This window comes from Kitasatospora sp. Xyl93 (genome assembly GCF_055383135.1).
Map to the genome: position 1 here is coordinate 3,967,199 of NZ_AP029185.1, position 113,105 is coordinate 4,080,303.

Sequence of the window (113,105 nt, forward strand, 5' to 3'; positions counted from 1 at the left end):
GCACGGGCCCCCGGCGGCATCGCGCCGCCGGGGGCCCGTCACGTTCCCGCGGCTACGGCCGCCCGAAGTGGGTCGGGTAGTAGCCCGCGCTGAGCGTCGAGACCCGGACGGTCGTGCCCGGCCGCGGCGCCTCCACGAACTTGCCGCCGCCCAGGTAGATCCCCACGTGGTGGATGCCCGACGCCCGGCCGCTGTCGGACCAGAACACCAGGTCGCCGCGGCGCAGCTGCCCGGCGCTGATCGGCGTGGTCGCCGCGTACTGGTCGTCGGCCACCCGCGGCAGGCTGATCCCCGCGCGCCGGTAGGCCTGCTGGACCAGCCCCGAACAGTCGTAGCCGGACGGGCCGTTGCCGCCCCAGACGTACGGCTTGCCGAGCTGGGCGAGCGCGTAGTCGACGGCCGACTCCGTGCTCCCGGAGGCCGGGGCGGAGTTCGACGACGGACGGCTCGCGGGGGGCGCGGGGGCCTGGGCCGGACCGCCGCCGCTCCGCCCGGTGCGGCTCGCGTAGACGTCGTAGTGGCTGGTCCAGCGCCACTCGCCGCTGCCGTTCTTGAACCAGTACTTCGACCCGTCCCAGCCCTGGCGCATCCCGGCGGAGGAGGCCGAGCCGTTGGAGACGGTCCGGGCGGTGGGGCCGGCCGAGCCGCCGGACTGCCCGGTGCGGCTCGCGTAGACGTCGTGGTGGCTGGTCCACCGCCACTCGCCGGAGCCGTTCTTGAACCAGTACTTCGACCCGTCCCAGCCCTGCTTCCCGGCCGCGGCGTGCGCGGATCCGGCACCGGCCGTCAGGCCGACGACGCCGGCGCCCGCCAGCACGGTGGTGGCCAGACAGGTGCTCCGCACGGCCCGGTGTATTCGGCCGCCGCCGGCCGCCGGCGCCGAGCGGGCGGTGCGCGGCCGGACGACGCAGTCGGGGCAGCCGCAGCCCGCGATCGCGGGGGCACTGCCGAGGCTCTCCTCGAAGCCGATCAGACCGGGATCGTCGTCCCCGGTCCCGAGCGCGCCGCCGGTGACGGCGGGTTCGGCGTACGCGCCGGTGGCTGTCCTCATGCGGATCGTCCTTCCTTCCGTCCGGCACGGACGGCCGGGGGCGGTACCGAGGCGGTCACTCCGGCCGGGGCGACGAAGGCGACCAGCAGCTGTTCCATCAGCGCGCTGCGGGCGGCCTCGTCCAGTTCGTGCGCGGTCGCCCGCTCCAGACGGCGGACGGCGAGCGCCGCCGCCTCCACCGCGTCGTCCACCAGCACCGTGCGCAGGCCCGCGTCCAGGTCGGCCAGCCGGCGCCGGCGCATCGACTCGGCCACCTCGGGCGCGTAGTCCAGGGCCAGCGGCTGCACCGAGTAGACCTCCAGGCCGGCCGGGACGACCTCGGCTGCCAGCGCCCTGGTCAACTCGTCGGCGAACCACTGCCCGTCGCGCAGCGCGGGGCCGGGCGCCGCGTTGCTGTCACAGGGCAGGATGGACGCGGTGCGGGTGAGCACGGCCTGGACCTGCTCGCGCAGGTAGCTCTCGTGGTCCGCGATCGCCAGCAGCGCCCGCGCGGTGTCCTTGACCCGCCAGACGATCAGCAGCCGGACCACGATCGGCGTGCCGGTGCGGTCCACCACCTTGACCGGCTCGCTGCGCCAGTGCCGCAGCCGCACGTCCACCCGGCGGCGGCGCAGCAGCGGGTTGACCCAGACCAGGCCGGTCCGGCGGACGGTGCCCCGGTAGCGGCCCCAGCGGGTCAGCACCCGGGTCTCGCCGCCCGCGTTGGCCAGCAGCCCGGCGAGCGCGAACACCGCCAGCAGGCCGGCCGCGGCCGCCGACGCGATCCACTGCGCGTCCACCTCGACCAGACCGCTCCTCCTCGCGGCGGCGCCGCGCAGGTCGGGCAGCGCGTCCCAGTACGGGATGACGCCGGTGCGCAGCAGGACGAACAGCACGCCGGCCACGCCGATCAGCACCGCCAGCAGGGCGATCCAGCCGGGCACCGCGTTGGCGCGCTGCTCGCGCAGCGCCTGGTCGGCGCGCGGCGGGCGCCGGGAGGTGGTCGCGGCCGGGGCGCCGACCGTCGTCGCGTCCAGGAGTTCGACGGTCTCCGGGGCGCCGGTCTCCAGCGGATCGGGCAGGTCGGCCGGGGCACCCGGCGAGGGGTTCGGGACGACGGCCAGCGGGGTGGTCGCCGGTCCGCTGTCGGCCGGGCCGCCGGGCTTGACGGTCCTGACGGCCGTGGCTCTGGCCAGGGGGCTGGAACCGGAGCGTTCCGGCAGGGCCGGCGGGAGCGCCTTGGGCGGGTTGTCGGGTCGCTGCGAAGAATCGCGGGTGACGTCCATGCACGGGTCCTCTGGGTCGGTGTGTCGCGCAACGGGCGGCCCGGATCTGACGGGCAGTGCCAGGGTCAGGCTAAGTTCATAGGTCATCAAATGCGACATTTGACCGAGGTGTGTCGACATTTACTGACGAATCATCCAAAGCTGACCTGACGCGCAGGCACATGAACGGATGGTCGGGACAGTTCGGCGCGGTTCAGCGCCGAGGAGCACCGGGCCTGCGGGCGACCACCCGACGGGTGATCAGGCCGAGACCGGTGAGCACCAGCAGGACTCCGGCGAGTCCACCGCGCCAGCCGGCCTCCCCGGGCCGTCCGGACGCACCCTGCGCGGCCTGCGCCGGCGGCGCCGCCAACGGCCGGCCCGCGCCCCCGGCCGACCCGGCGAGTCCGACGAGGCCGACGGCTCCGGCCGGCTCGGGCACGGGCTCCACCGCGGCGACGGCCGTCGGCGAGGCGCCGGCAGCGGTGGCCGGGGTCGCGGAGACGACCGCGGCGGTCGAAGGGGAGGGGCCGACGGGCCGGGTGGAGGCGGCGGACGCGGCGGGCACGGTGGTCGCGACGGCCGCCGGGGAGGCCGCGGCGCTCGGACCGGCCTTCGCGGACTCCGAAGGCGCCGCCGACGGGCTGGGCCGGGCCGAGGCCGACCGCGTCGGGCTCGCGGCCACCGGGCTCGGCGCCGACGAGGCCACCGCACTCGGAGCCACCGGCGCGGGAACCGCCTTCGCCGCGGCGACCCGCACCAGCACCGCCTCCCCCGAGACCCCGTTCCCCGCCCGGTCGGTCGCCGTGACGGTCAGCCACTGCTCCCCGTCCGCCAGGTCCCGGTTGGCCGTGCAGGTCCAACTCCCGTCGAACGCCGCCGTCGCCCCGCACAGCACCGTCCGCCGTTGCTGCTCCGAGCCCGCCACCGCCCGCGCCGTGACCAGCACGTCCACGCCCGGATCCGCCCGGCCGGCCAGCTTCGGCCGACTGACCCGCACCGTCTCCCCGGAGGCCGGCGAGGTGAGCACCGGCCCGGCCGGCAGGGCGGTGTCGACGACCAGCGCGACCGACGGTCCGGCCGTCCGGTTCCCCGCCGCGTCGACCGCGACCGGGGTGAGCAGGTGCTTCCCGTCCGTCAGGTTCTCGACCGGCAGGCAGGACCACCGGCCGTCCGCCGGCACCCCCGTGATGCACAGGTCGTCGGCCGAGCCCTGGTCGACCACCATGACGGTGCTGCCCGGCTCGCCGGTGCCGGTGAGCCGCAGCCCCGGGTCGTTGGTGTGGGCGGGGACGGTGAGCGTGGGGGCGCTCGGCGGCACGGTCTTCACGCTGACCTTGACCGGTTCGCCGCGCAGCACCACGCCTCCGCCGGTGGTCTCCACCGGCGTGAGGACGTGCGGACCGGCGGCCAGCTCCTTGTCGGGGCGGCAGGACCAGTCGCCGCCGCGCCCCGCCGCGGCCGTGCAGAGCGCGGTGCCGCCCTCCCGGACTTCCACGGTGGCGCCGGACGCCGTGCCCCGGCCGCGGATCCGCGGCCGGGCGTCGGCGAGGACGGCACCGTCGACCGGCCCGGTGATCTCCGGCCGGGGGCGGTCGGACGCGGGACCGGAGGACCGCGCGGGGGCTCCCGGCCGCGTGCCGCCGGCGGGGCCGGCAGCGGGGAGCCCCGCCGCGAGGGGGGTGTTCCACGTGGTCAGCAGCCCGGTCGCGAGGACGGCCAGGGCGGCAGCCGTACGGGAAAACTGTCGGCTCATCCGGCTCTCCTTCGCGGTCGGCTGCCGGGTGGTGGGCAGTCTGCACAAGATCCGACAAAAAGGAATCACGATCCTGAGCCGGTCATACTGCGACACCTGTGGTTATGGCCGTGTCCCACCCGTTCGGCGGGCTTCCGGGCGGCAGGACGGGATGTACCCGAAACAGCTGCATTTCATCCATTAGGCGGCAATCGGCACCACCCGAACGGACGCGGGATCGGGTCCTCCGGACCCATCCGGGCGACCCCTGCTCCCGGGACGGGCCCATCCACCGCAGGGCGCTGTTCGAATCGCCGGCCGGGCATCCCGGGAAAAGGGAGAAGCCCCCGGCCGGTGGCCGGGGGCTTCTCTATGGTGCGCTCAGCAGGATTCGAACCTGCAACCTCTTGATCCGTAGTCAAGTGCTCTATCCGTTGAGCTATGAGCGCAAGGAACGGGCGAACCCGATCTTGCGGAGTTTGGTGCGCTCAGCAGGATTCGAACCTGCAACCTCTTGATCCGTAGTCAAGTGCTCTATCCGTTGAGCTATGAGCGCTCGCCCTGGTGAACGTTGTCTCCGGGGCGTTGCGGGGACAACATTACATGACCTGCGGCGTAGGACGAAATCGGTTGATCCGGGCCCCGCCCGGCCCCCTCCGGCCCCCTCCGGAGCCCTCCCCGGTGCCCCCGGCCCGCACCCCGGGCCCACCCGCCGGCCCGCCCGCGACCATCCGCCGGGCCGCCCCGGATCCTGCCCGGGAACGCGAAGAGCCCCCGCCGACGAGATCGTCGACGGGGGCTCCCGACTGGCGGAGGCTGAGGGATTTGAACCCTCGATCAGGAATAACCCCGAAACCGCATTAGCAGTGCGGCGCCATAGACCGGACTAGGCGAAGCCTCCCCACATGGACCATGCCCGCGCGAGCGGACCCGTTCCGTGTGTCAGTGATGATGCCACAACCGTGGGGCTCGGCACCAACCACCGCCAACGTTACTAGGCGGGTCGTCCCCGCCGCAAAGAAGAATGAGATACTGCCGTCTCCGGAGGAGCTGCCCCGAGCCGAGGAGACCTGTCGACGTGAGCAGCAGGCCGATCCGAGGCGCTGCTCGCCTCGCCGCCATACTCGACGCCCTGCCCGACGCGTTGCTGCTGGTGAACAGCAACGGCACCGTCGTGGACGCCAACAGCGCGGCGGTCCAGGCGTTGCAGGCGCCGGGCACCTCACTGGTCGGCATGGGCGTGCTGGGTCTGCTGCCCGAGTTCGACCCCAGTCGCATCCCCGGCTCGATGCGCCCGGCCACCCGCGACGGCGAGGCCCTCGACCGCCCGGTCCGGATGACCGCCCACCGCACCGACGGCACCACGTTCCCGGTCGAGGTCTCCGGCAACGACTTCGCCGACGACGGCGACGGCCGCGGCTACGCGCGCTCCCCGTACGACTCGTACCGCGAGAACTCGCCCTCCTCCTCCGACCTGCTCCTGCTGCTGGTCCGCGACCTCTCCGGCCGGCTCGGCGTCGAGGCCGAACTGCGCCGCCAGCACAAGCAGACCGAGATGATCCTGCGCGCCGCCGCCGAGGGCGTGCTCGGCGTGGACCTCGAAGGCCGCTGCGTGCTGGTCAACCCGGCCGCCGCGCACATCCTGGAGTACCGGGCGAGCGAGCTCGGCGGGCGCGAACTCCACCCGCTGATCCAGCACTCCCGGGCCGACGGCACCCCGCTGGCGCTGGAGGAGTCGGCGCTGCTGGACACCCTGACCTCCGGGCGCAAGCACCGGGTGCGCGGCACCGTGCTGTGGCGCAAGGACGGCCGGCCGGTCACCGTCGACCTCACCACCGCCCCGGTCCGGGACGGCGACCAGCTGGTCGGCGCGGTGATGACCTTCACCGACCGCAGCCGCGAACTCGCCCTGATCGCCCGCAACGAGCACCTCACCGCCGTCCTGGAGAGCGAGCTGGGCGGCGCGCTGAACGCGCTGAACCAGCGGCTCGACGCGCTCGCCGCCGACCCGGCCGGCCAGCTCTGGCCGGAGGCCAACTGGACGCTGCGCCGGCTGGCCGCCGAGTGCCGCCGGTTCGGGAAGCTGATCGACGGCGTGCTGGACCACCAGCGCTGCGAGGCCGGCGAGAGCGGCGCGGAGGCCAAGGACGGCAAGGAGTCCAAGTCCGGAAAGGACGCCAAGGACGACAAGGACGGCAAGGGCGTGCGGAAGGCCGCGCCGCGGGTGCCGGTGGGCCTGGACGCGGTGGTCCGCCGGGCCGTCGAGGAGGCCGGCGAGCTGGTCGGCCCCGGCCGGGTGCGGTTCTCGGTGCACGCCGCCGCGGTCGAGGTGATCGCCGACGAGCGGCGGCTGGCCCAGGCGCTGGCCCACCTGGTCGCCGACGTCAGCGGCGTCGGAGTGGTGCTGGACCCCCCCGCCGCCCCCTCCCCCGGCCTGGCCGTGCCCGGGCTGAGCGGCGCCGCCGCGCCCGTGCTGCCGCCCGCCCCCGAGCCGCCGACCGTCGTGCTGGCCGCCGCCCAGCGGGGCGAGGTCGCCCGGGTCGAGATCCGCGGCCCCGGTGTCGGCGGCAGCCCCGTCCACCTGCCGATAGCCCGCACGGTGGTCGAGCGCCACGGCGGCGTGCTCCAGCCGCACGAGCTGCCCGGCAAGGCCGGCACCACGTACGTCGTCGAGCTGCCGCTGGACCCGGCCGCCGCGAAGGCCGCCGCCGAGCGCGCCGCCGCCGGGGGCCGCTCCGACCGGCCGAAGGAGACCGACAGCGCCGTCCTGCCCGAGCTCCCGGGCATTCCGCAGCTGCCCAGCAGCGGCGGGACCGACGGGACCGCCGAGCCCGCGACGGCCGGCGAGCAGCCCGCACCCGAGGCCCCGGAAGCCGCCGCGGCGGAGCAGGCGCCCGCCGAGGAGCCCCCCGCCGAGCGACGCGGCCGCCGTGGCCGCCCGGCCGCCGAGGCCCCGGGCTCCGCCGGCACCCCCGAAGCCACCGGCGTCCCCGGTGCCCCCGGTGCTCCCGGCGCCCCCGGCGCTCTTGGTGCCCCTGGCGCTCCCGGTGCTCCCGGTGCTCCCCACCTTCCGGCCGACCAGTGGCCGAACGCCCCCGCCCGGGTCGAGCGGGCCGTCCCCGAGCAGTGGAACGGCACCGGCAACGACCCCGCGTACGGCCGCCAGGGCCTGGCCGGACCGGACGGCGTCCAGAGCGACCCGTGGGGCAAGGACGACGGCCGCTCCGGCCCCGCCTACGCCGTGCCCGTCGACGGCGACCGGGCGCAGCCGCCGACCCGCCCCGCCGGGCGCGAGCCGCTCGCGCTCGGCCCGGCCCCCGCACCCGCCGTCCCGGACGGCACCCCGCCCGGCGGCACCCCGACCGGCGGCACCCCGACCGCCGAGGGTGACCAGGAGCAGGCCCCGGGCGAGACCAAGCCCCGGCGCCGCCGCGCGCTGCCCTCCGCCGAGGACTCCTCCGGCGGCTTCGCCCTGCCCGGAGTGGCCGACGCCCCGGTCTACCCCGGCCTGGAGCACGCCCTGCCGGCCGGCCCCGCGCCCGCGCCGCCCGAGCCGGCCGCCGCCGCGCCGACCGGACGCCGCCGCCGGCTGGCCGTCCCCCCGGGCCCCGGCCCGGACGCCCTGGTGAACGCCTCGGCTCCGGCCGGCCAGGGCCAGCCCGCGCCCGGCACCGCCCTGGCGCCCGCCCGGGCCGCGCTGCCCGCCGCCGAGGAGCCGTCCGCCCCCCGCCCGGTCGGCACCGGCCTGGGCGAACTGGCCCCGCCGCGCGCCCTCGGCCCGGCGCCGGTGCCCGCCGCCGCGCCGCAGCCGCCCGTACCGGCCGAGGCCGCCCGGATCGCGCCGCGCCCGGTCGCCGAGCTCCCGGCCGCCGAGGAGCGGCCCGCCGCCGAGCAGCCGTCGGCCCCGACCGGCGAACTGGCCAACACCCGTCGGCTGCTGGTCTGGCCCGAGCCCGACCCGGCCACCAAGCAGGCCCTCCAGTCGCGCGGCTACCTGCCGGTGATCGTCCGCTCGCGCGAGGAGGTGGACGCCCAGGCCGCCGGCTTCCCGGCCGCCCTCTTCGTCGACCCGCTGACCGGTCCGATCACCCGCACCGCGCTGCAGTCGCTGCGCACCGCGGCGCTCAACCGCCGGGTCCCGGTGCTGGTCACCGCCGGCCTCGGCCAGGCCACCCGGGACGCCGCGTACGGGGCCGACCCGGCCGTGCTGCTGCGCGCCCTCGCGCCGCGCGACGGCGAGCACCACGCCCCGCGGGTGCTGCTGGTCGAGGGGGACCCGGACATCGCCGCCGCCATGATCAGCAGCCTGGAGCGGCGCGGCATGCACGTCGAGCACGCGGTGGACGAGAACGACGCGGTGGCCCGGGCCAGCAGCGTCCAGCCCAACCTGGTGGTGATGGACCTGCTGCAGATCCGCCGCCGCCGGGTCGGCCTGCTGGACTGGCTGCGCGCCAACGACCGGCTGCACCGCACCCCGCTGGTGGTCTACACCTCGGTGGACCTCGACCCCCGCGAACTGCCCCGGCTGCGCACCGGCGAGACGGTGCTGTTCCTCGCCGAGCGCTCGACCAGCGAGGACGTCCAGTCCCGGATCGTCGACCTGCTAGGGCGGATCGGCGCGATGGGCGAGGCGGGTGTCGCCGCCGCGGGCTGACCCCGGCACGCCGGAGGGCCGGCCGCCCCTGTCCGGAACGGGGGCGGCCGGCCCTTCTCCTCGATCACGCCTCGGCGGTCACTCCTCGGCGATCACGCCTCGGCCGTCATTCCTTGCCGAGGACCGTGACGTCCAGCTCCTCCGCCGCGTAGCTGGCCCGGATCACCTTCTTGTCGAACTTGCCGACCGAGGTCTTCGGCACCGACTGCACGATCGACCAGCGCTCCGGCAGCTGCCAGGAGGCGATCCGCTCGCCCAGGAAGGCCCGCAGCTCCTTCAGCCCGACGGTCGCGCCCGGCCGCAGCACCACGGTGGCCAGCGGGCGCTCGCCCCACTTCTCGTCCGGGACGGCGACCACGGCGGCCTCGGCCACGTCCGGGTGCGCCATCAGGGCGTTCTCCAGCTCGACCGAGGAGATCCACTCGCCACCGGACTTGATGACGTCCTTGGCCCGGTCGGTGAGGGTCAGGTAGCCGTCGGCGGTGATGGTGCCCACGTCGCCGGTGCGCAGCCAGCCGTCCTCGGAGAACTTGTCGTCCGGGCGGACCGGGTCCTGGCCGGCGCCGCCGTAGTACGCCCCGGCGATCCACGGGCCGCGCACCTCCAGCTCGCCCGCCGAGACGCCGTCGTGCGGCATCCGCTCGCCGCCCGGGCCGATCAGCCGGGCCTCGACGGAGGCCGGGAAGACGCCCTGGGTGATCCGGTACGGCCACTCCTGCTCGGGGGTGAGACCGCCCGGCGGCTGGGCGAAGCAGCCGAGCGGGGAGGTCTCGGTCATGCCCCAGGCGTGCAGCACCCGGATGCCGTGGCGCTCCTCGTAGGCCTTCATCAGGGACGGCGGGCAGGCGCTGCCGCCGATGACCACCATGCGCAGGCTGGAGGTGTCGTAGTCGCCCGCGTCGAGTTCGTCGAGCAGGCCGGCCCAGATGGTGGGGACGGCGGCGCTGACGGTCGGACGGACGGCGGCGATCATCTCGGCCATCGGCTTGGGCTGGAGGAAACGATCCGGCATCAGCAGGTTGGCGCCGGACATGAAGGCCGCGTGCGGGATGCCCCAGGCCTGGACGTGGAACATCGGCACCACCGGCATCGCGGTGTCGCGCGGGGTGAAGGCGAAGTTGTCGCCGGTGTTGACCTGGAGGCAGTGCAGGTAGACCGAGCGGTGGCTGTACAGCACGCCCTTCGGGTCCCCGGTGGTGCCGGAGGTGTAGCAGAGCACGGCCGCCTGCCGCTCGTCGATGTCCTGCTGCCACGGGTACTCGGTGGGCCGGCCGGCGATCAGCTCCTCGTAGTCGTGCACACCGCCCGCGAAGCCGGCCAGCAGCGAGCGGTCGCCGGGGCCGCTCACCACGATGTGCCTGAGGGTCGGCGCGAGGTCCGGGAGGACGGCGGCGAGCAGCGGCAGGACGGAGCCGTTGACGAGGATCACGCGGTCGGCGGCGTGGTTGACGATGAACGACAGCTGCTGGGAGGGCAGGCGGAGGTTCAGCGTGTGCAGCACGGACCCCATCGAGGGGACGGCGAGGTACGCCTCCAGGTGTTCGGTGTTGTTCCACATCAGGGTGGCGACCCGGTCGTCCGCCGTCACCCCCAGCTCGTCGCGCAGCGCGCAGGCCAGCTGCGCGGCGCGTGCGCCGACCTCTGCGTAGGTCCGGACCACCGGCCCCGTGCCGTCCCAGGTGGTCACGGTCGACCGCCCGTGGATCGTGGACCCGTGCTCCAGGATTCGGGCGACGGTGAGCGGTACGTCCTGCATCGTGCTGAACACGGGTCCTCCTTGACCTGGCGGCACTGGCGGCTGCGCCTGCGGCACCTACCGGGCGGTAATGCGCGCCGACGTGCCCGATTGTGCCGCCCCCGCCCCCCGCTGTCAGCATCCCGTCCCCGTTGCACGGATCACGGCTCCGCCCCGGGCCCGCCCTCCGTCCCGCGCCCGGGTGGGGCGGTCAGGGCTGGGTGGGGGCGGCGGGGCGGGTGAGGCGGAGGGAGTTGGTGGGGTCGGGGGTGTAGGCGGGGTCGAGGGTCCAGCCCTGGGCGGCGGCGATGCGGAGGGCCTGGTGGGCGCCGGCGCCGCGGTAGGTGGCGCGCTTGAGGTGGATGCGCAGGGCCAGGGTGCCGTCGGGGGTGCGGGTGGTGGTGGGGCGGGTGCGGTTGGAGTCGCGTTCGAGGATGCGGCGGATGTGGCGGTCCCAGGCGGCGGGGCTGTTGGTGAACTCGGCGCGGAAGGCGCGCGGGCCGACGGTCCAGCGGGCGCCCCAGCGGTCCCAGTAGTCGGGCTCGGGGCGCTTCACCCAGCAGGTGAGCAGGCCGTACACCGGGGCGTAGACGATCTGCAGCAGGAAGACGAACGGCAGCAGCGGTGCGGGGCGGACCGGCTGCGGGCCCCACGGGGTGCCGGGGGCGGCCGGCGGGTCGTGCGGGGAGGGGGCGTTCAGGGTGGCCGGGGCCGGGAAGTGGCGGGCGAGCCGGACGTGCCCGGCGTCGGTCCCGGACGCCACCCCGTGCCAGCCGCGCGACTCCGCGAGCCGGACCACGCCGGCCGCGCCGAGGCCGCGGTAGAGCCGCAGGGCGAGCCGCACCCCCACCACCCGGCCGAGGTCGGGCTGCACCTCGCCGCCGCCGGCCGCGTACGACGCCTCGGCGGCGGCGATCCGGCGCTCCAGGACCGGGGCGACGTAGCGCTCCCAGTGCTCCGGCCGGCCGGTGAGCTCGGCCCGCAGCCGGCGCGGCGGGATGAAGCCGCGGTTGACCTTCAGCCAGCCGTCGGAGCTGGGGCCTCCGCCGTTGTAGTCCGCGAGGATCAGGACGACGAAGAGGAGCACCAGGCCGAGCACCCAGAGCGGCGCGTAGATCCACTGGAGGAGGAACTGGAGCAGCACGGCGAGGCGGTTGCGGCGAGGCGCCGGGCCGGGGAAGCCGCCGGTCCCGCCCGGGCCGGACGCCGGCGGGGCGCCGAACCGGGCGGCGGGCTGGGGCTGCGGGACCGGGCGGGGCTGCGGGACCGGATGGGCCTGCTGGCCCGGGTACGGCTGCTGGGGCTGGTACGCCTGCGGCGGCGGTACCGGCTGCGCGTACGGGTTCTGCGCCGCGTACGGGTTCTGCCCGTAGGGCGCCGGTCCGTACGGGTTCTGCGGCGGCGGCGCGCCGTACCCGCCGGTGCCGCCGTGTCCCTGGCCGTTCGCCATGCCGTTCCCCCCGTGCTTCGATCGGGGGCCACCCTACCGGCGGGGCTCAGCGGGCGGTCGGGCCGTCCACCTGGTTGCGGTCGACGGTGAGGGTGGCGCCGCCGAAGGTCTCCTCGACGTTGCCGTGGTACTGGTGGACGCGCTGGTGGAAGCTCCAGAGGTCGGGGGCGAGGCCGCCGGAGCCGTCGGTGTCGGCCCGGCCGTCCCAGCGGGCGTACCAGAGCGCGTCGGGCATCGGGGAGCTGCCGGCCCGGGCGGCGGCGGCGAGGTCCGCGATGCCGGAGTCGAGGCTGGAGTAGAAGCCCGAGCGGTAGCCGGCGGCGTGCAGGCCGGCGGTCCAGCCGAGGGTGAAGTCGACCACGGCCTGGCCGCAGGCCGGGTCGTGCGCCGGGTAGGCCTCGATGTCCAGGTAGACCGGGCTGCCCTTGACGAGTCCGAGCGAGCGCAGGGCCCGGGCGGCCTCGCCCGCCTCCTCCCGGCCCTGGTCGGCGGCCTTCGCCGGGTCGATCCGCTCGGGCTTGCGGCTCGGGTCCGCACACGGCGCCTGCCGTCCGACGTGCACCGGCAGGAACCGCCAGCCCGTCGCCCGCGCCTGGCGCACCCACTCGGCGGTGAGCAGCGGCTGGGCGCAGCCGCGCTGGGAGCCGCTGGTGTAGATGCCGACCGCCCCGTACGGGGAGGTGCCGCGCCAGGCCGCCAGGGTGTCGAGCGGCGGGGCGGTGCAGGCGTCGAAGGCGGGGCCGCTCCAGATGTCGCGGGCCCGGGGCGGGCCGGGCCGGTCGGGCAGCGTGACGGCCCGGATGCGGGGGGTGGCGGCGGCGGCCGGGGCGGCGGCCGCGGCGTTCGCGCCCGTCCCGTCGGTGGCCAGCAGGAGCACGAGGGTGGCTGCGAGGAGGGCGGCGGGGCGGAGATGGCGCATCCCGCCTTGATACTGACGGACCGTCGGACGACGGCGGCAACCACGCCGCAGCCCCCTCGCGGGTCCACCCTTTCGGACGCACCCGTCCGTATCCGTCCCGATTTTTGTAACGAGCTTGCCCGTTCATCACTCCTTACGGCAAACTCACGAACATGCCCACCTCCCATACCAGCGAAACCCCCTCCGCCTCGTCGTCGGCCGCCGCCGTCGCCGAGGCCCTCGCCATGCCGCCCGCCCCCAAGGGCGAGCCTGCCGGTGAGCGGGGAAGCTGGCGACGAGGTGGGGCGTCCGGCTCCGCGGCGCCACCCGACGGCCGGCCCGGTCGGTCCACCGGCCGGTTCGGCAAGGTCCTGCGGCGCCCGGAGCGGATCCCGGCGCCGCTTCTCTGTCTGACCGCGATGTTCCTGGTGCAGACCGGCATCGCGCTGTCCAAGCCGCTGTTCGGCCCGCTCGGGGTCAGCGGCACGACCTTCCTGCGGCTCGGCTTCGCCGCCGTCATCCTGCTCGCCGTCACCCGGCCCAAGCTGCGCGACAAGCGCCCGCGCGACCTCGCCGCGGCCGCGCTGCTCGGCATGGCCTCGGCCGGGATGACCTTCCTGTTCGCCGGGGCGATCGACCGGCTGCCGATGGGCACCGCCGCGACCATCGAGTTCCTCGGCCCGCTCGCGGTCGCGCTGGTCTTCGCCCGGCGCGCCAGCCACCTGCTCTGGGCGCTGCTCGCGGCCGCGGGCGTGGTGCTGCTGACCCTGCTCGGCGAGGGGGACGGCGGCGGGTCGCTCGACCCGGTCGGTCTGCTGTACGCCTTCGGGGCGGCGGCCTGCTACGCCGCGTACATCCTGTTCACCGACAAGGTCGGCGCGGCCTTCCAGGGGTTCCAGGGCCTGGCGGTGTCGATGACGGTCGGCGCGCTGACGCTGGCGCCGTTCGGGCTCGGCCAGGCCTGGGACGGGCTGACCGCGCCCGGCGCCTCGCCGCTCGGGCTGCTCGCCGCCGTCGCCGGGGTGTCGCTGCTGCTGCCGGTGATCCCGTACGCGCTGGAGATGACCGCGCTGCGACGGATGCCGCAGCGGGTGTTCAGCGTGCTGGTCAGCCTGGAGCCGGCGGTCAGCGCGCTGGTCGGGCTGGTGGTGCTGGGGCAGCTGCTGGGCGTGCCGCAGCTGGCCGGGATCGGCTGCGTGGTCGCGGCCAGCGTGGGTGCCACGCTGACCGGGCGGCGGTAGCCGCGCGGCGCGGGCCGTACGGCCTACGCGGCTCTACGGCGTCACCAGCTGCACCGGCGTCACGGCCCCACCGGTGTCACGGCGTCACCGTCGTCCCGGCCCCACCGGTGTCACGCCTCACGGCCAGAGCAGGGTGCGCGACCACTCCGGGGAGCTGACCGGGCCGGTGCGGGTGTAGCGCAGCCGGATGTGCCGGCGCTGGGCGTCGCCCTGCCAGAACTCGACCTCGTGCGCCCACAGGGTGTAGACCGCGTGCCCGGACGCGACCGCGTCCGGGTGCGTCTCCAGCCGGCGGCGGGCGACCGCCACCGCCTCGTCGTACTCGTCGAACGAGCCCAGTGGCTCGCTCTGCCGCCCGACCAGCGCGCCGACCCGGGCGGCGGGCGAGCGGGTGGCGAACTCGGCGGCGGCGACCACGTCGGCGGCCTGCTCGACGGTGCCGCGCACCCGGACCTGGCGGCCCAGCTGCGGCCAGTAGACGGTCAGCGCGGCGGCCGGGTGGTCGGCGAGCTGACGGCCCTTGGGGCTGTCGGCGTCCGCGGAGAAGTTCCAGCCGGTGCCGGCCGCGTCGACGTCCCGCAGCACCAGCACCCGGGCGTCCGGCATGCCGTCGGCGTCGACGGTGGAGAGGGTGAAGGCCTGCGGGTCCAGCACCCCGGCGTGCAGCGCGGTGGCGAGCCAGTCCACGAACAGCGGGCCGGGCTCGGCGGGGGCGGCCTCGTGGTCGAACGACGGCAGCGGGCGGGCCATCGGCGGGCGGCCGAGCAGCAGCTCGGGGACGGACCGGGGGCCGGACCGGCGCTCGCGGACCGGCTCGGCCGGCGGCTCCGGGCGTGCCTCCGCCGCCGACGGTGAACCGGGCTCGGACCGGGGCTCCGGTGCAGGCCTGGTCTCGTCCGGGCCGCTCAGGCCCTCCTCCTCCGCCGCCATCGCGCGCCCTTCCTTCCGATTGCCGCGGTCGCCGCCCCGGCCGGGCCGGTCCATCCGGGCCCGGGCACGTGGGTGCGCTGTCGGAGCGCAACCGTACCGCCGTACACCGACGGCTCCGGGCGCGGGCCCTCGGTGGGCGGATCCGGGCCGGTCGGCGGGGGATTCCGGGGTGGTCGGACGGGGATTCCGGGTGGCCGGGCGGGGGGCCGGGCCGGGGCGCGGGAGGTCAGGCGGAGGCGGGTGCCGGGCGGTGGCAGGGCTTGCCGGCGCCGGACACGCTCGTGGGCGGTGCCGATGGCGGCACCGCCCAACGAGGCCGGTTTCGCGGTGACCCTTTCCGCCGACCGGTCGAATGCGCTGTTCCCTCTGGTGTGATGCGTCGGTACCCCGGTGTCCGTTCCGGCCTTCGCGATCCGCTCCGGGCCCTTCCGCGGCTGCTCAGCTCACCCGCGGCCACCCACGTCCGGCGCCCCCGCCTTCCGTGGTGGTGTGGTGCCCGGTGCCGTCACCCGGCCGGGCGGTCGGTCAGTTGAAGGTCGGAGCGAAGACGACGTTGACGTTCTTGCTGTCCTGACCTCCCTGGACGGTGCCCGCGTTGTCCTTCACCGCGAGGGTGTTGTCCTGGTTCGAGGCACCGGAACCGGTGGCGGTCTGCTGGGTGGAGACGTGGTTGCCGTCGACCCCGCCGAACACGTTGCCGGTCCCGGAGTCGGAGACCACACCGGCGTTGGCGGAGGGCTCGGCGCCCGCGCCCTCGTCCGCGGCGGCAGCACCGGAACCGACCAGCAGCAGTCCGGCCGCTAGTGGGCCGGCGAGGAGGAGTCCGGCCAATCGGCGGGTGTGGATGCGTGCCATGGATGCCTCCAGGGAGCTTTTTCGGGCAACGGTCGATCAAGGTCTGCACGGTTCGTCGGCCAGACGAAAACCTGCGGGCTGCGACGCCGGAGGAAAGCCTTCCGCAACAAATCGACAAAGCGCCAGCTCCCACAGCGCATTTCGCCCGTTTGCGTGATATCCGTTCGGGCCGCGCATAACGGCTCGGAAAGCGGTCAGGGCGCACGTCCATACCGGCTGAGCTGCGGCTTTGCCCGGACGGCTGTCGGCCAGGACGCCCCGGACGGCAGCGCGGCGGCGTCACACGATCCGCTGGGCGCACCACCCCGGCGCATGCGAACCGTGAACGCGCCCCTGAAAAGTTCGGTCACCCTTCCGTATCGACTTTTCCGGCCGTTCACAGCGGGTCGGGAAAATCAGATCATCTTGCCGGGATTCAGGATTCCCAGCGGATCGAAGACCGCCTTCAGCTGTCGCTGCAGGTCCAACGCCACCGGGCCCAGCTCGCGGGCCAGCCAGTCCCGCTTCAGCAGCCCCACCCCGTGCTCCCCGGTGATCGTGCCGCCCAGCTCCAGTCCGAGCGCCATGATCTCGTCGAAGGAGCGCTGGGCGCGGGCCGTCTGCTCCTCGTCCGCCGCGTCGAAGATGACGATCGGGTGGGTGTTGCCGTCCCCGGCGTGGCTGACCACCCCGATGGTCAGCCCGTGCCGCTCGGCGATCACCGCGACGCCGTTCAGCATCTCCGCCAGCCGGGAGCGCGGCACCGCGACGTCGTCGATCATCGTGGTGCCCAGCCGGTCCAGCGCGGGCAGCGCCATCCGCCGGGCGGCCAGCAGCAGATCGGACTCCGCCTGGTCCTCGGCCGGCACCACCTCGGTCGCCCCGGCCTCCCGGCACAGCCGCGCGACCCGCGCCAGCTCGGCCACCCGGTCCGGTCCGTCGAAGGCCACCAGCAGCAGCGCCTGGGTGGACTCCGGCAGGCCCATCCGCCCGAACTCGTTGACGGCCCGCACCGAGACGGCGTCCATCAGCTCCATCAACGACGGGGTCAGGCCGCGCGCCATCACCTCGCAGACCGCCGCCCCCGCCGTGTCCGCGCTCGGGAACTCCGCCGCCAGCGCCAGCTGCGGAGCGGGCGCCGGCCGCAGCGCCAGCACCGCCCGGACCACCACGCCGAGCGTCCCCTCCGAGCCGACGAACAGCCTGGTGAGGTCGTACCCGGCCACGCCCTTCGCCGTCCGGCGGCCGGTGGACAGCAGCCGTCCGTCCGCCAGCACCACGTCCAGCCCGAGCACGTACTCGCTGGTGACGCCGTACTTCACGCAGCAGAGCCCGCCCGCGCCGGTGCCGATGTTGCCGCCGATCGTGCAGGACTCCCAGCTCGACGGGTCCGGCGGGTACGAGAGGCCCGACTCCTCGACCGCACGGGAGAGTTCGGCGTTCACCACGCCGGGCTCGACCACCGCGATCCGGTTCACCGGGTCGATCTCCAGGATCCGGTTCAGCCTCACCAGCGACAGCACGACGCATCCGTCCACCGCGTTCGCCGCACCCGACAACCCGGTCCGGGCGCCCTGCGGCACCACGGGGACGCGCAGCTCGGTCGCGGTGCGCAGCACGTGCTGCACCTGCTCGACCGTCTCCGGGAACACCACCACCGCGGGCTGCCCGGCCGCGCAGAAGCCCGCCATGTCGCGGCGGTACGCGGCGGTCACGTCCGGGTCCACCACGACGGCCCCGTCCGGGAGGCCCTGCGCCAGTCGGTCCGTCAGATCACTCATCGCCGCCTCCACTCGCCGCCCCGACCGCCTCCACCTCCGCACTCTGCCCGGACGGGAGGGGGCGGGCAAGTGGGCCCCGGGGCGAGCGGGGTAAGGGAGGCGGACGGGCTGGAGGAGGCGGCACCGCCAGAGCGGCAGGGAGGAGCCAGGGCAGCGAGCCCGGCAAGAGGGCCCCGGGCCGGCCGGGGTAAGGGAGGCGGACGGACTGGGCGCGGGGAGGGAGGGGCGGACGGGGTGGAGGAGGCGGCACCGCCAGGACGGGCAGGGCGGAGCCGTACGGCGGACGGGCCCTGGGCGCTGCCGCCCGAGCGGGATGCCCGGGTGGGCTCAGGCGCGGCGGAGGGTCGGGGTGGCCAGGGCGGTGAGGCCGGCGGCGGCGGTGGCGAGGGCGCAGAGCAGGGTGGGCAGGGTGGCGCCCGCCGTGTCCGCGAGCAGCCCCAGCAGGGTGTTCGAGAGCACCAGGGCCAGGCTCTGCACCAGTGTCAACAGGGCCTGAACCCGGGAGAGATGGGTCGCCGGCGCGCCGCTCAGCACCAGCGGGCCGAGGTGGCAGGCGAAGAGCCCCGAGCCGAGGCCCGCCACCGCACTGCCGGCCACCGCCGCCACCGGTCCCGCGGCCAGCGCGAGCACTGCGGTCCCCGCCGACGCCGTACAGAGCCCGGCCGCCGCCCCCACGCCGGCCCGGGCCGGCGCACCGCACCGGGCGACCAGGGCGGCCACCACCAGCACCCCGGCCGCCTGCCCGCCGCCGACCAGCCCCGCCGTCCCGGCCGTCCAGCCGTGGGACCGGGCGAGCAGCGGGCCGAGCAGCGACACCACCGGCAGCAGCGCCCCGGCCGCCGCGCCGGTGAGCAGCAGCGCGGCCCGCAGCAGCGGGTCGGCGAGGGCGAGCCGGACGCCGGAGGCCGCCTCGCGCAGCAGGCCGGCCGACGGACCGGACGGCCCGTCCTCCCGGGGCCGCACCCGCAGCAGGACCAGCAGTACGACCCCGAAGCTCACCGCGTCCGCCAGCGCCGCGCCGGACAGCCCGCCGGCCGCGACCAGCAGGCCGCCCAGCGGCGCCCCGAGCAGGACGGCGCCCTGCCCGCCGGCCTGCCGCAGGGCGAGCGCCCGGGGCAGCCGGTCGGCGGGCACCAGCCGGCGCGGCATCGAACCGCTCGCCGGGAGGTGGAAGGCGTCGACCGTGCCAATCACGGCCGCCGCCGCGACCAGCAGCCACAGCGGCGTCCCCCGGTCGGCCGCCACCAGTGCCAGCGCGACGGTCGCGACCAGCATCACCGTGTCCCCGACGAGCATCACCCGCCGGGCGCCGAACCGGTCCGCGACCGCGCCGCCCAGCAGGACCAGCGCGGTGCGCGGCACCGTGACCGCCGTCAGGACCAGCCCGGCCGCGCCGCCGCCGTGCGCGGAGGCGGCCCAGCCGAGGGCGAAGTACAGCGCGGCGTCGCCCAGCAGTCCGGCCTGGACGCCGGCCAGCCAGCACAGGTACGTCCGGGGCAGCGCCGCCGGGGTCGGGGCGCCGGAACCGGCGGTGGTACCGGTGGCGGTGCTGGAACGGGAGGCGGTGCCGGTGGTCATGCCGGGCGACGCTAGGGCCCTCGACCAGGTCGAGGGCAAAACGCGGCTACCGCCGGGCCACCGGCTCCTGGATCTCGGTGACCCAGCCCGCCGGGTCGTCCGGGCACTCCAGGTACAGCTCCCGGGCGTAGCCGGCCGAGCGGTAGCCGTTCTCGTCGATGAAGCGGGCCAACTCCTGGACGGTGCCCAGCACTTCGTCCATCGCGCCGCGGTGCACGATGGTCGCCGCCGCCTCGATCGGCGGCAGGTCGAGCACCTCGAAGTCGTGCCCGTCCGGCCGCACCGCCGGGCCGACCGGGACGGCGGCCAGCACCAGCACCGAGCCGCCCCCCTCCGGCGCGTCCCGGTAGTGGGCGACGGACGGGCCGGCCGCCTCGACCCCGGCCGCGGCCAGCCGCCGGCACAGCTCGGCGAACAGCGGCCCGATCACCGGTCCGATGTCCTCCGGCTCGTAACTCGCGGCCACACCGGTCAGTTGGGCCACCCGGACGGACGGCACCGGCTTCACCACGACATCGTGCGCGGACATGGTCCCCTCGCTCTCGATCGTCCGGAGCCTCGCCTCCACCCGGGCCAGCCGCAGCTCGTCGGCCGCGATCGCCTCGGCGAGCTGGGCCCGCCGCAGCCGCAGCATCCCGCGCAGTTCGGCCGCGTCCACCCGCTCGTCCAGGACGTCCCGGACCTGCTGGAGGGTGAAGCCGAGCTCCTTGAGCGCGATCACCCGGTTGAGCCGGGCGAGTTGGGACGCCTCGTACGAGCGGTACCCGCTGACCGGGTCCACCCGGGCGGGCCGCAGCAGCCCGATCGCGTCGTAGTGGCGCAGCATCCGCACCGACACCCGGCCGTGGCTGGCGAAGTCTCCGATGTTCAACATGGTGCGACCACTCCACCCCCTGCCACCGTGTCAGGGTCAACCCCGACCGCCCGCCACCCCCGGGAAACACCGAGGGCGGGTGCCGAACGATGTCGGCACCCGCCCTGAGCAGGTGGTTCCCTACCGGCGGAGAGCGTGGGATTCGAACCCACGGTACGGGGTCACCGCACGACAGTTTTCAAGAACATTAAGGCACTTCTCCTCAGGGTCCCTTCTACCTGCGGCGGAGCGCCAAGCCGACCGCGCGATCGTACCCAGCGTTCCGCGCATGTTCCAAGGCCCGGGTCGGGCAGCTTCGGCTGCCCGACCCGGGCCTTTTTGCGTTCGGGCCAGGCTTCGGCGCCCTGAAGTCGTGACACTCTGCATCCACAGGGGGCTGTGGATCAAGCTGTGGACAGAGCCTCCCGCACTGCGGATTGGCCAGGTCAGACCTTGTGGACACCATATCTAGTGGCCATGCCATTACCTGTGCACAACATCTTGGAGTCCAGAGTGTTTGCGAGTGTCACCCCGCCCTGCTCTACTTATGACTGCTCAAAGTGAGCAGGCCCCACCACTCGGGGTCGACATTGAGTCGTGCCCGCCGAGCCGTGGGGCCTAGTGCGTTGGTCGCGCCCTAGGACCGTAACCTCCCTGATGGCCATCCACCAAGGGATCGAAGGTGTCGGTTGGGCCACGCCTCTGGAAACGGAGTAAAGGTGGCAGGAAAGCCGAAGTCGGGCGACATTACCCAGCGAGCTGACGGCAGGTGGCAGTTCACTCGGCCCGAGAACAGCCGGGCCAGCGCCGTCGCCGACACTCAGGCGGCTGCTGTCGCCCGGGGCAGGGAGATCCTCGGGCGGGATGGCGGCGGCGAGCTGCGGATCCACGGCACGAACGGCGTGATCCGTGACCAGCGGACCATAGCCCCCGGGAACGACCCCTACCCGCCGAAGGGCTGATCCTCCACCAGCGACACCCTGACGCGTAGGCCTCGGGCCTGTCGCTGGACCGCACAACCCCTGTCGGACTCGACCAAGGTTGACATCCGATGGCGACAATCAGGCTGGTCAGCGGAGTGGGAGCACCCTTCCGCTGGCCAGCCTGACTCTTGATCAGAGCAGTGCGTCCGCGATGTACTGCATCGAGTCCACGATGACCGCCGCGCCGGCGGCTGCCAACTTGGCATCCTTCCCAGGCTTGTTCGCGTAGCCGATCGTCGGCACGCCAGCAGCATCACCGGCTTCCACGTCCCGGGCCGCATCGCCGATGAACACGCACTCCGCCGGCTTGGCACTCACGGCTTCCATGGCGTCCAGAAGGAGGCGCGGGTTCGGCTTCATGGACGACGGATCACCGGGGACTCGCCCGAAGACGCCGGTCACGTAGCCGCTCAGCCCGTGGTCCGTCAGGTATGCCTCGATCGCCGCGCCGGCGTTGTTGCTGACCACCGACACGGATCGGCCGGAGCGCGCGCAGGCCCGCAGAACCGATTCGCCGCCGGGGTTCGGCTTGCCGATCCGCACGGCCTCCGTCTCCAGCGCGGCCAGCGTCGCATCGGCGCTGGCCGCGAGGTCCGGCTCGGCGTCGGCGATGAGACGCAGCAGCGCGAGCGGGTCGTTCTCGCCCGCGGCCGGGCCCTGCTCTCGGCCGGCCAGCAGGGCCTCGCGGAGGCGTCGTGCCACTTCAGGAGCAGGCAGACCGGCGAACACCGAGCACACCGGCCCGTCGAAGTCGAGCAGTACGTGCTTCACCGGGCGGAGCAGGTCCGCGAGTTGCTGCCGGGCGGCGCTCACGGCTGGCGCTCGTAGGCGATGCTGGACCACACGCTGTCGAACCACAGCTGGGCCTGCTGGACGTACTGCGACCCGAGCGAGGCGTCGTCCGGCCCAGCCGCGTGGTGGAACAGAGTGGTGTCCTTGCCGGTCACGTCGTAGAAGGTGTGGGCGGTGTCGTCCACCTTGATGGTCCGCTCGCGCAGCGGGTAGAAGCCGAAGAAGGCTTCCGCACGGTTCAAGATGTAGAGCTTGAACAGGCTCGATGCCCGGTGCACCTTGACCTCGACGCTCGCCGTCTGCACGAGCCCCAGTTCAGCCAGCACCTCCACAGAGTGGGCGATGCCGCCGGCGTTCGTCAGCGCGATGTTCCGTGCACGCTCGCGGAGCGCAATCTCGTCCTTGAGTCCGTCGACCAGCACGGGAACGGCCATCGGCTCCGAGGTGTCCGGCAGCAGCAGCCGCACCGTGATGGATTCGGGGGTCAGCCGGCCGGAGCGGACCTTGTCCAGCGGCTCCTGAAGCGCGTTGTGCAGCGTCTCGCTGGAGAAGCCGGCGAAGTCGAGCGTGACCTGCTTCTGCTCGAAGGCCGCTTCGAGGTGCGGCCGGAGGCCGACCGGCCGGGCTGTGCGCTCCCGGACGAACGAGCCGCTTCCCTGGCGAGTCACGATCAGCCCCTCGGCCCGGAGCAGGTCGAGCGCTTTGTCGACGGTGCCGCGCGCCACGCCGAAGTGCTTGGCCAGCTCGGGGCCGGACGGAAGTTTGTCGCCGGTCTCAAAGCCGGGCTGCTTCGTCAGGATCGAGGCCCGCAGACGGCTGCTGACCTGCTGATACGGGGGGCGAGAGTCATCCGGGTCTAGGGCCATACGCCAATGCTAGGGCAGGTGCCCAACAGACGCGAGAAACCCAACTCTCTTGACCTGCCTAAGCAGGTTCTCTATGTTGTGAGTGTCGCACCAAGTGAGACAGGGGTGACACAGAGGGGCCTTCTTTGGGCTGCTCTGAGCTGCACAAATTCGCCCTGCGGCATGGGGCGGAAGCTGCCTAGACAGGTGGCGCAAGCAGAGGCGGAGGACGCTGCAATCTCCGCAAAGGCCAGGGGACAGGGGTCCGGCAAGGTCCGGCCCTGACTGGCGAGGTGGCCCGGCGACCGCGAGCAACGGCCGGAGAGTGGGGGCGTGGCCCCCCTTGCAGTGAGTTTCCCTGCCCGCTCAACCGAAGGAGGTGCCCGATGAACCCGATCGACCGCAAGAGACATAGGTCGCCTCGCCGGGCCATCTGCCGGTGAGGCCTCGACCAGCGATCACGGTTCCCGGCGTCCCGCCGCCTCGGCGGAGGTACGTCGGGTCCGCGCGGACGCTCGTCGATCGTCCGGCCCCAACACGGCTGCGGCCCCGGTGCTGCAACACCGGGACCGCTCAGGGCCGTCCGAGCAAAGGACACGACCCATGAATCTGATTGTCGCAGGCCAGAGGGCCATGACCCGAGCCGAGTTCGCGGAACTCGCCTTCGGCTTCGGCATCGACGCCGAGCTGTTCACCGGCACCGAGGACGAGACCGCCGAGGACCAGCTGGCCCGGCTCGACGTCGCGCGGGAGGTCCTGCGAGACCTGGACCCGCCGGCCGCCCGCTTCGCCTCGGCGCTGATGCGCAACGCCGAGCGCCGCCGGGTGCAGGCCTGGAAGGCGGCCGCCTGATGAGCGTTCGCCGCATCCTGGTCCTCACCGGCACCCGCGCCCCGCACCGGCCCGGTCGGCCGTTGGCCGCCCGGCTCGCCGAGTACCAGCCCTCCCCGGACGGAGCCTTGCCCGGCGCGGCCTGCGTCGGCGCCGACCCCGACCTGTTCTACCCGGAGCCCGACGAGGACACCGACCTCACGGACGACGCCGCCGCCGCGGCCTGGTGGGCCGAAAGGCGCGCCAAGATGATCTGCGCTGGCTGCCCGGTCCGGCTGATGTGCCTGGAGCTGGCGTTGGAGCGCCGCGAAAAGCACGGGATCCTCGGCGGTATGACCGCCGCCGAGCGGGACGCGCTGCACCAGCGCCGCCTGCGGGCTGCGGCTCGTGAGCGTCGCGCCTCCGGGGGTGCCGCGTGACGACGATGGCCGCCCCGACGGGCGTTTCAACCCCGGCCGCCACCGCTTCGACCACACGGCCCGCCGCTTCAACCGCGCGGGCGAAGGCGTCGGACCACCTCATGCTGGGGGTGGCGATCCTCGCCGCCGTCGGCGGTGCGGTGCTCGCCGGGATCGGCTTCAGCGGCTCGTACACCGCGCTGCAGCAGCTCGGTTTCAGGCACGGCTTCGGGGACTTCAGCTACGCGTTCCCGGTCGGTGTGGATGCCGGGATCGTGGCCCTGCTGGCCATGGATCTGCACCTGATCCGCAAGGGTGCCCCGGCGCCGTGGCTGCGGCTGCTGGCCCACACTTTCACCGCCGCCACGATCTACTTCAACGCCGCCTCGGCCGGGCCGCTGACGGCGAACCCGACCGGCACCGCGATGCACGCCGTGATCCCGATCATGTTCGTGGCGGTCGTGGAGGCCGGGCGGCGCCTGGTCATCCGGATCACCCGGATCGAGGCCGGCCACCAACGGGACGGGGTCCCGCTGCACCGCTGGATCCTCGCCCCCTGGCCGTCCTTCCGGATGTTCCGGCGGATGCGCCTGAACGGCATCCCCTCCTACGACCGGGCGGTCGAGCTGGAGCGCGAACGGCTCGTCTACCAGGTGATGCTGGAACGCGACCACGACGGCGACTGGCGCAAGGCGCCCGCTGACCAGCTGCTTCCGCTCACCATGGAACGCTTCGGGCTGAGCGTGGACGAGGCCCTCGCCCTGCCCGCGCGGGCCGAGGAGCAGGCCCGGCTGCGGGATGAGCGCAAGGCCGCCTTCGCGGCCGAGGTCACCGCCCGCGCCGCGGCACGCGCCGCCGAGCTGGAGATCTCCAGGCTCCGCACGGCGGGCCGGGTCGAGGCCACCAGGTACGAGGTCGGCGCCGAGACCGCGACCGCCAAGGCCCACGCCCACGCCCGGACCGTGGCCGCCGGCCGGGAAGCCGAGGCCGCCGAGCGGATCGACCAGGCGACGGAGGAACTGGCGGCAGCGGCGGCCGAGCAGGCAGCCGCCGACGCCCGCCTGCGCGCCGCTGAAACCGACCAGGCCGCCGCTGAAACGGAGAAGGCCGCCGCTGAAACGCGCGCCCGCACCGCTGAAACCGAGCGCCGCGCGACCGCCGACGAGACGGCCAAGACCGAGAACGAAGAGGCCACCCAGGCCGCGCGTCTGCGCACGGCTGAAACGGCCAAGCTCGCCGCTGAAGCCGAGGAGGCCGCCGCTGAAACGGCCAAGCGCAAGGCCGAAGCCGACCGCGACACGGCCGCCGCCAAGTGTGCCCAGGCCGAGCACGAGGAGAACGAGCAAGCTGCCCGGGCCCGTGCCGCTGAAGCCCGCGAGCGTGCCGCTGAAACGGAACTGCGCGCGGTCGAAGCGGAGGACGCGGCGAAGCTGACCCCCGCCGCCCGCGCCACCCGCCGCGTCGCCCGGATGATCCTCGCCGCCGGCGGCAACCCCGAGGCCGTCACCCTCCAGTCCATCGCCGAGACCCTCGACGTCTCCCTCGCCACCGCCTCCGGACGTCGCGCCGAGGCCGCCGAACTGATCGCCTCCGGCTACAACCCCTTTGAGGAGCAGGCATCGTGACCACCACCGAGACCACCGCCATCGCCGGCACCCAGATCAACGCGGCCGGAGCGCTGATGTCCCTCCTGACCGCCCACGCCACCCTGCCCGCCCCGGCGGTCCAGCTGGAACAGCTGAAGGTCCCCGGCACGTACGACTACGCGTGGGGGCTGAACGTCGCCCTGCACCGTGACCTTGACCACTTCGAGCAGTGGCGCCAGGCCCTCGGCATCGACCCGGCCACCGTCGACTACGACACCACCACGTCCGGCACCCTCGGCTGGCTCACCGTCACCACCACCTACGCCAGCGCCCCGCTGAAGCTGATCGGCTACCACGTCCCCCGCTTCCCGATCGAGCGCCCCTGCCTCGACACGGAGGTCGCCCGGTGACCTCCGCCGCCGAGCCCACGCACACGTGGCTGATCACCCTGCAGTTCCCGCACGGCAACGGCGGCTTCGCCGTCGCCACCCGCCACGGCAGCTCCATGTTCGAGCCGGGCAGCTCCCGCGAACACGCCTACCAGTCCATCCGGGCCTGGCTCGCGCGGCACGAGCCGGAGCTGCACGAGAGGAACGCGCACCTCGTCTTCTTCTCGCTGGAGCCCTACCGGCTCTGACCCGCACGAATCCGACCCTTCCCCGCCTGGTTCAAGAAGAGGAGCACGTCACCATGGCCGACCGTGACTCGGTCTACAACGACCCCGCCTACGACATCACCTCCGTCCCGTCGTGGAAGACGCCGCCGCTTCACGGCGCCTACGCCCCGAACGCGAAGCTGTCCCCCCGTGTCCTGGCCGGTATCGGCGCCGGCGCGGTGGTGCTGGCCGCGGCCGGGATGGTGGCCTACTCCAACTACGCCTCCGCCTCGGCCGAGGCGGACGTCCGCAAGGCCCAGATCGCCCTCGACAACTCCCGCCTGGAGCTGGAGAAGCAGAAGCAGGCCGCCGACCTGGCGAAGACCGGCGAGCAGGAGACCCCGGCGCAGAAGGCCCGCCGGGAGGCGGTCCAGGCGTGCGTGGCCAAGGTCGGTGGCGGCTACGGCGCCATCGCGGACTGCGGCAAGGCCTTCCCGGCGGGGGACGCGCCGGGGATGGTCAACACCTCCCGCAACGTCGCCTCCGACGACGGCGGCGACGGCGGCGACGGCCCGAACGCGGGCGTCGGCCTGGTCGTGCTCGGCGTCGCCGGGTCGGCGGTGGCCGTCGGCTGGGTGAAGCGGAAGTTCTCCCGTCCGTAACCGATTGTGACCTCCCCCCACCCACCCCCCATCCGGAGAAGCGCTCTTCCCGCCCGCATAGGTGGGTGGGAGGTGTGTTTCGCGTCGGGTGGGGGGTGGGTGGGAGGTCGCAGAGAGTGAGGAATCGCGATGACCGTCACCGCCGCTTCCGGCGTCCCGCTCCCCCCGCCGCACCCGCCCGCCCCGCCGACCGTGGACCCCGCCCCGGCTTCTCCGGAGGGGGCCACGAAGGGGCCGGGCACCGTCGCCCCCGCCCCGCCCGGGGCGCTCGCTCAGATCCTCGCCCCGGTCGCGCCGGCCCGCCCCGACGAACTGCTGGGCACCACGACCACCCTCGCCCAGAACCCCGACCGCCCCGACCACAAGGGCGGGCCCGACACCACCGCGGGCCGTGACGGCGGCGCCGCTCAGAACGCCGCACAGGGCGGCGAGCGGGACGGGGCCATCGCGGCCCTGGTGCGGGCACTCGCGGAGCGGCTGAAGCGCACCGGCACCACCACCAACATCAAGCGCCAGCACAGCATCACCGAGAACCGGGTCTCCGGGAACTCGACCACCACCACGAACACCAACAAGGCCGACCGCCAGGCCAAGCACGAGCACTCCGCCCAGCACCGCTCCCAGCGCGACGCCAAGACCGCGGACCTGAACAACAAGACCAGCCAGCACCAGCACCAGGGCCGTGACCAGCGCGACGTCAAGAAGAACGACGCCACGGACGCGAAGAACCACGCCAACCGCGACCACCGCAGCAAGGCCGACACCGACGCCAAGTCCGCGGACACGAAGACCGCCAAGGCCGACACCTCCTCGGCGTCGCGGACGGGCAAGGACAGCCGCGACAGCGCGGACCGCAAGACCTCCGACACCAAGGCCGCCAAGGACGACAAGTCGGCCCGGACTGGCAGCGACGACAAGGACCACCGCGACACCAAGTCCTCCAAGGCCTCCGTCTCGAAGGACACCCCCGCCAAGACCGGGGGCAGCAACCCCAAGCCCGACACCCCGCCCGCCGGCGGGACGAAGACCCCGAAGGCCCCCCGCCCGGACAACCCGCCCGGCAAGACCGCGCCCGCCGGCCCGGAAGGCAAGGCCGAGCGCGGCAAGCCCAAGGCGGACCGCAAGGACCCCGCCCGGGACGGCGCGGGCGACAGGAAGCCCGGGCCGAAGCCCGCGGACGCTCCGAAGGGTGCCCCGAAGCCGTTCCTGGGTGCGGGCGGCATGAAGGACAAGGGCGGCCTGGACAGCAAGTTCGGCGGGACCCGCCCCGCCGGTGCGGACGGGTCCCGCCGTGAGCCGGCCAAGACTCCGCCCCCGCCGCCGGACCGGCCGCCCGGGGCCAAGGGCGGTTCGAAGACCCCGCCTGCGGTGCCGCCCGCGCCCGCAGGTGCGGGCGTGCGGGCGAGCGCCGCGGCGAAGGCGGACCCCGTCTCTGTGAACGGTCCCGCCACGCGGGACGGAAGGACGACGATGAACGAACCGAACACCGCCGCCGGAGGAATGGTCCCGGCCGGCGGATCCACCGCGAACCCGCCGGCGAAGCCCCCCGTGTCGCCGACGGAGGCCGCCGCCGCGGCCACCGCCCTGGGGCATGCCCTCACGCCGCCCGGTCGGCCCCGCCGACCCAGGATTCCCGCCCCGACGATGCGGCCGGTCCGCAAGTCGACCGCGGAGCTGGCCAAGAACCCGCCCGGCGGGGGTCCGGCCCCGGCGCCTGCCCGCTCGAACGTGCCGCCTCAAACCGCGCCCGGCGGGCGGCCGTCGGCGGAGCCGGTGACGGTCCGGGAGGTCACTCCGCACGCGGTCGACTTCAACGGCATTCGCCTCTCCCGGGGTGAGGTACGCACGTTGTTCCAGTTCGAGAAGCGCATGGAAGCCAAGGTCTCGGTGCTCGCCCGGGTCGCGGAGGACAGCAAGACCGCCCGTGAGCACGCCGTCGCCCACGCGCTGCGCGCCCAGCAGCTCGCCGAGGAGGCGAAGACCGTGCGGGGCGGTGTCGCCCTGGTCAACAAGCTGCGGCGCCTGGCCGAGCAGGCCCAGAAGCTTCGCGTCGACGCGGAGCTGGCCGAGCGTCACGCCAAGCGCGGCGCGGAGGCCGTCAAGGCCTTGGCCTCCAACGCCCGGACGCGCCACGGCGGGATCTACCGGGCCGTCCAGGACAGCCCGCTCACCACCCCGGCCGAGCGGCAGTTCTACCGCGACCAGCAGGGAGGCTGACATGGCATCCGATCTCTCCTACCGCGAACTCGTTCGCCAAGTAAGGCAGTTGGCCCGGGAGGTGCGGCGTGACACCGCCGCCTACCGCACGCTCGCCCAGGCCCAGAAGGCGGAGGCCGAGGACACCGGCCGGATCGCCGAGCAGATCGCCGCGCTCAAGGTCGACGCCGCGACCGTGGCCGAGACCCACGAGGTCGCCAAGGTCATGAAGGGCCTGTCGGATGCCGCGATCGCCTACGCGAGCGCGGCGGAGGAGACCGGCCGCACCGCCGCCGACACCGAGAGCCAGGCGCACACCGACCACGACGGCATCCAGCAGGCCGTCGACTCCTCGTCCGTCCCCATGGCCGACCGCACGTGGTACACCCAGGAGTAGACGCGATGACCACCCCGCAGGCCGCCCACACCGCCACGCCCGCCGCCGCGAACCCCGCCACCGAACGGCGGTTCGCCGTCGCCGAGATCGCCGCCCCGCTGGTCGCCGCCGGTGTGACGCCGTTCCTCGACTCGCAGGCCGCCGGCACCCTCGCCACCTTCCTCGCCGCCCCGGTCCTGGTCGCCGGCGCCAACGCCGCCGGGATGCTCTCCGACCGGCTCCTGGACGACCTGCCCGGCGGCGACGTCCTGCGCGCCCACCGCCGCCCCTTCCTGATGTCCACGGTGGCGACGGCCACCGCCGCCGCCACCGCCACGCTCAACGGCATGCCCGGGATCGACGCCCTGCTCGCCGGATGGATGACCATGCCCTCCCTCGCCGGACTGGTCTCCACCGCGTGGTGGGGCACCACCGGCCTGGTCGCCTTCTCCCTGCGCCGGGTCCTCAGCTCGGCCAAGCCCGGCAAGGCCACGGCCCCGGCGGCACCGGCCGGGCCCGCTCCCGAGAGCCCCGTCGACAAGGTGCTGCAGCTGTGGGACGCGCACATCTCCGGCGAGTACGGGGCCTGCCCCGGCCAGCACCTCATCCTCACCGGCCACAGCCTGGTGGCGTGGGAGGGCGTGATCGAAGCCGCGCCCGGTCGGCCGGTGACCGTCACCGCGGCGACCGTCTCCGGCGTCTACCGCGTCCCCGCCGCGTGGGTCGACATCACCGAAGGCCCCCACGACAGCTCCCGCCGTATCCACGTGCGCCTGACCGCCCCCGCCGAGCAGGACGGCCCGCAGTACTCCGCCCTGGAAGCGCTGTGGCTGCAGCGCGTCGCCCGCCGCGGCGGGTGCATGCCCGGCACCCACCTCGAAGGCGTCACCCCGGATCCGGCGACCGGCGGCGTGGCGGCGTGGGTCATGGCGGACGAGGACACCGACGCCCTCGCCGTGCCCGACCTGTACACGATCGCCGGGGCCCTGCGCACGACGCCGCTGCTGGTCTCGGTCGAGCGCACCGGCAACCCGCGCAAGGCCGTCTTCCGGATGATGGACCGCTCCCCGCTGGAGGAAGGCCGCCCGCTGCCCGGCCCGGAGACCCTGCTCGCCAACAAGGGCGGGTTCGTCCAGCTCGGCACGGGGGTGAGCGGCAAGCCGAGCCGCGTGCAGGTCTTCGACCCGGAGGGCGGCGCCCGCCACGTCGTCATCGTGGGTGTCACCGGTTCCGGCAAGGGCGGCGTCATTCAGCTCCTGGCCTTGAGCTACCACGTCAACGGGGCCGCGATCATCTACGCCGACCCCAAGGGCTCCAGCAACCCGGACGTGGAGGACATGGCCGCCTACGCCGGCTGCGGCCTGGACGGGGCGATGGGCGCCCTGCGCGTGGCCTACGCCCTCCTGTGCCACCGGATCGAGGAGTCCCGGGAGCTGAGGGCCAAGAACTTCGTCGCCACCCCGGAGCGGCCCTACGTCGTCACCATCGTGGACGAGATGGCCCAGCTCCTCGGCGACAAGAGCCCGCACCGCGCGGAGGCCGCGTTCATCGTGCTGGCCCTCGCCACCCTGGGCCGCTCCATGGGCATGCCGCTGGTGCTGTGCGGCCAGATCATGAACCTCGACCAGATGGGCTCCAACACCGCCATCCGCGACAACGTGTTCTACGGCGGGGCGTTGATCCTCCTGCGCTCCGACAGCGCGCAGGCTGGCCGGGTCGACCTGCCGCGGGCGTTCGACGGCATCGACCCCTCCCAGATCCCCGCCTACTGGAAGGGCGACGAGGAGAACCTCATCTACGACCCGTCGGTGCCGGAGGACGACCCGCGCAGGACGTTCGGTGTCGGCTACGTCGTCGGCCCCGACGAGCGCGCCGAGATGATGCGCGCCTGGATCCTCGAATCCGCCGCCGGCCACTTCGACCCGGCGAACATCGCCATCCCGGGCGACTTCCCCGGATGGGGCGAGCGCGACGCCATCGCCGCGACCCCGGTCGGCCCCGCCGCCGAGGACGCCGACACCAGCACCGGCTGGACGCCCTCCTCCGCCGCCCCGGCACCGGCCAAGGAGCTGACCGCCGAGGAGAAGATCCTCACCGTCCTGGACGAGCGCCGCGACCCCATGGGCCTCGAAGTCGGCTACCTGCACCTCGACCAGATCACCGACATGACCGGCGTCAACCGCAAGACCGTCGAGAACACCTGCTCCCGCCTCACCAAGAAGGGCACCCTCGTCCGCAACCCGGAGTCCTCCGGCGAGTACGGCCTGCCCCTCCCCAAGCCGGCCGAGTAGCAACCGATCTGACGCATCGTGGGCGGATCCGCGCCGCCCACGGCAACCATCGACCCGAAGGAACCGCATGGCCCGCCTGCGCCTGAAGTACGCCACCTGGCCCCGCCCCGCGATCCACCTGACCGACACCCCCAACCCGAACTGCCCCCGCTGCGAGGGCGCTGGCAGCTGGGCCGAGGACTACGGCGACTACGACACCGGCGAGTACGCCGGCACCGAGTACATCCGCTGCGACTGCTGGGACCCCGACCGCACCCGCCACCTGCTGCCCGTCCCGCACTGGATCGCCCGCCGCCTCGACCGCTCCGACCAGGCCACGTGGTACTCCACGGAGGCGCCGTTCTAGCCGGTCTCCGATCTGCTCTGCCCGACCGACCGTGCCGCCCGGACCACCGTCGCAGCCAGCGGCGGGCCCCGGGTGGTGCGGGGGACGGACAGCCCGATCCCACTGATCGCCCCGGAGGGCCACTTGCCCGAGCTCACGCTGAAGCGCACCGGACCCACGACGTACGAGGTCACGTACGACGGCGCCAGCTACCTCCTGATCAAGCACCCCGGCCGGGCCGACGACAAGGGCCGGCTCGGCCGGTTGTCCTGGCGCCTGTACCCCTGGCCGTCCGCTCCGGGCGTGCTGGAGCCCGCCCTCGCGTACCTCGGTACCCGCCTCGACCACGCCAAGCGCCTCACTGCCCTCGTCCTGGAGGGGTGGCGCTTCCACTCCCGCAGCCCCTCGGCCCCGGGCGGGGAGATCTGGCGCCACAACGACGGCACCACCCGCCCCCTCGCCGACCTGCTCGCGGGCGCCCACCGCACCGAGGACTGACCGCGCCGGGCGCCCGCCCGGCGCCCCGCCGACCCACCACCCGGACAGCACGAAGCCCCACGGCAACCGTCATTTCCTGGCAGAGAGCCGGTTGCCGCGGGGTCGTGCGTCCCTTCACAGAGATGGGAACCAGCATGCCCGAGTTCGACCACTTCACGCTCGCCGCCGTGGACGACGACTACGACCGAGGCCACGCCTCCGACGGCCACAGTCGCTTCGGCGTCTACCTCGACCGGTACGCCGGCCTGCCCGGCGACGACGAACCGCTCTACACCGGCGCCGAGTTCGCCGTCGTCGCGTGGGGCATCGCCACCACCCCGGTGATGTCCCCCGGCTACGTGCACCTGCGCCCGGACTTGCTCGCCGTCACCGCCCACCTGGCCGAGGACGACCCCAGCGGCCTGGTCCTGCGCGTTACCGCCCCCGTCCCGCACCACGCCCTCGCCGCCCGCCCGGGGCCGGGGCGGTGGCTGGACTGGGAGCGGGACTGCTACGACCGCGGACCCTGGTCGCCCACGGTCGAGCCGATCCCCGGGCGGCGGCCCGTGATGCTCCTCTCCACCTACCTCTGCCTGCCCGTCCCCGCCGACACGCTGGTCGTCCCGACCACCAACCGGCCCGGCTCCGAGCTGACGCGCCAGGCCAAGGCCGCCGTCGCCGTGATCGCCGAGCACGTCAACCGGCTCGGCGGTCCGGCCCTGGCCGCCCTGCTCGGAGACGCGTCGTGAGTGGGCCGCGCATCGGGTCGCTGTGCAGCGGGTACGGCGGCCTGGACATGGCCGTCCGGCAGGTGCTGGGCGGGGAGTTGGCGTGGGTCGCCGACCCCGACCCGGGGGCGTCGGCGATCCTCGCCCACCACCACCCGCACGTGCCGAACCTCGGCGACATCACCACCGTGAACTGGTACGAGGCCGAGCCGGTGAACGTGCTGGCCGCCGGTTTCCCCTGCCAGTCCGTCAGCCTCGCGGGCAAGGGCGCCGGGATCGTCCCCGGCGCCGCCTCCGGTCTGTGGACCGAGGTCGCCCGCGCCGTCCGTGAACTCCGGCCCTCCCTGGTGGTGATCGAGAATGTCCAAGGCCTCCTCTCGGCGAAAGCCGACCGCAGCGGTGCTGGAGTGGGATCCGGCGCGCCGGATCTGGACCAGGCGACCGGACGGCCCCTCGCTCTTCGCGCTCTCGGCGCCGTTCTGGGAGACCTGGCCGGCCTCGGGTTCGATGCGGAATGGACGAGCGTGCGAGCGTCCGACGTCGGCGCCGCCCACCAGCGCAACAGGGTCTTCCTCCTCGCCTGGCCTGCCCACCCCCAGGGCCCGCGACTCGCGTGGCCGGGGCTTCGCGGACGGTCTGCCGAACGTGGTGGAGCTGCTGCCGACGCCGACCGTGTCGGAGTCGACCGGGACCGGGCACACCGGCCGGGGCGGGGCGAACCTGCGGCACACGATCTCCCTGCTGCCGACCCCGAGGGCGACCGATGGGACGAAGGGCGGGCCGAACCAGCGCGGGAGCCGGGGGGACCTGACGCTGCCCTCGGCGGCGGCCCGGATTGGGGCCCGTACGGCCCGGCCGTCCACCGGTGGGAAACGGTCCTCGGCCGACCCGCACCCCGACCAACTGACGATCGGGGACGTCTGAACCCCGTCTTCGTCGAGTGGCTGATGGGCCTGCCGCCCGGGCACGTCACCGCCGTGCCCGGCCTGTCCCGCACCGCCCAGCTCCGGGCGCTGGGCAACGGAGTCCTGCCCGACCAGGCCGCCGCCGCCCTGCACTCGCTGCTCGACCGCGCCACCACGGGCACCGAGCTGGGGGTGGCTGCGTGACCCGGACCCCGCCGCTCGGCGACCAGCAGGGCCTGTGGCAGGCCGTCCTTGCCGCCGCCGCGGGCCGCTGCCAGTGCCGCGGCACCTGCGGCAAGAACCACGACAAGGACGGCGGACGCTGCCCCACCGTCCACGGCGGCTACGGCCGCCGCCACGGCACCGGCCCCGTCCACCTGCTCGCCGCCCCGGCCGAACCGGACAGCCTGCTCCTCCCCGCGCACCAGGCCGCCGCCCTGCCCAAGGCGGAGCTTGCGGCGTGGTGCCCGGACTGCCACGACGCCACCCGTCGCGCCGCAGACAAGGCCCGCCAGGCCGCCGCCCCGTCCGCCGAGCCGGACGGCCTCTTCGACCTCTGACCCTTCGCGGGCCGGGGCCCGTCCTCTCGGGCCCCGGACCGCTGTACCCGAGAGGACTCCCGCATGACCGATCGGCCGTCCCCGGACCCGCTCTCCGCCGCCCTGGCCGCCGCCGACCGCGGCTGGCATGTCTTCCCGCTCGCCCCGAACGCCAAGCCCCCGGCCCTGCACAGCGAGGAGCGGTGCCCGCGCACCGGCCCCTGTGTCTCCGGGCACCTCGGGTGGGAGCGCCGGGCCACCACCGACTCGAACGTCATCCGCCGGGCCTGGTCCCACGGCCCCTACAACGCTGGCGTGGCCTGTGGCCCCTCCGGCTTGGTCGCGGTCGACCTCGACACCCCCAAGCACCCCGGTGACCTCCCGCCCGCACGGTGGGCCGGGCAGGGCATCACCGACGGGCACGACGTGTTCGCCGCCCTCTGCGAGGAGCACGGACAGCCCGTCCACTACGACACGTTCACCGTGCGCACCGGCCGCGGCGGCACCCACCTCTACTTCACCGCCCCGCCCGGGCTCGTCCTGCGCAACACGACCGGCGACAAGGGGCTCGGGCTCGGCTGGAAGGTCGACACCCGCGCCCACGGCGGCTACGTCGTCGCCGCTGGCAGCACCGTCACCGGACGCCTCTACACGCTCGCCCTCGACGTCCCGCCGATGCCCCTGCCCGCCTGGCTCGCCACCCTCCTCACCCCCAAGTCGCCGCCCGTCGCCACGCTGGACACGGCTGCGATGCGGGCCAGGATCGGGCGCCTGCAGGCCTACGTGCAGGCCGCCGTCCGCGGCGAGACCGAGAAGGTCTCGTCCGCCGGAGAGGGCGTCAGGAACCACACCTTGTTCGCCTCCAGTGCCGCGCTCGGCCGTCTGGTCGCCGCCGGCACCCTCCCCGAGCACGACGCCACGGACGCCCTGCTCGCGGCCGGACAGAAGGCCGGGCTCGGTGAGGCGGAGTGCCGCCGCACCATCGCCAAGGGCCTGGCCCGGGGCGCCGGCGGCGTCGGGCGGGCCGCATGAGCAACCGTCACCCCTGGCCCCGCCAGGAGAAGCGCTTCTCCGGCAGGGGTCGATACAGGCGGGAGGCCGAGTGAGCGCCCCCGACCTGATGACCGCCGAACCCCGCCAGGCGACGTCCAAGAACCCGTTCTACGACGACTTGGAGGGCCTTGAGCGGCCCGCCCGCCCCGGGCCGGTCCCGGACATGGCCGTGTTCCAGGGCCTGGTCGGTCACACCGTTCGGGCTCTGGACCCGACCACGGAGGCCGATCCGGTCGGCGTGCTGGTCAACCTGCTCTCCGGTGCCGGGGCCCTGCTCGGCCCCAGCGGCGCGGGCCGGGCCGACTCCTGCCCGCACCTGCGGATCGGCAACGACCGTCACCCCGCCCTGATCTGGGGCCTGACGATCGGCGCGACCGCGGCCGGCCGCAAGGGCGCTGGCACCAATACCGCCCGCCTGATCCTCTCCGCCGCCGCCCCCGGCTTCGCCAAGGACAACTGCCTGTCCGGCCTGTCCTCCGGCGAAGGCCTGATCGAGGCCGTGCGCGACGGCGACCCGACCAAGAAGGACGACCCCGGCCACATCGACAAGCGGCGCTGGATCGTGGAGTCCGAGTACGGCATCACCATGGCCCGCGCCCGCCGCGAGGGCTCCTCGCTCGGTGGCGTTCTGCGCCAGGCCTGGAACGGCGAAGACCTCGGCGTCATGAACCGTGAGGCCCTCAAGGCCACCGCCCCGCACATCGCGATCATCGGCCACATCAGCCCCCGCGAACTGCGCGCCAAGATGCAGGACTCCGAGATGGCCGGCGGCACCTACAACCGTTACCTGCCGGTCTTCGTCCACCGCAACCTGATCCTGGCGGAGTCCCGCGGCGCCGACCCGGAGCTTGTGGAAAGCCTCGGCGCCTCCTGGCGCGCCGCCCTCGCCGACGCCAGCCAGGCCGGAGAGGTCACCCTCGCCGAGCCCGCCCGCAAGCTCTGGCGCGACGACATCTACCCGGCGCTGTGCGGGGACGAGGACGGAGACGGCCCGCTCGCTGAGTTCACCGCCCGCGCCGCCCCGTACACCCTGCGCCTGGCCATGGTCTACGCCCTGCTCGACCGCCGCCGCCAGATCGAGGAGGACCACCTGCGGGCCGCCCACGCGCTCGTGAACTACTCCCGGGCCTCCGCGGCTCACGTCCTCGGCATGGCCGCTGACACCACCGGAGACCCCAAGCTCGACAAGCTCGCCGCCGCCGTGCGCACCGTCGGGCCCCGCGGCCTGACCGGTGACGAGGTCTACCGGCTCTTCAAGAAGTCCAGCAAGGACGAACGTGACCGTCTGGTCGCCGCCCTCCTCCAGATCGAGGGCTACGGCAGCGCCCAGGTCCCCGGCGCCGGCCGCCACACCACCGTCCTGCTCTACGCCCCGCCCGCCGCCTGAGGGGTGGAAAGGGTGGAAAGGGGTGCTAAGCCCTCCCACCTGCGGAAACCCGTGGCGCGGATGGGGTGGAAAGGGGGGTGAAAAGGGGTGGAAAGCCCCGTCCCCTCCCGCCGCCAGTCGGTCACCCGACCCTTTCCACCCCCCTTTCCACCTCCTTTCCACCCCCTCCCCTCTCCGCAAAAGCCCAGGTCACCGGGCTTAGCACCCCTTTCCACCCTTTCCACCCCGCTCCCGTGGCTCTGTCCGCCCGGCAGCGCTGCTTGCTCCGAACAGCCCGAATGCCCCTCACCCCTGTCTCACAGTCACAGCCGTGCGGCGCAACTCTCGCAACCGCCAATGGAGGCGCCACCGTGGCTACACAGGACCAGAAGCTGAAGCTCGCCGCCGTGCTCGAAGAGCTGGACATGTCCCGCTCCGCCTTCTACCGGATGGTCGCTCGGGGAGCGGCGCCGAAGCTCCTGAAGCTGCCCAACGGCCAGATCCGCGTCCGCCGGAGCGACCTCGACGCCTGGTGGGCCGCCCAGGAGCAGTCCGCCGCCGCCTGACCAACCCCATCTCACCTGGGCCCCGGCGCCGCCGGGGCCCATCATCTGGAGATCACGTGCTCACGTTCGATGTGCAGATCTACAAGCTCCGCGACCTGAAGCGGGGACGGAAGCCCCACCAGCTCCGGTGGCGGGTCGGGAAGAGTCCGCACTCCCGCACCTTCGCCACGAAGACTCTCGCGGACGGTCGGCGGGCCAAACTGCTGACCGCGATCAACAACGGCGAGCAGTTCGACACCGACACGGGCCTGCCGGCCTCGGAGCTGCGGGCGCTGATGCAGCAGCAGGCTCAGGTGTCGTGGTTCGAGCACGCGAAGAAGTACGCCGAGGTCACGTGGCCGGACCTGTCCGCCAAGGAACGTGCCGCGCTGGCGGACGGACTTGCCACGATCACCCCGGCGCTCGTCACCGATCATCGTGGGGCTCCGCCGGCACGCGTGCTGCGGACGGCCCTCTCGTGCTGGGCGTTCAACTTCTCCAAGCACCGGGGCGAGATCCCGGCGAAGTTCGCGGAGGCGCTCGGCTGGCTCGCCCAAAAGTCGGTTCCTGTCTCGCAGTTGGACGACTCGGACACCCTCCGGGAGGCTCTGACGGCCATCACCTTGAAGTTGGACGGGAAGCGTGCGGCGGACAACACCATCAAGCGCAAGTACTCCACCCTCAGCGGCGCAATCGGGTACGCCATCGAGCGGAAGCTCCTCACGGCGAACCCTCTGAAGTCCGTGAAGTGGGACCCGCCGGAAACCGATGACGAGATCGACTTCCGGTATGTTCCGGCGCCGCGCCAGGCGCGGGACCTGATCGAAGCAGTCCGGACGCTCGGCTCACGCGGGCGCCACCTGGCCACGTACTACGGCTGCATCAACTGGGCCGCCACTCGCCCGGCCGAGGTCACGCACCTCCGGCTGGCGGACTGCACCCTCCCGAAGACGGGATGGGGCCTCATCGTGGCGCCCGGCAGCTCGCCCCGGGTCGGGTCGCGGTGGACCGACGACGGGCAGTCTCATGAGGAGCGCGGACTGAAGCACCGCGCCCGCACGGCGACCCGGGACATCCCGATCCCCCCGGTGTTCGTCCGGATGCTGCGCGAGCACGTGGACGAGTTCGGACTAGGCCTCGACGGGCGGCTGTTCCAGGCCGCCGAGGGCGGACTGCTCAGCACGAAGGAGACCTCGGAAGTCTGGAAGAGGGCCCGGGAGTTGGCGCTCACGCCCGAGCAGGTGAAGACCCCGTTCGCCGACGTGCCGTACGACCTGCGGGCCACCTGCGTGTCCGGGTGGCTCGCGGCCGGCGTCGACCCGGCGGAGGTCGCTCACCGCGCCGGGCACAGCATCACCGTGCTGTTCAAGTTCTACGCCAAGGTCCTCGACGGCCGGAAGGACCGGTCCAACACCCTGATCGAGCGCTTCCTCGACCAGGAGTACGGCGAGGAGTAGGCGCCGATCCGTTCCACGGATGTTCCACACGCACTGGAAACCACCGGGACCCGGGTGGGACAACCCGGGACGGAATGCAGAAGGGCGGGTATCGGCTTGTTGCCGATACCCGCCCTGAGCTGCGTGTTCCTCAGCAGCGGAGAGCGTGGGATTCGAACCCACGGTGACGGGTCACGCCACGACAGTTTTCAAGACTGTTCCCTTAGGCCGCTCGGGCAGCTCTCCAGGCGGAGGTCAGCCTAACGGGTCCGGCGGGGTTCGGCGCACACGTTTGGGCACGGGCGGGGGTCACGGCTGGTCGCCGACCCGCTCGGCCAGCGTGACCTTGGTGTTGAAGCTCTGGCCGTTGCGGGTGTACTCGACGTCGACGGTCTCGCCGGGCTTGTGCGTCCAGATCCGGCTGACCAGGGCGGGGCCGTTGTCGATCGGGACGCCGCCGAGCTTGGTGATGACGTCGCCCGGCTTGAGCCCCGCCTTGTCCGCCGCGCCGCCGGGGGTGACGGCGGGCTGGCCCTGGATGTCCTTGGTCTGGATCTGCGCGCCGTCGCCCTTGTAGTCGTCGTTGCGCAGCACGTCGAGCTTGGCGTAGACCGGCTTGCCGGTCTTGATCAGGGTGTCCGCGACCCACTTGGCCTGGTTGATCGGGATGGCGAAGCCGAGGCCGATGCTGCCGGCCCGGCCGTTGGACGAGGCGTTGGACTGGATCGCCGAGTTGATGCCGATCACCGCGCCGCCGGAGTCGAGCAGCGGGCCGCCGGAGTTGCCGGGGTTGATCGAGGCGTCGGTCTGGAGGGCGTTCATGTACGAGGCCTGCGAGCCGGTCTCGTCGCCGGAGGCCACCGGGCGGTCCTTGGCGCTGATGATGCCGCTGGTGACGGTGGACTCCAGGCCGTACGGCGCGCCGATCGCGACGGTGGCGTCGCCGACGTTGACCTTGTCGGAGTCGGCCAGCGGCAGCGGTGCCAGCTTGCTCTTGGGCGGGTTGTCGATCTTGATCACGGCGACGTCGTAGCCCTCGGCGTGGCCCAGCACGGAGGCGCCGTAGGAGCTGCCGTCGGCGAACTTGACGGTCAGTTTGCCGCCGTTGAGAGTCGGCGCGACCACGTGGTTGTTGGTGAGGATGTGGCCCTCGGTGTCGAAGACGAAGCCGGTGCCGGTGCCCGACTCGCCGTTGCCCTGCGCCTTGATGGTGACGACGCTGGGCAGCGCCTTCTGCGCGATGGCGGCGATCGAGCCGGGGGCGGGCTCGTTCTTCTGGGTGTCGCTGGCCTGGACGGTGGTGCTGCGGTGGTCGTTCGCGGAGCCGGCGCTGTCGGAGCGGTCGGCGACGGTCACGCCGAGCACGCCGCCGGCCACACCGGCGACCAGCGCGACGGCCGTCATCAGCGCGACCAGGCCGCCGCGCTTCTTGCGCGGGCCGCCGGGGTGCTCCGCCGGGTAGCCGAGCGGGCCCGCCGGGCCGCCGGGGTAGCCCGCGCCGCCGGAGGCGGAGTCGTGGGGCCCCCAGCCGCCGAGCGGCTGGCCGGCCCCGAAGGGGTGGTGGCCGTGCGCGGCGGGGGCGGCGGGAACGGCCGGGGCGGCGCCGTACCCCTCGTGCGGACCGGCGGCGGGGACACCGTGGGTCGGGGTGGCGTACGGGTTGCCGGCCGGCGGCAGCGCCGGGGCGGCGGGCGCGGCGGCGGCCGGGGCCGCCGGAGCCTGCGGGGCGGGCGGCAGAACGGGCGGCGGCGCGTCGATGTACCCGGTGGCCGGGTCGACGGCCGGCTCCCCGGCGGCGGCCACGGGCGCGGCCGGGGCCTGCGGCGCGGACACCTTGGTGAAGGCGACGGTGGGCTTGTGGCCGCCCTCCGCCTGGACCCCGTCCGCCGGAACACCCGGCGCCGGGACGCCCTCGGCCGACCCGGCGTCGACGGGCGGAGCCGCCTCGACGGCAGCGGCCCCGGCCGCGCCCGCCTCCGGCTCCGGCACCCGCCGGAAGGCCATGGTCGGCTTGTGCCCGCCCTGAGCGGGGCCCTCGGAAGCGGACTCGGCCGCCCCCAGGCCTGCGGGCTGCTCCCCCTGCGGCCCGGTGGGCCCAACCTCGCGCTCGGTGCTCACGGACGACCTCCATAGCTGGCAGAACCAAGGACCATAGTTTTTCGCACTGTCGATTCGTTTGCCGTAAGGACCCCTCTGAAGAACTCATAAGAATCCTTAGCCCGCACCGACACCGACCCGGTACGGGCCCGGTACGGACACCGGCACCAGCACCGACGCCGGTACCGACGGCCGAGGCTCCCCTCCCCGCCGGGCGTCCCGCGATGCGGACCGCACGCCCTCGGCCTTGGGTGTTCGCCCCCGCGCCGGTTAGCCTGTCGCTCCAAACTGACACGCGGGAGCTTGGACCCACCAGGCTGAGAGTGCGCATGTCGACCGTACGCCACACGAGTGACGGCCGTTCGAGGGGGCGCTGACCGCCGGAACCTGTCCGGGTAATGCCGGCGTAGGGAGTATCGGCCATGCCGCCTGCTTCGCCATCCTCTTCTTCGGGCGCGAACGCCCCCGCTTCCGGTCCGGACGCCCCGCCTCCGGGCGCGACCGCCGTCCTGGAGCGCCCCGACCACGTCGAAGCGCCCCTGGTCCTGGACACCGAGCCGCCGCGCACGCTGCGCTTCCGGGACCACTTCGCGCTCTGGATGAACCTGGGCGTCAGCCTGATCGGCTTCTCCACCGCCGCCACCGTGCTCGGCGCCCCCGGCAGCGAGCTGTCGCTGGCCGCCGCGGTGACCGCGATCACGGTCGGCACGGCGGTCGGCACCGCGATGCTGGGCGTGGCCTCGCTGATCGGCGCCCGGACCGGCGCCCCCGCGATGGCGAACCTGCGCGGGCTGTTCGGCACCCGGCTGTCGTACCTGCCGACGGTGCTGAACATCGTCCAGTGCGTCGGCTGGGGCGTGTTCGAGCTGCTGACCATCTCGGCGGGCGCCCAGACCGTCGCGCACACCACCGGCTACCGCTGGCTGTTCGTCCTGCTCGCGGGCGCGCTGACCACCGCGCTGACCATCTGGCCGCTGGGCTCGATCGCGGTGCTGCGCCGCTTCGTGGCCGGGGCGGTCGCGGTGGCGATGGTGTACTTCACCGTCCAGCTGGGCCGCCAGGGCGTGCCGGACCCGGGCGCGGGCAACTGGCACGGCTTCCTGGGCGCCACCGACGCGATGATCGCGGTGTCGGTCTCGTTCGTCCCGCTGGCCGCCGACTACACACGGCACTCGCGCACCCCGCGCTCGGCGTTCTGGGGCAGCTTCTCCGGCTACACGATCGCCCAGGTCTGGTGCTACGTGCTCGGCCTGATGGCGCTGCTGCAGTCGGACGGCGACCCGAACCGGATCTTCGACTCCTTCCTCGGGGTCTGGGCCGGCTGGCTGTTCCTGCTGGTGCTGGTGCTGCGCGAGACCGACCAGTCCTTCGCCAACGTGTACTCGACCGCGATGTCGGTGCAGAACCTGCTGCCGAAGGTCGACCGCCGGGTGCTCTCCGGGGCGATCGGCGCGCTGACCACCGTGCTGGCGCTGCAGATCGACGAGTTCACCGACACCTACTACGGCTTCCTCGGCCTGATCGGCTCGGTGTTCGTACCTCTGCTGGCGGTGCTCGCGGTGGACTACTTCCTCGGCGCCGGCCGGCGCGGCTGGAACCTCTCCGCCGACGCGCCGTCCCGCTGGCTGATGCTGCTGCCGTGGGCACTGGGCTTCGCGGTCTACCAGCTCATCGCGCCGACCGGGGTGGCCGACTGGTGGACGGAATTCTGGACCTCCGCCCGGCAGGCGCTGCACTTCAGCCCGCAGGAGTGGACCTCGGCCTCGCTGTTCGCCTTCGTGGTGCCGGCGCTGGTCACCTGGGCGCTCACCCCGCTCGGCCGCCGCACCGCCGGGCGCTGAACGGGAGCCGCCGGGCGCTGAACGGGAACCGCCGGGCACCGAGCGGACGGAGGCGGCCCCACAGGTTGGGGCCGTCTTCGTCCGCGCTTCACCTCCGCCGCCTATCGTTGGGCCCGTGACCAGCCCAGACCTGTCCTCGACGGCGGCGCGCACCGTGCCGCCCGTCCAGGTGATCGCCCACCGCGGTTCCTCCCACGCCCTGCCCGAGCACACCCTCGCGGCCTACCGGCGCGCGCTCGACGAGGGCGCGGACGCGCTGGAGTGCGACGTCCGGGTCACCGCCGACGGCGCGCTGGTCTGCGTCCACGACCGCCGGATCGGCCGAGTCTCCAACGGCCGGGGCACCGTCTCGGCCATGACCCTCGCCGAGCTAGAGGCGTACGACTTCGGCGCCTGGAAGACCGGCCGCCCCAGCACCGACCCGGAGCTGCGCGGCGTGCTGCGGCTGGAGCGGCTGCTGGAGCTGGTGGTGGAGTGCGGCCGCCCGGTGGACCTGGCGATCGAGACCAAGCACCCGGTGCGCTTCCGCGGCCGGGTGGAGACCGAGCTGCTGCGGACGCTGGAGCGCTTCAAGATCGGCGCGACCCGGGACGGCGACCGCCCGTCCGCCCGGATCATGAGCTTCTCCTCGGTCGCCCTGAGCCGGGTGGCCGCCACCGCACCGGAGTACCGGCGGGTCTTCCTGTTCGAGCGGACCGTGCCGCTGCTCGGACGGCTGCGGCCGGGCTCGCCGCTGCCGGGCGGGGCGCGGATCGCAGGCCCGGGCATCGAGCTGGTGCGGGCCCGCCCGCAGCTGGTGACCCGGCTGCGCGAGCTGGGGCACGAGGTGCACGTGTGGACGGTGGACGAGCCGGCCGACGTCGAGCTCTGCCTGGAACTCGGGGTGTCCGCGATCATCACCAACCGGCCCGCGGAGGTGTTGGCGCAGCTCGGCCGGTGATCCGCCGACGCACCGATCGCGGTACCCCGCCGATCCGATCACTCTGGTCGGCAGTCAAACCTTCCTCGCGCGATATTGCCGGAATTCTTGCGCCCGGGCGACGCAGGGTGAGCGCGGAATGACCTGATGTCGACGGTCGGGCGTCCCGCCCGAAATGGGCCCGCGGGATCGTCCGGTGCTCGTTTCCGACGCATTACCAAGGGGCATCTCTCCCTCGGCATACGCTGAAGGAGGTCCGGGGGTGGCGTTGATGGTGGCGCGTGAAGTGCCGACTTCATCGACCATGGCAGTGCCGCACGGCCCAGCGAGTGTCGGGGTCGCACGGCGCCGACTGCGTCGAGATCTGGGTGACCGGCAGATACCGGAACCGGTCATCGATGATGCTGTTCTGATCCTTTCCGAGCTGTTGAGCAACGCCTGTCGGTACGCCCGCCCGCTCGGCCCGCTGTCGGCCCTGGGCCGCAGCGCCCGGGCCGAGGTGCTCGGGCAGGTGCTGGTCGGCGTCCCGTCCGGGCCGCACTCCGCGCAGGGCGGCCGGAAGCCCGCCGAGGGCTCGGACGAGCCGGACGGCGGGGTGCTGGTCCGCTGGCAGATGCACGCCGACGGGGTGCTCACCCTGGAGGTCACGGACGGCGGGGCGGCCACCCGGCCGCTGCCCGCCAGTCCCTCGCTGACCTCGCGCGGCGGCCGCGGCCTGAGCATCGTCGACCAGCTGGCCAGCGACTGGGGCGTGCGCGACGCCCCCGGCGAGGTCACGGTCTGGGCGGCGCTGCCCGCCCGGGCCCGGCACGCCCGGCGCACCGGAGGCGATGCCCGTAGCGCGTGAGCCGGGCTCGGGGAATGTGTCGTTAGGCTTCCCGGGACACAGGACCACCGTTCCCGGGAGAGCCGCAGCATGGGCAAGAAGGCCGCCAAGAAGGCGCCGCAGCGCCAGTCCACCACCGCCGTCACGGGCGAGGTCCCCGTGGTCGGGGCCCGCGAGGACTGCCCCTGCGGCTCGGGCCGCCGGTACAAGGCGTGTCACGGCCGGGAGGCCTCGCACGCGGTGCAGGAGCTGGTGCACCGCCCGTTCGAGGGCCTGCCGGGCGAGGCGGACTGGGTGGCCCTGCGCGAGCTGGTGCCCGCCGCCACGGCGCCGCTGACGCTGGCCGCCGGGGTGGCCGAGGGCGCGACCGGTGACGTCCCGTCGGTGACCCTGGCCACCGTGCTGCCGCTGGCCTGGCCGGCCCTGCGCCGCCAGGACGGCTCGATCCTGCTCGGCCTGCAGACCCAGTCCGCCTCCGGCGACCTCAGCCGCGACCTCGCGGACGCCCTGGAGCTGGCCCTGGCCACCGAGCCGGGCAGCCCGGTGCCGGCCCGCCGGACCGTCCCGGGCGGACGCCGCCTGCAGGACCTGCTGGACACCACCGCGGCGTTCGCGCCCACCGTGCACACCGGCTTCGAGTTCTGGCTGGAGGACGCCGAGGCCGCCACCGGTGAGGTCGCCGCCTCCCTGGAGCGCGCCAACGCCTCGGCCATCCCGACCGAGAAGCTCGCCGGCGTGGACGCCGCCTACTGGTGCGGCACCCCGGACAAGAACCACCTGCGCTGGGTGATGACCGTGCCCGAGGAGCGGCTGCTGGACGCGCTGGCCCGGCTGAACGCGGCCGGCGAGGCCTCGCTCGGCACGGACACCCGCCTGGTGGGCTCCTTCCGCGCCCACGGCCTGACCGTCCCGGTGTGGGACCTGCCGCTCGCGATGACCGCCGCCGACTGCGAGAAGCCGGCCGCCGAGTTCGCCGAGCGGCTCGCCGCGGTGCTCGCCGACGGAACGCCGCTGAGCGCCGAAGAGCGGCGCGCCCGCGCGAACCTGGTGAACCGTCAGGTCACCTTGAACTAAAGCGCGCGGGATCCGCGTGATACGCGTCACATTGTCGCGGTGAACGCGCAATTTCCGGGCGTGGAGGGCGTCTTGGAAATTGGCGCGGGCGCAGATCCTTGTTACTGTCTAAAGAGTCCGGCCGCTGGTGCATCCCCCGTCGCCAGCGGTCGGATCTTTTGTTTTTCCGGGGCGCCCCGGTGAACCGCTCCGGCGTCCGCCCCGTTCCGGTGATCCTCAGTAGGCCGGACGTCCGCGATCGAGCCGGACCGTCGCCTCCACCAACTCCCCCAGCAGCGGCCCGACCTGCGGCAGCCAGACCCCGCCGCCGACGCCCGGTCGCGGCGCCATCACCCAGCGCACCCGACCGGCCGCGCCGCCGGGCGGCAGCGGCAGGAAGCCGCCCGCCCCGTGGTAGCGCAACGATCCCGGCACCCAGGGGAGTTGGGCGAGCATCTCGCCGAGCACGTCCAGCGAGTACGGGGCCACCAGCAGCGCGTAGCGGCCCGGCATCGCCAGCACCGGCCCGAGCGGCAGCCGCAGCGCGCCCAGGTAGCCCAGCGCCCGGGCGCCGGCCGCCGCGGGCAGGCTGACCGCCGAGACCGTGGAGCCGGTGGCGGCCAGCACCGGCGCGTCCGGACTCTGCCGCTCCCACCACCAGCGCACCATCCGGGCGTCCGTGGTGGCGGCCAGCAGCGAGGGGTCGTGCGGGTGCGCGCCGGGGACGGTGCAGTCCGGGTCGCCGCAGGAGCAGCGGCCGTCGCGCAGCACGGTGCCGGGCACCACGGGCCAGCGGTGGTCCACGGCGGCCGCCAGGGCCGCGGTCAGCCGGGCGGAACGCTCCTCCGACCGGTCCTTCGGGTTCTCACGCATGGCGCTCGTTCCTTTCCCTGACCGCTCGGTTCGCTCCGCTCCGCCGGCGTCCGTCGGGATCCTCCGTGCGGGCCCGCCGCGGCGGGGCCCCGGACTGCGCGAAGCGGGGCGGGCGGCAGGACGGGCGGCGCGGCTACGACGTGGAGCAGGTGTGGAGCACGACATGAAAGGGCCGAACACCGGCCCAGCCCTTGGAACGAGAATCCCGTACGCGACCGGATGGACGCCGCCCGGGCGCGCTTGGTTCCACCGTACGAGTGAGAGTGTTCCGGCCGGCGCGGCTCGCGGGCGGCACGGACATACGATCCGGACGGCCGCCCGGTCCGTCCTCCCGGTTCTGCCCGTTCGCGGCCCGCTCCATGCCTCCCGCCCACCCGGCGCGCGCACGGACCCCGCACGCCCCCTGACCGGGGCGCGAGCGATGTGGAACCGGCCACCGCGTCGTCCTGGATCTGGACATGCCCCGAATGGCCTGTGTAGAAGTGGTGGCATTGCTGTCGATCAATGACGAGTAGTAGCGAATCGAGGCGAAACACGCCCTTAGGCCGTGCTCGCTCCACATTGGCCGCATCTGGGGGTTTCGCATGGCACGTAGCACCGCGTCAGGAGTGACGGCATGAACGAGTCCCACCCGTCGGCGGCCCTCCCCCCGACGACGACCGCCGAGCCGGGCGAACCCGGCTGCGCCGGCGGGCTCACCGTCCTCGACCCGCCGGGCCTGCCCGGCCCCGTCGACGCCCCGGACGGCACGCCGGACGCCCGCGCGGAGCCGTCCACCGCGGTGCAGGACCGTTTGGCCGGACGCCTGTCCGATATCACCAGCCTGCACGAGCACACCGAGCGGCTCGTCCGCGCCCGCGGACTGGCCGCCGTCCTGGACACCGTCCTCGCCTCCGGCGCCGCCCTGCTCGGCGCCCGGCGCGGCGTCCTGGTCACCAGGCAGCCCGGCGGCGGGCCCGGACAGCCGGTCGGCTTCGGCCTCGACCGCGCCAGCCTCGGCGCCCTGGAGACCGTCCCGACCGAGCAGAGCATGCTGGCCCGGCTGCTGCGCGAACGGGACCGGCCCGCCCAACTGCACTCCCGCGACCTCGCCGAGGATCCGGCCACCGGCGCCCGGCTGCGCGAACTCGCCGTCCACCTCGGCCTCGGCGGCGCCTACGGCCTGCCGCTCGCCACCGTCGAGGACGGCCCGCTCGCCGCCGCCCTCTGGTTCTACGACGAGCCCGCCGAACCGACCGCCTGCCGGCGCGACCTGGCCCGCCACTACTGCGAGATCGCCGCCCCGCTGCTCGCCAAGCAGCTGGAGGCGGACCGGATCTCGCGCACCACCGAGGCGCTGCGCCGCGGCCTGCTGCCGGACCGGCTCCCCCGGGCCGCCGGGCTGCGGCTGGCCGCCCGGCTCGTCCCGGCCGGCCTGGAGCGCTCCTGCGGCAGCGACTGGTACGACGCGATCCCGCTGCCGGACGGCACCATCGGCCTCACCGTCGGCTCCGTCTCCGGCGACGGCCCCGGCGCGGGCCCCGGCTCCGCCCCCGGCGCGGCCGCCGCGATGGGCCGGATCCGGGCCGCGCTGCGGGCGTACGCGGTGCTGGAGGGCGAGGACCCGGTCTCCGTCCTGGGGGACCTGGAACTGCTGCTCAAGACCACCGAGCCGACCCGCACCGCCACCGCCGTCTACGCCTGGCTCGAACCCGAGGAGCGCCGGATCACCCTGGCCGGCGCCGGGCACTGCCCGCCCGTCCTGGTCGGCCGGCACGGCGCCGAGTTCGTGGAGACCTCGCTCTCCGCCCCGCTCGGCATGCTGGCCTGCTGGGAGGCCCCCGGGGTGGAGTTCACCGCCGAGCGCGGCGACACCCTGCTGCTGTACACCGAGGGCCTGGCCCGCCGCTGCGGCCCGACCCTGCACGCCGGCCAGGCCAACCTGCGCCGGGCCGCCGCCGACGCCCCGCGCGACGTGCGGATCGACCCGGACCGGCTCTGCGCCCACCTGCTGGCCGTCTGCCCGGACCCGGAGGCCGGGGGCGCGGCCACCGACGACCTGATGCTGCTGGCGGCCCGCTTCGAGTGACGGTTCGATCCCGGAACAACCGGGCGGCCGGTCGTCCGTACCATGGACGCACGGCCGCCCGCGCGTGTCGCGATCCGACACCTCCCCCGAGGGGCGGCGGTACCACCCCCCAAGGAGGCGTTGCACGTGACCGAGGACCGTACCCCCGCGGTGGCCGAGAACCCCGAGGCCGAGGGCGGCGAGGAGCCTGAGCAGTTCAAGGGCCGCAAGAACGGTCTCTACGGCGAGATCTCCGACGAGCTGGCCGCCTCGATGAAGTCCGGCTGGGCCGACACCGAGTTGCACGGCCTCACCCCGGTCGCCCAGGCCCCGTACGCGGCCGAGCGCCGCGCCAAGCTCTCCGCCGCCTTCCCCGGCGAGCGCCTGGTCGTCCCGGCGGGCAACCTGCGGGTGCGCTCCAACGACACCGACTACGCCTTCCGCGCCTCCAGCGAGTACGTCCACCTCACCGGCGACCGGACCGAGGACGCGGTGCTGGTCGGCGAGCCGACCAGCGCGGCCGGCCACGAGTTCACGCTCTACCTGCTGCCCCGCTCGAACCGCGAGAACGGCGAGTTCTGGCTCGACGGCTACGGCGAGCTGTGGGTCGGCCGCCGGCACAGCCTGAGCGAGCAGGAGCAGCTGCTCGGCCTGCCCGCCCGCGACGTGCGCAAGGCCGCCGAGGAGCTGGCCGCCAAGGCCGCGGACTCCGCCGTGCCGACCCGGATCGTCCGCGGCTACGACGCCGGCCTGGAGGCCGCGCTCGCCGACGCCCTGGACGCCGACAAGGACGCCGAGTTCAAGGAGTTCCTGAGCGGCCTGCGGCTGGTCAAGGACGAGTGGGAGATCGGCGAGCTGCGCGCCGCCTGCGACGCCACCGTCAAGGGCTTCACCGACGTGGTCCGCGAGCTGGGCCAGGCCGTCGCCACCTCGGAGCGCTGGATCGAGGGCACCTTCTGGCGCCGCGCCCGGGTCGAGGGCAACGACGTCGGCTACGGCACCATCGCCGCGGCCGGCCCGCACGCCACCACCCTGCACTGGGTGCGCAACGACGGCGACGTGCGCCCCGGCGAGCTGCTGCTGCTGGACGCGGGCGTCGAGACCAGCACCCTGTACACCGCCGACGTCACCCGCAGCCTGCCGATCGACGGCCGGTTCACCGGGATCCAGCGCCGGATCTACGACGCGGTCTACGAGGCCCAGGAGGCCGGCATCGCCGCGGTGAAGCCCGGCGCCCGGTTCCGCGACTTCCACGAGGCCTCGCAGCGGGTCCTCGCCGAGCGGCTGCTCGCCTGGGGCCTGCTGGACGCCTCGGTGTACGACGTCGAGAAGGTCCTGGAGCTCGGCCTCCAGCGCCGGTGGACCCTGCACGGCACCGGCCACATGCTCGGCCTGGACGTCCACGACTGCGCCCACTCGCGCCGCGAGGAGCACGTCGACGCGCTGCTGGTCCCCGGCATGGTGCTGACCGTCGAGCCCGGCCTGTACTTCCAGCTGGACGACCTGACCGTGCCGGAGGAGTACCGCGGCATCGGCGTCCGGATCGAGGACGACATCCTGGTCACCGCCGACGGCAACGAGAACCTCTCGGCCGGCCTGCCCCGCCGCGCCGAGGACGTCGAGGCCTGGATGGCCTCGCTCGCCTGAGCCACGGCACCGCGCAGGGCCCGGCCTCCCGAGCGGTGGGAGGCCGGGCCCTTCGGCTCCGCCCCGGGCTCAGCCCTGGCTGTAGGGCTGGACCAGGGCGTCCACGCCGTGGTGGCCGGCGGCCACCCCGCCGACCTCGATGGCCATCGGTCCGGCGTGCCGCGCCACCGCGACCCGGAAGGTGTACCGGACCGAGCTGCCCGGGAGGAGGTCCGCCAGCCCGGTCGGCTCCACCCCGACCCGGCCGTTGCAGTCCTGGACCGTCGTGAGGGTCTTCCACTCGCCGCCGACCTTCGTCTGCACCGTGACGTCCGACTCGGACAGCCCCTCGCTGTTCCGGGCGGACAGGAACACCGACGGGTGCATCCGGGTGACGCCGTCCGGCGAGGAGAGCGTGTAGGAGAACTCGGTCGGGGCGCCGCCGTAGACCAGGAGGGACGGCTCGGAGACCGCGCTCACCACCGGGCGGTGGGCGTCGACGACCTTCGTGGTCACCACGCTCTTCGCCATGTCCCGGTAGGACTTGTCGTACGGGGTCGGGGCGTCCGCCTCGACGGCGAGGCTGCCCGGGCGGTCGGCCACGTCGAGTGCCATCCGGTACTCGACGGTCCGGCTCTCGCCCGCGGCCAGGGTGAAGGCCGCGTCGTCGCCGCTGCCCGCGTAGTCCATCCCGCCGCCCTGGCTCAGCCCGGGCAGGGTCTTCCAGCCGGAGGCGTCCTTGCGCTCCAGCGTGCCCCGCGCCGTCGAGAGCACCAGCCGGCACGGCGCGCCCTCGTACTGCCGCGTCGCCACCACCGGCGCCACCGCGCGGCTGCCGGAGGCGTCGTCGTTCCTCCAGGTCACCGAGAACGAGACCTTGTCGCCCACCTGGATCCGCTGGCCCTCCCGCAGGCCGTTGAAGGTGATCCCGATGCCGCCGGGCCTGGCGGTGCTGTCGGTGGCCGGCTTGGCCCCGGCCTTGGCGGCGGGCCCGGCCGCGCTCTTCGCGGCGGGTGCGGCGGTGACCGGTGCGGCGGCGGACGGCGCGGCGGCGGACGGCGCCGCCTCGGTGGTGGGCGCGGCCGGGGCGGTCGTGACCGGGGAGGTCGGGACGGAGCCCGCGCCGGGGGTGGCCGACGAGGTGGCCGCGGGGGTGGCGGTGGGAGCCGAGGCGGCGACGGACGCCCCGCCGTTCGTCGGGCCGCAGGCCGCGGCACCGACGGCGGCCACGACGGCCAGCGGGACGATCTTCGCAATACGGGCGATAACGGACGCGTTCATGTGACAGTCCCCCAAGGACACGGTGATGGTGATCGGAGTGGTCGGGCGCCTGCTGTCGCGCCCCGAGGAGCCGGCCCGAGCCCCCCGGCTCCGCCGGCTCGCTCTCCCCGCCTCTCACCCTGATAGACGTCCATCCCACCGGGGGGTTGCAGGTGGGTCCGAAGTTTTTTCCGCGGACTTCCCCCGGAACGCCGAAAGGCGCCGTGACCAGGGGAAACCCCGGCCACGGCGCCCCGAAGGCCCGCCTGGGACGACTACTTCACGACCGTCACCGGGACGGTCAGCCCCTTCAGCGCGGCCAGCGGCGCGGTGCCGTCGTACGGCAGCGTCAGCTGGACGGCCACCGGCATCGTCCCCGGCCCGTCCACCGGGTCGAGGGCCATCCGGTACGTCACCTTCCTGGTCTCACCCGGCGCGAGCGGGAACCGGGCCTTGCCGCTCACCATCGCGTAGTCCATGCCGCCGCCCATCGAGAGCGGGATCTCCGTCCAGCCGCCGCCGTCCTGGCGCTCCAGCTTGCCCTTGTTCATCGGGAGCACGACGTTCGGCGGCGTTCCGGCGTACTCCGTCGTGTAGACCAGCGGCTGGAGCTGCGGGTAGGTCTTCTGGCCGGTGTTCCGGTACGTCACCGTGAAGGTCACCGGGGTGCCGTCGTTGGACACCTTCTGCCCGGCTCCGATGCCTCCCTCGACCGTGATGGAGAGGTCCTTCGCGGCCTGCTCGGCCGAGGACAGGCCCGGCGACCGGTGGCCGCTCACGTCCAGGCTGTTGACGATCGCCGTCAGGCCCGACTGGTAGTCGCTCTTCAGCCCGTTCGCCGACACGAAGACCTGCTCCCCGCCCATCCCCCACAGCTGGGCCGTGAAGGTGTCGCCGGGCTTGCAGGTGACGTTCCACTGGACCTTGTCGACCGCCTTGCCGGCCACCGTGGACTTGGTCCGCGCGGGGTCGCCGACCGAGGCGTAGCCGTTCTCGGCGACGTAGGGACGGCCCCAGAGCGGGCAGTTCGACTGGCGGCCCCAGCTCCCGGAGCCGGTCACGTCGGTCATCGTCGGCCAGGCCCCGCCTTCGAGTTCGGCCGGGCTGTCGTAGGCCACGACCAGGACGCCGTACGGCTCGCAGGTCGACTGCGACCAGCCCTGCTGCGGGTCCGTCGGCGTGCCCGGGCTCAGGACGCAGACCCGGTCGGCCGAGACCGGCACGGCCTTCCAGCCCGCCGGGACCTTGAACCTGACGCCCCGGAGGCCGGACGAACCCGCCGCGCCGCCGGTGGGGGTGGACGACGGGCTGCCGCCGTCGGCGAGCGGGGCCTCGGTCCGAGGGGCCTCGCCGGTGGGGGTGCCCGGGTCGGTCGGGGCGGCCGTCGCGCTGGGGGTGCCGGTCGGCTCGGGCGTCGGGCTCGGCGAGGTGGTCAGGGTGGCCGCCGGGGGCGGTACCTCGTCCTGGGCGACCGGATCGCCGTGGAAGGTGAGCACGCCGACCGCCACGGCCGCGGCCAGGCCGAGCGGCAGGGTGACGGCGTACACCGGGCGCAGCCGGCGGACCCGGCTCTTCGGGGGCGCGGCCGGACGCAGCCCGGTCGCCGTGACCAGGGAGGCCCGGGCCGTCATCGCCTCGCGGAGCAGCCGTTCGGTCGGTGTCTCGGCCGGTCCGTCGCCGTCGCCGCCGGTGCGGCCGGGGAGCTTGTCGGTCATCGAACCTTCTCCAGGTGCTTTTCCAAGGCGTCCAGAGCGCGGCTGGCGGTGGACTTCACGGCACCCCGGGACAGTCCCAGGGTCTCGGCTATCTGCGCCTCCGACATGTCGGACCAGTAGCGCAGCACCAGCACCTCGCGCTGGCGGGGGGTCAACTCCTGCAGGGCCGCCAGCACCCGGCGGTGCTCGTCGTTGAGCACCGCGTGGTCCTCGGCGGACGGGGCGTCGGCCACGTGCGGCGGCACGTACTCGCGGGCGGTCCTGCGGCGGCGCAGCATCGAACGGGCGCCGTTGACCACCGAGGTGCGCAGGTAGCCGAGCGCGTTGTCGAGGTCGTCCAGCTCCTCGCCGTGGCGCTGGTAAAGCTGGGTGAAGGCGTCCTGGACGACGTCCTCGGCCAGGTCCTGGTGGTCGACCAGCAGGACCGCCATCCGGACCAGGCCGAGCCGGTGGGCGTGGTAGAGGTCGGTCAGGGTGGGCCGGTCCTCGGCCGGCTTGCGGCCGCCGCGCAGCAGCCGGAACCCGGAGCGGCGCTGCTTCGCCTCCTGCTCGGTGACGACGGCGGCGAGCGGTTCGCCCGCCTCCCGCGCACCGAACAGCGCGGCGACCACTCCTCGGATGGAGAAGCCGCGAGCCCCTGACTGCGCGGCGGTCGGCCCGATGGCCATGGACATCTGCGTTTCCGCTTTCCCCCGGGACGGTGACGGCTGCCGCCGTTCCGTCAGGTCACCTGATCAAGATCGTGATCGGGGGGATCATCCCAGCCGTCCGCTGCCGGGCTCCCTCCGCCCCCGTACCGAGGACGTCTGACGGCGGTGGAGGTTGCGGGCGGGTTCGAGGAAAGTTCCGAGGTGGCCGGGACGGCTACACTCACCGGCATTCCGCCACCCGTGAGCAGGGGGTTCGCATGGCCGAGCAGAACGTCGACGGTCCGGTCGGGGCCGGCACCGGTCCGGCCGCCGGGCCGGCTCCGACCGGTACGGACGCCGGTACGGCTCCGACCGTCCAGGCCGCGGGCAGGGTCGCGGCCGGCGGCACCGCCGTCGGGTCGCGGCCGGTGGCCGTCGCCATCGGCCGGCGCCCGGAGCCCGTGCACGACGTCGCGGTGTACGCCTTCCCGGGCATGGCACCGTTCGAACTCGGCGTGGTGGTCGAGGTGTTCGGGCTGGCCCGGCCGGAGCTGACCGGCCTGCTGGCGGCGCCCTGGTACGGGCTGAAGGTGTGCGCCGACCGGCCCGGGACGGAACTGGAGGCGGTGGGCGGCTTCGCGCTGACCGCCCGGCACGGGCTGGACGAGCTGGCGGCGGCCGACACCGTGGTGGTCCCCGGGGTGCCGAACGCGTTCGGCGGTGTGGGGGCGGGCGTCTCCCCCGCCCTGGTCCAGGCGCTGCGCACCGCGCACGGACGCGGCGCCCGGATCGTGTCGATCTGCTCGGGCGCCTTCGCACTGGCCGCCGCCGGGCTGCTGGACGGCCGGGAGGCGACCACCCACTGGCGGTACGCCGAGCTGCTCCAGCAGCGCTACCCGGCGGTGCTGGTCAACCCGGACGTGCTGTACGTGGACAACGGCGACGTGCTGACCAGCGCGGGCAGCGCGGCCGGCATCGACCTCTGCCTGCACCTGGTCCGCCGGGACCACGGCGCCAGGGTGGCCAACACGGTGGCCCGCCGCTTCGTGGTGGCCCCGCACCGGGACGGCGGGCAGGCCCAGTTCGTCGAGGCGGCGGTCCGCCCGGTCGAGGAGGAGGACGACGGGGTCGCCCGCAGCATGCAGTGGGCGCTGGACCACCTGTCGTCCCCGCTGACCATCTCGCAACTGGCCGGTGCGGCCCGGATGTCGGACCGCTCGTACCTGCGGCACTTCACCGCCCGCAACGGGACCAGCCCGATGCGCTGGGTGGTCACCCAGCGCATCGCGGCCAGTCTGGCGCTGCTGGAGTCGCCGGAGGGGTCGGTGGAGGAGATCGCCGCGGCGGTCGGCTTCGAGAGCGCGGCGACCTTCCGCCACCACTTCGGCCGGGTGATGCGCACCTCCCCGACCGCCTACCGGCGCTCGTTCGGGCGCGGGGTGGCCTGAGCGCGGGTGGCTTGAGCACGGGCCCCGAGCGCGGGTGGCCCGAGCGCGGGGCCTACTGCCCCTCGCTCTTCTCCTCGCGCCGGTCCGCGTTGGCGACGATGGCGTCGTGCAGCCACTGGGCCAGGCCCGGCGCGATCTTCTCGTAGGTGTCGGTCCAGCGCGCGTCCGAGACGTACAGGGAGGCCAGGCCGCGGTGGATGGTGAACGTGCAGTCGTAGAAGTTCCGGCAGATGTGCTGCCGGTGCTCCTCGGCCAGGTCCGCGGCCACCGTGCCGTCGGCGGGCTCACCGGCGGTGACCGCCGCGGCCAGACGGTCGTTGAGCTCCGTCGTCTCGACCTGGATGCGCTGCCAGTCGGCCTTGGAGTAGCCGCCGGTGCGGCGCTGCGACTCGGCCCAGGCCTCGGTGTCGCCCCAGCGCTGCTCGGCCTCCTGCTCCCACTCCTCCTGGTAGTCCGCGCCGAAGATCTCGAACTTCTCCTCCGGGGTCAGCTGAATGCCCATTCTCCGTGCCTCCATGGCGTGTTCGACGGCTGAGGCGAGTTCCTGGAGGTGACTGATCCGGTCGGTCAGCAGCCGGTGCTGCCGCCGGAGGTGCTCGGTCGGGCTGACCGAGTCGTCGTCCAGGATCGCCGCGATCTCGTCCAGGGGGAACCCGAGTTCGCGGTAGAAGAGGATCTGCTGCAGCCGGTCGAGGTCGGCGTCCACGTACCGGCGGTAGCCGGACCGGGTACGGCCGGCCGGGGACAGCAGGCCGATCTCGTCGTAGTGGTGCAGGGTGCGGACGGTCACCTTGGCGATCTTCGCCACGGCGCCGACCGAGTAGCCCTCACTGGTCATCGGAGTTCCTCCCTGGTGCTGACCACCACCCTCGGCTCTCACGTCGCGTGAGGGTCAAGCGGTGAAACGGGAACGGGCGCGCGCCCGCCTCAGACCCCGGCGCCGGCCGGCGTCCGCTCGCGCCGCCGGCCGGCCCTGGCGGCCCGGGCGTCCCGCCGGCCACCGCCACCGCCACCGCCGTCGCCGTCACCCGGGGCGCCGGGCCGCCGCCGCCGGGACCGCCGGGTGGGCCAGAACAGCACGTACCCGGCGGAGAGCACCACGAAGGCGAGCCGGACGAAGCCCCGGGCCGCGTCGGACGGCAGGAACAGCGTGCCGCCGTACAGCGAGGCCAGCGCGATCCAGCTCCACCACGGGACGAGCCGCTTCTGCCCGACCGCGTCCCAGAGCAGGGTGCCGAGCAGGATCGAGGCCGTGTAGTAGGTGTAGACGCTCGGGTCGAGCAGGATGCGGGCGTCCGCGCCCAGCAGCACCACGGCCGGCCAGCGGCCGCGCCACACGGCGGCGCAGCCGAGCCCGATGCCGAGCGCGAACTGGGCCGGCCGGTCCCACCAGGGGGTGGCCGGGTCGGTGACCCCGAACCAGCGCAGCGCGGAGGCGGGCTGGTTCGGGATGGTGAACTTGGCGGCCGCCATGGTGTCCAGGTTGCCCAGGTAGAACGGCAGCCAGGCGATCGCCACCAGGGCGCAGAACCAGAGCGCGGTGCGCAGCCAGGCGGGCCGGGGCAGCGCCAGGACCAGCGGGGCGAAGGCGATCGCCCAGGGCTTGGAGTCCACCGCCAGCGCCAGGAAGACCGCGACCTGGACGGGCTTGCCGCGGGCCAGGGCGTGCGCGGCGAGGGTGGTGAAGAACAGCGCGAGGACGTCGTCCAGGTGCGCGAAGCGGACCGAGACCTCGACCCACATCGGGATGAACGCCAGCCCGGCGATCAGCAGCCGCTGCTGGAGCCGTCGGTGGTTGGTCCCGGTGCCGAGGTAGTACAGGGCGGCGGTGCGGCCGACCAGGACCAGCATCACCAGGCCCAGCCCGGCGCTCACCGCCTCGGCGATCAGCTCGCCGGTGTGCGGGGCGAACGGGGCGGTGAGCCGGGCCGCGGCCAGGCTCACCGGGCCGATCTGGAGCTCCGGGTGGTGGGCGTAGAGCGACAGGCCGCCGTCGGACTGGCCGCTGAAGAGCAGCTGCTCGCCCTGGCGCAGGTAGTGCCAGGAGAAGCCGCCGCTGGGCTCGACCAGGAGGAACCAGAGCACCGTCCAGGCGGCCAGCAGGACGTGGTGCCTGCGCAGCGGCAGTCCGGCGATCCGCCCGGTCGACGCCTCGTAGTCGGTGGTGGCCCGTGCCGTGCGCGCTGTCCGCACCTGTCCTCTCCCCGCCGTTCCGCCCCCTCCGGCCGGACATCCTATGTGACGGAGGAGAACCGGCCGTGCCGCCCGCGGATCCGCCCGACGGGACGGTGCGGGCGGCACGGGGAAGCCGCCGGGGACGGCTCCGGAGTCGCTTCGGAGACGCTTCGGGGCGGCGCCGGGGACGCCTGGGAACGCTCGGGAACGCTCGGGAACGCCGCCCGGGCCGGGTCGGCGGCAGCCGTGGCCCGGCCCTCCCGGGCGGCGTCCCCGGAGTCGGCGCGCTCCTCAGCGGGCGCGCTTCACGATCGGCGCGCTCCTCAGCGGGCGCGTCTCACGCTCGGCGCGCCCCGGGGCGGCGCGCTTCGGCTCAGCCCTGCTGGGCGGACTTGCGGCGGCGCAGCACCACGAGGGTGCCGACACCGGCCACCAGCACGGCGGCACCGGTGGCCGCGATGGCGGTGGTGTTGTCACCGCCACCGGTCTGGGCCAGCGCCTTGTCGCTGCCGTCCGCGGCGGCCTTGGCCTTGTCGACGGCGGCCGGGGTCAGCGGCGGCGGGGTGATGACCGGGGGCTCCACCGGGAAGTCGATCGGGCCCGCGGTGTCGCCGCTGCTCTCGGCCGGGGCCGGGGCGGTGGCCGAGCCGGAGGGCTCACCGGTGGCCGGGGTGGTCGGCTTCTCGGTGGGCTTCTCGGTCGGGGTGCCGGTCGGCTGCCCGGTCGGGGTGGCGGTCGCGGTCGCGGTGGCCGACGGGGAGCCGCTCGCGGTCGGGGACGGCTTGCCCGTCTGGGTCGGGGTCGGCGTGGGGCTGGGCTTGCCGGTGTGCGACGAGGTGGGCGTCGGGGTCGGCTTGCCGCCGGCCGCCTTGATGACGAAGCCCACGCCGCCGTCGCAGCTGAGGTGGCCGTTGTCGACCGGCTGGTGGCTGGAGTCGTCGAGCTGGGCGGCGAAGACGACCGGGACGACGCCGGCCCGGCCGAGCGGGGCACCGTCGGTGAAGGACGCCCGGACCTTGATCGGGACGTTCTTGCCGCGGTTCACCCCGAGCAGGTCGTCGGCGACCGGGTTGCCGCTCGCGTCGAGGGTGCCGAGCATCATCAGGACGGAGTTGTTCTTCTCCCCGCTCTGGTCGGGGGCGACCACCGCGGTCTGCCACTCGCCGCCGGGGAGCCGGTACTGGACCTTGAGGTCCTTGGCCTGGAGCGAGCCCGCCTTGTTCTTGAACTTGAGCAGCGGGATGAAGACGAAGTCGTGCTTCGTCCGATTGTCGATCTTGAAGGTGAACTCGCGGGCGTCACCGCCGGCGATGAAGGTGCCGGGCACGCCGTTCAGCGAGAGGTCGAGGCCGGCGTGCGACGCCTTGTCGGCCTGGGACGCGACGGCGGACGGGGTGCCGGTGGCGCCGACGGCCATGGCGCCCTGGGCGCCGGCCAGCACGAGCGAGGACGCGAGCGCGGCGGCTCCGGCAAGGGAGAGACTGCGACGTATGGACAAGGGAGACCTCACGGAAGAGTCCGGGCGAGGCCCGGGCGCGAGGGGGCGGCCGCAGACGCCGCGTACCCCCCGCGAAGCTGAAAGTCCGACGGAGAGTACCGAACGATCGGACCGGTCCGGAAGGCGGGTGGCACGCTTCGCCCCGGACCCGGGGCAGGCCTGTCCGAATCGTCCAACTCTGGCACCCCGTACGGCTTTTGCTCCGCACCGGAGGACCGCCGACGGGTGACCGCCGACGGCGTCCGGCGGGTGACGGGTACACGCCCGGCGGGCGGTACCCCCGCGCCCCCTGGAGGATCAGCCCGCGAAGAAGGACTTGGCCGCGATCACCGCCCGCTCGTCGGCCAGCACGTCGCCCGGCCGGGTGCCGGTGCCGAGCAGCACCCCGCCCCAGCGCATCCCCATGTAGTCGGCGGTCAGCCGGAGCGTGCCGATCAGCGGCTCGGCCTTGTCGTCCTCGGTGGCGAGGGCGGTGACGCCCCAGACGGTGCCGCCGCGCATCGCGTCGCGGAACCCCACCCCGGGCACCCGGAACCAGGCCGACCAGTAGTCGAGGTAGAGCTTGGCGCTGGTCGGCAGCGAGTACCAGTACAGCGGCGCGACGAAGACCAGGTCGGTGGCCGCCAGGGTGGCGTCCAGCAGCGTCCGCTCGTGGCCGGCCGGCTCCGGGTAGCTGCCGTCACCGGTGTGCCGCAGGTCCCGGAAGGGCGGCAGCGGGTGCTCGTCCAGCCGCAGCCAGCGCTGCTCGGCACCGGCCGGCAGGCTCGACTCGGCGGCCAGCCGGGCGAGCCGGGCCGAGTTGCCGTCGGTGCGCGCGCTGGCGTCGAGGAACAGGAAACGGCGCGGCGCCTCGGCGCCGGACGGCTGATCGGCCATCAGGACTCCTCCGTCGTACGTACGGTGCGGACGCAGGGGTGAGCAGCCGTCGAACGCCGGTTTATTCCGCGCCGGTGGCGGTGGCGGTCCGGAGCCGGGCGGCACCCGGGAGCGGCCGGGCCGGCGGCCGGTCGGTCAGTCGGGCAGTCCGGCCCGGCGGCGGGCGACGGCGGCGACGGCCGCCCAGTCCTTGTCCCCGTCGCCGTGGGCCAGCGCGTCCAGGAAGGCGTCCCGCAGGATGCTGCCGAACGGCAGCGGGACGTTGCGCGCGGCGCCCGCCTCCAGCGCGAGGCCGACGTCCTTGAGCCCCAGCGGCAGCCGGAACCCGGCCGGCTCGTAGCGGCGCTCGGCCACCATCGCGCCGTAGCCGCTGTGGATCGGCCCCGGGAAGAGCGTGCCGGTGAGCATCTCGACCAGGTCGGTCGGCCGGACGCCGTTGGCCTCGGCGAGGCTGCACGCCTCGGCCATCGACTCGATCGCGCAGGCGATCAGGAAGTTGGTGCTGATCTTGGCCGTGTTGGCCTGCCGGGGGCTCTCGCCGAAGTGCCAGGTGCGCTCGCCCATCGCGGCGAACAGCGGATCGGCCCGCTCCAGCAGCTCGGGCGCGCCCGCGACCAGGAGGTTCAACCGCCCCGCCGCCGCGACCGGCGGCCGGCCGAGGACGGGGGCGGCCACGTAGCCGATGCCGTGCTCGGCGTGCAGCGCCTCGGCCCGCTCGGCGAGGGCGAGCGAGACGGTGGCCATGTTGACGTGCAGGGTCGCCGAGGCGCCGGCCAGCAGCGCGGGGTCGAGCAGCAGCTGCTCGACCGCCGTGTCGTTGGCCAGCATGGAGACCACGGTGTCGGCGGCGAACACCTCGGCGAGCGAGCCGGCCGCCTCCGCGCCCTCGGCCACCACGGCGGCCACCGGCTCGGGCGAGCGGTTCCAGACCCGTACGGTGTGGCCGGCCCGGAGCAGGCTGCCGGCCATGCCGCGCCCCATCGCTCCGAGCCCCACGAAGCCGATCGTCCGCCCCGTCATCCGCCCGCTCCCCTCGTCACCGCCGCTCGTGTGCGACCGACTGTACGTCAGGGAGGCGGCGGCCCCGTGGGTGGACCGGTCGGCGTACCGCTGCCGGGGCACGGTGCATCGCGGCCGGGGCCGGGCGCACCCGCGGCCGGGCCACGGCTCACGCGCAGGCGCGGGCGGCCCGCATCCGGGGGCGGTCGGCGGCCGCACCGCGCTGCAGTTCGGCGACCACCCGGTCGCGCAGCAGCTCGTACTGGGCCTGGAGCCGGCCGGGGCGGGCCGGGCGGGCGACCGGTCGGCCGGGGCCGACCAACTCGTCCGGTCCGAACTGCTCACGGGTGAGGTCGATCTCGAAGCCGGTGGCGAAGCGGTTCCACCAGTGGAGGTCCGTCCGCACGCCGTCGACGTGCACCTCGCCCATCATCAGCTCGCCGCCGAGCAGGTCGTGCACCACCATCGCCGTCACCCCGCACTGGCCGCGGGCGGGGTTGTCGGGACGCCAGTGGGCCAGATCCTCGGGCGCACAGGTGTCAACACCCCAGGAGGAGCGGATCGCACGTTCGATGTCGTTGAGGGTCCACGCCGTCATACCGGGAAGCCTGCCACGCGCCACTGACAGCGGCACCGGCTTTTCGAAGGGTCATCCCGTGTTCTGCGGCGACCCTCCTGTCGTTCACCCGAACGAGACCGTGGCCCGGCCGGCCGGTCCGCCCGGGTTGCGGGAGGGGCCGGCCGGCCGGGCCCGGCGTCACTTCGCCAGCTCGGCGACGCCCGCCTGCGCGAACTGCTCGTCCAGGTCCCCGCTGGGCGCGCCCGCGACACCGACGGCCGCGATCGGCGCGCCCTTCGACTGGATCGGGGCCCCACCCGCCAGGAACAGGGTGCCCGGGATGTCCTTCAGGTTCGGGGCCTGGGCCAGCCGCTTGGCCAGCTCCGAGGTCGGGGCGTTCCAGGACACCGCGGTGAAGGCCTTGCGCTCGGCCGAGACCGGGGCCTGCGGGCCGGCGCCGTCGCCCTTCAGCAGCACCCGGGTGACACCGTCCCGGTCGACGACCGCGACCGACACGTGCTGGCCGGCCTTGGTGGCCGCGTCCAGGGCGGCCTGGGCGGCGCGGGTGGCGGCGTCGATGGTCAGACCGCTGCTCTGGGCCAGGTTCTTGTTCTGGGTGTCGGCCTTCACGGCGGCCGGGGCGGCCGGGGTGTCGGTGGACTCGGCGCTGGCCGAGACGGCGCCCACGGTGGCGGCGGCGAGCGCGGCGGCGGCGACGGTGCCGGTCAGCACCCGGGTGCGCACGGAGGTCTTCTTCATGGTCCAGCTCCTCAGCGGATCTGCGGGGTGGGTGGGGCGGGGGTTCGGGGGGCCGCCGGACCGTTGCGGGGATCGTCCGGCGGCGTGCTTCGATCCTCCGCCCGGGGCAGGGGCCGCCACATCGGCGGTCCGGCGCGGGCGGCCGGGCACGATGGTGGACGGGGGCGTCAACCGATCGGCTGATGCGGACCCGGGCCGGACGGGTCACCATCGAGGGATCGGCGCAGGTCGACGCGGGTCGACGCCGGTGGCCGCGGGTAGCCGCGGCTCGGAACGGACCGGCGCCGACCGCGCACGCACCACCCCGTTCAGCCAGGAGCCACCCGTGCAGCAGCCCCGCCCGACCGCCGGCCGCCGCGCCGCGGACCGCACCGGCGCCGCCCGTCCCGGCGTCCTCGGCCACGACGCCGGCGACCCGGACGCGGGCCGACTGGCGCTGCTGCTGGACTCCGCCTTCCTGCTGCTGCTCGCCGCCTCGCTCAACCGCTACCTCAGCCACCACTCCGGCAGCGCCCAGGCGCCCTGGGTGATCGGGTTGAGCGCGGCCCTCGCGGTCGCCCAGCCGGCCGGGTCCTGGCTGGACCACCGCCGGCCGCCCGCCCCGGGCCGGCACCGCCGGTGGCCGCCGGCGGTGGTGGTGGCGCTCTGGGTGGTACTGGTGCTGCTCGCGCCGAGCTTCGCCTGGTGCGCCGTCCCGCTGATCTACACCGCGCTGCGGGCGCTGCCGGCGAAGGCCGCCATCCCGCTGGTCGGCGCGCTGACCCTGCTGGTGGTGATCGCCGAGATCCGGCTGCCGGGCGGCACCGACGCCACGCTCGTCCTGCTGCCGCCCGCGGTGGCCGGACTCGCCACCGGCGTCTTCCTCTTCATGGCCCGGCAGGCCGCCCGGCAGCGCGCGCTGATCGCCGACCTGGTCCGCACCCGGCGCGAACTCGCCGCCACCGAGCGGCGGGAGGGCACCCTGGCCGAGCGCGAGCGGCTGGCGATGGAGATCCACGACACCCTGGCGCAGGGCCTGTCCAGCCAGCAGATGCTGCTCCAGGCCGCCGAACGCACCTGGGACACCCACCCGGCGACCGCCCGCACCCACGTCCGCACCGCCGCCGAGGTGGCCGCCCGGAACCTGGCCGAGGCCCGCCGCTTCGTCCACGACCTCGCCCCGGCGGAGCTCTCCGACGGCCGCACGCTCGACCAAGCGCTGCGGGCGCTGGCCGAGCGGGAGTCCGCGGAGAGCGGGCTGCCGGTCCGCTTCCACCTGGACGGCACGCCGGTGCCGCTGCCCGCCGCCGCCCAGGCCGCGCTGCTGCGGATCGCCCAGGGCGCGCTGGCCAACGTCCGCGAGCACGCCGGGGCCTCGGCCGCCGCGATCACGCTGTCCTTCCTCGGCGACCAGGCCGTGCTGGACATCGCCGACGACGGGCAGGGCTTCGACCCGGAGGCGGCCGGCACCGGGGGCGGGCGCGGGTACGGCCTGCCGGCGATGCGGGCCCGGCTGCGGCAGCTGGGTGGCAGGCTGACCGTGGAGAGCACGCCCGGCGAGGGCACCGTGGTCTCCGCCGCGATCCCCCTCCAGCAGCGGTGAGCCCGGCGACGCCCCTGAATCCGTGACGACCCTGGAACTGCGATGACCCTGGAGCAGCGATGACCGTGGAGCAGCGATGACCCTGGAGCAGCGATGAGCACGACTCCCGTACCGGCGGCTCCCGTCCGGCTGCTGGTCTGCGACGACCACGCCGTGGTGCGGGCCGGACTGCTGGCGCTGCTGGCGAGTGCCGGCGACATCGAGGTGGTCGGCGAGGCGAGCACCGGGGAGGAGGCCGTCGCGCTGGCCGCCCGGCTGGCACCGCAGGTCGTGCTGATGGACCTCCAACTCGGCGACGGCATCGACGGGGTGGAGGCCACCCGGCGGATCACCGCCGTTCCGGACGGGCCGCACGTCCTGGTGCTCACCACCTACGACACCGACGCCGACATCACCCGGGCGATCGCCGCCGGCGCCACCGGCTACCTGCTGAAGGCCGAGCGGCCGGAGGAGCTGTTCGCCGCCGTGCACGCGGCCGCACAGGGCCGCACGGTGCTCTCACCGCCGGTCGCCTCCCGGGTGATGGCGCAGATGCGGGCGCCCGCGCCGCAGCTCACCGAACGCGAGCAGGACATCCTCGAACAGCTGGCGCAGGGGCTGGGCAACCGGGAGATCGCCCGGGCGCTGTTCATCAGCGAGGCCACGGTGAAGACCCACCTCGGCCGGATCTACGACAAGTTGGGCGTGGACACCCGGGCGGGCGCGGTGGCGGTGGCCAAGGAGCGCCGACTGCTGCGCTGAGCCCGCCGGTTCCGCCTTCCCCCCGCCTGCGCTGAGCCCGCCGGCTCCCCCTTCCTCCCGGCTGCGCTGGGCGCTCGCCCGGTGTCACTGCGTGCTGGCATGATGCTTGGAATGTCGGATTCCAGGCCGGTGTCCGCCGCCGCCCGCCCCCGCCCCGGCACGGGCGGTTCGGGCGGCGGCCGCCCCTGCGGGGCCGTAAATCCCTGGCCCTGCGGCCTTTCCGGCCGCCGCCGAGGGTCCACCGTGATGTAAATGTTTCGTGGATTCCGCTATTGACAAACCAACCACGCGGTTTGTTAGTTTGAGATCAACGACGTCCCCGGAGGTGGGGGCTCGCCGGGGCCTGTGCGGACCGCTCTCGCCGGAGGGTGTGGCCCAGGGGGGGAACGGCGGGTTTGCCGGGGTGTCGGGGGGAGCGGCAGCGCCGAAGCCGCGCGACGAGGCGGCGTGGAGCGAGTCCGGGGGGACTCGCTCCACGCCTCCCCCGGTCCCCGGGCCCTTCGGCTACACCAGCGCGCTCCAGTACGGACAACTGACGTACGGCAGTGGCGGCGCGCAGTGGTCGACGCCCCCGGACAGCACCGGGCCCCGCTCCGAACGGGCCACTCCCGGCGAGGTCGCGGTCAGTCCGGCCTCGCCCAACTCGCCGAAGAGCAGGGCCAGTCGATAGCCCTCCGGGGTGGTCGCGGTGACCCTCGGGCGCTCCCGGCCGGCGTCCAGCGAGGTGATCGTCCAGCCGCGCCGCCGCCAGTGCCGCTCCACCACGCCGACCAGTGCCGTCCGTCGGGGCAGCGAGACGACGGTGAGGAGGTCCCGGCCCCGGGTGACGTACCAGAGCAGCTCCGACTCGCGCCCCGGCAACGACAGCCGGGCCCCCGCCCGCGCGGGCGCGCCCTGCCAGACCGGCGCCGGGCGGACGGCGTCCAGGGTGTCCTGGAGCAGCGTCTCGCAGCGTTCGGCCGCGTCGAGTTGATCGACCGTCGCCGCACCCGTCCCGGACCCCGGTCGCCGACCCGGCGCGACCCGCGCGCCCCCGGGGCCGCCCGGGCATCCGACGTTCAGTTCGGCACCACCTGACTGCACAGGGCCCCTCCGTACTCCTCCCGGTGTTCAACCCGGGCAGGCATTCCGTCACTGCTTGGACGGCGGGCGGGTACGGGCAGTTCCCCTCCCGGTTCCGTCCCTCACCGTTCCCACACCTCCAGATTGCACTGCACGGTGCAGTTGAATGACTGCTCTGCACTGTGTAGTTTACTTCTCGTGCCGACCGGCCGGGCCGAACCAGCCGACCGGCCCCTTCCCGCACGCCTTCTGACCCGCCATCGAGAGGACCCGCCGCCATGCCCGTCATCACCGTCGGCACCGCCCGCATCCCCTACCGCGTCGTCGGCGACGGCCCCGACACCCTCGTCCTGGTGCACGGCACCGGCCCCGGCTCCGCCATGTGGGACGGCCTGCTGGACTCCTTCACCGACCGCTACACCGTGCTGCTGCCCGACCTCTCCGGCAGCGAGGCCGCCGAGGACGACGGCGCCCCGCTCACCCTGGAGGCCATGGCCGCCCAGGTCGCCGCCGTGATCGAGGACGCCGGGCGCGGCCCCGCCGACGTCCTCGGCTTCTCGCTCGGCGCCGTCGTCGCCACCGCGACCGCCGCCCTGCACCCCGAGCGGGTCCGCCGCCTGGTCGCCGCCGCCGGCTGGATCAGCGCGGAACAGGACGAGTACCTGCGGCTCTCCATGGCCACCTGGCTCTCGCTCGCCGACGACCCCGCCGCGTTCGGCGGCTACGCCACCCTCACCGCCTTCAGCGGCGGCTTCCTCAACCGGATCGGACGCGCCGCCGTCCAGGCCAACACCGCCTACATGCGGCCTACTCCGGGCACGCTGCGGCACATCGCCCTCAACCTCGACCTGGACCTCGGCCCGCTGCTCCCCCGCGTCCAGGCCCCCGCCCTGGTGATCGGCTGCACCCAGGACGCCACCGTCCCGGTGGAGAACGCCCGCCGGCTGCACGCCGCCCTGCCCGGCAGCGCCTACGCCGAGTTCGACACCGGCCACATCGTGCTCGCCGAGGAGACCGAGGCCTTCACCGGCGCCGTCCGGGACTTCCTCCTCGCCGCCGCCGCGCGGACGGCCGCCTGACCCGCCGGTCGGGCTGCCTCCCGGAGCACACCATCGCCCCCGGGGCAAGCCCTGCCGCAGAAAGGCTGATTACCGCGCATGGTGATCGAAATCAAATTGACTGAACGTCAACTCCAAAGGTGAGACTGCCTTGTTCGCGACATTCGCAAGGAGACGACCATGCGCATACTCTTCACCGGCCCCACCGCGGCCGGTCACCTCTACCCGATGGTGCCCACCGCCCAGGCGCTGCGCGCCGCCGGGCACGAGGTGCTGTTCGCCGTCGGCCAGCCGGTCGACCTGATCCGGTCCGCGGGCTTCCCGGTCGTCGAGATCGGCGACGGCCGGACCCTGCGGGAGATCATCGAGGAGCTCCTCGGCGGCAAGGTCGAGTACGTCAACCACGACCGGACCCAGGAAGAGATCTTCGACATGGCGGCCGCCATGTTCGCCCGCGCCTCCCGCCACGACCTGGACGGCCTGCTGGCCGCCGCCACCGCCTGGGGCGCCGACCTGATCGTCCACGACTCCTTCCACGCCGCCGCCCCGGTGGTCGCCGGCCTGCTCAAGATCCCGTCGGTGGTGCAGAACTTCGGCGCCAGCCCCGGCCGTCCGATGGCCGAGCTGGTGGCCTCGCACGTGCCCGACCTGTACGAGGAGCACGGCCTGACCGGCCCGGACATCGCCGCGGTGCTCAACATCGGCCCGCTCGGCGGCGACCCGGACGGCCTCGCGATGCGCTACGTCCCGTACAACGGCGGCGGCATCGTCCCGGCCGAGTTCCTGCGCAAGCCCGAGCGCCCGCGGGTGGTCGTCACCCTGGGCACCGTGCTCGCCGAGCTCGACGGCGTCCGCTCGGTGGTCCGCCTGGTCGAGGCGGCGGGCGAGGTCGACGCCGACTTCCTGCTCGCGGTCGGCGGCGCCGACCTCGACCCGCTCGGCGCCCTGCCCGCCAACGTCCGCGGCCTGCCCTGGGTCCCGCTCAACGAGCTGCTCAGCCGCGCCGACGCGCTGATCCACCACGGCGGCGCGGGCACCATGCTGACCGCCCTCCAGGCCGGTCTGCCCCAGCTGCTGCTGCCGCAGGGCGCGGACCACTTCGTCAACGCCGAGGCCATCACCGCCACCGGCGCCGCCCTGAGCTCCACCTCCGACGCCGTCGACACCGCGCTGCTCGACCGCGTCGTCACCGACGCCGAGCTGCGCGACGCCGCCCGCCGGCTGCAGGCCGACAACACCGCCCTGCCCACCCCGACCGCCCTGGTCCCCGCCCTGGAGGGCCTCACCGCCCGCCACTGAACCCGGCGCCGCCTCCGGCGCACCCGAACGAAGCGCGGCAGCCGCGGGTCGACCGACCTGCGGCTGCCGGCCGTACACGCCCGGTACCAGCTGGAGACGCCCCGGAACCAGATCGATCTCGGCCACTTCGAACACACTGCCGATCCGGGCGCGGTGGGCCCATCGCCGCCACCGCCCGGTCAGCCGGCCCGCAGCAGGGCCCGCAGCCCGGCGGTGTCGACAACGCCGGCCCGGGAGGGGAGGACCCGGTGCAGCAGGAGGTGGTGGACTTCCGGGTCCGGGTCGGCGACGCCGTCGGACAGGACGTACAGCCGGTAGTCGCGGTCGGCCGCGTCGACCACGGTGGACAGGACGGCGCCACCGGTGCTGAGCCCGGCGACGACCAGGGTGGTGATGCCGCGCCCGCGCAGCCGCCGGTCGAGGCCGGTGGTGGACAGGGCGCCGTAGCGGGTCTTGCGCACGACGATGTCGCCGGCCCGGGGCGCCAGCCGCTCGTGGACGGCGGCGGCCGGGTCCTCGTGGTGCATGGCGCGGTGCCGGGCCAGCGGGGCGAAGGACCGGTTGGCGGCCGGGACGGCGTCCCAGTCGGTCTCGGTGAAGCCGACCCGGGCGTAGGCGACGGTGCCGCCCGCGGCGCGCACGTCGGCGACGGCTCCCGCCACCCGGTCGAGCAGGGCCTCGCGGTCCCCGGCCTCGGGCAGCGCGGCCGGCACCGCGGGTTGGCAGTCCAGGACCACGAGCGCGGTGTGCGCGGGGTCGAGTGCCGGCTCGGTGTTCATGCGGGTGTCCTCCGTACGGGTGACGTGCCTGGTGGTGGGCCCGGTGACGTGCCTGGTGGTGGGCCCGGCGGCGGCTCTGCCGGTGTGCCCGGTCCGGCCTCCGCTCGCGCCCGGTCCGGTCGGGGCAGCAGGAGCGGGGTGGCCAGGACGAGCAGCCCGGCGGCGGCGAGGGCGGTGCGCGGGCCGGTGACGGCGGCGAGCAGCCCGCCGAGCGCGGTGCAGACGGCGATGGCCGCCTGCTGCCCGATCGACCAGGCCGTCAGGGTGCGGGCGACGAGGTGCGCGGGCGTGCGTTCGAGCCGGTAGGTGGCGAGCACCGGGTTGAACAGGCTCATGTTGACGATGATCGCCAGCTCGACGGCCATCACGGTGACGAGGCCGGCCACGCCGGGGCGGACGAAGGCCAGGCCGATCAGCCAGACGGCGCGCAGGGTGCCGACGGTCCGGAGCACCCGGTCCCGGCCGTGGCGCTCCACGACCCGCCGGGCCAGCCGGGAGCCGACCAGTCCGCCGAGGCAGGGGGCGGCGAAGGCGAGGCCGTACTGCCAAGGGGCGAAGTGGAGTTGGCCCAGCAGCAGCACGGCGAGCACCGGCTCGGTGGCCATGATCAGGCCGGCGACGAGCATGTTGTTGAGGTGGAGCGCCCGCAGGCCCGGATCGCCGGCGATGTGCCGCCAGCCGTCGAGCACCCCACCCGCCCGGGACGGGCTCCCGTCGGCCCGGAGCGGGCTCCCGCCCGTCCGCCGCGGTGCCTCCTCCCGGCCCCGGATCGCGAGGACGCACAGCGCGGAGAACAGGTAGCCGAGCGCGTCCGCCACCACGGTGGTGACCGGCCCGAACCGGCCGACCGCCGCCCCGCCCAGCGGCGGCCCGATCGCGATGGAGCTCCAGTTCGTGGACTCGAAGCGCGCGTTGGCCACGAGCAGGTCCTCCGGCCGGACGATCGCCTTGAGGTAGGCACCACCGGCCGCGCCGAACGCGATCTTCGCCGCGGCGACCACGGTCGAGACCACGAGCAGCTGGACGAAGCCGAGCCGCCCGAAGGCGTAGGCGACCGGGATCGTCGCCATGGCCGCGAACCGGACCAGGTCCATCGCGACCATGACCGGACGCTTGCGCCGGAACTCCACCCACGGCGCGAGCGGCACCGCCACCAGCGCGCCCACCGCGGGCCCCACCGCGGACAGCGCGGACACCTCCGCGGGGCCGGCGTGCAGCACCAGTACGGCGATCAGCGGCAGCGCCCCGAACCCCAGCCCCGACCCGTACGCGCTCACCGCGTACGCCGCCCACAGCCGGCCGAACGGCCTGCCCAGCCGTCTCCCGCCCGTCATGCCCGGTGCCCTCCCTCGCCGTCCCGCCCTCGGCCGCACAAACCGAGGTTGACCGGGGCGAGCCAACCGGGCGGCGCGGCGGCGGGTCAAACAACCGGTTCACCCACTCCGCACAACCACGGGTTGTTCCCTAAGGTGGGCCGACGTGGACCTCGAAGCAGTGCGCACCTTCGCCGCCATCGCGGAGGCCGGCCAGTTCCAGCGGGCCGCCGTCGACCTGGCGATCACCCAGCAGGCCGTCTCCAAGCGCGTCGCCGCACTGGAGCGCGACCTCGGCGTGCGGCTGTTCACCCGCACCCCGCGCGGCGCCGAACTCACCATCGACGGGCAGGCGTTCCTCCCCCACGCCCGCGAGCTGCTGCGCGTCGCCGAGCGCGCGGTCGCGTCCGTCCGCGCCGGCCGCCGCCCGCTGCGGGTCGACGTGATCGCCTCGCGCGGGGCGGCCTCCGGCCTGATGCGCGGCTTCCACCACGCCCACCCCGGGATCGACCTCGACGTGCTGATGCTGCTGGAGATCGAGACCGCCGTCGCCGCCCTCCGCTCCGGCACGATCGACGCGTCCTTCCGCGCCGTCGCCATGCCCGGCCGGCCCCTGCCCGAGGACATCGCGTCCGTCCGGGTCCTCGACGAACCGCTCCAACTCCTCACCGGCCCGGCCCACGCGCTGGCGGGCGCCCGGTCGGTGACCGTCGCCGAGCTGGTCGGCCACCGGATCTGGATGCCCGGCATCCTCCCCGGCAGCGAGTGGGGCGCCTACTACGACGACCTGGTCGCCGAGTTCGGCCTCACCATCGAGGCCACCGGCCCCAACTTCGGCTCCGACGCCCTCCTCGACACCATCGCCGACACCCCGGCCCTGGCCACCTTCATGAGCGAGCAGACCCGCCTCGTCTGGCCGGCCGGCCACGGCCTGCGCCGCATCCCGGTGACCGACCCGACGCCCGTCTACCCCCACTCACTCCTCTGGCACCGCGACAGCCCCCACCCCGCCCTGCCCACCCTCCGCACCCACCTCGCCACCGCCGCCCCCACCCCCGCCACCCCCGAAACCTGGACCCCCGCCTGGGCCCTCCCGCACTGACCACCGGCCACCCTGAACGGCCCGGACAACGCGAAAGCCGCAGGTCATATGACCTGCGGCTTTCGGTAGTGGAGCGGGCGACGAGAATCGAACTCGCGCTCTAAGCTTGGGAAGCTCATGTTCTACCATTAAACTACGCCCGCCTGATGAGCCGTCAGAGACCGCTCGATCCAGTGTCACTGTACCCCATTCGCGACGGTGGTTGCACGGGGGGCCGGCGGACGTGGCGGAGCGCCATGGGGCGGGTGTGGAGGCGTACTGTTTGGGCCGCGTGCGAGTGCTCCGGTGGGTGGGGGCCGAGGCGGCGAGCCATGGTGAGGAATGTCCGGAACATCCCCTAATGTGACGCTGTCCCGGGGCTCGGCCGCCGGGGCGCGTGAGTACGGGTGAGTACTGGGTTAGGGATGGGAAGGGGATCGATGGAGCAGCGCGCCGTCGTTCGTTGTGCCGAGGGGCACCTGTTCAGCACCACCACGTTCCCGATGCAGAACCTCGGTCCGGGCCGGCTCGGCCCCGGGCGGTTGATCCGCTGTCCGCAGTGCGGACGGCTGCGGAGTTCGGTGCTGGCCGACGTGCGGGAGCTGTCGGAGCCGCAACTGGCGCGGGCGATGCGGCTGGAGGCCGCGGAGTTCCTGGCCTGACCGCGGACGGACGCGGAGGTGGGCCCCGGACGGATTCGTCCGGGGCCCTTTCTTGCACGTAACCTCGAAGCGTGCTGCTCTCTGACAAGGACATCCGGACCGAAATCGACCTGGGCCGGGTCGTCATCGACCCCTTCGACCCGGCGATGGTCCAGCCGTCGAGTATCGACGTGCGCCTCGACCGCTTCTTCCGCGTGTTCGAGAACCACAAGTACCCCCACATCGACCCCTCGGAGGAGCAGCCGGACCTGACCCGGCTGGTCGAGCCCGAGGGCGACGAGGCGTTCATCCTGCACCCCGGCGAGTTCGTGCTGGCCTCGACGTACGAGGTCATCACGCTGCCCGACGACGTCGCGTCCCGGCTGGAGGGCAAGTCGAGCCTGGGCCGGCTGGGCCTGCTCACCCACTCCACGGCCGGCTTCATCGACCCCGGCTTCAGCGGCCACGTGACGCTGGAGCTGTCGAACGTCGCGACGCTGCCGATCAAGCTGTACCCGGGCATGAAGATCGGGCAGCTGTGCCTGTTCCGGCTCTCCTCGCCGTCGGAGCACCCGTACGGCTCGGAGCGCTACGGCTCGCGCTACCAGGGCCAGCGCGGCCCGACGCCGTCCCGTTCGTTCCTGAACTTCCACCGCAGCCAGGTCTGACCCCGGGAGACCGGAGACCCGCGGAGCCGCACGCAGCCGGGCGGCCACCCCTCACCCACCGGTGGGGGTGGCCGCCCGCGGCGTTCTCAGGCCCGCTTGGGGCTGGTGACGGCGACCAGCTCGGTGCCGTCCTCGGACAGCCGCAGCTCGGTGCGCAGCTCGGCCAGCTCGCCGAGGTGGTGCAGGTGGGTGCCGCCGCAGAAGATCCGCGCGCCGCCCTCGGGCAGCTCGCAGTGCCACTGGCGGCGGGCGGTGAGCTCGGGGCCGGGCACCTCGATGCGGACCGGGGCGTCGGCGGCGACCCAGGCGGCCAGCCGGGCGTTGACGGCCTCGGTGAGGGCCGGCAGGGCGTCGGCGAGGGCCGGGAACTCCTCGGTGGCGTCCGCCGTGAAGCCCTTCTTCTTCAGCGACTTGCCGAGCCGGTAGGTGTCGGTGCTGGCCTCGGTGTCCATCACCGAGCTCGCCATCGCGAGGCTGTCGAAGTCCGGGTTGCCGAAGGCGTCCGAGCGGCCCGGGTCCTTGCGCCAGCGCGGGGCGAGCGCGGCGTTCAGGGCGAGGGCGAGCAGGTGGCAGCCGCTGTGCGAGGCGCTGAGGGCGCCGCGGCGCCGGGCGTCGACGGCGAGCGCGGCGGTGCGGCCGACGACGTCACCGGGGTCGGTGTCGAGGACGTGCAGGACCAGCCAGGACCACTCCTCGTCGCCGCGCCGGACCGGGATGTCGGCGCCGACCGCCGGCTCCCCGCCCTCCGGGCCGACGGCGCCGGTCAGGCAGTCGACCACGGCCAGCTCGGTGCCGTCCACGGTCAGGGTGCCGAGGTCGGCCGGCTGGTCGGGCCAGGTGTGGTCGAGCGGGTGGAACGGGGTCGCCTCGGTGACGACGGCGTACCGGCCGTCGGCCAGCGGGTGCACCGCCAGCACCGGGGACTCGCCGGTCACCGCCCCGGCCGGGAAGCTGACGTGGGTGGTGGGGAGGGTCATGCCTGGCTCCGGTGAAGGTGGGACGACGAGGGTGGGGCGGGCTCGGCGCTCGGCCGCGGCCCGCCCCCATTCTGCCCTTCGCCCGTCGGAGCCCTCAGCCCAGCGTCGGCAGCTTGATCAGCACCAGCAGCGCGACCAGCTGTATCGCCGAGGCGGCCGCGGCCTTGCCCCAGGGCAGGTCGTGCAGCCGCCGGACCATGCTGGTCAGCAGGTACCCGCAGAGCATCCAGGTGGCCCAGCCGACGACCTGGACGACGGCGCTGCCGGAGGGCAGCACCAGGTCGAGCAGCAGCCGGGGCGCGTCGGTGAGCCAGCCGATCAGGGCGGCCAGGCCGACGGTCGCCTTCCACGGGCCGTCGCCGCCCAGCTGGCGGGCCAGCCCGTAGGTGACCCCGCCGAAGAGCGCGCCCGCCACGGTGAAGCCGACGGCGGCGGCGAGCAGGCCGGTCAGCGCCACGGTGAAGGTCGAGTTGACGATGTCGTCGCGGGTCAGCCCGATGCCGAGCACCGCGAGCGCGCCGTACAGCAGCGAGACGGTGAGGGCGGGCAGCCAGACCTGGTGGTCGCGGGTGCGGTCGAAGATCGCGGTCGGGCTGCGGAACAGGCCGGCGAACAGCTCGCGCCAGTGCGGCCGGGGGCCCGCGACGTGCGGGGCGGACTGGCCGCCGGCCCGGTAGACGGCGACGTTGTCCTGGCCGTACGGCTGCTGGTCGTAGCCCGCCTCGGGGCCGTACCCCCCGTCCGGGCCGTAGCCCTGGTCGGGGCCGTAGCCCTGCGCGGCGCCGTACGGCGGCTGCTGCCCGTGGCCGTCGTCGTAGTAGCCGTGCTCCGGGCCGGGGTGCCCCTGGTACGGCGGCTGCTGCCCGTACGGACCGCCGGCCGCGTACGGGTCGCCGGCCGGGAAGGCCCGGGTGTTGCCGGGCCGGTCGGCCGCGTACGGGTCGTACCCGTGCCCCGCCGGGTGCCCCGGGCCGCCGGACGTGCCGCCCGGGCCGCCGGGCGGTGCCGTGTGCGGGGCCGTGAAGTACTCCGGCCCGTCCGTCCCCCCGGGCGACGCCGGCGGCGGAGGGGCCGACCACCCGCCGTGCGGGCGGTCCGCGCCCTGACCGCTGTCGTATCGATTACCAGCCACGGTCCGAAGGTACCCGCCCCGCCCCGCCCGCGTCGGCCCCGGACGGAGCCGGGGCCGGTTTGCAGCGAGGCTGAGACGAACGGGGCCGAAAACCCGCCGGAACGGCCCCGGAGCGCCGCGAACCCGCAGACCCGCGAAGCCGCGCGAACCCGACGCCCGGAGGCGCTACCGCTGGGCGCCGACCGACGGCGCGTGCACCGCCGCGGCCGCGCTGGTGCCGGCCGGGCAGCCGCCCGGGCCGGCCGAGGTGCGGACGGCGCCGACCGGCAGCAGGGTGCCGCAGGCGATCCGGATCCCGGTCGGCAGCTCGTTGTCCGACTCCACGATCGCGCCGTCGCCGATCACCGCGCCGTCCAGCGCCGAGCGGTCGCCGACGGTGGCGAAGGCGCCCACGATCGAGTCCTTGACCAGGGTGTCCGGGCCGATCACCGCGCCCGGCAGGATCACACTGCCCTCGACGATCGCGCCGGCCTCGACCACCGCGTCCTCGGCGACCACGGTGCCGCCGCTGAGCACCGCGCCCGGGTGGACGGTGGCGCCGGGCAGCAGCAGGGCGTCGCCGGTCGGGCCGGGGACGGCCGGGGAGTCGACCTTGCCGAGCACCAGGTCGGCCGAGCCGCGGACGAACGCCGCCGGGGTGCCCAGGTCCAGCCAGTACGAGGTGTCGACGACGCCGCGCAGCAGCGCGCCGGTGGCGAGCAGCTCGGGGAAGGTCTCGCGCTCGACGGACACCTCGCGGCCGACCGGGATGCGGTCGATCACGGACCGGGTGAAGACGTAGCAGCCGGCGTTGATCTGGTCGGTGACGATCTGCTCCGGGGTCTCCGGCTTCTCCAGGAACTCCAGCACCCGCCCGTCCTCGTCGGTCGGGACGAGGCCGAAGGCCCGCGGGTCCTCGACCCGGGTCAGGTGCAGGGTGACGTCGGCCCCGGCGGCCACGTGGCCGTCGCGCAGGGCGGCGATGTCGACGCCGGAGAGGATGTCGCCGTTGAAGACCAGGACCGGCTCGTCGGGGCCGCAGGTCAGGCCGGAGGCGGCGTTGCGGATGGCTCCGCCGGTGCCCAGCGGCTCGCGCTCGGTCAGGTAGACCAGCTCGATGCCGTACGGGGTGCCGTCCTGGAAGTGGTCCTCGAACACCTCGGCCAGGTATGACGTGGCCAGCACGACGCGGGTGACGCCGGCGGCTGCCGCGCGGGCCAACTGGTGCGCGATGAACGGGACGCCTGCCACCGGCAGCATCGGCTTGGGGGTGTGGGTGGTCAGCGGACGCAGTCGCGTGCCCTTACCACCGACCAGCATGATCGCCTCGGTCATGGTCTGCGCTGTTCCCCTTGTGGTCTCTGCGGCCCCGGCCCGGCGGGCCGACGCCTCGTCGTCGGTCTGGACCCGGCCGGCCGGCCGGCGCGGGTCGCCACCCGTCCGGGGCTTCCGTCCGGAACGGGTGGACCGGCACGAAGCCGGTCCGGGCCTACTGTATTTGCTTCCGACCGAATGCCCGTCCGGCGCCTGTGCGATCGCCGTCACCCGCCGTCCGCACCGCCGTACCGGCGCAGGCCGTCCGGGCCGCCCAAAAGCCCGGCCCGGCGGGCGCGTTCGCGGCGTCCACCGGGCCGGGCGGTTGTAGCAGAACTGTCGAACAGCGGGCTCCGCGAGGGCTGTTACGCGTCCACCGTCGCGGGCTGCTCCTCGTTGTCGGCCGGCGGGACGGCCTTCACCGAGTCGAGCAGCAGCTGGGCCACGTCGACCACCTTCAGGTGCTCCTTGGCCGCGCCCTCGTTCTTCTTGCCGTTGACCGAGTCGGAGAGCATCACCAGGCAGAACGGGCAGGCGGTGGAGACGATGTCCGGGTTGAGCGACAGCGCCTCGTCCACGCGCTCGGTGTTGATCCGCTTGCCGATGCGCTCCTCCATCCACATCCGCGCGCCGCCGGCGCCGCAGCAGAAGCCGCGCTCCTTGTGGCGGTGCATCTCCTGCTGGCGCAGACCGGGGACCTTGTCCATGATCTCGCGCGGCGGGCTGTAGACCTTGTTGTGGCGGCCCAGGTAACAGGGGTCGTGGTAGGTGATCAGGCCCTCGACCGGGTTGACCGGGATCAGCTTGCCCTCGTCGATGAGGTGCTGGAGCAGCTGGGTGTGGTGGATGACCTCGAAGTGGCCGCCCAGCTGCGGGTACTCGTTGGCGATGGTGTTGAAGCAGTGCGGGCAGGTGGCCACGATCCGCTTGACCGGGGCGTCCTCCAGGGCCGCGTTGAGCGTCTCCACGTTCTGCGCGCCGAGCATCTGGAACAGGAACTCGTTGCCCAGGCGGCGGGCGGAGTCACCGGTGCAGGACTCCTCCTTGCCGAGGATCGCGAACTTCACGCCCGCGGTGTGCAGCAGCTCGGCGAAGGCCTTGGTGGTCTTCTTGGCGCGGTCCTCCAGGGCGCCGGCGCAGCCGACCCAGTAGAGGTACTCGACCTCGGCGGGGTCGATGTCCTCGCCGATCACCGGCACCTCGATGCCGGTCTCCTTCTTGAGCTCCTTGACCCAGTCCAGGCGGGCCTTGGTGGCCATGCCCCACGGGTTGCCCTTGTTCTCCAGGTTCTTGAGCATCGTCCCGGCCTCGGTCGGGAACGAGGACTCGATCATCACCTGGTAGCGGCGCATGTCGACGATGTGGTCGATGTGCTCGATGTCCACCGGGCACTGCTCGACGCAGGCGCCGCAGGTGGTGCAGGACCACAGCACGTCCGGGTCGATGACGCCGTTCTCCTCGGCGGTGCCGACCAGCGGGCGCTCGGCCTCGGCCAGGGCGGCCGCCGGGACGCCCTCCAGCTGCTCGGAGGTCGCCTTCTCCTCGCCCTCCATGTCCTTGCCGCCGCCGGCCAGCAGGTACGGCGCCTTGCCGTAGGCGTGCTCGCGCAGGCTCATGATCAGCAGCTTCGGCGAGAGCGGCTTGCCGGTGTTCCAGGCGGGGCACTGCGACTGGCAGCGGCCGCACTCGGTGCAGGTGGAGAAGTCGAGGATGCCCTTCCAGGAGAAGTGCTCGACCTGGGAGACGCCGAACACGGCGTCGTCGGCCGGGTCCTCGAAGTCGATCGGCTGACCGTTGCTGGTCATCGGACGCAGGGCGCCGAGCGCGGTGCCGCCGTCCTCCTCGCGCTTGAAGTAGATGTTGAAGAACCCGAGGAAGCGGTGCCAGGCCACGCCCATCGAGGGGTTGAGGCCGATGGTGGTCGCCCACGCGAACGAGATGCAGATCTTCAGCATCGCGAACAGGTAGATCAGGTTCTCCAGCGTGCCGTGCGACAGCCCGCTCAGCGCGGAGACCAGCGGGTACGAGACCAGGTGCTCCGGGCCGTACGAGTCGACGCCGTTGAGGGCGCCCTCCAGCGCGCGCAGCATCAGGATGCAGAGGCCGATGCCGAGGATCGTGTACTCGACGTAGAAGGCCTGCCAGGCGATCGAGCCGGCGAACCGGGACTTGCGGCCGGACCGGGACGGCAGGCTCATCAGCCGGATCACGATCAGGACCAGGATGCCCAGCGTGGTCAGGGTGCCGATCAGCTCGACGAAGAGCTGCCAGACCATCCAGTGGCCGATGACCGGCAGCGCGAAGTCGGCGTCGAAGAGCTGGCCGAAGGCGTTGACGATGGTCAGCACCAGGCTGAAGAAGCCGACCGCGACGAACCAGTGGGCGATGCCGACGATCCCCCAGCGGTTCATCCTGGTGTGGCCGACGAACTCGGTCGCGAGGGTCTTCACCCGCTGGGCCGGCTGCCCGAAGCGGGTGGAGTCCGGCGCACCGGTGCGGACCACCTTGTAGATGTACAGCGCCGCACGGGCGGCGAGCGCGGTGCCGATCACGAATGTGACCAGCGAGATGACGATCGCTGCTAGCTGCATCGGCTCTCCGTCTCCTGCGGCTTGCGGTTGAGCAGGCTCTCTGCGGTCCTACGGTCTTCGGACTGAGTGTACTGGTCGGTAACTTGCCGGGCCGACGGCCCGGACATTACCGGTGGGCAACAGTTCTCCAGAAGATTCCCAAGCTATGGCGGCAGTCACGTGGGCGCACCCCGCCACGGCGTGGCGGGCGCCGGGAGCCCCGGCCGCGCGCCCAACTCAGCAAAGTTGAGCGACCGGCACTCATACCTGTTGACGCCACCCCTCGGGTCGTGCATCCTTGAGCCTGTAAAGCTCAACTCTTCCGTGGAGGTATCTACGATGGCACGCGCGGTCGGCATCGACCTCGGTACGACGAACTCGGTCGTCAGCGTTCTGGAGGGTGGCGAGCCCACCGTCATCACGAACGCCGAGGGCGCTCGGACCACGCCGTCCGTCGTCGCCTTCGCAAAGAACGGCGAGGTCCTGGTCGGCGAGGTGGCCAAGCGCCAGGCGGTCACCAACGTCGACCGCACCATCCGCTCGGTCAAGCGCCACATGGGCACCGGGTGGAAGATCAACATCGACGGCAAGGACTTCAACCCCCAGCAGATCTCGGCCTTCGTGCTGCAGAAGCTGAAGCGGGACGCCGAGGCGTACCTGGGCGAGACCGTCACCGACGCCGTCATCACCGTCCCGGCGTACTTCAACGACTCCGAGCGCCAGGCCACCAAGGAGGCCGGTGAGATCGCGGGCCTCAACGTCCTGCGCATCGTCAACGAGCCGACCGCGGCCGCCCTCGCGTACGGCCTGGACAAGGACGACCAGACCATCCTGGTCTTCGACCTCGGCGGCGGCACCTTCGACGTCTCCCTGCTGGAGATCGGCGACGGGGTCGTCGAGGTGAAGGCCACCAACGGTGACAACCACCTCGGTGGTGACGACTGGGACCAGCGCGTCGTCGACCACCTGGTCAAGGTCTTCCAGGCCGGCCACGGCGTCGACCTGTCCAAGGACAAGATGGCCCTGCAGCGTCTGCGCGAGGCCGCCGAGAAGGCCAAGATCGAGCTGTCCTCGTCCTCCGAGACCTCGATCAACCTGCCGTACATCACGGCCTCCGCCGAGGGCCCGCTGCACCTGGACGAGAAGCTCACCCGGGCCCAGTTCCAGCAGCTGACCGCGGACCTGCTGGAGCGCTGCAAGGTCCCGTTCCACAACGTCATCAAGGACGCCGGCATCTCGCTCTCCGAGATCGACCACGTCGTCCTGGTCGGCGGCTCGACCCGCATGCCGGCCGTCGCCGAGCTCGTCAAGGAGCTGACCGGCGGCCAGGACGCCAACAAGGGCGTCAACCCGGACGAGGTCGTCGCCATCGGCGCCGCGCTCCAGGCCGGTGTCCTCAAGGGCGAGGTCAAGGACGTCCTGCTGCTCGACGTCACCCCGCTGTCCCTCGGCATCGAGACCAAGGGCGGCATCATGACCAAGCTGATCGAGCGCAACACCACGATCCCGACCAAGCGCTCCGAGATCTTCACCACGGCCGAGGACAACCAGCCGTCCGTGCAGATCCAGGTCTACCAGGGCGAGCGCGAGATCGCCGCGTACAACAAGAAGCTCGGCATGTTCGAGCTGACCGGCCTGCCGCCGGCGCCGCGCGGCCTGCCGCAGATCGAGGTCACCTTCGACATCGACGCCAACGGCATCATGCACGTCGGCGCCAAGGACCTCGGCACCGGCAAGGAGCAGAAGATGACCGTCACCGGCGGCTCCTCGCTGCCGAAGGACGAGGTCGACCGCATGCGCCGCGAGGCCGAGCAGTACGCCGAGGACGACCACAAGCGCCGCGAGGCCGTGGAGACGCGCAACTCCGCCGAGCAGCTCGTCTACTCGACCGAGAAGTTCATCGCCGACAACGCCGACAAGCTGCCGGGCGACGTCAAGACCGAGGTCGAGACCGCCGTCGGCGAGCTCAAGGAGGCCCTGAAGGGCGAGGACATCGCGAAGATCCGCGAGGCCTCGGAGAAGGTCTCCACCACCGCGCAGAAGCTCGGCCAGGCGCTGTACGCCAACGCCGACGCCCCCGCCGGTGCCGCCGCCGGTGACTCCGCCCAGGCCAAGGACGACGACGTCGTCGACGCCGAGATCGTGGACGACGAGAAGCCCAAGGGCGGTGCGGCATGACGGACAAGCCGCAGGGCGGCAAGCCCGGCGACGACTCCGCCGCCGACGAGGTGATCAAGGCCGCCGAGGAGGCCGCCGCGGCCGGCGCCGGGGAGTCCGGTTCGGACGACCTCGCCGCCGCCAAGCGGGAGCTCGCCGAGCGCACCGGCGACCTCCAGCGCCTCCAGGCCGAGTACCAGAACTACCGCAAGCGGGTCGAGCGCGACCGGCTGACCGTCCGCGAGATCGCCGTCTCCAACATCCTGGAGTCGCTGATCCCGGTCCTGGACGACATCGGCCGCGCCCGCGAGCACGGCGAGGTCACGGGCGGCTTCAAGTCCGTCGCCGAGTCGCTGGAGACGGTCGTCGCCAAGCTGGGCCTGCAGCAGTTCGGCAAGGAGGGCGAGCCCTTCGACCCGACCATGCACGAGGCGCTGATGCACAGCTACTCCTCGGACGTCACCGAGGACACCTGTGTGCAGGTCCTCCAGCCCGGCTACCGCATCGGCGAGCGGATCATCCGCCCGGCGATGGTGGCCGTCGCGGAGCCCCAGCCCGGCAGCCAGGCGTCCTCGGGCGCCGAGGCGAAGCCCGCCGACACGGACAAGTCCGACGGTGGCTCGGACAGCTGACAACCTGTGACAGCTGACAACCAGTGCGCTGCGGAGTCGTACGCCGGCCAGTACGGCGGCCGGCTCCGCAGCGCGTTGTCAACCGCCGTTTCTTCACCGGCTGTTGACAGCGCAGTGACGATGGACATCGGGAGGTGGCGGAAGCCGTGAGCGAGCGCAGCGGGCGAACCATCGGGGGACGCGTGTACCGCTCAGCGGCTGCCCAGCGCAGCGAGGTGGACGCCGTGAACGAGCGCAGCGAGCGAACCGTTGGAGGGCGCGTGTACCGCTCAGCGGCCGGCGAGCGCAGCGAGGTGGACGCCGTGAACGAGCGCAGCGAGCGAACCGTTGGAGGGCGCGTGTACCGCTCAGCGGCCGGCGAGCGCAGCGAGGTGGACGCATGAGTGGCAAGGACTACGTGGAGAAGGACTACTACAAGGTCCTCGGCGTGCCCAAGGACGCCACCGCCACCGAGATCAAGAAGACCTACCGGAAGCTCGCGCGCGAGTTCCACCCCGACGCCAACAAGGGCGACGCCAAGGCCGAGGAGCGGTTCAAGGACATCTCCGAGGCGTACGACGTCCTCTCCGACGAGAAGCGCCGCAAGGAGTACGACGAGGCCCGCAGCCTCTTCGCCAACGGCGGCTTCCGGGCCGGCGGCCCCGGCGGCACCGGCAGCTACAGCTTCGACTTCGGCGACCTCTTCAGCGGCAGCCAGGGCGGCGGACAGGGCGGCGGCCTCGGCGACGTCTTCGGCGGCCTGTTCAACCGCGGCGGCACCCGGCAGGCCCAGCCCCGGCGCGGCGCCGACGTCGAGACCGAGGTGACGCTCTCCTTCGAGGAGGCGGTGGACGGCGCGACCGTCCCGCTGCGGATGACCAGCCAGGCCCCCTGCCGCGGCTGCAACGGCACCGGCGCCAAGTCCGGCACCACCCCGCGGGTCTGTCCGACCTGCGTCGGCGCCGGCACCGTCAGCCGTGGCCAGGGCGCCTTCGCGCTCTCCGAGCCGTGCAAGGACTGCCGCGGCCGGGGCATGATCGTCGACGACCCGTGCCCCGACTGCCACGGCAGCGGCCGCGCCAGCTCGGCCCGCACCATGCAGGTCCGGATCCCGGCCGGCGTCCAGGCCGACCAGCGCATCCGGCTCAAGGGCAAGGGCGCCCAGGGCGAGCGCGGCGGGCAGCCCGGCGACCTCTACGTCACCGTGCACGTCGACCCGCACCCGGTCTTCGGGCGCAAGGGGGACAACCTCACCGTCACCGTCCCCGTGGCCTTCCCCGAGGCGGCGCTCGGCGCCACCATCGAGGTGCCGACCCTGAACGGCCCGGCCGTGAAGCTCAAGCTGCCCCCGGGCAGCGCCAACGGCCTCACCATGCGCGCCCGCGGCAAGGGCGCCACCCGCAAGGACGGCACCCGCGGCGACCTCCTCGTCACCGTCGAGGTCGTGGTGCCCCAGCACGTCACCGGTGACGCGCTGAACGCCCTGGAGCAGTACCGCGAGGCCACCGCCTCCGACGATCCGCGCGCCGCCCTGTTCCGGGCGGCGAAGGGAGCGTGACGACCAGATGTCCCCGATGAACCCGATCGACCCCGAGACCGCGATCGGTCCCGGCCTCGGCGAGGGCCTGCCCGGAGCCGGCCCCCGCCGCGCCCGCCGGGCCGCCGCGGGCCCGCCGCCGTATGTCCTCACCGAGGACACCCCGGTGTACGTCATCTCCGTGGCCGCCGAACTGTCCGGCCTGCACCCGCAGACCCTGCGCCAGTACGACCGCCTCGGCCTGGTCTGCCCCGACCGCACCGCCGGCCGCGGCCGCCGCTACTCCGCGCGCGACATCCAGCAGCTGCGCGAGGTCCAGCGGCTCTCCCAGGACGAGGGCATCAACCTCGCGGGCATCAAGCGGATCATCGAGCTGGAGAACCAGGTCACCGCCCTCCAGTCCCGCGTCGCGGAACTGGTCGACTCCCTGGAGGGCGCCGCCGCCGCGCTCCAGCAGCGCGAGGCCGCCGTCCACGCCTCCTACCGCCGCGACCTCGTCCCGTACCAGCCCCCCACCCCGCAGTCCAGCGCCCTCGTCGTCTGGCGTCCCCGGCGCTGACCGTCGTACGCACCCGAGCCGCCGGCCCCTCCTCCCGGGGGGTGCCGGCGGCTGCCGTGTGGTGAGAGAGTGCTCTGCCGGGCCCGCACGGTCGATCCGCGGGCGGCAGGGCACCCGGTTCGCGCCGCCTAGGATTCTTGCCACGGAAGACGACAGTCGCGTTGACTACTTCCCGGTCAACACTAGGAGCCGAGATGAGTGGGCGAGAGCACGCGGGAGCTGCATCCAGCGGATCGCGCGTCCTGTCCGAGGGCGCCCGAAAGCTCTATCTGCAGGCCGTGAACGAGAACGGTCGTCTCACCAAGAGCGCGTGCCCGGCCGCCGGCTCCCCCGCCCTCGAAGAATTGTTGAAGCTGGGACTTCTCATACCCGACAGCGACGAACCGGGCGAACTGCTCGCCGTCGATCCGACGCAGCTCGCCCACAGTCTGAGTTCGACCTGGCAGCGGCAGGCCCTCGAGCTGCTTTCGAAAGCGGTGACACTACCCGCCGATCTCAGCGAACTCGCCGAGGCATTTCACGCCCCGGACACCACGGGCGGCGCCATCGAATACATCCACGGGAAAGCGCGAATTAATCAGAGACTTCAGCAGTCGGCCGCGGCGGGAGTAACGGAGGGGCTGGCCATGCAGCCCGGCGGCCCCCGGCCGGCGGAAATGCTCACGTCATTCCTGGCGCGCGACCTGGAGATTCTCCGGCACGGCGCGTCCATGCGGACCATCTACAACGCGAGCACCCGCTACCACCAGCCGACCCGGGACTACGTCGCGAAGCTGACCGAGGCGGGGTGGCAGTTCCGCACCCTCGACGAGCCGTACGCCCGGCTGATCATCGTGGACCGCAAGCTCGCCGTGATCCCGGTGGTGGACGACGACCTGGCCGCGTTCATCCACGACCCGGCCATCGTCAACTTCCTCATCGAGGAGGTGTTCGAGCGCAGCTGGAACCGGGCCCTGGAATTCGACGGGGACCGGTCCGTCCCGCAACAGGTGGTGTCCAGACTGCGCCAGACGATAATCGACCTGATGCTCGCCGGAACGAACCACCGGGTCATCGCCCGTCGGCTCGGAATCAGTGAGCGGACCCTCGCCCGCCACATCGCGGAACTACGGGAGGAGTACCACGTCGACTCCCTCTTCCAGCTGGGCTACGCGCTCGGCCGGTCGGCGAGACCGGACCTGGGCTGAGGGCAGCGGTCGAAACCCCGCCCCGCCCGGCGCGACAGGGTTCACCCCTACTGTCCGCTTCGTCCCGACCGGGCGTCCGGCGGGATTCAGCCCCAGTGGAGATCGTCCGCGACAGCCTCCACCGCGCGGGTGGTACCAGCGGACTGCCCGCTGTCGGAGGAAACGGACACTCCGGTCACCACCGCTATACCGATGAGGATCGGAAGCGCAGCCTTGCAGACGAGTCGACGCACAGACACGGACCCACCCTCCCACTCTCTAACACTGTGGACTGAATCAATAGCACTAGCGTCCACATGATGCCGTACGTTCCGCGAGAGTGCCATCCCCCCTCACCTCGACCGGAGCGTCATCTCTCTGCCAGGCATCCAGATGACAGGGCGGGACGCTGGACGCGGCCGCGTGCGCTGATAGACGATCAATTCGCTCCCAATGGTCCAGCACGGATAGCGAACTTGCCGCTGTACCGTCAAATATCCTGCCAGATCTCTTCAGTCCTCGGACTGGAAAACCACCGTCCTCAGCGCCCGCCGGCACCACTTCGCAACCCGGTCGGCCTTTCCCCGGAGTCGACATGACCGAGCCCTACCTGCGTCACCACGACAGCCAGGCCCCTGAGGGTCGGCGTGCACGTGTGTTCCTGGCCGCCCCGCTGATGCGACTGACCGGGCCGGCCGACAGTGTGGTGACGCTCGCCAGCCGGACGCGGTTGACGACGCTCCGCACGACCCTGCTCCGCAGCGGTGCCGCCGTGTACAGCGCGCACCACAGCGACGCCTGGACCATCTCCGGCCGCGCTCCGGAGCCCCGCGTCCCCTCCGACTTCCGCGCCCTGCAGTCCGCGGACCTCGTGTTCGCCTACGTCGGGGCCCCGCTCTCGGCCGGTGTGAGCCTGGAGCTCGGCTGGGCGTCGGCGCTGCGCAAGCCGATCGTCCTCCTCGTCGACGAGGCCATCACCCACAACCCGCTGATCGCCACCATCGAGCAGGTCGCCCCCGTCCTGCCGCTGGTCTTCGACGACACCTGGTCGCAGGAGGCGCTCAACCACACGGTCGAGACCGCCCTGGACTGGGCCGGCATGGCTCTCTCCCTGCGCGAGGGCTTCTGGACCGCCCCCGGCGAGCAGTTCAACGTCCCCCGGCAGCAGCCCCCGGTCCCCGGCTACTGGCCGACCGGCGCCGCCACCGGCTGAGCCGCGGCCACCCACCGGACTCCCCCGCCCGGCCTCCCCCCGCCCGGGCTCCCCTGCCCCGCTTTCCCCCGCCCGGACTCCCGACGTCCACCGGCCCCCTCGGAACAGCGCCTCCGCGCCGTACGGCTCCCGCAGCCGGGCGATGTGACCGGCCACCGCACCATGTGCCCGCTCAAGCCCGTCCGGCCGGCCGTTCGCCCGCCGCGTGAGCCCGCGGACGAACGGCCGGCCGGCCCACTGGTACGGCGCGCCGCCGCAGGACCGCACCGGTCCGCCCGCCGACCGCCCGGGACCGCCCGCGCCGAACCGGCCGCCGGCTCCGGAAGCGGCGGCCCGGGTTCCACCGATCGCCCTGGCGCCGGCCGGTCCGTCAGTCATGGCGCTCGCCCCGGAGCTGCCAGCCGAGGTGGAACAGCGTGTGGGCGCCGTAGCGGTCGCGCAGCCGGGAGATGTGGGCCGCGACGGTGCGTTCGCTCACGCCCAGCCGGGTGGCGACGGCCCGTTGGGTGAGGCCGCGGGCGAGCAGCCGGCCGATCCGCACGGTGGTGACGGACGGCGGGTCGAGGTGGCGGCCGGCGGGCGTGGCGCGGGCCCAGTCGCGTTCGAACTGGGCGGCCAGGTAGGCGACGGTGGTGGGATCGGTGAGGAAGACCGCCCGGCCGCGCTCCTCGTCGGCGGGGATGACCGCCACCGCGCGGTCGAAGACCAGCATCCGCTCGTACGGTTCGGCGAGGACCCGGACCTGGGCGCCCTGTCCGGTGCGCAGGGCCACCTGGCTCTGCACGGCGGGGTCGGCGAGGGCGGCCGGCTGGTAGACGGTGCGCAGCGAACAGCCGCGGCGGAGCAGCGAGAGGTCCTGGGCGAGGACAGTCCGGAGGCCTTCGACCGGACGCGGCCCGGGCTGGGCCGCCAGGACCTCCTGCCGGCACTCCGAGACGAGTTCGGCGATCCGGCGGCGCACCTCGGCGACGTCGGCGACGGTGCCGGCCCCGGAGTCGACGGCCCTGGAGTCCACGGCACCCGAATCCACGGCCCCGGACGGCCGGTCCGTGCCCGCCCCCGGGTGGCGGGCCTCGTCGTAGGCGCGGGCCAGCGGCCCCAGGGTGCCCGGGAGCCGTTCGGCGTACCGCAGCAGGCGGACCGCGCGGGTGCGCAGGTGGAACCCGATCCGGTCGCCGACGGCGCGCGGACTGGCGGCGGTCCAGCCGGTGGCGGTGGGGGTGAGCAGGCCGCGGGCGACGAGGGCGGCCAGGGCGGGGCGGTCGGCGGGGGCGAGGTCCTCGGGGAGCAGCCGCCCGCCGCTCCGGACGGCGGCGAGGTAGAGGGCCCGTTCGGCCGGGCCCGGCTCATCGGTCATCGCGGGCGCCCCGCATCAGCCAGCCGAGCTGGAAGAGGGTCTGCGCGCCGTAGCGGTCGCGCAGCCGGGAGATGTGGGCGGCGACGGTGCGTTCGCTCAGGCCCAGCCGGGTGGCGACGGCGCGCTGGGTGAGGCCGCGGGCGAGCAGCCGGCCGACCCGGTCGGGGACGGTGCGGGCGGGTGCCTGGCCGGGGGCGGCGGCCTCGGCGGTGTCGGCCCGGGCCCAGTCGCGTTCGAAGGTGCCGACCAGGTAGGTGATGGTGGCCGGGTCGGTGATGAAGGCGGCGGTGCTGTTGTCGTCGTTGGCGGAGATCACGGCGACGGACCGGTCGAAGACGATCAGCCGCTGGAAGGGCTCGTCGAGCACCCGGATGAGCGAGCCGTGCCGGGTGACCTCCTCGGCGTAGGCGAGGGCGGGCGGGTCGGCGAGGGCCACCGGCTGGTAGATGGTGCGCAGCGAGCAGCCGCGTTGGAGCAGTTGGACGTCCTGGAGCACGGCGACCTGGAGCATGTCGGCGGGCCGGTGGCCGGGCTGCGCGGTGAGGACCTCGGAGCGGCAGTCGGAGACCAGTTGGGAGATCCGCTGGCGGATGTGGACGTGCCCCTCGACGTGGACGGCGCCGCCGGCCCGGTCGGTCGGGCGGGGCATCGCGTCGTAGGCCCGGGTGAGGCCGTCCAGGGCGCCCGGGAGGTTCTCCGCGCGGACCAGCAGCCTGGTGGCCTCGCTGCGCAGTTCGGCGCCGAGGCGGTCGCTGACCGAGCGCGGGCTGACCGCGGTGTAGCAGCGGTCCATCCGGTTGACCATCAACAGGCCGATGTCGATGAGCTGTTGGAGGGCGTCCCGGTCGGCGTCCGCGACCTCGCCGGTGGGGACGCGGCCGCCCGCGGCGATGATGGCCAGGTAGAGCTGTCGCGCGGCCTCGTCGGGCTCCTCGCCCAACGGCCCGTGATGCGGTGTGACCGCCGGTTCCGCCGTCACGTCGCACTCTCCCTGCCGGACGCCTCTCCTGGTGCTGCCCGTGCTTCCCGCCGCGCGGGCCGCGGTACCGGTGGGCCGGGCGGGCGCACGGTACCGGTGGGCCGGTACGGCGTGACCACGGATCAGGCGGTCACCGTACCGGGTGGGACGGCGGGCCCCCGGGTCCGGGTGCCGTCGCACACCGGGTCGTCCGGGGGCCGCCGTCGTACGCCAATGCCAAGGCGCTCCCGTCGAGGCGGAGCAGCAACGCCTCGACGGGTCCGGCAGGAGGCCATCACCACACATGGCCCCCGGCCGGCGCTCTTCGCTCCCCCGTTCCGCCGGCGCGAGACGTGTCGCACCCGCGGTCCGTTCGAAGAGCCAGTCGCCACCATCAGGCTGCGGTGCCTGGACGACTTGACGTGCCTCCACCCTCACAGCGTGACGGCCGGTGAACAAGTGCCGCCCGAGTGCAGGTTCGCGCAATTGCAGCTATCTGCATCCCGGGGCGGACGCGGCGGTTCGGACGGCGGGGCGGGTTCCGATGGGAACCGGGACGGGCGCCGGGAGTAGGCGCCGCCCGGGCACCACCGCCGGTCGGCGGTCGGCGGCGCTCCGGCCGTGCACGTTCCTGCACCGGCGGCGTGCTCCTGGGCTGCGTCCCCGCGCCTGCCGGGGCGCCCGCCGCCGTCAGCGGGCCAGCAGCCGGCGCCGCGCCAGCCCGGTCGCGGTGCCGCCCGCGGCGAGCACCCAGGCGGACGCCAGCAGCAGGTAGAGGCCGACGGCCAGTGCGTCGAAGCCCCCGAAGCCGGTGTGCCGGGCGAGCGCGGAGGCGCCGGTGACGCAGGTGCCGACCGGGAAGGTGTACGCCCACCAGGTCATCGCGAACGGCATCCCGGCCCGTCGGGCGCGCAGGTTGGCGGTGAGCGCGACGGCCAGCCAGAGCATCGCGACGCCGATCACCGCCACGCCGTACAGCGCGGCGAGGTCGGCCATGGCGGGCGCCAGCGCGGGCAGCACCGGGCGGGCGGCGTCGGCGAGCTGGTGGACCGCGGTGACGGACTGGCCGAGCGGGCCGAGCACCAGGAACAGCGAGGGGGTGAGCGCCAGGGCGGGCAGCTTGCTGTGGAACAGCCCGGTGAACACCACCGGCAGCAGCACCAGGGTGGCCAGCAGGCCGACCCCGAACAGTGCCCAGCAGCCGTACAGCATCGCCTCCCGGGCCGTCCCGGCCGGCAGGTGGGGGACGAGCGCCGGGCCGCAGGCGGAGGCGACCAGCGGGGCGACCACCGGCAGCAGCCAGGTCGGGTTGGCCTCCAGCGCGGAGAGCGGGTGCCGGGTGATCATCAGGTACGGGATGCCGCCGGCCACGGCCAGCGCGTACAGCGTGCCGAGGCTCCACAGCACCGCGTCCAGGGCGACCGCCGGGCCGGTGCCGATCACCCGGGGGCCGAGCAGCAGGGTGCCCAGTCCGACCGCCAGCAGCGCCATCGGCGGGCAGCCGTAGAAGACCGCGGTGGCCGGGTCGTCCAGCAGCTGGGCGCGGGCCGCCTCGCGGTGCCGGGTCAGGTGGACCAGCCGGGCCCCGGCCAGCACCAGCAGCGCGGCCAGCGCGAGCGCCCACATCACCTCGCCGAAGCCGGTCAGCCCGGGCAGCCGCACCGGCAGGACGGCGGCGCCGTTGGCCAGGATCGCGGTGCCCATCACGGCGGCGTACCAGTTGGGGCCGAGCTGGGCGAGGTCGAACCGGGGGCGGACGGCGGGGCGGGCGAGGGGGCGGATTCCGGCCAGAGTGGACATGCTCCCACCGTCGCCCGGACGGCCCGGCGGCCGGTAGCGCCCGGGCTTCTATGGGGGCATAGCCTGAACCTATGCCCCTCTCCCCGCACGTCCCCGAACTCGGCGCCCTGGAACTGCTGCTCGCGGTGGCCCGGCTGGGCAGCGTCGGACGGGCGGCGGCCGAGCTGGGCGTCAGCCAGCCGACCGCCAGCGCCCGGATCAAGGGCATGGAGCGGCAGATCGGCGTCCCGCTGCTGGACCGCTCGCCCCGGGGCAGCCGGCCGACCGAGGCGGGCCGGCTGGTGGTCGAGTGGGCCCGGCAGGTGGTGGAGGCGGCGCAGGCGCTGGACGCCGGGATCGACGCGCTGCGCGAGCGGCGGGACGCCAAGCTGCGGGTGGTGGCCAGTCTGACCGTCGCCGAGTACCTGATGCCCGGCTGGCTGCTCGGCCTGTCCGAGGCCAGCCCGGGGACGGCGGTGACGCTGCGGACGGCGAACTCGGCGGACGTCGCCGGGCACGTCCTGGCCGGGGAGGCCGACCTCGGCTTCATCGAGGGCCCGTCCGCTCCGCCCGGGCTGGCCTGCACGGTGGTGGCGGCGGACCGGCTGGTGGTCGTGGTGGCGCCCGGCCACCCGTGGGCGCGCCGCCGCGCCCCGCTGACCGGGGCCGAGCTGGCGGCCGTCCCGCTGGTGCTGCGCGAGCCCGGCTCGGGCACCCGGGAGGTGCTGGAGACGGCCCTGCGGCCGTACGGGGGTGCGGCCCGGCCCCGGATGGAGCTGGCCTCGTCCACCGCGCTGAAGGCGGCGGCGATGACCGGGGCGGGCCCGGTCTGCCTGAGCGAGCTGGTGGTGCGGGAGGAGCTGGCCACCCGGCGGCTGGTCGAGGTCCCGCTGGCGGAGGAGCTGGACCTGCGGCGGCCGCTGCGCGCGGTCTGGCCGGCCGGACAGCGGCCGGGCGGGCCGGCCCGGGAGCTGCTGGGGCTGACCCGGCGGTCCGCCGAGCGTTCACCGGGACGTCGCGGGACGAACGGAGTCGGGAAAGGTTGAGCGGAATAGACTCAACTTAGTGCATGCTGTACATGGCAGTGCTGCTCGCCAGCCGCCGCACGTGGCAGTAGTGAACGACGACGAGGGAGGACCCCCCAGCAGTGGACGCCAGCAAGTTCACCACCAAGACGCAGGACGCGCTGTCCGCCGCGATCCGGCAGGCAGGCACGGCCGGCAACCCGGACGTCAGGCCGGTGCACATCCTGATCGCCCTGCTGGAGCAGCCCGAGGGCATCGCCCGGCCCCTGCTGGAGGCGGTCGGGGCCGACGTCGCCCGGGTCGACGCCGAGGCCCGCCGCCAGGCGGCCGCGCTGCCCAGCGCGATGGGCTCGACGGTCGCCGCGCCGCAGCTCGCCCGGGACACCATCGCGGTGCTCACCGAGGCCGGCCGGCGCGCGAACGACCTGGACGACCAGTACGTCTCCACCGAGCACCTGATGGTCGGCCTGGCCGCCGAGGGCGGGCAGGTGGCCGAGCTGCTGGTGCAGCAGGGCGCCACGCCCAAGGCGCTGGTCGCCGCGTTCAAGGACGTGCGCGGCAGCGGCCGGGTCACCTCGCCGGACCCGGAGGGCACCTACAAGGCGCTGGAGAAGTACGGCACCGACCTCACCCAGGCCGCCCGGGACGGCAAGCTCGACCCGGTGATCGGCCGCGACCACGAGATCCGCCGGGTGGTCCAGGTGCTCTCCCGCCGGACCAAGAACAACCCGGTGCTGATCGGCGAGCCCGGCGTCGGCAAGACCGCCGTGGTCGAGGGCCTGGCCCAGCGCATCGTGGCCGGCGACGTGCCGGAGTCGCTGCGCGGCAAGCGGCTGGTCGCGCTGGACCTCGGCGCGATGGTCGCCGGCGCCAAGTTCCGCGGCGAGTTCGAGGAGCGGCTGAAGGCCGTCCTGAACGACATCAAGGCCTCCGACGGCCAGGTCGTCACCTTCATCGACGAGCTGCACACCATGGTCGGCGCGGGCGCCGGCGGCGACTCCGCGATGGACGCGGGCAACATGCTCAAGCCGATGCTGGCCCGCGGCGAGCTGCGGATGGTCGGCGCCACCACGCTGGACGAGTACCGCGAGCGGATCGAGAAGGACCCGGCCCTGGAGCGCCGCTTCCAGCAGGTGCTGGTCGGCGAGCCCAGCGTGGAGGACTCGATCGCCATCCTGCGCGGCCTCAAGGGCCGGTACGAGGCGCACCACAAGGTGCAGATCTCGGACGCCGCCCTGGTCGCCGCGGCCACCCTGTCCAACCGCTACATCACCTCCCGCTTCCTGCCCGACAAGGCGATCGACCTGGTCGACGAGGCGGCCTCCCGGCTGCGGATGGAGATCGACTCCTCCCCGGTCGAGATCGACGAACTCCAGCGCGCCGTCGACCGGTTGCGGATGGAGGAGCTGGCCCTGGAGAAGGAGTCGGACCCGGCCTCGGTCGACCGGCTGGCCCGGCTGCGGCGCGACCTCGCCGACAAGAACGAGCAGTTGAGCGTGCTCACCGCGCGCTGGGAGCAGGAGAAGAAGAGCCTCAACCGGGTCGGCGAGCTCAAGGAGCGGCTGGACGACCTGCAGGGCGCGCTCGAACGCGCCCAGCGCGACGGGGACTTCGAGCGGGCGTCCAAGCTGATGTACGCCGAGATCCCGGCCGCCGAGAAGGAGCTCGCCGACGCCCAGGAGCGCGCCGCCACTGCGGACACCGAGCCTGGGTCCGCCGCCGCCCCGATGGTCAAGGAGGAGGTCGGCCCGGACGACGTGGCCGACGTGGTCGCCTCCTGGACGGGCATCCCGGCCGGTCGTCTGCTGGAGGGCGAGAGCGCCAAACTCCTGCGGATGGAGGAGGAGTTGGGCAAGCGCCTGATCGGCCAGGCGGAGGCCGTGCAGGCCGTCTCGGACGCGGTGCGGCGCACCCGCTCCGGCATCGCCGACCCGGACCGCCCGACCGGCTCCTTCCTCTTCCTCGGCCCGACCGGTGTCGGAAAGACCGAACTCGCCAAGGCCCTGGCCGACTTCCTGTTCGACGACGAGCGGGCGATGGTCCGGATCGACATGAGCGAGTACGGCGAGAAGCACTCGGTCTCCCGGCTGGTCGGCGCCCCGCCCGGGTACGTCGGCTACGAGGAGGGCGGCCAGCTCACCGAGGCGGTCCGCCGCCGCCCGTACAGCGTGGTGCTGCTGGACGAGGTGGAGAAGGCGCACCCGGAGGTCTTCGACGTCCTGCTCCAGGTGCTGGACGACGGGCGGCTCACCGACGGCCAGGGCCGCACGGTGGACTTCCGCAACGCCATCCTGATCCTCACCTCCAACCTGGGCAGCCAGTACCTGGTCGACCCGACCACCCCGGAGGCGGAGAAGCGGGAGCTGGTGCTCGGCGCCGTCCGGTCCGCGTTCAAGCCGGAGTTCCTCAACCGGCTGGACGACATCGTGGTCTTCGAGCCTCTGGGCACCGGCGAGCTGAGCCGGATCGTCGACCTCCAGGTGGCCCGGCTGGGCGAGCGGCTGCAGGAGCGGCGGCTCACCCTGGAGGTCTCCGAGGCCGCCCGCGACTGGTTGGCGCTCACCGGCTACGACCCGGCGTACGGCGCCCGCCCGCTGCGCCGGCTGGTGCAGTCCGCGATCGGCGACCAGCTGGCCCGGGCGATCCTGTCCGGCGCGGTGCACGACGGGGACACCGTCGTGGTCGACCGGGACGAGACGGGCGACCGCCTCACCGTCCGCGGCCGGGGGCCGCTGGAGAAGTAGCACCGCCGGGCGTCCGGCGCACGGGCCGCCCCCTCCGCTCCGGCGGCAAGGGGGCGGCCCGGTCCGCGCTCGGCCCGGTCCGCGCTCGGCCCGGTCCGCGCTCGGGGCCGGTTCGCGCCCGGGGCCCGGTTCGGCTACTCCGCGGCGGTCACTCGGCCGTCGCCCCGCCGCCCGAGCGCAGCAGCCGCCGGGCCCGGTCCCGGCGGCTGCGCGCCAACCGGTGCAGTTCGGCCACCTGGGCGTCCGGCAGCCCCCAGGTCTGGGTCAGCAGCCGCAGCGTGGTCACCCGCGGACAGGACACCTCCCGCTCCAGGTCCCGGATCGACCGCACGCTCAGCCCGGTCGCCTCGCCCAACTGCTCCTGTGTCATCCCCCGGTCCAGCCGGATGCTCCGCAGCAGCGCCCCGAGCGTCGCGCCGTCCCCCGTCGCTCCACCCATGCCCGTTCCCTCCCTGATTCCGGGCCGTCCGCCTCAGGACGGCTCAACTCTCCCGGCAGTAACGGTGTTTGACCGACGCGTGTTCCTCGGCGCGCCGATGCCGACCGCCCGGCGGGGCACCCGGACCAGCGCGCCGGGCTGCGTGTCCGGCTCCCGCCCACCCCTCCGTGCGGCCCCGCGCCCCGGTCCGGCCCCCATGCCGCGCACCCTGCGTGACCACCACCCGTTCGGCCCCCGCCGGAGGCAACGGAGAACGCCGGAAAGAACGCCGGACGAAGATCGACGCACCCCTCGGCTGCCCCTGTGAGCGGAGCCCCGGATGAGGCAGGATGGGAAGTGGAAAGGGCGGCCTCTCATTGCCGGCCACCACGTGCACTGAGGAAGAGGACCCCCATGAGCATCGACCCGTCGTCCATCCCGTCCTTCGGCGTCCCCCAGGGCGGCCAGCCCGGCGGCCAGGGCGGGCGGCCGGCCGGCCCGCCGCCGATCGTCGTCCCGGACCAGGCCCTGGTCGCCCAGCTGCTGGACCAGATGCAGCTCAAGCACGTCGTGGACGAGGAGGGCGACCTCACCGCCCCCTGGGAGGGCTTCCGCGTCTACTACATGTTCCGCGGCGAGCAGAAGGAGCTCTTCGCGGTGCGCGCCTTCTACGACCGCTCGTACCCGCTGGAGAAGAAGGGCGAGATCCTCGACCTGATCGACGAGTGGAACCGCGAGACCCTCTGGCCCAAGGTCTACACCCACACCCACGAGGACGGCGTGGTCCGCCTGATCGGCGAGGCCCAGATGATCGTCGGCACCGGCGTCAACCTGGACTACTTCGTCACCACCACCGCCAACTGGACCCAGGCCTCGGTCGGCTTCGAGCAGTGGATCGTCGAGCGCCTCGGCCTCCAGAACGAGATCGAGGGCGAGGACGGCGAGGGCACCGAGGGCACCGACGAGGCCTGATCCCGCCCCGCGCCCCCGGGTACGGCCCGCCACCGCCTCAGCGCCGGTGGCGGGCCGTTCTTGTCCCCGGCTCCCGGCTGACCCAGGATGGCCCTGACGACGAGCCGTGAGGGAGCCACCGATGGGTACCAGGCCACTGCTGAACCGCCGACTGGCCGGGATGGGCACGACGGTCTTCGCCGAGATGTCCGCCCTGGCCACGGCCACCGGCTCGATCAACCTCGGCCAGGGCTTCCCGGACACCGACGGGCCCGAGGAGGTCCGCGAGGCGGCCGTCCGGGCCCTGCGCGAGGGCCGCGGCAACCAGTACCCGCCCGGCCCCGGCATCCCCGAGCTGCGCACCGCGATCGCCGAGCACCAGCAGCGCCTGTACGGCCTGTCGTACGACCCGGACACCGAGGTGCTGGTCACCGCCGGTGCCACCGAGGCCATCGCCGCCACCCTGCTGGCCCTGCTGGAGCCCGGCGACGAGGTGATCGCCCTCGAACCCTTCTACGACTCCTACGCCGCCTGCATCGCGATGGCCGGCGCCACCCGCCGCCCGCTCACCCTGCGGGCCCCGTCCTTCCGCCCCGACCTGGACGAGCTGCGCGCGCTGGTCACCCCGCGCACCCGGCTGCTGCTGATCAACACCCCGCACAACCCGACCGGCACCGTCCTCACCGCCGAGGAGCTCGCCGCCGTCGGCGCGATCGCCGTCGAGCACGACCTGCTGGTCGTCACCGACGAGGTCTACGAGCACCTGGTGTTCGGCGCCGTCCACCGCCCCCTCGCCGCCCTGCCCGGCATGCGCGAGCGCACCGTCACCATCTCCTCGGCCGGCAAGACCTTCTCCTTCACCGGCTGGAAGGTCGGCTGGGTGACCGCGGTCCCCGAGCTGGTCGCGGCCGTGCGCACCGCGAAGCAGTACCTCACCTACGTCAGCGCCGGCCCCTTCCAGTACGCCGTCGCCGAGGCGCTGCGGCTGCCCGACGCGTACTTCGACGCCCTCCGCGCCGACCTGCTGCGCAAGCGGGACCTGCTGGTCGACGGCCTCACCTCGGCCGGCTTCCGGGCGTTCACCCCCGAGGGCACGTACTTCGTCACCACCGACATCACCCCGCTCGGCGAGCAGGACGGCATCGGGTTCTGCCGTGCCCTGCCCGGCCGTTGCGGCGTCGTCGCGATCCCGAACGCGGTGTTCTACGACGACCCGGAGGCCGGCCGTAGCCTGGTCCGCTTCACTTTCTGCAAAAAGGACGAGGTCCTCCAGGAGGCCGTCACCCGGCTGCAGCGCCTGTGAGCGGCCGCACGCCCCCTTTCGCGCCCATCGAACAGGACCGCCGGTGATCCGACACCAGTTCTGATTGATCACCAACTCACTTGATCCGCTTGCCCTTTTGGTGCCACGGTGGCAGTCCGTCCGCCGCGCCGGCACTTTCCCGCCGCCCTCCGCGCCCCGCGTTCGGAGGGCGGCGGTGCGTGATGCACCCGAACGGCGCACACCCGGCGCGCACGGCGCACGATCCGGTGGCAGGGGCGCGCGCTGTGCAGACTCGCACATGGGCTCGATCAGACCCGGGAAGCAGGTGTGCTCGAAACGGTGAATGCTTGACAAAGTTGGGTAAATCACCGGCGGACCCGGCGTATTCGTGCTTCTCTGCTGCTGAATCTCCAGCCGGAATCCTTCCTTCCACGGTCGGCCGCGCCCAGGGCCGGACAGCCACGAACAGCCTCGCCATCGCCTAGGCCTACTCGCTGCTGCCCGACGGGCGCGCACGGAGCTGAAACGCGGAGCCGAGCATGCTCACCACACTGCAGACCTCCTACACGGACACCCGCGCCGGTGACCTCGCCTGGTGCCTCGGCGGCGACCCGCTGCCCGCTCTCGCCGTCCGCGACCTGAGACTCGACGGAGCCGGCCGCCCGGGCACCTCCGGCGCCCTCCAACTGCGCCTGCTGGGCGCCTCGCACCAGGTGGTGATCGACGCGGGCCCGGGCCAGTGCCTGGAGACCGTCGCCTGCCTGCCCGGCCGCCGCACCCCGCTGCCGGCCCGGGTGGCCAAGCAGGTCGGCGGCTGGGAGTACGAGTTCGCCGCCCGGATCGAGGCGCTGCCCCCGCACGACTTCGCGGCCCGCGCCCAGGAGCTGCTGGCCCTGGTCGAGGGGCACCCGCGGGGCCTGGCCGGGGTCTTCCCGGGCGACCCGAGCGCCTTCACCGCGCTGGTCACCCAGGGCGGCGCGGACCGGCTACTCTGGCGCACCTGGCACGCCTACCCCCAGGAGGGGCAGCTGGTGTGCACCCGCTCCTCGCTGGTGGTGTCCGGGGCATGACCGCCCGAAGCCCGGAGCGGTGCACCGCTCCGGCCGCAGGCCGCCCACCACAGGCCTACGAATCGTACGCAGGAACGGTTCGTCAATCCGACGTCGCCCACTGTCCGTCGGATGGGCGCAGCCATCCGTCCCGCACGTCCCCTAGCGTTTGTTCGTGATCAACCATCCGGCCGGTCCGCCCGCACGCCCGCGAGTGGACCTCGACGACGGCACCCCGCTCCGGCCCGGGCGAGGCCTCGCCCCACTCCCGCCCACCCGCCGTCGGTCCCGGCTGCGCTCCAGCCCCCGGCTCGCCCGCCTGACCGTCCTGCTGGCCGCGTTCGTCTGCGCGGCCTGCGGACTCGTCTACGAGCTCGAACTCGTGGCGCTCGGCGACTACCTGCTCGGGGACACCGTCACCCAGACCTCCGTCGTGCTCTCCGTCATGGTGTTCGCGATGGGCCTCGGCTCGCTGCTCGCCAAACGGTTCACCAGTCGGCCCGCCACCGCCTTCGCCCTGGTCGAGTGCGCGCTCGCGCTCACCGGTGGACTCTCCGTCCTCGCGCTCTACTCCTGCTGGGCCTGGATCGGCCGCTACCAGGCCGCCATGGTCGGCCTCACCTGCCTGATCGGCGTCCTGATCGGCGCCGAGATCCCGCTGCTGATGACCCTCATCCAACGGATCCGGCGCGAGGACGCCGGACGGGCCGTCGCCGACCTGTTCGCCGCCGACTACGTGGGCGCGCTGATCGGCGGCCTCGCCTTCCCGTTCCTGATCCTGCCCGCCCTCGGACCGGGCGACGGCGCCCTGCTCACCGGCGCCGTCAACGCCGTCGCCGGAGCGGCCGTGGTGCTCTGGCTGTTCCGCGAGGAACCCGCCCCCCGGATACGACGGCTGCTCTGGGGCGGCTGCCTGCTCGTCCTCGCCCTGCTCGCGGCGGCCGCGGCCGGCTCCGACGCCGTCGAACGCGCCGCCCGGCACGCCCTGTACGGCGACCAGGTCCGCTACGCGACCCGCGGCCGCTCCCAGGAGATCGTGCTCTCCGGCCCCGCCGAGGGCCCGCTGCGGCTCTACCTGGACGGCCGGCTCGCGGTCTGCGGGCCCGACGAGTACCGGGGCAACGAGGGCCTGGTCCACCCCGCCATGGCGGCCGGCCCGGACGCCCGGGTGCTGCTGCTCGGCGGCGGCGACGGCCTCGCCCTGCGGGAGGTGCTGCGGCACCGGGGCGTGCGCACCGTCCGGCTGGTCGACGCCGACCCGGCCCTCCCCCGGCTCGCCCGCACCGACCCCGGGCTCGCCGCCCTCGGCGGCCACTCGCTGGACGACCCCCGGGTCCGCACCACCGCGGCCGACCCGATGGCCTGGCTGCGCGGCGCGGACGCCTCCGGCGGGGACGGCCCGTACGACGTGGTGCTCGCCGACCTCCCGGCACCGGCCGACGGCGGGCCGGTCAAGTTCCACTCCCAGGAGTTCTACGGCCTCGCCGGCCGGCTGCTCTCCCCCGGCGGCCGGCTCGCCGTCCGCGCCGGCAGCGACCTGGCCGGGCTCTGGCAGATCGAGTCCGGCCTGCGGACGACGGGCCTGCGGACCGTCCCGTACGCCGTCCCGGGCAGCGCCACCGCCGGCTGCCGCCCCGGGCCGCCGGACGGCGCCGAGAACTTCCTCCTCGCCGCCGCCACCCCGCCCCCGCTCACCCTCGCCCCCGACGCCCCGCCGCCCCGCGCCCTCACCCCCGAAACCCTCCACGCCGCCGCCACCCGCCTCACCGCCCTCCGCCCCGCCCACCCCCCGGCCGCCCTCACCCTCCTCGGCCCCCGCTGACGCCGCGGGGGCGGCGGCAGGGCGGAGGGGGCGAGGTCGCGACGGCAAGGGAACAAGAAGGGGCAGGAAGCGCCCGGCCGCCCGCACCCCCGCCGACGCCACAGGAGCGGCGACAGGACGGAGGGGGCGAGGTCGCGACGCCAAGGGAATCAGAGGGGGCAGGAAACGCCCGGCCCCTCGGCCCCCGCCGACGCCACAGGAGCGGCGGCAGGGCTCAGGAGGAGAGATCGCGACGGCCAAGGAAACAGCGGCGACAGGAAACCGCGCCCCTCCCCCCGGCCGCCTTCACCCGCGCGGCCCCGCTGTCGCCATCGGACCAACGGCCAAGGCACGGCGCCGCCAGCCCCACATGGGCCGGAAGGTCCGGCGGTGGTGCGACGGCGCCCCACCCTCTCGGCTGCCCTCACCCGCTGAGGCCACAGAAGCGATGACCTGGCGCCAGCCGTGCAGGGGTGGCCTGGGAGGGGGAGGCAGGGCTGCGACCGCCAAGGGCCCCACCGTCCCGCGTCCTCGCCCCCGCTGCCCGTCCGCCCGTCCGTCCGCCCGTCCGCCGACGACCGGGCACGGCCCGGCGGTGCTGCGACGGCCGGGGGAACAAGCGGGGACCCGGAAAATCTGGTGGTGGTGGGTAGGGACCGTGCGGGGCCCAGTCGGTAGGCTCCGTTGCATGGAGCATGAGGTTGTCGTCCCGATGTCCGCCGAGCTGGTGCGGCAGGCCTTGCAGGATCCGGCGCTGTTGGCCCGGAGCGTGCCGGGGCTGAGCACCGAGCCGGCCGCGGTCGGGGCCGGTGCGGCCGAGGAGATCAGCGGCCGGCTCAAGCTGCGGATCGGCGGCTCCACGATCACGTACAAGGGTGTGCTGTCGCTGATCGAGGGCCGGGAGGGCGTGCTGACCGTGCTCGCCGAGGGTGAGGAGGCCCGGGGCAGCGGCGAGGTGACCGCGACCGTCCGGGTCAGCGTCGCGGACGGCGCCGAGGACGGCACCGCGGCGATCCGCTTCACCGGCGACCTCAGCGCCACCGGCCGGCTGACCGAGTTCGACGCGGAGACCCTCGACGCCACCGGCCGCCGCCTGCTGGACAGGTTCGCCGCCGCGCTGGTGGCCCCGGAGGGCGAGCAGCCGCAGGACCAGGACCAGGAGGACGCCTCGGCGGCCGACTCCGCCGCCGAGGGGATCGAGGCCGGGGTGGTGTTCATCGAGGAGCGCCAGGACCAGCCCGGCGACGACCTGGACGACGACCTCTCCGACCTGATCGCGTTCTCCGACGCCGACGCCGAGCGCTTCGGCCTGCCCACCGGCTCCGCCAACGACGACGAGGACGACGTCGACGGCGAGGGGGTCTCCGCCGAGCAGGACGGCGTCGCCGAGGAACTCCCCGCCGAGCCGCTCTTCGCGTACGAGGAGGAGCCGGCGCTCAGCGGCCCGGTGCGCCGCAGCATCGTCGGCCGGTCCGCCGAGGAGGTGGACCACGCCCCGCCACGCGGCCCGTACGCCCCGGCGCTGCCCGCCCGCAGCGCGCGGGCCCGGGCGGCGTCCCGCTGGGGCGGCGAGGCCGGCGGGATCGTGGTGCCGGGCACCGGCGGCCGCAACGCGGTGCCGTGGGTGATCGGCGGCTCGGTGGCCCTGCTGGGCGGTGCCGTGGTGCTGGTCAGGGCGCTGCGCCGACGCTGAGGCCGGGGCGCCGCGTCCGTGCGCAGGGCCTAGACTGAACGCTCATGAGCAACGACCGCGACGCCCTGCTGGCACAGATCAAGGACAAGGCCGTCGTGCACGGCAAGGTCACCCTCTCCTCCGGCAAGGAGGCCGACTACTACGTCGACCTGCGCCGGATCACGCTGGACGGCGTGGCCGCCCCGCTGGTCGGCCGGGTGATGCTGGACGCGACCTCGCACCTGGAGTACGACGCCGTCGGCGGTCTGACCCTGGGCGCCGACCCGGTGGCCGCCTCGATGCTGCACGCCGCCGCCGCGCGCGGGCGGCAGCTGGACGCCTTCGTGGTCCGCAAGACCGGCAAGGCGCACGGCCTCCAGCGCCGGATCGAGGGCCCCGAGGTCAAGGGCCGCCGGGTGCTGGCCGTCGAGGACACCTCCACCACCGGCGGCTCGGTGCTGACCGCCGTGGAGGCGCTGCGCGAGGCGGGCGCCGAGGTGGTCGGCGTCGCGGTGATCGTGGAGCGCGGCGGCGCGGCCGCCGTGGAGGCCCAGGGCCTGGAGTACGTGACCGCGTACACCCTGGACGACCTGGGCCTCTGACCCGGCCCGGCACGAGCCCGGCACTAGCCCGGCACGACGAACGACCGAGGGCCGGTGCTGTTTCACGTGAAACAGCACCGGCCCTCGCCGTGTCCGGGGCGCCGGGCGCTCAGCCGCGCCGGTGCCGGCCGCCACCGGCCTGGACCTGGTTGTCGTCGGCGGCCTCGACGCCGCCGGCCCGCTTCTTCCGCCGCTCGCGCACGACCTCGACCAGGATCGGCGAGATCGACAGCAGGACGATCAGCAGCACCGCCGGGATCAGGTACTTGTCGATCACCGGGGCGAGCGCGTCACCGAAGAAGTAGCCGATCAGCAGCATGGACTCGGTCCACAGCACGCCGCCGACCACGTTCCAGAGGAAGAACGTCCGGGCGGGCATCTCCAGGGTGCCGGCGACCGGGTTCAGGAAGGTGCGGACGATCGGCATGAAGCGGGCCAGCACCACCGCCTTGCCGGAGCCGAACTTGTTGAAGTACTCCTCCGCCTTCACCACGTACTCGCGGCGGAAGATCTTCGATTCGGGCTTGTCGAACATCTTCGGTCCGACCTTGGCGCCGATCAGGTGCCCCAGCTGGGCACCGGCGATCGCCGCGATCGGGCAGCCGATCAGCAGGACGGCGATCGGCAGCTTGGCCCCGTCGCCGAGCACCGACGAGGCGGCGTTCGAGGCGGCGACGCCCGCGAGGATCAGCAGCGAGTCACCCGGGAAGAAGAAGCCGACCAGCAGGCCGGTCTCCGCGAAGATGATCGCGATCAGCCCGATGGCGCCGAGGGACGAGATCAGGGATTTGGCGTCGAGCAGGTTGACGGCCAGCTGGTTGTAGTCCACGGGCGCAGGATAGCGGGCGCACCTTGCCGACGGAGCGGGCGTCCCGTGCCGGCGGCGCCCGGCCAGGACCGCTCCCGGCCCCCGCCGGCCGCCCGGGAACCGCCGTGCGCCCGTGCCGTGCGCCGTTCCGCATGGCGGGCTCCTGCTGACCTGCGGGCACGAGTCTGGGAAGATGGCACAGGCGTCCGGTCCGCAACGGCACACCACCCTCATGGCCGTACCGCGGAGGTCGCCTCGAACGTGCCGGAGAGCCACACCGCAACGCCGCGCGTCGGCGGGCCGGCACGGAGTCGTCACGAAGGCGTACACAGCGTCGGACAGCACCGTCCGTACGCCGCAACCCGACAGGAGCGGATCGCATGCCCATCGCAACTCCCGAGGTCTACAACGAGATGCTGGACCGGGCCAAGGCGGGCAAGTTCGCCTACCCGGCCATCAACGTCACGTCGTCGCAGACCCTGCACGCCGCGCTGCGTGGTTTCGCCGAGGCCGAGAGCGACGGCATCATCCAGATCTCGACCGGTGGCGCGGAGTTCCTGGGCGGCCAGCACAACAAGGACATGGTGACCGGCGCCGTCGCGCTCGCCGAGTTCGCCCACATCGTGGCCGCCAAGTACGACGTCACCGTCGCGCTGCACACCGACCACTGCCCGAAGGACAAGCTGGACGGCTACGTCCGCCCGCTGCTGGCGATCTCCGCCGAGCGCGTGGCCAACGGCCGGGACCCGCTGTTCCAGTCGCACATGTGGGACGGCTCGGCCGAGACCCTCGCCGACAACCTGGCCATCGCCCAGGAGCTGCTGGCCCAGGCCGCCGCCGCCCGGATCATCCTCGAGGTCGAGATCACCCCGACCGGTGGCGAGGAGGACGGCGTCACCCACGAGATCAACGACGAGCTGTACACCACCGTCAACGACGCCGTGCGCACCGCCGAGGCGCTCGGCCTGGGCGAGCAGGGCCGCTACCTGCTGGCCGCCTCCTTCGGCAACGTGCACGGCGTGTACAAGCCGGGCAACGTCGTGCTGAAGCCGGAGCTGCTGCGCGAGCTCCAGGACGCGATCGGCAAGCAGTACGGCAAGACCGACCCGTTCGACTTCGTCTTCCACGGCGGCTCGGGCTCGACCGCCGAGGAGATCGCCACCGCGCTGGAGAACGGCGTCGTGAAGATGAACCTGGACACCGACACCCAGTACGCCTTCACCCGCCCGGTGGCCGGCCACATGTTCGCCAACTACGACGGCGTGCTGAAGGTCGACGGCGAGGTCGGCAAGAAGAACACCTACGACCCGCGCACCTGGGGCAAGCTGGCCGAGGCCGGCATGGCCGCCCGCGTGGTCGAGGCCGCCGAGCAGCTGCGTTCGGCGGGCAAGCGCCTGAAGTGAGGCCCGCGCCCCGCGCAGGGCACACGCCCGGCGTAGGGCCGCGCTCGGCGTAGGGCCCGCGCCCGAGCGCGGAACACGGGTGCCCCCGGCGGAGACCGCCGGGGGCACCCGTGTGTCGGGGGGTGTCTACTGCTTGAGCTCCGCGTACGCCTCAGCGCTGCTGTCCTTCAGGAACTGCCAGCAGCGGGTCTCCTCCTCGGTCTCCTTGATCGCGCCGGCCGCCCGGGCGAGCGCCGCCAGGCAGCGCAGGAAGCCGCGGTTGCCGCGGTGCTCCCACGGCACCGGGCCGTGCCCCTTCCATCCGCTCCGCCGCAGCGCGTCCAGGCCACGGTGGTAGCCGGTACGGGCGTAGGCGTACGACTCGACGTAGCGGCCGGCCGCGTAGGCGTCGTCGGCGAGCATCGCCCATGCCAGGCAGAAGGCCGGGAACTCGGCCGCCACCTGGGTCGGGGAGGCCGACTCCTCCGCCAGCATCCGGTAGGGCCGCTCCTCCTCCGGGAGGAGGGTCGGTTCGGGACCGTCGAGAAGGTTCCTGTGAATCGCCATGCCCTGAAGTCTGCCACCCGAGACGCAGGGGTCAACCGCCGTCCCGTGCGGTTCACCGCCACCGGCGCACCGCCGGCCGCGTCCGGGGTGTGTGGACATTCACCCGTTCGTCGTGCCAGTGTGAAGATCATGTCCGCAGCCCGATCCGTCGGCCGGCGCACCGCACCGCCCCGGAAGGGCGGTCGCCGACGCCGCCGGCCGCGGCGCGGACCCGGTCCTGGCATGCTCACGGCACTGGCGTTCTCCGTCCTGGTGCTGGGCGCCACCGCGATCGCGCTGACCCGCCCGGGCGGGACGCCGGCCGCCGCCCCGACGACCACCCAGGCGAGGGTCGCCCCGCCGGCCGAGCAGGCCGCCACGGCGGCGCCGGCGCCCGAGCAGGCCCCGCCCCCGGCCGCCGCCCCCGCACCGGTACCGGCGGGAGCCCCGTCACCCGCACAGCCCCCGACACCGGCCGCACCGCCGGCCGCACCGCCCACCGCGCCCCCGGCCGCACCGCCCGGCCCCGCCGGGCCGGACCCCGGGCCCACCAAGGGCGCGGGCACCTTCGCCGTCGCCCCCGCCACCGCCAAGCCGGTCGGGCGCGGCAACGTGCGCCGCTACCGGGTCGAGGTCGAGGACGGCATCGGCATCGACGCCCCGACCGCCGCCGCGCAGATCCACGGCATCCTCGGCGACCGGCGCGGCTGGACCAACGACCGCAGGAACGGCTTCCACCTGGTCGCCGACGGCCCGTACGACTTCACCGTGAAGATCGCCTCACCGGCCACCGTGGACCGGATCTGCGGTGCCTCCGGCCTGGACACCCACGGCGAGGTCAACTGCAACGTCGGCAACCAGGTGCTCGTCAACTCCAAGCGCTGGAACACCGGTTCGCCCCAGTTCAGCGGACCGCTGGACGAGTACCGGGCGCTGATCGTCAACCACGAGGTGGGCCACCGGATCGGCCACGGGCACGAGGGCTGCCCGGGCGACGGCAAGCCCGCGCCCGCGATGATGCAGCAGATCTACGGCCTCAAGGGCTGCGCGCCCAACGCCTGGCCGTACTCGGCGGAGGGCGCCTACCTCAGCGGGCCGGCCGTCCCGTGAACCGGGCCGCGGAACCGGCCGCAGGGCTGGCCAACCCGGCTGGAACAGTCCATAGTCTGCGGTCATGACCACCGCCCGACGCCGCACCCTCGCCGCCCTGTTCGCCTCCGCCGGGGTCCTGCTCGGCACGGCCGCCTGCACGTCCTCGTCCGGGAGCCTGCCCGGTTCGGGCGCCCTCTCGTACGACGCCGTCCGCTCGACCGCCGAGAAGCTCCGGCAGAACCAGGGCGGGCAGGACATCTGCCCCTTCGGCCTGGACCTCGGCAAGGCGCTCACCGCGGCCGGGATCCCCGGCACGGCCACCCCGGACACCGGGGACGGGCGCGCCGTGGACGGCGACACGGGCTCCGGCGCGCCACCGCAGCCGTGGCCGTCCGGTTTCACCCACCCGCCGGAGATGCCGTCGGTCCCGGCCCGGCCCCCGCACGCCTCGGTCGGCTGCGACTGGCGGGTGGACGGGACCCCGGTGAGGGCCGAGCTGGTGGCGACCACCCAGCGCGGGGTCGCCGTCAACCTGATCCTGCCGCTCATCCAGCGAGCCGCCGGTGCCGGGGTCGACCAGCTCCAGCAGATCTCCACCGACCAGCCGGCGGCCGGTCAGACCAAGCTGGTCCCGGGCACGGGCGGGGCCGCCCTCGCCCGGGTGCCGATCAAGGGCGACGGCGACCTCATACTGCTGGTCTCCCAGGACCGCACCGGCGCCGAGCTGGACCGCGCCCTCGCCGGGGAGCCGCTGCGCAGGGCCGCCGAGGCCCTGGCCGGCCAGCTGCGGTAGCCGGGGGCTACCGCAGCACCGGCAGGTACTCCCTCAGGTCGCTGCGCTCGCCCGAGGCGGACACCTCGCCCGCCTCCACCGCCGCCGCCCAGTCGGCCCGGCCGGTGGCCAGCCGGATCCAGGTCAGCGGGTCGGTCTCCACCACGTTGGGCGGGGTGCCGCGGGTGTGCTTCGGCCCCGGCACCGCCTGGACCACCGCGTACGGCGGGATCCGCAGCTCGACCGCGCCGCCGGGCACCTGTCCGGCGAGGGCGTCGGCCAGCATCCGGGTGACGGCGGCGACGGCCTCGCGGTCGTGCGGGAAGGCGTCCAGGCCGAGCGCGTCGGCCAGGTCGTCGGCGTGCACCACGGTCTCGACCAGCCGGGACACCAGGTAGTCGGTCAGGTGGAGCGGATGGCCGCTCAGGAAGGTGACCCGCCGGTCCGGCTCCAGCGCGGCCGCCCGGCCGAGCACGGCCCGCACGGTGTCGAGCGCCTCGTCGAACGCGGCGGCCACCTCCTTGGGCGGGCCGGCGAAGCCGATCGCGGTGTGCTCCGTGGTCGCGGCGTCGACGAACTCGGCCATCGACGCGGCCAGCGCCGCGTAGTCGGCCAGCGGGAGCGGCGGCCCGTCCACCTCCGCGGCGTCCAGCACGGCCCGCATCTGGCTCAGCGCCAGGCTCACATGGGTCACCAGCTCCCGCACCCGCCAGGAGCCGAGGCGGGTCGGCCGTTCCAGGTCGGACTCGGTCAGCTGGTGCACGACGTCGCGCACCGCCTCGCACTGCGCCACCAGCGCGGCGCTCGTCTTCTGCGGCTGATACGTACGGGACTTGGCAGGCATGGGCGTCAACATACGCCCAGGGGCGGGTGGTTCACCAGAGAACCACCCGCCCCGGAGGGAACCGTGACGTCAGGCCAGCAGGGCCTCGATGACGCCGGTGTGGGCGTCCTTCAGCTCGGCCAGCGAGACGCTGAACTGGCCCTGGACGTCCAGGCTTTCGCCGTCCACGACACCGATCCGGGTGGCCGGCAGGCCGCGCGCGGTGCACATGTCGTTGAACCGGAGCTCCTCGCTGCGCGGCACCGCCACGACGGCGCGGCCGGCCGACTCCGAGAACAGCAGGACGAACGGGTCCTGGCCCTCGGGCACGATGATCCGCGCACCGTGGCCGCCCTTGAGGCAGCTCTCCACCAGCGCTTGGCCGAGACCGCCGTCGGACAGGTCGTGCGCGGCGTCGATCATGCCGTCGCGCGAGGCGGCGATCAGGATCTCGCCGAGCAGCCGCTCGCGCTCCAGGTCCACCTTGGGCGGCAGGCCGCCGAGGTGGTCGTGGACGGCCTGCGACCAGGCCGAGCCGCCGAGCTCGTCCGCCGTGTCGCCGAGCAGGTAGAGCAGCTGCCCCTCCTCGGCGAAGGCCAGCGGGGTGCGCCGGGTGACGTCGTCGATGACGCCGAGCACCGCGACCACCGGGGTCGGGTGGATGGCGACGTCGCCGGTCTGGTTGTACAGCGAGACGTTGCCGCCGGTGACCGGGGTGCCGAGCACCAGGCAGGCGTCCGCCAGGCCGCGGGTGGCCTCGGCGAACTGCCACATCACGTCCGGGTCCTCGGGGGAGCCGAAGTTGAGGCAGTCGGAGACGGCGAGCGGCTTGGCACCGCCGGCCGCGACGTTGCGGTACGCCTCGGCCAGGGCCAGCTGGGCACCGGTGTACGGGTCCAGCTTGGCGAAGCGGCCGTTGCCGTCGGTGGCGACCGAGACGCCGAGGTTGGTCTCCTCGTCGATCCGGATCATGCCCGAGTCCTCGCCGACCGAGAGCACGGTGTTGCCGAGCACGTAGCGGTCGTACTGGTCGGTGATCCAGGACTTGGAGGCCTGGTTCGGGTGGCTCGCGACCTTCAGCAGGTCGGCCTTGAGGCCCTCGCCGGTGGTCGGGCGGGCCAGCCGCTCGGCGGTCGGGGCGTCGGCCTGCAGCGCGTCCTGCCAGCTCGGGCGGGCGTACGGGCGCTGGTAGGTCGGGCCCTCGTGGGCGACGGTGCGCGGCGGGACGTCCACCACGAGCTCGCCGTGCCAGAAGATCTCCAGGCGCTCGCCGTCGGTCACCTCACCGATGACGTTGGCGATGACGTCCCACTTCTCGCAGATCTCCAGGAAGCGGTCGACCTTGTCGGGCTCCACGATCGCGCACATGCGCTCCTGCGACTCGCTCATGAGGATCTCCTCGGGCGAGAGCGTGTGGTCGCGCAGGTGCACGGTGTCGAGCTCGATCCGCATGCCGCCGGAGCCGGCCGAGGCCAGCTCGCTGGTGGCGCAGGACAGGCCGGCGCCGCCGAGGTCCTGGATGCCCTTGACGAGCTTCTCCCGGAAGATCTCCAGGGTGCACTCGATCAGGAGCTTCTCCTGGAACGGGTCGCCGACCTGGACGGCCGGGCGCTTGGCCGGCTTGGTGTCGTCGAAGGTCTCGGAGGCGAGCACCGAGACGCCGCCGATGCCGTCGCCACCGGTGCGGGCGCCGTACAGGATGACCTTGTTGCCGGCGCCGGAGGCCTGCGCGAGGTGGATGTCCTCGTGCTTCATGACGCCCACGCACAGCGCGTTGACCAGCGGGTTGCCCTGGTAGCAGGAGTCGAAGACGACCTCGCCGCCGATGTTCGGCAGGCCCAGGCAGTTGCCGTAGCCGCCGATGCCCGAGACGATCCCGGGCAGCACGCGCCGGGTGTCCGGGTGGTCGGCCGCACCGAAGCGCAGCGGGTCCATCACGGCGACCGGGCGGGCGCCCATCGCCAGGATGTCGCGCACGATGCCGCCGATGCCGGTGGCCGCGCCCTGGTAGGGCTCGATGTACGACGGGTGGTTGTGCGACTCGACCTTGAAGGTGACCGCGTAGCCCTGGCCGACGTCGACGACGCCGGCGTTCTCGCCGATGCCGACGAGCATCGCGTCCGAGTCGGGCTTCTTCTCACCGAACTGCTTCAGGTGGACCTTGCTGCTCTTGTACGAACAGTGCTCCGACCACATGACCGAGTACATCGCGAGTTCGGCGCCGGTCGGGCGGCGGCCGAGGATCTCCCGGATGCGCGCGTACTCGTCCTCCTTGAGGCCGAGTTCGGCCCAGGGCTGGGCGGCGTCCGGGGTCTGCTCGGCGTTCTTGACGGTGTCGAGGCTCATCAGGCGTTCACCAGCTGCTTCAGGACGGAAGTGAAGAAGCCCAGGCCCTCGGTGGTCGGACCGGTGAGCGGCTCCACGGCGTGCTCCGGGTGCGGCATCAGGCCGACGACATTGCCGGCGGCGTTGGTGATGCCGGCGATGTCGCGGTACGAACCGTTCGGGTTGACGTCCAGGTAACGGGCGACCACCCGGCCCTCCGCCTCCAGTTCGTCCAGCACCCGCTCCTCGGCGACGAAGCGGCCCTCGCCGTTCTTCAGCGGCACGACGATTTCCTGGCCCGCCGAGTAATCCCGGGTCCAGGCGGTGCCGGCGTTCTCGATGCGCAGCTTCTGGTCGCGGCAGATGAAGTGCAGCGAGTCGTTCCGGGTGAGCGCACCGGGCAGCAGGTGCGATTCGCAGAGCACCTGGAAGCCGTTGCAGATACCGAGGACCGGCATTCCGAGCTTCGCCTGCTCGATGACGGTCTCCATCACCGGCGAGAAGCGGGAGATCGCACCGCAGCGCAGATAGTCGCCGTAACTGAATCCGCCCGGCAGGACGACGGCGTCGACCTGGTGGAGATCCTTGTCACGGTGCCAGAGGGCGACCGGCTCGGCGCCGGCGAGGCGGACCGCCCGCTGGGCGTCGCGGTCGTCGAGCGAGCCGGGGAAAGTGACGACGCCGACGCGGGTGGTCACTTGCCCTCCTCCTCGACGCGGACGGTGAAGTCCTCGATCACGGTGTTGGCGAGAAAGGTCTCGGCGGCTTCGCGGATACGGGCGAGCGCCGCGTCGTCGACCGGGCCCTCCACATCCAGCTCGAAACGCTTGCCCTGGCGGACGTCGGCGATCCCGGTGAATCCGAGACGGGGCAGTGCACGCTGCACCGCCTGTCCCTGGGGGTCGAGGATCTCCGGCTTGAGCATGACGTCGACTACGACGCGTGCCACTGGCACTCCCGGTGGTGTCTTCGGTGAGGCGGGGGAACTCCAGACTACCGGTGGTTTCGGGCAGGATTGCTGGCCGGGGATAGCGACGCGCGTAGACCCGAGACCCTTACGCCGCAAGGGATCCGGGCGGGTCCCCACCGGACCGGGTCGGCCGGTTTCCCCGGATTCGGCGCTCGGAACGGCGCCGTCCGGAGAACACCCGAATACGGCACTTGGGGACAGATCCGCCCGTCCCGCACGCCGGTATCCAGGAGTCCCGCGAAGAGACGTGAATATCCGGAAAAGAATGCCGGACTCTTCGATTTCGGCCCCCTTCGGGTGCAGAATAGGGCCACCTGTCGCGGCAAGTGCTGCGTATCAGGCGAGCCGTCCGGCCCGCCCGTACGCGCTTGCGCGAGTTGGTGCACATCAGGCCCCGGTACCCCCTCGGACCGGGGCCGAATTGCCCGAGAGGATTGACACCCATGGCTCAGCGTGTAGTTGTCACGCTCTCCGACGACCTGGACGGCGGCGCCGCCGCGGAAACCGTCCACTTCGGCGTCGACGGGAAGTCGTACGAGATCGACCTGTCCGTGGACAACGCGGAAAAGCTGCGGGAGGCCCTCGCTCCGTTCGTCGCCGCCGGCCGCCGCCAGAGCCGCACCGGAAAGTCGTTCCGCCGCACCGCCCTCACCCCCGACCCGGCCGCCGTCCGCGCCTGGGCGCTGTCCCGCGGGATGGAGCTGCCGGCCCGCGGCCGCATCCCCAAGCACGTGTACGAGGCGTTCGCCGAGGCGAACTGAGCCCTGCGGGAGCCCGCTCCCGGTCGCCCCGCCCGCCCGGACCGAAAGGGTGGGGCGACCACCCCGAACGATGCTGTAGAGTATTCCTCGTCGCCGCAACGGAGAGATCCGAAGAGGCGGCGGGTGCCCCACCAGGCACCATGCGGACGTGGCTCAGTTGGTAGAGCATCACCTTGCCAAGGTGAGGGTCGCGAGTTCGAATCTCGTCGTCCGCTCGCAGTGCGCGAGCACAGCACAACTCAATAGTTTGACCTGCGGACGTGGCTCAGTTGGTAGAGCATCACCTTGCCAAGGTGAGGGTCGCGAGTTCGAATCTCGTCGTCCGCTCCGATACGAAGGGCCCCCTCGAATGAGGGGGCCCTTCGGCATTCCCTCCCCGGCGCCCGCGGAACCCGCCCCGGCTGTCGCGATATCGCCCATGACGTTTGTCATCGCCGACCCGTGGATCCCCACCGCGAGGTCATGACGGCGCGCACTGCCCCCGCGGCCCGGCCGACGGGAGGCTTGGGGCATGGAAACGAGCCGGCCCTCCCGCCCCAGCGAAGACGTGATCGAGGTCACCGACCTGCACCGCCAATACGGCGGCGGCACCTCCGGGTACCACGCCGTGCGCGGCGTCGACCTGACCGTCCGCCGCGGCGAGCTGTTCGCGCTGCTCGGCACCAACGGGGCCGGCAAGACCTCCACCATGGAGGTCATCGAGGGCCTGGCCGCCCCCACCGGCGGCACCGTCCGGGTGCTCGGCCGGGACCCCTTCGGGGAGCGCGCCGCCGTCCGCCCGAGGATCGGCATCATGCTCCAGGAGGGCGGCTTCCCCGGCGAGCTCACCGCCGCCGAGACCGGCCGCGTCTGGGCCGGGATGACCAGCGGCGCCCGCCCGGTGGCGGAGGCGCTGGAGCTGGTCGGCCTCGGCCACCGCGCCAAGGTCCGGGTCAAGCAGCTGTCCGGCGGCGAGAAGCGCCGGCTGGACCTCGCGATGGCCCTGCTCGGCCGCCCCGAGGTGCTCTTCCTGGACGAGCCCAGCACCGGCCTGGACCCGGAGGCGCGCGCCGCCGTCTGGCAACTGGTCCGCGAACTGCGCGCCCAGGGCACCACGGTGCTGCTCACCACGCACTACCTGGAGGAGGCCGAGGAGCTGGCCGACCGGCTGGCCATCATGCACGGCGGCCAGGTCGTCACCACCGGCACCGTCGCCGAGGTGATCGCCGGCCGGCCCTCCCGGATCACCTTCGAGCTGCCCGCGTTCACCGGGGCCGCGCTGCCCGTGCTGGCCGGAGCCGAGGTCGGCGTCGACGGCCGCAGGGTCACCGTCCAGACCCTCGGGCTCCAGGACACCCTCACCGACCTGCTCGGCTGGGCCCGGCAGCACGGGATCGCGCTCGGCGCCCTGGACGCCCGCAGCGCCTCGCTGGAGGAGGCCTTCCTCGCGATCGCCTCCGAGGCCGCCCACCGGAACTCCCCGCAGGCGCCCGCCGCCACCCGCCCCGCCCGCCGCCGCCTGATCGGATCCGCCCGATGACCACCACCGCCGTCCCCGCCGCCACCGCCGGTCCGCGGAGCACCGCCGTCCGCCGGCTGCTCGCCCTCGGCCGGGCCGAGGCCACCCTGCTGCTGCGCAACCGCACGGCCCTGTTCACCGCCCTGGTGCTGCCGCTGGTGCTGGTCTTCACCCTGCGGGGCACGCTGTCGGCGCAGGCCGAGTCCCACCCCGGGCTGGACGTCGACTCGCTGCTGGTCTACGGCTCGGTCGGGATGATCCTGGCCTTCGTCGTGTACTACAACCTGACCGCCGCGTACGTCGGGCGGCGCGGCGAGCTGGTCCTCAAGCGGCTGCGCACCGGCGAGGCCCGGGACGTCGAGATCCTGCTCGGCACCGCCGTCCCCTCGCTCGCCCTCGGCCTGCTGATGGCCGCTCTGATCGGGATCGGCGGCAGCCTCGGCCTGCACCTGGCCGTGCCGGTCAACCCGCTGCTGATGCTGGTCGGCCTGCTGCTGGCGCTGGCCACGATGATCGCCCTGGCCGCGCTGTCCAGCGCCTTCACCAGGACCGTGGAGAGCGCGGGCATCACCACCCTGCCGGTCATGCTGGTCATGCAGCTCGGCTCCGGCCTGTTCGTCCCGCTGGAGGTCATGCCCTCCCAGGTGGCCGACGTCTGCCGGCTGCTGCCGACCACCCCCGCCTTCCAGCTGATCCGGATCGGCTGGTTCGGCACCGACGGCTCGGCCCCCGCGACGGACTTCATCGGCTCCTGGGGCGCGGCCGGCTCGCACCTGGTCACCGGGACCATCTGGCTGGGCCTGGCGGTCTGGGGCGCGGTGCGCTACTTCCGCTGGGAACCCCGCCGCTGACCCGAAGGACGTGCCCCCCGGAAGGCGCTCATCCGATGGATGGGCGCCTTCCGGGCCTCTGATATGAAGACACCGGCAAGATCGTGATCGAACTGGGGCGGAAGA

Annotated in this window: 97 protein-coding genes, 7 tRNA genes, 1 pseudogene and 1 riboswitch; of the genes and pseudogenes, 58 read left to right on the top strand and 47 right to left on the bottom strand. The window is 73.8% G+C overall.

Features of this window, described 5'->3' with window-relative positions; all coding sequences use genetic code 11:
- Positions 1–52: 52 nt before the first annotated feature.
- The 6 genes from ACZ5GH_RS17720 to ACZ5GH_RS17745 all read right to left on the bottom strand — a co-directional run bounded on the left by ACZ5GH_RS17720 (position 53) and on the right by ACZ5GH_RS17745 (position 4,931).
- A complete protein-coding gene (locus ACZ5GH_RS17720; protein WP_464334720.1) occupies positions 53–1,051 on the bottom strand; it encodes a C40 family peptidase in 999 nt (332 codons plus the stop codon).
- Positions 1,048–2,316: an SPFH domain-containing protein gene (locus ACZ5GH_RS17725; protein WP_464334721.1), complete on the bottom strand. Its 1,269-nt coding sequence runs from the start codon at positions 2,314–2,316 to the stop codon at positions 1,048–1,050. Before ACZ5GH_RS17725 ends, ACZ5GH_RS17720 begins: the two co-directional genes overlap by 4 nt.
- Before the next feature lie 193 nt (positions 2,317–2,509).
- On the bottom strand, positions 2,510–4,051 hold the full coding sequence (locus tag ACZ5GH_RS17730) for an Ig-like domain-containing protein (protein WP_464334722.1): 1,542 nt from the start codon (positions 4,049–4,051) through the stop codon (positions 2,510–2,512).
- Between the two features lie 352 nt (positions 4,052–4,403).
- Positions 4,404–4,479: transfer RNA gene (locus ACZ5GH_RS17735), tRNA-Arg, on the bottom strand.
- Between the two features lie 31 nt (positions 4,480–4,510).
- Positions 4,511–4,586, bottom strand: a tRNA-Arg gene (locus tag ACZ5GH_RS17740).
- Positions 4,587–4,837: 251 nt separating this feature from the next.
- Positions 4,838–4,931: transfer RNA gene (locus tag ACZ5GH_RS17745), tRNA-Ser, on the bottom strand.
- Between the two features lie 177 nt (positions 4,932–5,108).
- Here ACZ5GH_RS17745 and ACZ5GH_RS17750 point away from each other — a divergent pair.
- Complete coding sequence (locus tag ACZ5GH_RS17750) at positions 5,109–8,684, top strand: hybrid sensor histidine kinase/response regulator (RefSeq protein WP_464334723.1); 3,576 nt, start codon at positions 5,109–5,111, stop codon at positions 8,682–8,684.
- 106 nt (positions 8,685–8,790) lie between these two features.
- Here ACZ5GH_RS17750 and ACZ5GH_RS17755 read toward each other — a convergent pair whose 3' ends face one another.
- From ACZ5GH_RS17755 to ACZ5GH_RS17765, 3 genes are all read right to left on the bottom strand, one after another.
- Positions 8,791–10,452 carry a long-chain fatty acid--CoA ligase gene (locus tag ACZ5GH_RS17755; protein ID WP_464334724.1) on the bottom strand — a complete coding sequence of 554 codons (1,662 nt, stop codon included), beginning with the start codon at positions 10,450–10,452 and terminating at the stop codon, positions 8,791–8,793.
- Between the two features lie 178 nt (positions 10,453–10,630).
- Positions 10,631–11,869, bottom strand: coding sequence for a hypothetical protein (locus ACZ5GH_RS17760; protein WP_464334725.1), 1,239 nt, complete (start codon positions 11,867–11,869; stop codon positions 10,631–10,633).
- A gap of 46 nt (positions 11,870–11,915) precedes the next feature.
- Positions 11,916–12,788, bottom strand: coding sequence for a glycoside hydrolase domain-containing protein (locus tag ACZ5GH_RS17765; RefSeq protein WP_387752244.1), 873 nt, complete (start codon positions 12,786–12,788; stop codon positions 11,916–11,918).
- A gap of 152 nt (positions 12,789–12,940) precedes the next feature.
- Here ACZ5GH_RS17765 and ACZ5GH_RS17770 point away from each other — a divergent pair, with 152 nt between their 5' ends.
- A complete protein-coding gene (locus ACZ5GH_RS17770) occupies positions 12,941–14,008 on the top strand; it encodes an EamA family transporter (RefSeq protein ID WP_464334726.1) in 1,068 nt (355 codons plus the stop codon).
- 117 nt (positions 14,009–14,125) lie between these two features.
- Here ACZ5GH_RS17770 and ACZ5GH_RS17775 read toward each other — a convergent pair whose 3' ends face one another.
- From ACZ5GH_RS17775 to ACZ5GH_RS17795, 5 genes are all read right to left on the bottom strand, one after another.
- A complete protein-coding gene (locus ACZ5GH_RS17775) occupies positions 14,126–14,938 on the bottom strand; it encodes a pyridoxine/pyridoxamine 5'-phosphate oxidase (protein ID WP_387752238.1) in 813 nt (270 codons plus the stop codon).
- A gap of 525 nt (positions 14,939–15,463) precedes the next feature.
- The gene (locus ACZ5GH_RS17780; RefSeq protein ID WP_387752236.1) at positions 15,464–15,793 is read right to left on the bottom strand and encodes a hypothetical protein; all 330 of its coding nucleotides are present in this window, start codon (positions 15,791–15,793) and stop codon (positions 15,464–15,466) included.
- Between the two features lie 395 nt (positions 15,794–16,188).
- Positions 16,189–17,553, bottom strand: coding sequence for an FAD-binding oxidoreductase (locus ACZ5GH_RS17785; RefSeq protein ID WP_387752233.1), 1,365 nt, complete (start codon positions 17,551–17,553; stop codon positions 16,189–16,191).
- A 327-nt stretch (positions 17,554–17,880) separates the two neighbouring features.
- Positions 17,881–19,131, bottom strand: coding sequence for an MFS transporter (locus tag ACZ5GH_RS17790; protein ID WP_464334727.1), 1,251 nt, complete (start codon positions 19,129–19,131; stop codon positions 17,881–17,883).
- Positions 19,132–19,177: 46 nt separating this feature from the next.
- Complete coding sequence (locus ACZ5GH_RS17795) at positions 19,178–20,005, bottom strand: MerR family transcriptional regulator (RefSeq protein WP_464334728.1); 828 nt, start codon at positions 20,003–20,005, stop codon at positions 19,178–19,180.
- A 698-nt stretch (positions 20,006–20,703) separates the two neighbouring features.
- On the opposite strand from ACZ5GH_RS17795, the gene ACZ5GH_RS17800 reads away from it, so the two are divergent.
- The gene (locus tag ACZ5GH_RS17800) at positions 20,704–20,946 is read left to right on the top strand and encodes a DUF2188 domain-containing protein (RefSeq protein ID WP_464334729.1); all 243 of its coding nucleotides are present in this window, start codon (positions 20,704–20,706) and stop codon (positions 20,944–20,946) included.
- Positions 20,947–21,099: 153 nt separating this feature from the next.
- Here the strand turns inward: ACZ5GH_RS17800 and ACZ5GH_RS17805 are convergent, their stop codons facing one another.
- Positions 21,100–21,780, bottom strand: a complete 681-nt coding sequence (locus ACZ5GH_RS17805) for an HAD family hydrolase (RefSeq protein ID WP_464334730.1) — start codon at positions 21,778–21,780, stop codon at positions 21,100–21,102.
- Positions 21,777–22,625 (bottom strand): GntR family transcriptional regulator, encoded by an 849-nt coding sequence (locus ACZ5GH_RS17810; protein ID WP_464334731.1) that lies wholly within the window; start codon positions 22,623–22,625, stop codon positions 21,777–21,779. The genes ACZ5GH_RS17805 and ACZ5GH_RS17810 overlap by 4 nt, the downstream gene beginning before the upstream one ends.
- Positions 22,626–23,207: 582 nt before the next feature.
- Here ACZ5GH_RS17810 and ACZ5GH_RS17815 point away from each other — a divergent pair.
- From ACZ5GH_RS17815 to ACZ5GH_RS17900, 18 genes are all read left to right on the top strand, one after another.
- Positions 23,208–23,456: a hypothetical protein gene (locus ACZ5GH_RS17815; RefSeq protein WP_464334732.1), complete on the top strand. Its 249-nt coding sequence runs from the start codon at positions 23,208–23,210 to the stop codon at positions 23,454–23,456.
- Complete coding sequence (locus ACZ5GH_RS17820; protein WP_464334733.1) at positions 23,456–23,854, top strand: WhiB family transcriptional regulator; 399 nt, start codon at positions 23,456–23,458, stop codon at positions 23,852–23,854. Before ACZ5GH_RS17815 ends, ACZ5GH_RS17820 begins: the two co-directional genes overlap by 1 nt.
- A 101-nt stretch (positions 23,855–23,955) precedes the next feature.
- A complete protein-coding gene (locus tag ACZ5GH_RS17825) occupies positions 23,956–25,458 on the top strand; it encodes a DUF2637 domain-containing protein (RefSeq protein ID WP_464334734.1) in 1,503 nt (500 codons plus the stop codon).
- Positions 25,455–25,829, top strand: a complete 375-nt coding sequence (locus tag ACZ5GH_RS17830) for a hypothetical protein (RefSeq protein WP_464334735.1) — start codon at positions 25,455–25,457, stop codon at positions 25,827–25,829. The genes ACZ5GH_RS17825 and ACZ5GH_RS17830 overlap by 4 nt, the downstream gene beginning before the upstream one ends.
- Positions 25,826–26,056, top strand: a complete 231-nt coding sequence (locus ACZ5GH_RS17835) for a hypothetical protein (RefSeq protein WP_464334736.1) — start codon at positions 25,826–25,828, stop codon at positions 26,054–26,056. Before ACZ5GH_RS17830 ends, ACZ5GH_RS17835 begins: the two co-directional genes overlap by 4 nt.
- A gap of 53 nt (positions 26,057–26,109) precedes the next feature.
- Entirely contained in the window at positions 26,110–26,676 is a 567-nt protein-coding gene (locus tag ACZ5GH_RS17840) for a hypothetical protein (RefSeq protein WP_464334737.1), read from the top strand.
- Between the two features lie 129 nt (positions 26,677–26,805).
- Entirely contained in the window at positions 26,806–28,893 is a 2,088-nt protein-coding gene (locus ACZ5GH_RS17845; protein WP_464334738.1) for a hypothetical protein, read from the top strand.
- Between the two features lies 1 nt (position 28,894).
- Positions 28,895–29,269 (top strand): hypothetical protein, encoded by a 375-nt coding sequence (locus ACZ5GH_RS17850; protein ID WP_189913082.1) that lies wholly within the window; start codon positions 28,895–28,897, stop codon positions 29,267–29,269.
- Between the two features lie 5 nt (positions 29,270–29,274).
- A complete protein-coding gene (locus ACZ5GH_RS17855; protein WP_464334739.1) occupies positions 29,275–31,539 on the top strand; it encodes a type IV secretory system conjugative DNA transfer family protein in 2,265 nt (754 codons plus the stop codon).
- Between the two features lie 67 nt (positions 31,540–31,606).
- On the top strand, positions 31,607–31,885 hold the full coding sequence (locus tag ACZ5GH_RS17860; protein WP_464334740.1) for a hypothetical protein: 279 nt from the start codon (positions 31,607–31,609) through the stop codon (positions 31,883–31,885).
- A gap of 123 nt (positions 31,886–32,008) precedes the next feature.
- Positions 32,009–32,362: a hypothetical protein gene (locus ACZ5GH_RS17865; protein ID WP_464334741.1), complete on the top strand. Its 354-nt coding sequence runs from the start codon at positions 32,009–32,011 to the stop codon at positions 32,360–32,362.
- A gap of 122 nt (positions 32,363–32,484) precedes the next feature.
- Positions 32,485–33,090 (top strand): hypothetical protein, encoded by a 606-nt coding sequence (locus ACZ5GH_RS17870; RefSeq protein WP_464334742.1) that lies wholly within the window; start codon positions 32,485–32,487, stop codon positions 33,088–33,090.
- Complete coding sequence (locus ACZ5GH_RS17875; RefSeq protein ID WP_464334743.1) at positions 33,087–34,178, top strand: DNA cytosine methyltransferase; 1,092 nt, start codon at positions 33,087–33,089, stop codon at positions 34,176–34,178. Before ACZ5GH_RS17870 ends, ACZ5GH_RS17875 begins: the two co-directional genes overlap by 4 nt.
- Positions 34,175–34,534, top strand: coding sequence for a hypothetical protein (locus tag ACZ5GH_RS17880; RefSeq protein WP_464334744.1), 360 nt, complete (start codon positions 34,175–34,177; stop codon positions 34,532–34,534). The genes ACZ5GH_RS17875 and ACZ5GH_RS17880 overlap by 4 nt, the downstream gene beginning before the upstream one ends.
- Before the next feature lie 63 nt (positions 34,535–34,597).
- Positions 34,598–35,545: a bifunctional DNA primase/polymerase gene (locus ACZ5GH_RS17885; protein WP_464334745.1), complete on the top strand. Its 948-nt coding sequence runs from the start codon at positions 34,598–34,600 to the stop codon at positions 35,543–35,545.
- A gap of 70 nt (positions 35,546–35,615) precedes the next feature.
- Entirely contained in the window at positions 35,616–36,953 is a 1,338-nt protein-coding gene (locus ACZ5GH_RS17890; RefSeq protein ID WP_464334746.1) for a DUF3987 domain-containing protein, read from the top strand.
- 350 nt (positions 36,954–37,303) lie between these two features.
- The gene (locus ACZ5GH_RS17895) at positions 37,304–37,498 is read left to right on the top strand and encodes a helix-turn-helix transcriptional regulator (protein WP_464334747.1); all 195 of its coding nucleotides are present in this window, start codon (positions 37,304–37,306) and stop codon (positions 37,496–37,498) included.
- A gap of 56 nt (positions 37,499–37,554) precedes the next feature.
- Positions 37,555–38,934, top strand: a complete 1,380-nt coding sequence (locus tag ACZ5GH_RS17900) for a tyrosine-type recombinase/integrase (protein ID WP_464334748.1) — start codon at positions 37,555–37,557, stop codon at positions 38,932–38,934.
- Between the two features lie 137 nt (positions 38,935–39,071).
- Here ACZ5GH_RS17900 and ACZ5GH_RS17905 read toward each other — a convergent pair.
- Together ACZ5GH_RS17905 and ACZ5GH_RS17910 are read right to left on the bottom strand one after the other, a co-directional pair.
- Positions 39,072–39,159 (bottom strand) — tRNA-Ser (locus tag ACZ5GH_RS17905).
- A 63-nt stretch (positions 39,160–39,222) separates the two neighbouring features.
- On the bottom strand, positions 39,223–40,917 hold the full coding sequence (locus tag ACZ5GH_RS17910; protein WP_464336842.1) for a S1C family serine protease: 1,695 nt from the start codon (positions 40,915–40,917) through the stop codon (positions 39,223–39,225).
- Between the two features lie 378 nt (positions 40,918–41,295).
- A riboswitch (TPP riboswitch) is annotated at positions 41,296–41,440 on the top strand.
- On the opposite strand from ACZ5GH_RS17910, the gene ACZ5GH_RS17915 reads away from it, so the two are divergent.
- The 4 genes from ACZ5GH_RS17915 (at position 41,433) to ACZ5GH_RS17930 (ending at position 45,670) form a co-directional block, all read left to right on the top strand.
- Positions 41,433–42,851: a purine-cytosine permease family protein gene (locus ACZ5GH_RS17915; RefSeq protein ID WP_387752225.1), complete on the top strand. Its 1,419-nt coding sequence runs from the start codon at positions 41,433–41,435 to the stop codon at positions 42,849–42,851. (Overlaps the previous riboswitch by 8 nt.)
- Positions 42,852–42,966: 115 nt before the next feature.
- Positions 42,967–43,791 carry a glycerophosphodiester phosphodiesterase gene (locus tag ACZ5GH_RS17920; protein ID WP_387752222.1) on the top strand — a complete coding sequence of 275 codons (825 nt, stop codon included), beginning with the start codon at positions 42,967–42,969 and terminating at the stop codon, positions 43,789–43,791.
- 250 nt (positions 43,792–44,041) lie between these two features.
- Positions 44,042–44,617 carry an ATP-binding protein gene (locus ACZ5GH_RS17925; RefSeq protein ID WP_387753167.1) on the top strand — a complete coding sequence of 192 codons (576 nt, stop codon included), beginning with the start codon at positions 44,042–44,044 and terminating at the stop codon, positions 44,615–44,617.
- Positions 44,618–44,686: 69 nt separating this feature from the next.
- Positions 44,687–45,670, top strand: coding sequence for a DUF5926 family protein (locus ACZ5GH_RS17930; RefSeq protein ID WP_464334749.1), 984 nt, complete (start codon positions 44,687–44,689; stop codon positions 45,668–45,670).
- A gap of 216 nt (positions 45,671–45,886) precedes the next feature.
- Here the strand turns inward: ACZ5GH_RS17930 and ACZ5GH_RS17935 are convergent, their stop codons facing one another.
- Entirely contained in the window at positions 45,887–46,522 is a 636-nt protein-coding gene (locus ACZ5GH_RS17935; RefSeq protein ID WP_387752217.1) for a bifunctional DNA primase/polymerase, read from the bottom strand.
- A 616-nt stretch (positions 46,523–47,138) separates the two neighbouring features.
- Between ACZ5GH_RS17935 and ACZ5GH_RS17940 the strand changes: the two genes are divergently transcribed.
- Together ACZ5GH_RS17940 and ACZ5GH_RS17945 are read left to right on the top strand one after the other, a co-directional pair.
- A complete protein-coding gene (locus ACZ5GH_RS17940; protein ID WP_387752214.1) occupies positions 47,139–48,590 on the top strand; it encodes a PP2C family protein-serine/threonine phosphatase in 1,452 nt (483 codons plus the stop codon).
- Positions 48,591–48,716: 126 nt separating this feature from the next.
- Positions 48,717–50,216, top strand: a complete 1,500-nt coding sequence (locus ACZ5GH_RS17945; protein ID WP_464334750.1) for an aminopeptidase P family protein — start codon at positions 48,717–48,719, stop codon at positions 50,214–50,216.
- Between the two features lie 69 nt (positions 50,217–50,285).
- Here ACZ5GH_RS17945 and ACZ5GH_RS17950 read toward each other — a convergent pair whose 3' ends face one another.
- The 3 genes from ACZ5GH_RS17950 to ACZ5GH_RS17960 all read right to left on the bottom strand — a co-directional run bounded on the left by ACZ5GH_RS17950 (position 50,286) and on the right by ACZ5GH_RS17960 (position 53,844).
- A complete protein-coding gene (locus ACZ5GH_RS17950; RefSeq protein WP_464334751.1) occupies positions 50,286–51,476 on the bottom strand; it encodes a hypothetical protein in 1,191 nt (396 codons plus the stop codon).
- 254 nt (positions 51,477–51,730) lie between these two features.
- Entirely contained in the window at positions 51,731–53,170 is a 1,440-nt protein-coding gene (locus tag ACZ5GH_RS17955; protein WP_464334752.1) for a hypothetical protein, read from the bottom strand.
- Positions 53,167–53,844, bottom strand: coding sequence for an RNA polymerase sigma factor (locus ACZ5GH_RS17960; protein ID WP_387752203.1), 678 nt, complete (start codon positions 53,842–53,844; stop codon positions 53,167–53,169). The genes ACZ5GH_RS17955 and ACZ5GH_RS17960 overlap by 4 nt, the downstream gene beginning before the upstream one ends.
- A gap of 416 nt (positions 53,845–54,260) precedes the next feature.
- Here ACZ5GH_RS17960 and ACZ5GH_RS17965 point away from each other — a divergent pair, with 416 nt between their 5' ends.
- Entirely contained in the window at positions 54,261–55,247 is a 987-nt protein-coding gene (locus ACZ5GH_RS17965) for a helix-turn-helix domain-containing protein (protein ID WP_464336843.1), read from the top strand.
- A gap of 52 nt (positions 55,248–55,299) precedes the next feature.
- Here the strand turns inward: ACZ5GH_RS17965 and ACZ5GH_RS17970 are convergent, their stop codons facing one another.
- From ACZ5GH_RS17970 to ACZ5GH_RS18000, 7 genes are all read right to left on the bottom strand, one after another.
- Entirely contained in the window at positions 55,300–56,085 is a 786-nt protein-coding gene (locus ACZ5GH_RS17970; RefSeq protein ID WP_387752198.1) for a MerR family transcriptional regulator, read from the bottom strand.
- An 89-nt stretch (positions 56,086–56,174) separates the two neighbouring features.
- Positions 56,175–57,440 carry a hypothetical protein gene (locus tag ACZ5GH_RS17975; protein ID WP_387752196.1) on the bottom strand — a complete coding sequence of 422 codons (1,266 nt, stop codon included), beginning with the start codon at positions 57,438–57,440 and terminating at the stop codon, positions 56,175–56,177.
- 355 nt (positions 57,441–57,795) lie between these two features.
- The gene (locus tag ACZ5GH_RS17980; RefSeq protein ID WP_464334753.1) at positions 57,796–58,920 is read right to left on the bottom strand and encodes an LPXTG cell wall anchor domain-containing protein; all 1,125 of its coding nucleotides are present in this window, start codon (positions 58,918–58,920) and stop codon (positions 57,796–57,798) included.
- Positions 58,921–59,217: 297 nt separating this feature from the next.
- Complete coding sequence (locus ACZ5GH_RS17985) at positions 59,218–59,796, bottom strand: NAD(P)H-dependent oxidoreductase (RefSeq protein ID WP_387752190.1); 579 nt, start codon at positions 59,794–59,796, stop codon at positions 59,218–59,220.
- Positions 59,797–59,931: 135 nt separating this feature from the next.
- A complete protein-coding gene (locus tag ACZ5GH_RS17990) occupies positions 59,932–60,816 on the bottom strand; it encodes an NAD(P)-dependent oxidoreductase (protein WP_387752188.1) in 885 nt (294 codons plus the stop codon).
- A 148-nt stretch (positions 60,817–60,964) separates the two neighbouring features.
- The gene (locus tag ACZ5GH_RS17995) at positions 60,965–61,393 is read right to left on the bottom strand and encodes a YunG family protein (protein WP_387752185.1); all 429 of its coding nucleotides are present in this window, start codon (positions 61,391–61,393) and stop codon (positions 60,965–60,967) included.
- Positions 61,394–61,552: 159 nt separating this feature from the next.
- On the bottom strand, positions 61,553–62,113 hold the full coding sequence (locus tag ACZ5GH_RS18000; RefSeq protein WP_387752183.1) for a GlcG/HbpS family heme-binding protein: 561 nt from the start codon (positions 62,111–62,113) through the stop codon (positions 61,553–61,555).
- A 325-nt stretch (positions 62,114–62,438) separates the two neighbouring features.
- Between ACZ5GH_RS18000 and ACZ5GH_RS18005 the strand changes: the two genes are divergently transcribed.
- Together ACZ5GH_RS18005 and ACZ5GH_RS18010 are read left to right on the top strand one after the other, a co-directional pair.
- The gene (locus ACZ5GH_RS18005) at positions 62,439–63,695 is read left to right on the top strand and encodes a sensor histidine kinase (RefSeq protein ID WP_387752181.1); all 1,257 of its coding nucleotides are present in this window, start codon (positions 62,439–62,441) and stop codon (positions 63,693–63,695) included.
- 93 nt (positions 63,696–63,788) lie between these two features.
- Entirely contained in the window at positions 63,789–64,436 is a 648-nt protein-coding gene (locus tag ACZ5GH_RS18010; protein ID WP_387752178.1) for a response regulator, read from the top strand.
- Positions 64,437–64,940: 504 nt separating this feature from the next.
- Here the strand turns inward: ACZ5GH_RS18010 and ACZ5GH_RS18015 are convergent.
- Positions 64,941–65,519, bottom strand: coding sequence for a hypothetical protein (locus tag ACZ5GH_RS18015; protein ID WP_464334754.1), 579 nt, complete (start codon positions 65,517–65,519; stop codon positions 64,941–64,943).
- Positions 65,520–65,776: 257 nt separating this feature from the next.
- Between ACZ5GH_RS18015 and ACZ5GH_RS18020 the strand changes: the two genes are divergently transcribed.
- Both ACZ5GH_RS18020 and ACZ5GH_RS18025 read left to right on the top strand, forming a co-directional pair.
- Positions 65,777–66,577, top strand: coding sequence for an alpha/beta fold hydrolase (locus ACZ5GH_RS18020; RefSeq protein WP_464334755.1), 801 nt, complete (start codon positions 65,777–65,779; stop codon positions 66,575–66,577).
- A gap of 159 nt (positions 66,578–66,736) precedes the next feature.
- The gene (locus ACZ5GH_RS18025; RefSeq protein WP_464334756.1) at positions 66,737–67,855 is read left to right on the top strand and encodes a nucleotide disphospho-sugar-binding domain-containing protein; all 1,119 of its coding nucleotides are present in this window, start codon (positions 66,737–66,739) and stop codon (positions 67,853–67,855) included.
- Between the two features lie 179 nt (positions 67,856–68,034).
- Here the strand turns inward: ACZ5GH_RS18025 and ACZ5GH_RS18030 are convergent, their stop codons facing one another.
- Positions 68,035–68,634 carry a cysteine hydrolase family protein gene (locus ACZ5GH_RS18030; protein ID WP_464334757.1) on the bottom strand — a complete coding sequence of 200 codons (600 nt, stop codon included), beginning with the start codon at positions 68,632–68,634 and terminating at the stop codon, positions 68,035–68,037.
- A complete protein-coding gene (locus ACZ5GH_RS18035) occupies positions 68,631–69,968 on the bottom strand; it encodes an MFS transporter (protein WP_464334758.1) in 1,338 nt (445 codons plus the stop codon). Before ACZ5GH_RS18035 ends, ACZ5GH_RS18030 begins: the two co-directional genes overlap by 4 nt.
- A 145-nt stretch (positions 69,969–70,113) precedes the next feature.
- Between ACZ5GH_RS18035 and ACZ5GH_RS18040 the strand changes: the two genes are divergently transcribed.
- Entirely contained in the window at positions 70,114–71,049 is a 936-nt protein-coding gene (locus tag ACZ5GH_RS18040; RefSeq protein WP_464334759.1) for a LysR family transcriptional regulator, read from the top strand.
- A 69-nt stretch (positions 71,050–71,118) separates the two neighbouring features.
- Here the strand turns inward: ACZ5GH_RS18040 and ACZ5GH_RS18045 are convergent.
- Positions 71,119–71,192 (bottom strand) — tRNA-Gly (locus tag ACZ5GH_RS18045).
- Between the two features lie 276 nt (positions 71,193–71,468).
- Here ACZ5GH_RS18045 and ACZ5GH_RS18050 point away from each other — a divergent pair.
- Together ACZ5GH_RS18050 and dcd are read left to right on the top strand one after the other, a co-directional pair.
- Positions 71,469–71,690 (top strand): hypothetical protein, encoded by a 222-nt coding sequence (locus tag ACZ5GH_RS18050; RefSeq protein WP_174315667.1) that lies wholly within the window; start codon positions 71,469–71,471, stop codon positions 71,688–71,690.
- A 71-nt stretch (positions 71,691–71,761) separates the two neighbouring features.
- The gene (gene dcd, locus ACZ5GH_RS18055; RefSeq protein ID WP_387752162.1) at positions 71,762–72,337 is read left to right on the top strand and encodes a dCTP deaminase; all 576 of its coding nucleotides are present in this window, start codon (positions 71,762–71,764) and stop codon (positions 72,335–72,337) included.
- Between the two features lie 86 nt (positions 72,338–72,423).
- Here dcd and ACZ5GH_RS18060 read toward each other — a convergent pair whose 3' ends face one another.
- The 4 genes and pseudogenes from ACZ5GH_RS18060 to ACZ5GH_RS18075 form a co-directional block, all read right to left on the bottom strand.
- Positions 72,424–73,314 (bottom strand): alanyl-tRNA editing protein, encoded by an 891-nt coding sequence (locus ACZ5GH_RS18060; RefSeq protein ID WP_464334760.1) that lies wholly within the window; start codon positions 73,312–73,314, stop codon positions 72,424–72,426.
- Positions 73,315–73,408: 94 nt separating this feature from the next.
- On the bottom strand, positions 73,409–74,446 hold the full coding sequence (locus ACZ5GH_RS18065; protein ID WP_464334761.1) for a Yip1 family protein: 1,038 nt from the start codon (positions 74,444–74,446) through the stop codon (positions 73,409–73,411).
- Between the two features lie 240 nt (positions 74,447–74,686).
- Positions 74,687–75,760: pseudogene (gene manB / locus ACZ5GH_RS18070) on the bottom strand (mannose-1-phosphate guanylyltransferase); the annotation flags it as partial.
- 344 nt (positions 75,761–76,104) lie between these two features.
- Complete coding sequence (locus ACZ5GH_RS18075) at positions 76,105–78,330, bottom strand: (Fe-S)-binding protein (protein WP_387752153.1); 2,226 nt, start codon at positions 78,328–78,330, stop codon at positions 76,105–76,107.
- A 318-nt stretch (positions 78,331–78,648) separates the two neighbouring features.
- Between ACZ5GH_RS18075 and dnaK the strand changes: the two genes are divergently transcribed.
- From dnaK to ACZ5GH_RS18110, 7 genes are all read left to right on the top strand, one after another.
- Positions 78,649–80,487 (top strand): molecular chaperone DnaK, encoded by a 1,839-nt coding sequence (gene dnaK / locus ACZ5GH_RS18080; RefSeq protein ID WP_387752150.1) that lies wholly within the window; start codon positions 78,649–78,651, stop codon positions 80,485–80,487.
- Complete coding sequence (gene grpE / locus ACZ5GH_RS18085; RefSeq protein ID WP_387752148.1) at positions 80,484–81,098, top strand: nucleotide exchange factor GrpE; 615 nt, start codon at positions 80,484–80,486, stop codon at positions 81,096–81,098. Before dnaK ends, grpE begins: the two co-directional genes overlap by 4 nt.
- Before the next feature lie 146 nt (positions 81,099–81,244).
- Positions 81,245–81,481 (top strand): hypothetical protein, encoded by a 237-nt coding sequence (locus tag ACZ5GH_RS18090; RefSeq protein ID WP_464334762.1) that lies wholly within the window; start codon positions 81,245–81,247, stop codon positions 81,479–81,481.
- Complete coding sequence (gene dnaJ, locus ACZ5GH_RS18095) at positions 81,478–82,635, top strand: molecular chaperone DnaJ (RefSeq protein WP_387752146.1); 1,158 nt, start codon at positions 81,478–81,480, stop codon at positions 82,633–82,635. The genes ACZ5GH_RS18090 and dnaJ overlap by 4 nt, the downstream gene beginning before the upstream one ends.
- A gap of 7 nt (positions 82,636–82,642) precedes the next feature.
- Positions 82,643–83,173 (top strand): heat shock protein transcriptional repressor HspR, encoded by a 531-nt coding sequence (locus ACZ5GH_RS18100; RefSeq protein ID WP_387752143.1) that lies wholly within the window; start codon positions 82,643–82,645, stop codon positions 83,171–83,173.
- Between the two features lie 194 nt (positions 83,174–83,367).
- Entirely contained in the window at positions 83,368–84,360 is a 993-nt protein-coding gene (locus ACZ5GH_RS18105; RefSeq protein ID WP_387752141.1) for a hypothetical protein, read from the top strand.
- A gap of 574 nt (positions 84,361–84,934) precedes the next feature.
- Positions 84,935–85,552 carry a TIR domain-containing protein gene (locus ACZ5GH_RS18110; RefSeq protein ID WP_051709310.1) on the top strand — a complete coding sequence of 206 codons (618 nt, stop codon included), beginning with the start codon at positions 84,935–84,937 and terminating at the stop codon, positions 85,550–85,552.
- A 370-nt stretch (positions 85,553–85,922) separates the two neighbouring features.
- Here the strand turns inward: ACZ5GH_RS18110 and ACZ5GH_RS18115 are convergent, their stop codons facing one another.
- From ACZ5GH_RS18115 to ACZ5GH_RS18125, 3 genes are all read right to left on the bottom strand, one after another.
- Positions 85,923–86,909 carry a helix-turn-helix domain-containing protein gene (locus ACZ5GH_RS18115; protein ID WP_387752138.1) on the bottom strand — a complete coding sequence of 329 codons (987 nt, stop codon included), beginning with the start codon at positions 86,907–86,909 and terminating at the stop codon, positions 85,923–85,925.
- Complete coding sequence (locus ACZ5GH_RS18120; protein WP_387752136.1) at positions 86,899–87,849, bottom strand: LuxR C-terminal-related transcriptional regulator; 951 nt, start codon at positions 87,847–87,849, stop codon at positions 86,899–86,901. Before ACZ5GH_RS18120 ends, ACZ5GH_RS18115 begins: the two co-directional genes overlap by 11 nt.
- Positions 87,850–88,557: 708 nt before the next feature.
- The gene (locus tag ACZ5GH_RS18125) at positions 88,558–89,667 is read right to left on the bottom strand and encodes a TDT family transporter (RefSeq protein ID WP_387752133.1); all 1,110 of its coding nucleotides are present in this window, start codon (positions 89,665–89,667) and stop codon (positions 88,558–88,560) included.
- Between the two features lie 71 nt (positions 89,668–89,738).
- Between ACZ5GH_RS18125 and ACZ5GH_RS18130 the strand changes: the two genes are divergently transcribed.
- Both ACZ5GH_RS18130 and clpB read left to right on the top strand, forming a co-directional pair.
- The gene (locus ACZ5GH_RS18130) at positions 89,739–90,692 is read left to right on the top strand and encodes a LysR family transcriptional regulator (RefSeq protein WP_387752130.1); all 954 of its coding nucleotides are present in this window, start codon (positions 89,739–89,741) and stop codon (positions 90,690–90,692) included.
- A gap of 101 nt (positions 90,693–90,793) precedes the next feature.
- Positions 90,794–93,415 (top strand): ATP-dependent chaperone ClpB, encoded by a 2,622-nt coding sequence (gene clpB, locus ACZ5GH_RS18135; protein ID WP_387752128.1) that lies wholly within the window; start codon positions 90,794–90,796, stop codon positions 93,413–93,415.
- 148 nt (positions 93,416–93,563) lie between these two features.
- Here the strand turns inward: clpB and ACZ5GH_RS18140 are convergent, their stop codons facing one another.
- Positions 93,564–93,854: a helix-turn-helix domain-containing protein gene (locus tag ACZ5GH_RS18140; RefSeq protein WP_387752125.1), complete on the bottom strand. Its 291-nt coding sequence runs from the start codon at positions 93,852–93,854 to the stop codon at positions 93,564–93,566.
- 393 nt (positions 93,855–94,247) lie between these two features.
- Here ACZ5GH_RS18140 and ACZ5GH_RS18145 point away from each other — a divergent pair, with 393 nt between their 5' ends.
- From ACZ5GH_RS18145 to pyrE, 6 genes are all read left to right on the top strand, one after another.
- Positions 94,248–94,805: a type III secretion system chaperone family protein gene (locus ACZ5GH_RS18145; RefSeq protein WP_387752122.1), complete on the top strand. Its 558-nt coding sequence runs from the start codon at positions 94,248–94,250 to the stop codon at positions 94,803–94,805.
- Positions 94,806–94,926: 121 nt separating this feature from the next.
- Complete coding sequence (locus tag ACZ5GH_RS18150) at positions 94,927–96,087, top strand: pyridoxal phosphate-dependent aminotransferase (RefSeq protein WP_464334763.1); 1,161 nt, start codon at positions 94,927–94,929, stop codon at positions 96,085–96,087.
- A 500-nt stretch (positions 96,088–96,587) separates the two neighbouring features.
- Positions 96,588–97,118, top strand: a complete 531-nt coding sequence (locus tag ACZ5GH_RS18155) for a DUF2617 family protein (RefSeq protein ID WP_387752117.1) — start codon at positions 96,588–96,590, stop codon at positions 97,116–97,118.
- Between the two features lie 154 nt (positions 97,119–97,272).
- Positions 97,273–98,919, top strand: a complete 1,647-nt coding sequence (locus tag ACZ5GH_RS18160; RefSeq protein ID WP_464334764.1) for a polyamine aminopropyltransferase — start codon at positions 97,273–97,275, stop codon at positions 98,917–98,919.
- Between the two features lie 667 nt (positions 98,920–99,586).
- Complete coding sequence (locus ACZ5GH_RS18165) at positions 99,587–100,591, top strand: CoxG family protein (RefSeq protein ID WP_464334765.1); 1,005 nt, start codon at positions 99,587–99,589, stop codon at positions 100,589–100,591.
- Between the two features lie 44 nt (positions 100,592–100,635).
- The gene (pyrE, locus tag ACZ5GH_RS18170) at positions 100,636–101,172 is read left to right on the top strand and encodes an orotate phosphoribosyltransferase (protein WP_387752109.1); all 537 of its coding nucleotides are present in this window, start codon (positions 100,636–100,638) and stop codon (positions 101,170–101,172) included.
- Positions 101,173–101,281: 109 nt separating this feature from the next.
- Here the strand turns inward: pyrE and ACZ5GH_RS18175 are convergent, their stop codons facing one another.
- Positions 101,282–102,001 carry a DedA family protein gene (locus ACZ5GH_RS18175; RefSeq protein WP_387752106.1) on the bottom strand — a complete coding sequence of 240 codons (720 nt, stop codon included), beginning with the start codon at positions 101,999–102,001 and terminating at the stop codon, positions 101,282–101,284.
- 359 nt (positions 102,002–102,360) lie between these two features.
- Here ACZ5GH_RS18175 and fbaA point away from each other — a divergent pair, with 359 nt between their 5' ends.
- On the top strand, positions 102,361–103,383 hold the full coding sequence (fbaA, locus tag ACZ5GH_RS18180) for a class II fructose-bisphosphate aldolase (RefSeq protein ID WP_387752104.1): 1,023 nt from the start codon (positions 102,361–102,363) through the stop codon (positions 103,381–103,383).
- A gap of 126 nt (positions 103,384–103,509) precedes the next feature.
- Here fbaA and ACZ5GH_RS18185 read toward each other — a convergent pair whose 3' ends face one another.
- Complete coding sequence (locus tag ACZ5GH_RS18185; RefSeq protein ID WP_350749668.1) at positions 103,510–103,929, bottom strand: DUF3151 domain-containing protein; 420 nt, start codon at positions 103,927–103,929, stop codon at positions 103,510–103,512.
- Positions 103,930–104,151: 222 nt separating this feature from the next.
- On the opposite strand from ACZ5GH_RS18185, the gene ACZ5GH_RS18190 reads away from it, so the two are divergent.
- Together ACZ5GH_RS18190 and ACZ5GH_RS18195 are read left to right on the top strand one after the other, a co-directional pair.
- Positions 104,152–105,018, top strand: coding sequence for a DUF3152 domain-containing protein (locus ACZ5GH_RS18190; RefSeq protein WP_464334766.1), 867 nt, complete (start codon positions 104,152–104,154; stop codon positions 105,016–105,018).
- A gap of 64 nt (positions 105,019–105,082) precedes the next feature.
- On the top strand, positions 105,083–105,793 hold the full coding sequence (locus ACZ5GH_RS18195; RefSeq protein ID WP_464334767.1) for a hypothetical protein: 711 nt from the start codon (positions 105,083–105,085) through the stop codon (positions 105,791–105,793).
- Between the two features lie 7 nt (positions 105,794–105,800).
- On the opposite strand, the gene ACZ5GH_RS18200 is transcribed toward ACZ5GH_RS18195, so the two are convergent.
- From ACZ5GH_RS18200 to purS, 4 genes are all read right to left on the bottom strand, one after another.
- Positions 105,801–106,616, bottom strand: coding sequence for a maleylpyruvate isomerase family mycothiol-dependent enzyme (locus tag ACZ5GH_RS18200; protein WP_387752094.1), 816 nt, complete (start codon positions 106,614–106,616; stop codon positions 105,801–105,803).
- A gap of 69 nt (positions 106,617–106,685) precedes the next feature.
- Positions 106,686–108,941 (bottom strand): phosphoribosylformylglycinamidine synthase subunit PurL, encoded by a 2,256-nt coding sequence (gene purL / locus ACZ5GH_RS18205; RefSeq protein WP_387752092.1) that lies wholly within the window; start codon positions 108,939–108,941, stop codon positions 106,686–106,688.
- On the bottom strand, positions 108,941–109,618 hold the full coding sequence (gene purQ, locus ACZ5GH_RS18210) for a phosphoribosylformylglycinamidine synthase subunit PurQ (protein WP_387752090.1): 678 nt from the start codon (positions 109,616–109,618) through the stop codon (positions 108,941–108,943). Before purQ ends, purL begins: the two co-directional genes overlap by 1 nt.
- The gene (purS, locus tag ACZ5GH_RS18215) at positions 109,615–109,869 is read right to left on the bottom strand and encodes a phosphoribosylformylglycinamidine synthase subunit PurS (protein ID WP_049654013.1); all 255 of its coding nucleotides are present in this window, start codon (positions 109,867–109,869) and stop codon (positions 109,615–109,617) included. Before purS ends, purQ begins: the two co-directional genes overlap by 4 nt.
- Before the next feature lie 464 nt (positions 109,870–110,333).
- Here purS and ACZ5GH_RS18220 point away from each other — a divergent pair, with 464 nt between their 5' ends.
- The 5 genes from ACZ5GH_RS18220 (at position 110,334) to ACZ5GH_RS18240 (ending at position 113,000) form a co-directional block, all read left to right on the top strand.
- Positions 110,334–110,651: a histone-like nucleoid-structuring protein Lsr2 gene (locus ACZ5GH_RS18220; protein ID WP_030056585.1), complete on the top strand. Its 318-nt coding sequence runs from the start codon at positions 110,334–110,336 to the stop codon at positions 110,649–110,651.
- A gap of 142 nt (positions 110,652–110,793) precedes the next feature.
- A tRNA-Gly gene (locus ACZ5GH_RS18225) sits at positions 110,794–110,866 on the top strand.
- A gap of 39 nt (positions 110,867–110,905) precedes the next feature.
- Positions 110,906–110,978: transfer RNA gene (locus ACZ5GH_RS18230), tRNA-Gly, on the top strand.
- Positions 110,979–111,162: 184 nt separating this feature from the next.
- Positions 111,163–112,170 carry an ABC transporter ATP-binding protein gene (locus tag ACZ5GH_RS18235; RefSeq protein WP_464334768.1) on the top strand — a complete coding sequence of 336 codons (1,008 nt, stop codon included), beginning with the start codon at positions 111,163–111,165 and terminating at the stop codon, positions 112,168–112,170.
- On the top strand, positions 112,167–113,000 hold the full coding sequence (locus ACZ5GH_RS18240; protein ID WP_387752085.1) for an ABC transporter permease: 834 nt from the start codon (positions 112,167–112,169) through the stop codon (positions 112,998–113,000). The genes ACZ5GH_RS18235 and ACZ5GH_RS18240 overlap by 4 nt, the downstream gene beginning before the upstream one ends.
- Positions 113,001–113,105: the final 105 nt, after the last annotated feature.

Excerpts from the sequence above, each read along its gene's own strand:
- ACZ5GH_RS18115 (WP_387752138.1), bottom strand. The coding sequence starts at position 86,909 with ATGACCGATGAGCCGGGCCCGGCCGAACGGGCCCTCTACCTCGCCGCC.
- ACZ5GH_RS18075 (WP_387752153.1), bottom strand. The coding sequence starts at position 78,330 with ATGCAGCTAGCAGCGATCGTCATCTCGCTGGTCACATTCGTGATCGGC.
- ACZ5GH_RS18130 (WP_387752130.1), top strand. The coding sequence starts at position 89,739 with ATGCCCCTCTCCCCGCACGTCCCCGAACTCGGCGCCCTGGAACTGCTG.
- ACZ5GH_RS17815 (WP_464334732.1), top strand. The coding sequence starts at position 23,208 with ATGAATCTGATTGTCGCAGGCCAGAGGGCCATGACCCGAGCCGAGTTC.
- ACZ5GH_RS18125 (WP_387752133.1), bottom strand. The coding sequence starts at position 89,667 with ATGTCCACTCTGGCCGGAATCCGCCCCCTCGCCCGCCCCGCCGTCCGC.
- ACZ5GH_RS17825 (WP_464334734.1), top strand. The coding sequence starts at position 23,956 with ATGCTGGGGGTGGCGATCCTCGCCGCCGTCGGCGGTGCGGTGCTCGCC.
- ACZ5GH_RS17780 (WP_387752236.1), bottom strand. The coding sequence starts at position 15,793 with ATGGCACGCATCCACACCCGCCGATTGGCCGGACTCCTCCTCGCCGGC.
- ACZ5GH_RS18140 (WP_387752125.1), bottom strand. The coding sequence starts at position 93,854 with ATGGGTGGAGCGACGGGGGACGGCGCGACGCTCGGGGCGCTGCTGCGG.
- dnaJ (WP_387752146.1), top strand. The coding sequence starts at position 81,478 with ATGAGTGGCAAGGACTACGTGGAGAAGGACTACTACAAGGTCCTCGGC.
- dnaK (WP_387752150.1), top strand. The coding sequence starts at position 78,649 with ATGGCACGCGCGGTCGGCATCGACCTCGGTACGACGAACTCGGTCGTC.
- ACZ5GH_RS17960 (WP_387752203.1), bottom strand. The coding sequence starts at position 53,844 with ATGTCCATGGCCATCGGGCCGACCGCCGCGCAGTCAGGGGCTCGCGGC.
- ACZ5GH_RS17795 (WP_464334728.1), bottom strand. The coding sequence starts at position 20,005 with ATGTTGAACATCGGAGACTTCGCCAGCCACGGCCGGGTGTCGGTGCGG.
- ACZ5GH_RS17940 (WP_387752214.1), top strand. The coding sequence starts at position 47,139 with ATGAACGAGTCCCACCCGTCGGCGGCCCTCCCCCCGACGACGACCGCC.
- ACZ5GH_RS18185 (WP_350749668.1), bottom strand. The coding sequence starts at position 103,929 with ATGGCGATTCACAGGAACCTTCTCGACGGTCCCGAACCGACCCTCCTC.
- ACZ5GH_RS18200 (WP_387752094.1), bottom strand. The coding sequence starts at position 106,616 with ATGCCTGCCAAGTCCCGTACGTATCAGCCGCAGAAGACGAGCGCCGCG.
- ACZ5GH_RS17855 (WP_464334739.1), top strand. The coding sequence starts at position 29,275 with ATGACCACCCCGCAGGCCGCCCACACCGCCACGCCCGCCGCCGCGAAC.
- ACZ5GH_RS17870 (WP_464334742.1), top strand. The coding sequence starts at position 32,485 with ATGGGAACCAGCATGCCCGAGTTCGACCACTTCACGCTCGCCGCCGTG.
- ACZ5GH_RS17760 (WP_464334725.1), bottom strand. The coding sequence starts at position 11,869 with ATGGCGAACGGCCAGGGACACGGCGGCACCGGCGGGTACGGCGCGCCG.
- ACZ5GH_RS18220 (WP_030056585.1), top strand. The coding sequence starts at position 110,334 with ATGGCTCAGCGTGTAGTTGTCACGCTCTCCGACGACCTGGACGGCGGC.
- grpE (WP_387752148.1), top strand. The coding sequence starts at position 80,484 with ATGACGGACAAGCCGCAGGGCGGCAAGCCCGGCGACGACTCCGCCGCC.
- ACZ5GH_RS18030 (WP_464334757.1), bottom strand. The coding sequence starts at position 68,634 with ATGAACACCGAGCCGGCACTCGACCCCGCGCACACCGCGCTCGTGGTC.
- ACZ5GH_RS18150 (WP_464334763.1), top strand. The coding sequence starts at position 94,927 with ATGGGTACCAGGCCACTGCTGAACCGCCGACTGGCCGGGATGGGCACG.
- ACZ5GH_RS17730 (WP_464334722.1), bottom strand. The coding sequence starts at position 4,051 with ATGAGCCGACAGTTTTCCCGTACGGCTGCCGCCCTGGCCGTCCTCGCG.
- ACZ5GH_RS18240 (WP_387752085.1), top strand. The coding sequence starts at position 112,167 with ATGACCACCACCGCCGTCCCCGCCGCCACCGCCGGTCCGCGGAGCACC.
- ACZ5GH_RS17840 (WP_464334737.1), top strand. The coding sequence starts at position 26,110 with ATGGCCGACCGTGACTCGGTCTACAACGACCCCGCCTACGACATCACC.
- ACZ5GH_RS18100 (WP_387752143.1), top strand. The coding sequence starts at position 82,643 with ATGTCCCCGATGAACCCGATCGACCCCGAGACCGCGATCGGTCCCGGC.
- pyrE (WP_387752109.1), top strand. The coding sequence starts at position 100,636 with ATGAGCAACGACCGCGACGCCCTGCTGGCACAGATCAAGGACAAGGCC.
- purL (WP_387752092.1), bottom strand. The coding sequence starts at position 108,941 with ATGAGCCTCGACACCGTCAAGAACGCCGAGCAGACCCCGGACGCCGCC.
- ACZ5GH_RS18020 (WP_464334755.1), top strand. The coding sequence starts at position 65,777 with ATGCCCGTCATCACCGTCGGCACCGCCCGCATCCCCTACCGCGTCGTC.
- ACZ5GH_RS17970 (WP_387752198.1), bottom strand. The coding sequence starts at position 56,085 with ATGACCAGTGAGGGCTACTCGGTCGGCGCCGTGGCGAAGATCGCCAAG.
- ACZ5GH_RS17925 (WP_387753167.1), top strand. The coding sequence starts at position 44,042 with ATGGTGGCGCGTGAAGTGCCGACTTCATCGACCATGGCAGTGCCGCAC.
- ACZ5GH_RS17725 (WP_464334721.1), bottom strand. The coding sequence starts at position 2,316 with ATGGACGTCACCCGCGATTCTTCGCAGCGACCCGACAACCCGCCCAAG.
- ACZ5GH_RS17910 (WP_464336842.1), bottom strand. The coding sequence starts at position 40,917 with ATGGCCTTCCGGCGGGTGCCGGAGCCGGAGGCGGGCGCGGCCGGGGCC.
- ACZ5GH_RS18190 (WP_464334766.1), top strand. The coding sequence starts at position 104,152 with ATGCTCACGGCACTGGCGTTCTCCGTCCTGGTGCTGGGCGCCACCGCG.
- ACZ5GH_RS17770 (WP_464334726.1), top strand. The coding sequence starts at position 12,941 with ATGCCCACCTCCCATACCAGCGAAACCCCCTCCGCCTCGTCGTCGGCC.
- ACZ5GH_RS18060 (WP_464334760.1), bottom strand. The coding sequence starts at position 73,314 with ATGACCCTCCCCACCACCCACGTCAGCTTCCCGGCCGGGGCGGTGACC.
- ACZ5GH_RS18105 (WP_387752141.1), top strand. The coding sequence starts at position 83,368 with ATGAGTGGGCGAGAGCACGCGGGAGCTGCATCCAGCGGATCGCGCGTC.
- ACZ5GH_RS18025 (WP_464334756.1), top strand. The coding sequence starts at position 66,737 with ATGCGCATACTCTTCACCGGCCCCACCGCGGCCGGTCACCTCTACCCG.
- ACZ5GH_RS17950 (WP_464334751.1), bottom strand. The coding sequence starts at position 51,476 with ATGAACGCGTCCGTTATCGCCCGTATTGCGAAGATCGTCCCGCTGGCC.
- ACZ5GH_RS17790 (WP_464334727.1), bottom strand. The coding sequence starts at position 19,131 with ATGACCACCGGCACCGCCTCCCGTTCCAGCACCGCCACCGGTACCACC.
- ACZ5GH_RS17775 (WP_387752238.1), bottom strand. The coding sequence starts at position 14,938 with ATGGCGGCGGAGGAGGAGGGCCTGAGCGGCCCGGACGAGACCAGGCCT.
- ACZ5GH_RS18110 (WP_051709310.1), top strand. The coding sequence starts at position 84,935 with ATGACCGAGCCCTACCTGCGTCACCACGACAGCCAGGCCCCTGAGGGT.
- ACZ5GH_RS17885 (WP_464334745.1), top strand. The coding sequence starts at position 34,598 with ATGACCGATCGGCCGTCCCCGGACCCGCTCTCCGCCGCCCTGGCCGCC.
- ACZ5GH_RS17990 (WP_387752188.1), bottom strand. The coding sequence starts at position 60,816 with ATGACGGGGCGGACGATCGGCTTCGTGGGGCTCGGAGCGATGGGGCGC.
- ACZ5GH_RS18000 (WP_387752183.1), bottom strand. The coding sequence starts at position 62,113 with ATGAAGAAGACCTCCGTGCGCACCCGGGTGCTGACCGGCACCGTCGCC.
- ACZ5GH_RS18155 (WP_387752117.1), top strand. The coding sequence starts at position 96,588 with ATGCTCACCACACTGCAGACCTCCTACACGGACACCCGCGCCGGTGAC.
- ACZ5GH_RS17810 (WP_464334731.1), bottom strand. The coding sequence starts at position 22,625 with ATGGCCCTAGACCCGGATGACTCTCGCCCCCCGTATCAGCAGGTCAGC.
- ACZ5GH_RS17935 (WP_387752217.1), bottom strand. The coding sequence starts at position 46,522 with ATGCGTGAGAACCCGAAGGACCGGTCGGAGGAGCGTTCCGCCCGGCTG.
- ACZ5GH_RS17845 (WP_464334738.1), top strand. The coding sequence starts at position 26,806 with ATGACCGTCACCGCCGCTTCCGGCGTCCCGCTCCCCCCGCCGCACCCG.
- ACZ5GH_RS17765 (WP_387752244.1), bottom strand. The coding sequence starts at position 12,788 with ATGCGCCATCTCCGCCCCGCCGCCCTCCTCGCAGCCACCCTCGTGCTC.
- ACZ5GH_RS17860 (WP_464334740.1), top strand. The coding sequence starts at position 31,607 with ATGGCCCGCCTGCGCCTGAAGTACGCCACCTGGCCCCGCCCCGCGATC.
- ACZ5GH_RS18195 (WP_464334767.1), top strand. The coding sequence starts at position 105,083 with ATGACCACCGCCCGACGCCGCACCCTCGCCGCCCTGTTCGCCTCCGCC.
- ACZ5GH_RS18035 (WP_464334758.1), bottom strand. The coding sequence starts at position 69,968 with ATGACGGGCGGGAGACGGCTGGGCAGGCCGTTCGGCCGGCTGTGGGCG.
- ACZ5GH_RS17985 (WP_387752190.1), bottom strand. The coding sequence starts at position 59,796 with ATGGCCGATCAGCCGTCCGGCGCCGAGGCGCCGCGCCGTTTCCTGTTC.
- ACZ5GH_RS18050 (WP_174315667.1), top strand. The coding sequence starts at position 71,469 with ATGGAGCAGCGCGCCGTCGTTCGTTGTGCCGAGGGGCACCTGTTCAGC.
- ACZ5GH_RS17915 (WP_387752225.1), top strand. The coding sequence starts at position 41,433 with ATGCCGCCTGCTTCGCCATCCTCTTCTTCGGGCGCGAACGCCCCCGCT.
- ACZ5GH_RS17955 (WP_464334752.1), bottom strand. The coding sequence starts at position 53,170 with ATGACCGACAAGCTCCCCGGCCGCACCGGCGGCGACGGCGACGGACCG.
- ACZ5GH_RS18010 (WP_387752178.1), top strand. The coding sequence starts at position 63,789 with ATGAGCACGACTCCCGTACCGGCGGCTCCCGTCCGGCTGCTGGTCTGC.
- ACZ5GH_RS17995 (WP_387752185.1), bottom strand. The coding sequence starts at position 61,393 with ATGACGGCGTGGACCCTCAACGACATCGAACGTGCGATCCGCTCCTCC.
- ACZ5GH_RS17820 (WP_464334733.1), top strand. The coding sequence starts at position 23,456 with ATGAGCGTTCGCCGCATCCTGGTCCTCACCGGCACCCGCGCCCCGCAC.
- ACZ5GH_RS17850 (WP_189913082.1), top strand. The coding sequence starts at position 28,895 with ATGGCATCCGATCTCTCCTACCGCGAACTCGTTCGCCAAGTAAGGCAG.
- ACZ5GH_RS17785 (WP_387752233.1), bottom strand. The coding sequence starts at position 17,553 with ATGAGTGATCTGACGGACCGACTGGCGCAGGGCCTCCCGGACGGGGCC.
- ACZ5GH_RS18235 (WP_464334768.1), top strand. The coding sequence starts at position 111,163 with ATGGAAACGAGCCGGCCCTCCCGCCCCAGCGAAGACGTGATCGAGGTC.
- ACZ5GH_RS18145 (WP_387752122.1), top strand. The coding sequence starts at position 94,248 with ATGAGCATCGACCCGTCGTCCATCCCGTCCTTCGGCGTCCCCCAGGGC.
- ACZ5GH_RS17930 (WP_464334749.1), top strand. The coding sequence starts at position 44,687 with ATGGGCAAGAAGGCCGCCAAGAAGGCGCCGCAGCGCCAGTCCACCACC.
- fbaA (WP_387752104.1), top strand. The coding sequence starts at position 102,361 with ATGCCCATCGCAACTCCCGAGGTCTACAACGAGATGCTGGACCGGGCC.
- ACZ5GH_RS17720 (WP_464334720.1), bottom strand. The coding sequence starts at position 1,051 with ATGAGGACAGCCACCGGCGCGTACGCCGAACCCGCCGTCACCGGCGGC.
- ACZ5GH_RS18165 (WP_464334765.1), top strand. The coding sequence starts at position 99,587 with ATGGAGCATGAGGTTGTCGTCCCGATGTCCGCCGAGCTGGTGCGGCAG.